Origin of the sequence: Mucilaginibacter sp. KACC 22773, from assembly GCF_028736215.1 — a bacterium.
Lineage (GTDB): Bacteria > Bacteroidota > Bacteroidia > Sphingobacteriales > Sphingobacteriaceae > Mucilaginibacter.
Genome location: NZ_CP117883.1, coordinates 5,131,188 through 5,246,530, shown reverse-complemented (window position 1 = coordinate 5,246,530; position 115,343 = coordinate 5,131,188). Strand labels below are relative to the sequence as shown.

The window sequence follows — 115,343 nt, the reverse complement described above, 5'->3', positions numbered from 1 at the left end:
GAATAAATGTTGTTGAACAGGATGCCGTTTTTAATGAATTTTTCAAAATTGGGCGCTACGCCTTTATCGCCCCCTAATGACTCAATCACATCGGCAGTATAGCTCTCTATCTGGATAATGACAATGTTTGGCCTGTTGGTGGTAAGTATGTTTTCCGTGCTGTCACTATTATAACTATAAGCCTCCTGCACAAGCCGGGTAGCATTGTTTGGCTGCATAAATACAAATGGGTTGTACGGGCGGCCAAGGTTTTCAACTACGTTGTTAAACAGGTTCCATTCGGTATTAAGAGCTGCCTGGTTTAAAAATTCATGATCAGAAAAATAGGCTGAGTTTTGATCGACAGGTACTGGTTGTAAACCGCCCCTCATGAGCAAAAAGTTGGAAAAAAGCAGTAAGGCTATAACCACGGCTTTTAGCCTGGGTTCGAGCACGGGCTTTTTAAAGTTAAAATCAATGATCTTTAATGACAGGAAGATACCCGATGCCAATATTATAATACATATAAAAACGCTCCTGCCCACCGGTGATGATCCTGTTGAGGCAAATGCTTCGGACGGTGCGTCGTACAATGATTTAAATACCCTGAACACCACTTTGGTGCCCCACTCGCGGAAAATGTTGAAATTGAGCCCGGTATTTAACGAGATAAAAAACAGGCAAACCCAAACATATACTTTAAGCCAGATAGGTTTAACATGCGTTTTTGGTATGCACCAGTTAACCAGGAAAACCAACAGGGGGATGGCGCTGATATAGGCTGCTGCCGAAGCATCAAGCCGGAGGCCGTAAAAATAGGTCTGTATAATGTCGCTTAGCCCGGCATCTTTAAGCTTAGGCAGAAAATATAGCTCAAACGCCAAACGGGTTATTGCGAAGAACAATAACCAGAATAAAAAAAATCTGACTAAACTAAAAAGGTTTCTTAACATACAGGGGTACAAAAGTAAGTACTTTACTGCAATGTTAAGAAACCTTTAGCTTTTTGTTAAAGTAATTGCTTACCTGCCGCCGCGCATGGCTTTCAAATCGTCCATCGTGATTTTTTCAAAATCGGCGGGGATACCAAAGGTGCCGGCAGGTAGTTTTTGCTCGGTTACACTTTTAACCGTAACCTCAGTTGACTGGCCTTGTGCAAATGAAGTATACTGCACCGGGAAACCACCGATGCCCGCGTAATATTTGGCTATACCAGTAGAAGGTATTTCAATATCATTGGTAATCCATATGTCGTAAGTTTTGCTGGTTTTTTTATCGGTAGCAACCACTTTTTTACAGTTAAAGCCATTGATAACCTTAGTTTCGGTGCCCGGGGCAAAAGTAAATTGTGGTAAAGCTGCCATTGCCTGGTCAATATCATCCGGACTGGCTACTGCCGCTTTTTTAATGTTGGCAACAGCTACATCAACCAAAACCACCATCGATGTAGCATCGGCGTTTGTTAAAATTTTGATATTGGCCGGTCCGTTTGAAAAAGCAAATGCACTTGAATCGGCCCTGAAATAGTTTTTAGCTTCAACGGGGCGTCCCATCATCTGGGTAGTGAAATCTATAACGCCCTCGCTGTACTTTTTTTGTGCGTTTGCACTCATTGCGGTTGCCGTAAGGGCAAGGCCCAAAGCAATACTTAAAGTTTTTATGCTCATTGTTTTAATTTGATTATTACCAATTTACCTGTTTTTAACTTAAAGACAAATTTATTGGCAGTTAGTTTAATGTTGTTAATTAGATACGGTAATAAGTGAATTGTTACGTTTTAATATTTTATAGTGTATGCTCAACGTTTTTGCAGTTGCCGCAAATCTTTCAATGGTTTGGCTACTGTTACTGCCATCAATGATCAATGTTTGGTAGCCATAGTTGCTATTTACCTCCTGTAAATTGGTGTGCGGGTTACCGGTAATATATAAATAATTGGTCATCAGTTTGCCCGGTAGCTGCTGGTTTTGTAAATGCTTATCAAATATAATTAACCTTTTATTATAAAACTGCATTAACGCGCCGCGTTTTTTAAACCATGTTGAACTGATGTTTTGGCCTAATCCAATAATGCTGATATGCTGCACCTGTGCGCTATCTAAATAAGGTTGTACCGAATATTTGTAATTTTTATCAGTATCGGCAAGGTTGGTAAGTACAATCGCGCTGCTGCCGTTTTTAAATACAATGCCCGTGTTTTTACGCAGGTTTAAAAAAGCGATAGAATGGGTGTTTTCGGCCCGGTACCTTTTCAGGCTGATGCTTGTGGCAAATAGCAGCAGGCTGGCCAGGCTAAGCTTTATAAGCCATATTTTTTTATTATACAAATAGTAAAACGCGCTTATAATGATTACATAAAGCAGTAAATACTCCGGCACGGTAAGCCATATTTTACCAATGCCGGCAAAAGGTGTATGTTCAATAATTGCCAGTGCTTTATTCATGAACAGGATGGTGTACTCCAATAGCCGCGCCTGTAAAGTTGATAGTAGGGGCACCCATGAAAGCGCCAGGTAGGCAACACCGCTATACATAATAACCGATGTAGGTATAATAATGAGCAGGTTACTCAGCAAAAAATAAACCGGGAACTGGTGAAAATACAATGCGCTTAACGGAAATGTAATAACCTGCGCCGCTATTGATACCGAGCAAGCCATCCAAACTTTATTGGCCCATTTATTTTTAAACTCCAGCCATTGATAAACAACCGGCTGTAAAACCACCAGCCCGGCTACAGCCAGGTACGATAACTGGAAACCAACATCTGTTATTAAAAGCGGGTTGTACAACAACAGCGCGAATGCCGATACCGCCAGGATGTTGAGTAAATTGATATATCGCGCATAGGTTTTACCAATAATAACCATACTGATCATCACCGCTGCCCGGCAAACGGCAGGTGAGAAGCCGCTGAGCAGCGAATAGTACCAGATTAGCGCGATAATGATAACCGCTTTTATTACCCGGCCATGCCGGTAGCCGTTTAAAAAGCCAAGCGTAAATTGTAACAGAATATAAATGATGGCCACGTGCGCACCCGAAACCGATAAAACATGGATGGTACCTGTTTTTGAATAAGCCTGCAAAATATCGGTACTCAAATCGGCTTTGTAACCAAGTATAAGGGTTGATGCTACGGCTATGGCACCAGGGTCATGCATTTGCTGCTTAAACCGGTTAATCATTTGCTGCCGTAAACGCAGCGAAAACGCGATGAGCGGGTTGCCGGTACCATGCATTACAACCCGGTACATCTCCGGGTATAAAAATGCCTGGTAGTATATATTTTGATGCGCCAGGTATTTTTTGTAATTGAATTCTCCTGGGTTAAAAGGGGGATCGATAGGGTTATATTTGGCCGGGATAACTAACTCATCGCCGTATTGCAGGGATATGGCTGCACTGTCTTTAATGGTGACCAGCAAGGTGCCGGTAACGGGTTTTAATTGCTTATTGTTAATGCTTTGCCCAACTGTTGCCGTAAATCTTAGCAGGCCGTTTTTGAGCTGCGGTTCGGTGGTAACTTTTATCGAAAGATATTGCGCCGGCCATCTGGAAAAATGTTGCCCATTGTTCAACTCGTTGTTATTGATTGCGGCGATGCAGCCTGCCAAAAACAGGATGAATGCGATTAATACCCCGCCAAGCCACCTGTTTTTATAAATAGCCAGTCGTTGGTAGGCTAAATTCAGGAAGATAAATGCAATACTCAGCCCGCCGAAAATGCTCCAAAGTAGAGGCAGGTATGAGGCTGTCATAAAGCCGATACCTAAGGATATCCCTGATAAAAAGGGCAGGAGCAATACAACAAACGGGATCTCGCCTTTATGATTCGCGATCATTTATGATATAGAAAACAATAAAGATATGTTTTAGGAGGATATCTACAACTGGTCCCTTACTTCCAGCAGGAATTTTTTGATGTTTTCGAGCGAATCAATTACCCGTTGGTTTTCTTTATGGTCGCCCAGGTTGCTTTTCAGGTGTTCTTTGGCGCCGTTGAGGGTATAGCCTTTATCGCGGATGAGGTGGAAGATGATCTTGAAATTCTCGATATCTTCCGGTGTAAAATAGCGGTTGCCTTTTTTGTTTTTTTTTGGCTGAAGTACATCAAACTCCTTTTCATAAAAACGGATAAGCGATTGGTTTACATCAAACATGGCCGATACCTCGCCCATGGTGTAATACATTTTGCTTATTTCACGTTCTTTGTAAGCCATATGCAAAGGTATCTTTTTGATTTTGGATTTGGGAACCGGGATTTCGGATTTTTTGCCTGAGCCCGATTAATCAGATTATCAGATTTCGACAGGAAATCAAATTCATAACAATCCGGTCAATCCAGCAAAATCCCTAAACCGTATTAGCTTTTCATCTTCTTCAGCAATGCTTCCACAACTTTTGGGAAGTGCAGGTGTTCGAGCTGCTGGCCTTTGAATTTGATCATCTCAAGGTTGTCGCCCGGTTCAATTTTGAATTTCGACTGATGGATAACTTCACCTTCATCAAACTGTTCGTTTACAAAATGAATTGTTATACCGCTTTCTTCTTCCCCGGCATCTAAAATAGCTTTGTGTACATGATCTCCGTACATGCCTTTACCACCATATTTGGGCAGCAGGGCAGGGTGCAGGTTGATGATTTTGTTGGGAAATGCCTTTAATAATGACGCCGGAATCAGCCATAAAAAACCGGCCAGTACGATAAGGTCTACCTGCAGGTTTTTGAGCAGGCGGATTACATCATCTGTCTCAAAAAATTCATTACGTGTAAATACGTGCGATGGCACTTCAAAATTGTCGGCTCGCTGTAACACAAAGGCTTGCGGGTTGTTGGTGAGTATCAATACAACTTCGGCCTCGGCATTGCGTTTAAAATACTCCATTATTTTTTGGGCGTTTGATCCCGAACCTGAAGCAAAAATGGCAATTCGTTTCTTCATTAAAGTTTTTCAAAGGTGATGAAACTGCCTCAAACGGTAATTAATATGTTAAGGGCAATTTATAAACCGTTCAATAATATTCAAATATAATTTTTTATGTGATTTAATTGCTACTTGTTATAGCTTTTTGCCTGATAAATCCATAGCGAACCACCGTGCGGGCCTTAGTGGCCGAATAATTGGGTTCAACGTCGCCGGTTTGTAATACCAGCGAGTAATTGCCAAGGGTTTCAATCTGTGTGTAGTCAAATGGTTTTTCGGTACTCATGGTGCCACCTGCTACCGTATCTTTAGCCACCATATCTGATGAGAAGTATAACCTGTTTTCGGTCAACGTCCAGGTGCCGGTTGATGTTTGCTCAATACAATCAAAATTGGTGTAGCTGCAGGTATTATCGCTTTTGAAAGTAAAATACTGGTTTTTATCACAATCGGTATTTAAGGTGTCAGGGTTGCCTACCTGCGTATTCCCTGTGTAATGGTAAACCTGTATCGAGGCTAGTTGCCAAACACCGCTGGCTAAAAGGGCCGGAATATTGCTGTTTTTATCTTTTTTGCAGGAGTTTACCAGTGCCCCAACGACAACTAAGGCAAGTATAAAGAGTAATGGAAATTTTTTTTTCATGAAATAATGTACGCGCAAAAATATGAAATCCTGCAGTTATTAATCCACCGGCAGGGGGTATATTTAAATAACTGTTTTAAACGTTTTTTATTTTAATGGAACGGCCAACATCTTCAAGCTGATGTAGCGGTTTTAACTTTTGAATTTTTACTTTTAACTTTTGAAATTAAAACCATGCGTATCCCATTCCCGCTGCTTAAAGCCGAATTTAAACGTGTTTTACTAAGCCTCGACTTTACAAATGACAAGGCCGACAAGTGTGCTGTTATTTTTGCTGAAAACAGCAGAGACGGCATATATACGCATGGATTAAACCGTTTTCCGGTTTTTGTGCAGCACGTAAAAGATGGGCTGGTTAAACCGGATAACCAACCCAACCGGCAAGCTGGTTTTGGTGCCATGGAACAATGGAATGGCAATTTGGGTCCCGGGATGCTGAACGCCAGGTTTTGTATGGATAGGGCTATCCAACTTGCAAGTGATAACGGAATAGGATGTGTGGCACTAAAAAATACCAACCACTGGATGCGCGGTGGCACCTACGGCTGGCAGGCTGCCAATGCCGGTTACATAGGTTTATGCTTTACCAATACCATTGCCAACCTGCCACCCTGGGGCGGCCTTGAGCCACGTTTGGGCAATAACCCCCTGGTGATAGCTGTGCCACGTAAAGATGGGCATGTGGTGTTGGATATGGCCATATCGCAATACTCGTTGGGGAAGTTGAAGCAATACGAAAATAGTAACGAGCCATTGCCCTTACCGGGCGGATATGATAGCGAAGGTAATTTAAGTACTAATCCGGCAGCCATCCTTGGGGCAAAAAGGCTACTTCCTATTGGGTTTTGGAAAGGATCGGGGCTTGCCCTGGTGCTCGATCTTTTGGCTACTGTATTAAGCGGTGGAAACTCCACAGCAAGAATAACCGAAAGCGGGGCCGATTCCGGCATATCGCAGGTATTTATCTGCATAAAACCTGCAAACGATCAGCAAACAGCCACCTTAATTGAAGAGATCATCGCTTACACCAAAACCAGTACCCCTGAGCAAGAGGGTGGTACAATAAGCTATCCCGGCGAAAATACCCTGAAAACCCGTGAAAGAAATTTATCCGAAGGGGTTTTGGTTGATGAGCGGATTTGGGATGTGGTGAGGGGTCTATAAAGCCGCTCCTCTATTTTTGAATTTTGAATTTTTACTTTTGAATTACCCAACCATCATCCCCTCAAATTTCTCCCAAAAGCCATCGCGCGGAACCGGGGCTATAATTTCGATAGGCTCGTTTTTTACCGGGTGAATAAAGGTAAGCTTACGGGCATGAAGGCAGATGCTCTTACGCAGGCTGCCACGCGGATATCCGTACTTATTATCGCCTACTATAGGTGAGCCCAGCGTTGATAGCTGTACGCGGATTTGGTGCGGCCGGCCGGTTATCGGGTCAACTTCTACCAGGTAGTACCCGTTAAGCTCGGCAACCAGTTTGTAGCTCAGTTCAGATCGTAAACTGCCTTGCACCTCTTTGTCGTGAGCTTTGGTTACGTTTTTTTGCGGATTTTTTACCAGCCAATGTACCAATGTGCCCGATTCAGGATACGGTTTTTTGCGCACCACGGCATAATAGGTTTTATGCATTTCGCGGCCTTTAAACATTTTATTGATCCGCTCAAGCGCTTTACTGGTTTTGGCAAACAGGATAACGCCGCTCACCGGCCTGTCCAGCCGGTGCACCACGCCTAAAAACGCGCCATTGGGCTTGTTGTATTTTTGGGCTATGTACTTTTTAACTTTATCGTCTAATGATTCGTCGCCGGTATCGTCAACCTGTACAATATCCCCGGCACGTTTGTTCACCGCAATAAGGTGATTATCCTCATAAAGGATATCCTTATCAGTAACATCAAAACTGGTATAATTAAACTCGGGGCGGGCCATTCTATTTTTGGTTCATGGTTGATAGTTCATGGCCACCGCAAACGGCTATGAACCATGAACTATCAACCATGGGCTATCTAATATTGTTCCTTATCACTCGGGAAGCTTTTTGATTTTACATCGCTGATGTAGTTTTTGAAAGCGCCGTTCATCTGCTCATATAAATTAGAATACTGGCGTAAAAAACGCGGCTTAAAATCGTTGTTAATCCCCAGCATATCGTGTATTACCAAAACCTGGCCGTCGCACTGGCCGGCACCGATACCTATAATAGGGATTTGTACGCTTTGGCTAACTTCTGTTGCCAGCTTGGCCGGTATTTTTTCAAGCACAATAGCAAAGCAGCCAAGCTCCTGTAATTTAAGCGCATCTTCACGCAGCTTTTGGGCCTCAACTTCCTCCTTGGCGCGTACCGTGTAGGTGCCAAATTTATAAATAGATTGTGGCGTTAAGCCCAAATGGCCCATTACCGGGATTCCTGCTGTAAGGATACGGCTTACAGATTCGGCTATTTCTACGCCTCCTTCCATTTTAACAGCATGGGCGCCAGATTCTTTCATGATCCGGATAGACGAGTTAAGCGCCTCTTTGGAGTTACCCTGGTATGATCCGAAGGGCAAATCAACAACAACCAATGCGCGTTTGGCCGCGCGAACAACTGACGATGCATGGTATATCATCTGATCGAGCGTTATCGGAAGCGTGGTTTCATGCCCGGCCATCACGTTTGAGGCCGAATCGCCTACCAGGATGATGTCCATGCCGGCTTCATCTACAATGGTAGCCATGGAGTAATCGTATGCGGTAAGCATGGCAATTTTTTCGCCACGGTTTTTCATCTCCTGCAAAATATGGGTGGTAATCCTTTTAACTTCTTTGTTTACAGACATGGTTAAATGTATTAAAGAAAGCACAAAGGTAATTTGAAACGCACGAATTTCACGAATTTAATCTAATTAGACTAACGCTAATAAATTAACTCAATTGACAGCGCATTCAATTCGTATTAATTTATTCCATTCGTGAAATTCGTGTCTGTTAATTTCTGAAATTCGTGTTTTAAATCCGAAATATTCTCTTACTTTTGCACCGTGAATCCGGAAGTTCCTTACTTCAATATTTCTATTAGTTTTCACGGGGCTTTGAACCAGGCGATCCGATTTAATAATCCATTCAATTTTTTTGCTAAATGACGCACTTCACCAAATTACCGGCAGTACTTTTATTGGCTGATGGCACCGTATTTTACGGTAAAGCCGCAGGAAAGATAGGTACTACTACCGGCGAAATCTGTTTTAATACAGGAATGACCGGTTACCAGGAAATTTTTACCGACCCATCATACTTCGGGCAAATAATGGTTGCTACCAATGCGCACATTGGTAATTATGGCATTGCCGATAGCGAAGTTGAATCGGGTAATATCCAGATTGCAGGCCTGGTTTGTAAAAACTACAACATTGCTTACAGCCGCAAACAGGCTAACGAATCTATCCAGGACTATTTTCAGCAGCAAAATATAGTAGGCATCAGCGATGTTGATACCCGCCAGATAGTACGCCATATCCGCGATAAGGGAGCCATGAATGCTATCATTTCTTCGGAGATATTAGATATCGAAGAGCTGAAAGCCAGGCTGGCCGAAGTGCCTTCTATGGACGGATTGGAACTATCGTCGCAGGTATCAACCACCGAAACTTACACTTTTGGTAGCGAGGATGCCGCCTATCGTGTAGCGGTACTTGATTTGGGTGTAAAGAAAAACATCCTGCGCAACTTTGACGACCGTGATGTTTATGCCAAAGTTTTCCCCGCAAAAACTACTTATGCCGAAATGGAAAAGGATTTTGCGCCAAACGGATATTTTATATCAAACGGCCCCGGCGATCCATCGGCTATGCCTTACGCCATTGATACGGTAAAAGAAATTTTAGCCGCCGATAAACCGATGTTTGGCATTTGCTTAGGCCACCAGTTACTGGCTTTGGCTAACGATATCCCAACTAAAAAAATGTTTAACGGTCACCGAGGTTTAAACCACCCGGTAAAAAATATCATTATCAATCATTGCGAGGTAACATCGCAAAACCATGGTTTTGGCGTGATCCCCGAAGCCGTACGTGCATCTGATAAAGTAGAAATTACCCATGTAAACCTTAACGATCAATCGATAGAAGGTATCCGTGTAAAAGATAAAAGAGCATTCTCGGTACAGTATCACCCGGAGTCGTCACCTGGCCCGCACGATTCAAGGTATTTGTTTGATGATTTTATCAACCTGATGAAATAAGCTGCGGATATGCAGATGTGCAGATTTTAGATGTGCAGATGATTTTGAAAGCCTTTCGAGTTTTAAGCTTGAAAGGCTTTTTTATTGTTGGTTTATGCCTCGGCCGGTGTGGCAACGGCTACAGCCGGCAGTGTGAACATAAATTCGGTACCTACTCCCGGTTGGCTGGTCACCCATATTTTGCCGTGGCATTTTTCGACCAGATCTTTGCAAAACAGCATGCCCATGCCGGTGCCCGACTCATTTTTGGTACCAACCTTGCTGTTTACCTTGCCTTTAAACAGTTTATCGCGCTGATCGGCAGACATGCCTACCCCGGTATCTTTTACCTTTACAACAATTCTTTTATTATCTTCCATCGTTGCCGAAATCTCTATGGTATCACCTTCACGGCAAAATTTAAGCGCATTGGTAATCAGGTTACGAATAACAATGCGGATAGAGTTTGGATCGGCCCAGGCGGATAAATTGGCGGGGATACTATCCACCAGGGTAATACCTTTTAATTGGGCTTGCTCATGATAGCTCTCAATCTCCAAACTCACCAGCCCTTTTATCGAAAAGTTTTTTACCGATGCTTCAAAGTTTTCCATTTGGCTGTTTATCCAGAATAGCAGGGTATCAAGAAAATCAGAAGTATATTCCAGCTTTTTTAATACGCCGGGTATCATTTCCAGCAATTCCTCGTGGCTGATGCTGTCGTCCTGTAATAAACTGAAAAGCCCACGCAGTGTGCTTAATGGCGCGCGCAGGTCATGGGCTAAAATAGATATCAGCCTGTCTTTTAAAACATTTAAATCGTTTAGCTTTTCGGCCTGGTCGTCAATGTTGGCTTTTTGTTTCAATATCTCGTGGTTACGGTCTTCCAAAAGGGCGTTAATCTTTTGCTGCTTTCGTTTTTGCCGGTAATAAATACCCACAGTAACAATCATGCCCACAATGATGATAGAAAATATGGCGTTAACCAGGCGTTGGCTTTTTATTTTCTGTTGATATATCAGGTCGCGTTCGCGTTGTTGTTGGGCAAGTTGCCGTTTCTTTTCGGCAAAGCCAAGTTCGTAATTATATGACGTTAGCTTTTGAATGCTTTCATTATCGTTAATTTGATTTTTAAGGCTGATGTATTCATTTAGCATCCGGTTGGCATCCTCAAATTTACCAAGGCCGGCCATCGCTTTGTTAAGTTGTAATGCGGAGTTTGAGCGTACCGATATATTCCCCAGTTTAATAGCCTGCGCCTGCCCATCCACGGCGTATTTATAGGCATTTTTATAATCGCCCAACAAATTATAAACAGTGGCATAACCGTTTGAAGCATAGGCCTGGTTATAAACAATCTGGTATTTTGTAGCTATCCGTAACGATGTATCCAGGTATGATTTGGCAAGCGGAATTTGATTTTTATGCGCATAACACATGCCCAGATCTGTATAAACCGAACTTAGCCCGTCTTTATCATCCTGCTGTTTGGCGGTTTTTAACGATTTTAATAAATACACTATAGCCTCGTCGTACTTATGCTGGGCAAGCAGTACTTCGCCAATGTTTTCATTTATGGTGCCAACAGCTTGTTTGTTATTGGTGGCCTCAAATACCTGTATAGCTTTTTTGAAATATTCGAGGGCGTTTGGAAACACCTCCATGTTTTGCAATACCACACCAATATCATTATAAATTTCGGCCGAGGTTGTTATATAGTTGTTTTTTAACGCAATAAAAAGGCCCTTGTAGTAAAAGTCGAGCGCATTTGAAAGCTGGCCTTTGCTAAAGTATGTTATACCTATGTTTTTATAGCAATCTGTTAAGGTAGGCTCGTCCTGGTTGCGCAGGCAAATCAGGCGCGCTTTATCTAAATAGCCTAACGCGAGTTTGTATTCGGCCAGTTGGTTATACATCCGCCCGTACGAAATGTAGGCCTTACTAAGGCCCTTATCGTTATGTAAGCTTTTGAATATGGTTATAGCTTCGTCGAAATTTTGTTTAGCTTGTTTGGAGTTGCCTTTAAAATAATTTACGTGCCCGGTTTCCAGCAAACCATTAGCTATACCTTCCGGATATTTAATTTTGCGCGATAGCTCAATGCTTTTTTTGCCATAATAGTAGGCGCTATCGGGGTTCGATTTAAAATAACCCGATGCTATTTTATTGAGTTTGTTAATGGTAGCGGTATCCGGATTTTTTTGATATGCAGACGCAGGCAATAACAGGTTTTTAATGCTGTCAACTTCGGGATGTGATTTGGCAAATGCCGGAAGGCTTAAGAATATAAAAAAGACCGCCGATATTAACCCCCGTGTACCATTATTATCTACAATATGTTTTTTTAATCTCAAGATCAGTTAATAGTTAATGCTTTATACGAGATAAACAGCGAAATTGATTTGGTTTATTTTAATTATTAAATATAGGGTATTTTAGTAGTGGGCTTAATTAATTCCCTTTAATTAATTTTAATGCTTTAACAGGCGCTATGAAAAAGAATATCGACCTCAAATTAAATGCCGGTGAAAAGGCAATACTTAAAAGCCAAAAAATAAAGATCAATGCTTTGGCCGGTTACGCTCCTGATGAAATAGCGGCTATCCTGAAAGCATCGGCCCAAAGGACTCAGGAAATTGCCGCGCTGATGGAATTTCAAAGCATCCCATCGTTAGGCATCAACTTTGCAACCGAACTTATTGAACAGGGGTATTATTCATTAAAGCAGCTTGAGGGAAAAGATCCGGTTGAACTGTACAATGCATTTGAAAAACATTGCGGTACCTGGGCCGACCCATGTGTTGAGGATTCGTACCGTTTATTGGCCCATTATATTGTACACCGCGACGATAGCAAACGCTGGTGGCATTTCACAGCCGAACGCAAAGCCTACCGCGCCCAGCACGGCTTCCCCGCCGATAGACCAAAAAGCCCATGGTACGATTTACCACAATATCCCAAAATGAAACAGTATGCGGATAGCCTGAATAAGGATAATACTACGGTTAAGTTGTAAGTACTTAGTTGAAAGCCCTAACTCTTGAGGAAAAAAATCAGGTTATTTTAAAAGACTTGGAACTTAAGACTTTCGACTAAAGACTATCTGTCATTTCAAGACAATACATCTTTGTCTTAATTCTTAACTCTTGCCTCTTCTTTATTGTTATTTTTATTTGGATTTATTCTAAATAAGGATTTACTTTGCTTTTGTTCTTAAAAGGGAAATACGCTTCCTGCAAAGTAATTGACGTTTAAGTTGAAAAAACACTTTAAAATATAAAGTCCTGCTCTGCGATAAATGCCGTGATGGCTTTATTACAGGGCAGGCACCAATTAAATCTATCTATTTATGTGCGACGCAAAAGTATTGAGCCAGGTTGGTGCATCGGTTATAAGCCGGTGCCAGGAGTGCCGTTGTATCTTCATCTGGAATAATAACCTTATCCTGAGTTTTACGCCCGAGCAGTTTGTACAATTCCGGGATTTTACCCTTGAGCTTAATTTTGAGAATTATACCTTCCCGTTTCCCGACGGGCAGGAACGTATGGTAATGCGTACCCCGGTAAATGATGTACAGTTTACCTTCAGCAGCGATGAATGGGAAGATTTCCATGCCGCCATGAACGAAGCCGTTTACATGCAGGAAGTATACAGCCTGATGGAAGGAGGGGAGTAGATGTGCAGATTACAGATGTGCAAATTTCAGATTATTTGAAAATTTGAGGATTTGAAAATTTGAAGGTAAAAAAATCAAAAGTGCCAGATGGCGAATTAGTGAGTTCGACATCTCGATTTCAGCACCCAACTCCCGAACCTCGAACCTCGCAACACGCAACGAATTCCCGCAACCCGAACCCGATTACAAATTGCACCAGTAAGTCCACTTAACTACCAGCTGGCGGTTTTTAACGGTATAGGGTGATGGGATGGAGTTATCCCCATAAACAATAAAAAAATCTGATGCCGGTTTGTAGCGCCATTGCAGGCGCACGTTGGTATTAATGTTTTTTACCTGGCCGTTGTATTGTACATAAGTGGTAAAATATAGGGTGTTGCTTAAGGTAATATCTGCCTTTGGGCCAATCAGCCAAAATTGGGTATCGCCATAAGGCTGGGGCAGGCGCAAATCATTAAATGAGGAGTTTACAAACAGGTTAACATAAGGCTGAAAGCGGTAGCCCAGTTGTGCAATCAGGCTGGTACGGTATCCATCGTAATAACCACCGTGCAGGCCCTCTAAAAGGTAAGTAAATAGCGCCTGCGGCTTCGATACAAACTGCATGTCAACCGTATTCCAATGATGTTGCGAGCCAATAGGCAGCGGTGTTTTGCCTGTATTGGTTGGATCAAACGGTACCAATAATTTGATATAGGTATCAATGCCCGATACCGTAAATGTACTTTTGTTACGCAGTGTCATGATATAAGCTAAGGTGCTTTCGTTATCGGTGCGCTTAAAATTCTCGTCAAAATAATAGTTGCTGGTTAGCTGGATGCCATGGATAAGCACATCGCCGCCTTTGGGAAAAAAATTATGTAATAGCAGCGGACTGATTTTATTATAGCCAACCCTGGGTACGTAGCCAACCCCCGCAGTATAGTTTTTGCCAACATACTCATCTTGCAAATAGGCCGTCCAGTATTTGCTCAGGTATTGCACATGGGCTGCTGCTACCAGGTCGTGTCCCTTAAGGCCGGGTGTAAATGATTTTAGGCCTAAAAGTTTACCGGTCCATAAATTGCTTGGCGAGGCCAGGTTGTACTCCACCCCAAAATTGCGGTTATAGGCATTGCCCGGGGTTGATGTCCCTGTAGCATCCTTATTAATAAACATAAAGCCGATGTTTGAACGGCCAAAAACGCGCCGCTGAAGCGTGAGTACACCATAGTTTTGGGCAGGGGTAAGGGCATCGTTTGATGTTCCGGTTTGTATATCCATCAGCCCAACACGCCAATCTTTATCCAGCTTGCCCGTTAGCCTGGTGCCAAACCTGATGGGGGCGTTAAGCCCAATCCTGCGCGAAAAAAACGGCCTTATATCGGCGTAGCCAAAATTGGCAAACAGGTCGCCGTTCTCTAAAAAAAACTGCCTCTTCTCGGGAAAAAACAATTCATACCTGTTCAAATTTACCACCTGCTGGTCTACATCAACCTGCGAAAAATCGGGGTTAACGGTAAGGTCGAGGTTGAGGGACGAGGTAAGGCCTATTTTGGCATCGCCGCCTATTTCTTTTTTCCAGTCGGTTTTGGTTCCGGCTATGTAATCTTTAGATAGGCCGGTAAGCGCGTAGGGGATGAGCGAAATGTTGGTGCCGGCATCGGGCGGTAATTCGTCCCAAACCAATAGGCCTGTATACGCCAGCGACGCCGTGGGGAACTGCCTTGGCACCGGCGCCCAGCTCGATTTTTCGGTAGATATCAGGTCGTTCCGGCTAAAGTTAATGCCCCATTGGCCAACGCCTTTTTTATAGCGGATACTTTTAAAGGGGATGGCTGCTTCAAATACCCACTTATCGGGATAGTTTTTTACTACCGATATCCATTTGTTATCCCAGCTAAGGTCAACCTTGCCACCCTCGTACATGGTACCATCCCATTGAGCGCCGGCGGCGTTGGCGCCAAAACTAAAGCCATCTGTGCGGGCGTCAAAGGGGTCGAGAAAAAATATAAAATTATCGTTTTTTTGAAAGGCGAAATCTCGCTTCAGCGATTCAACCATGTATTCGCCGGGCCCTGCGGTATAGCAAACGGCAATAATGTACAGGTTGTTGTTATCGAAGGTCATCCGCACCTCGGTATGTAATTTGGCCCGGCTGGTATCCATAGGCATCACCATAAAAAAGTTAGCAGCCGAATCGGCGCTATGCCAGGCCTCGTCCATAACTCCATCAATAGTAATGGGCGCTGTGGTTTTACGGATATGATATTGAAACACCGAATTCTTTTTTTGCGCCGATGCAGCAAATGGCACCCAACATAAAACCAACAATAGTGATATAATTTGAAAGGGCGACAGGTGTTTGCTTGGCTTCAACAGATTTTAGTTTTATTTTTCGAAATGCTTAAACACAAACCAGCCTGCATTTTATTGCAGGCTGGTATATTTTTCCGAAAGATAATAATTAAGAAAGAAGAATTAATGTAGAAATAATTTCCTTTTCAATTACCGCAAGAGCTTTCTGTCTTGACTCTTGATTCTTAACCCTTGATTCTTTTTTACAAGTTAACTACCAACGCTTTTCCGCTGTATTTAACCACCTTATCAGCTTTGGCTGTTATCTCCACATCTGAGCCATGTGCCCCCTTAACCAGCACAATATTAAAGGTGCGGTTTTTTAGCATCCCTGGAAAGTGGCCCTTGGTACCTGATATAGTCAGCTTATGCGCTTTATCATCCCAGTTAAAGCTGATGGTGGCAAAAGCTCCTTTTTCGTAGTTGTAATTTTCGTTTTCGTCTTCGTACAGCTTAAACGTACCATTTGCGCCTGGGTATATCCTTAATTCGATATTGCTGGCTGGTTTTTCGGTAGCGTATTCCATGTGCGGGCCCATTGGGATGATAGAACCGGCTTTTACATAAAGCGGCAATATCTCGATAGGTGCGGCAGCGCTGATGGTTTGGCCACCGTCGAGCACTTCACCAGTCCAAAAGTTGTACCATTTGGTTGCAGCGGGCAGGTAAACCTGGCGAGCTTTAGCTTTTTTATCAGCATCGGCCGATGTATACAGTTGCTCGGTAACAGGGTTAACCATAAAGGCAGGGCCAAACATATATTGGTCTGGTATGCCGTAGGCTTTTTCATCGTTCCTGAAATCAAATGTCAGGGCGCGCATCATGGTATAGTTTTCGGTAGTTACCTTGCCGGCCAGCGAGTAGATGTATGGCAGCAGGCGGTAACGCAGTTTATCAAAGTTTAACAGGATGGCTTTGGTATTGGCATCCCAGTTGTCGCTAAATAAAGCACGCTCGCCTTTACCGTGGATACGAAAGATGGGGCAAAACGCGCCAAACTGGAACCAACGGGTAAACAGCTCGCGCTTATCCGGCTGCGACCAGTCGGCAGCTTTCCAATGGAAGTGGTAACCGCCAATATCTGATGTCCAATAGGGGATACCCGATGCGCAGGCGTTGATACCCTGTGGCACCTGGTTTTTATAGTTCCAAAAGGTACACTCAATATCGCTTGACCATAAGGTGGCTGCATTACGCTGTTCGCCGGCAAATGATTGCCTTACCAAAAAGAAAGCGCGTTTGCCCGGAATATCCCTGCGCCAGCCATCGTAAACCCCTTTGGTGTGCTGCAACGAGTAGGTATTAAAATAATCAATCCCTTTACCTATGCTGAAGTTACTTTGGCGGCGGGCATCAAGCAAAGCGCCATTATCCGGCTCGCACTGGTCAATCCACCAGGCATCAAAACCGTAGCGTTTTACCAGGCTATCGCGTGCCTGGTCCCAATACAATTCGCGGGCTTTAGGATTATGGGCATCGTAATAGGTATCAAAAGTGTGGGTAACCACGTTATCCCAGGTAATATCAGTTAAGCCGCCCATTTTTTCCAATGCATCATAGTTGGGGGTGCCTTTACCAAATACGGGCCATATCGAAATCATGGCATGGATGTTTGCCTTGTGCAGTTCATCAACCATTTGTTTTGGGTGAGGGTAACGCTCGGGCTTCATCACGTGCGAGCCAATTGGCAACGGATCCCAGTAGTACCAGTCCTGTACAATTACGTCAACAGGGATGTGATTATCGCGATATTTATCTTTAACAGTCAATATTTCCTTTTCGCTCATGTACCTATCCTGCGATTGGAAAAGCCCGTAAGCCCATTTGCCAAACATTGGCGCACGGCCGGTTGCTATACGATATGAATCGATAATATGATCAAAAGAAGGGCCGTAGAAGAAGAAGTAATCTACCTGTTTACCACTTTCAGATACGTATTTAAATTTGGTGTTATCAGCCTCGGCGCCATAAAAGTTTGATGCCGAATAGTTGTCCCAAAGCAAGCCATAACCCTTGGTTGATAACAATACCGGGATAGCGCCGGTCAGGTACTTGATAAGTAACTCCTGGTTGCGGCCTTTATAGTTAATGGATAAAGAATCTAAGGGGTGGCAGCCTAAGCCGTAAAGCGCTTCGTTTACCGGTGAGGTAAACTGTGTGCTTACATTATAGGTACTGATGCCGGCAATAGTTGCGGGTGTTATTGTTTTGTTTTCGCTGTCTTCGGCAGTAATTACGTTGCCTTTTAAATCGGTATAAGTAATGGCGTTGGTGCCCTTATTTACTATTACCTTCATTTTTGCCGTGGTGATGACTACCTCGGTTTTGGTTGCCGTTACCTGGTAGGCAGTAGGGGTTTTCCAGCTGTTAACCACCACCAGCGAAGGCTTGGTTTCGAAGGCATCAAAAATGGTATATTTTACTTCGATAATGTCGGCACTGCGCACAAGCACCTTCATCAGGCCCTTATCTAAAGAAAAGGTAACGCCATCGGGACCTTTTTTAAAGGATTTAACGGTAGCGTTTGCAGTAAGTGTGGCCATAGCGCCTGCCAGCAAGATAAACAACGCAATCGATTGTTTTATTTTTGCATTTAAGGTGGGTAACATTTTAAACATATTGAACAGCAATAAATTAGTTTATAATAAGTGTAGGAATAACACCTGTTTTGAAAACGTGAATATAGGTACTTTTTTTAATTGAAGAAAAAATATGACGAGAATTGTGGATTGATTACATAAATTTCAAAACAGAATCATCTGTAAAACCATCCGAAGCATCATTTAATAATTTAACTAAATCACAGAGCTTCATAATTTGACCTTTGCTGTGAAGGTTTTTTATTTCAATTGAAATATTTGTATTCGGTTTTACAATTAGTTTGTGTTGGCCTATAAAAACAAAATTAGCCCCCAATATTTCCTTCTCTAATATGGTTCCGGTCCAAACCCCTCGAATTTCGCATATGAACCATTTATGATTTACAAACGGTTGAAGAGAGTGACTGTTAATTCTTAATAGCGGTAATTTTATAGGAATTTTAGTTACAGTTTCGACAGATATAATATGTACAAAAGAATACGGATCATTGTCAAACAATAAGTCTATTTCAAGATTTGGTTCCAAAAAGTAAGACTCTTGCTCCATTGTTATTTGTTCAATAACAGCATAAATGAAATTTGTATTTTCTTCTGGATTTAATCTTATTTGAGCGTTAAATATATGAACTGTACAAGACCATAACTGAAACCGATAGTTTCTTAATTCGTCAAAAGATTCATATCGTATATCTGCGTCAAGTAAATTTAACCCCTTTGATATTTTTGTTAATTTGAAAATCAGTAAATCTGGTACTTTATTGTAAAGCTGCCATAAGCGAAATTTAGAATAATTTCCATAAGTATTTCCTCCGTTTGATCTGGATTGCTGATTGAGTATGTAAACAGTTTTTTTATCAGTTGAATTGGTGGTTTTAAGAAAATATCGATACGCTTCGTTAACTGCTTCCGTGAGGATATTTATCAAGTTTGTATAGGCATCGGAAGATATTAGTGAATGTCTATTTAAATTAAAAACAAAGCCCTCTGGGTTGTTTGTATTCGCAACAAATAGACCAATACGACCAAAGTCGAAGATTAGAGAGTATAGTCGAATTGCTGTTTTAAAACCACAAATAGAAAACACCTCAGAATATCCATACCTATTGAGCATATGCATTACACTGATGTTGTTGCTCAACTTAAAAGTTGCTGCCCCGTTGGACATTGTATAAAGTAGTTTTAATTTAAATGTTAAACTATCGTACTGTTTTTCGAAGATAAATTCTTTGACATTGTGCTCCAATGCAAGTTTTCTTTTGGCACCAGTTAAATCCGCTAAGGATGGCAACGAGATGTTAGTCGGAATGGAATACTCTTCCTCACCGTTGGAAATATTTATAGGTATTTCAGAGCATACAATCGAGTTATTTAAACGCATTAATAGATCATCAACTCCAATCTCTTTTTTTAAAAGGAGCGTTATTGTTGTTCCTGGTGATAACGACGTTTTTTTAAATAGGGTGTAATCTTTGAATTCGTTTATACTTACCTCAAAGGTTAAACCATCAATTTTTTCAGAATTTAGTTGGACATTCATGTATTCAAAAGGAGCTGTTTGAATCGATACGGAATTTGCAATCGTAAATGTTGACCAAAACCCAATTCCAAATCTTGCCAAAGAACTATATGAGGAAGTCTTATATGTAGGATCCATGGACCGGCTGTTTCCTACCGTCAAAAAATTATTCAAAATTGTCGATCTTGACATTCCACATCCGTTGTCAGAAATAATAATGGCATGTTGACTTTTATTGTATTTAATATCGATATGAGGCTTATAATCAGCAGCAGCAATGGAATTAAATTTCCTGTATCTACAAGCTTCAACTGAATTTTGAAGTAACTCTTTAATTACTATCCCAGTGTCATTCGACCAAGTTGAGTTAGATGATATAAGATTAATAATATGATCTTTTTTTATTCTGATACCTAATCGTTCAAAGTCACTGCCCAAAATCACTAAGTTTCGTTCAATTGAGTCACCCCTCACAATCAGTCGTCGCAAAGAAGACTTTAAATCAATATCAATATAATCTCTAACCCAAGACTCTATGAAATCGATAGTCTTATGAGCAAGATTTAATACCTCAGGATCATCAAATGTGCCTGAAATAATAATCTTTCCGTCTTTTCCTATTGCAACACTGTCTCCAATGCAAACATGTTTTAGATTTTCTTTGTAGGAAGTTATTGCTTCTGATTCCTCATGGTTTTTAATTTTGTCTTTTAACGTATCTAATACACCGTCTACTATTCTCGTTTCACTAAACTCTAACGAATCGGCAATGCATAGAATACAAGCTAATTGTTTCAAATCCAACTCTTTTTCGCCGCCCGCTACTCTTTTTCCAAGTTTAACTTCCAATTCATTTATCGATAAATTGTGCGCGGTCATCAGTAAGTCTAACGGTGAGATCAAATTTTTAGGTATATTGAGTTTTTCGTAGTTCTGATCGATATAACTACCACCTCTTTGCGAGTGGTATTTCCTCAAATGCTTTTGTAAAGTAACATTGCTTTTCCAGTGTTCGTCATTTATTTCTAATTGATTTATTAAAATGTCTTTTTCATTTGGAAATACTGTCATTCCTAGATCATGTGCATATGAACTGCAAATGAGAAGGAAGGCTTCAATATTGGTCAAACTCAATTTATTGTCTTTTTTTAAACATTCTTTAGAAAGAATTTGATCCATTCGCCTCAATACTCTATAGCCATGATGGGCATCGTGCCGGGTATAATAGGGAAAAAAATCTTGTATAGATTTTAATAATGGTGTAATTTGTTCAACAAATACGATTGAGTAGTCAGCATATATTTTGTCTATTTCATTCAGATAGTTCCAAAGTTTAGTTTCTTTAAGTTCAACAATCGAATTCCGTACAATCATATTCTGGCTTTATTTGTAAATGTAAATAAATGATATTTTTTGTTGCTCAATGTCTTTATCATACCTAAATTATGTCAGCTTGTGACATAATGTGAACTTATGCTGATAAATAATAGGCAGAATGATCCTTTCCTCAAGCACCTATACTGTTTAGAACTCGAACAGCGCGGGTTATGAATTTGTAAATATGACAATTGAGACCTATTGATTGTTAAATAAATAGCTTTTTGCTATTTAACTTTTACGAACGCAACCCTTACTCGTCCTGACTTAAACCCATCATCATGGCAAACGCAATTACTGCTTCTGCAAACACCACGTAGTCATGCATCGTAGGTTTTGCACGTTAGTTGTTTTTATCGGTTCATAAAGCGTACCGTTTAGCGCAAAGCCGTAGCGCAGCAGGATTTGTTCATCTACTAAAAAACGTTCAGAACCATCTGGAAGCAGGAAACGGTTATTGTTATCAACAGGTTTTACCAGGTTTTCAATCCCGATATCCGATGCCAGCCGGGCAAAAAAGTAGCCGCCGGGTTTAAGCACCCGCCAAAGCGAGTGTACCATGTTGTCGAAATGTTCAATACTCTTTGCAAAATGTAAAACCGCGCTGCAAATCACCAGGTCGAAAGTGTTATCCGGATAAGGCAGATCTTCAACACCCGATACCGCGAAGTTTGACAGGGGATTGCCCGGCGCTAACGTAGCGGATAATTGCTTAACCGCATCAACAGCCGCCTCGCTTTGATCAACCCCATAAACATTAAACCCGTTTTGTAAAAAGTAAACCAGGTTACGGCCGCCGCCGCAGCCGGCATCCAATACGGTTTTGCAGTCATCAAACCGGCCTTTCAATAACTGATCGAACAGGTAAATGTCAATATTGCCAAATGTTTGCTGAAGCTGATTTTGCATGGCGAAAATTAAGAATAATATGAAAATTACTTAACTTTAATTATGGCTACCGATATGTCAATCTTTATGCAGTTTCTGCGCAGCATACTGCTCCCTTTGCCTGGCGTTACCGAGGGAATGCATTTTGAATACCCGGCCTTTTATGTAAATAAAAAGATTTTTACCAACGTAAAACTGGCGCAGGAACTGCTTGCAGTGTATACTACCGAACGTGAAAAATGGATGGCGCGCGATCCGCATACCTTCTTTATTACCCATCATTACATCAATTACAAATGCATGGTGGTACGCCTTGAAACGGTATCGCCTGATGATCTTAAAACCCTGTTGATAACTGCCTATCGTGCACGGGCGACAAAAAAACTGGTAAAAGAATACGATGTGATGATGTCAGCCGGGTAAATACTGCTTTTCGCCCCAACTTGTTACCAAAACACAACACACATTTAGCGTTAAAACAACTACTTTTGCCTACCTATTTGACTATATGATAAAATTGTACCTGAGCTGGTTTCTGACCCTTGCAATAGCTGTAAACGCCACCGCCCAAAGTAAAAAAACAATAAAAAAAGATACCACGCACCTAAAAACTGTAACTGTACACGGCTATCTTAGTGAACAGCCGGTGTTGAGTGTACCGGCTTCGGTAAGTGTATTGGGGGCTGCACAATTAAAATTACAGCCCGATAATTCATTTGTAACGGCATTGAACACCGTTCCGGGTATCCGGGCCGAGGAGCGTTCGCCGGGGAGCTACCGTTTATCCATCCGCGGGAGTTTGTTGCGGTCGCCGTTTGGGGTTAGGGATGTAAAAATTTATTTTGATGAAATTCCCTTAACGGATGCCGGGGGCAACACTTACCTGAATGCTATTGATATAGGCAGCATAGGCAGTATCGAAATACTAAAAGGCCCCGATGGCAGCTTATTTGGCGCCAACTCCGGCGGGGTAGTTTCGCTGAGTTCTATTAACCGCTATAATGATGGTAGTTATTTAACGGCGGGCGTTAATACCGGCAGCTATGGCTTGTTCCACGAAAAGGTTACGCTTCAGCAGCGTTCGGGGGCAAATCTGTTTAATATCAGCCAAAGTTTTCAAACCTATCACGGTTACAGGCAACATAGTGATACGCACCGAAATTACATACAACTGGCCGATAAATGGAACTATAGCGGTAAAAACGAGTTAAAAGTGCTGGGGCTATATTCCAACCTGGCCTACCAAACGCCCGGCGGCTTAAACCTGGCGCAGTTTACAGCCAACCCAACACTGGCGCGGCAGCCAACTGCAACTTTACCCGGAGCTATACAACAGCAAATTGGTATCACCACTAAAATGTATTTAGGCGGATTGACCAACGAATACCATTTAAGCGACAGGATCAGGAACGTGCTGTCTGTTTTTGGCAGCCATGTTGATTTTGCCAACCCATTTATTACCAATTATGAGCAACGTAAGGAAAATACTTATGGATTGCGCACTTATTTTGAATTGGCCGGCAATCACCAGGAAAACCTGGATTGGAAAGCCGATTTAGGAATTGAGTGGCAGCAAACCAATTCGCTGATTAGCAATTATGGCAATAAAAAAGGCGTAAAGGATACCACCCAAACCAGCGATAACATTCATACCAATCAGCATTTTATCTTCGGGCGCTATTCGGCAGACCTATTTAAACGCCTGCACGCGGAAGCCGCGCTGAGCCTGAATTGGTACGACTATGATTTTAAAAATATTTACCCGCTTAACCAAAGCGGTTTTACCAACCGCAATTTTACGCCACAATTAATGCCAAGGCTTGCCTTAAGCTACCAGCTTACCAATAACTTTATCTGGCGGGCATCAGTAAGCCGCGGCTACTCTACACCAACCACTGCCGAGGTGCGGCCTACTGATAATATTGTAAATACCAGCCTGCAGGCACAAACCGGCTGGAATTACGAAACCGGTTTCCGCCTGCGCAACCAGGACGAGACTTTGCTGCTCGATGCTTCTGTATTTTATTACCGCATCAGCAATGCCATTGTACGCCGTTTAAATACCGACGAAACCGAGCACTATATCAATGCCGGCGGCACCAATCAGCCAGGTTTTGAATTGTCGTTTACAGATTGGATTATCCGCCAGAATAGTACACATTTTATCCGTGGCCTGCAGTTTAATGAATCATATACTTACAGCTGGTTTACTTTCCGCGATTACACGGTTACCAGCACCAGCTATTCGGGCAACAGGCTAACGGGGGTGCCCAGGCATGTGTTTGTATCCAGCCTGCAACTCAAATTCCCGGCAGATCTTTCGTTGTTTGCACAGCATAACTACACCTCAAAAATCCCGCTCAACGATGCCAATACAGTATATGCCGCGCATTATAACCTGTTACAAGGCAGGGTTAGCTGGCAACCAACAATTGCCCGTAAAACACGATTGGAGATTTTTGCCGCCGCGGATAACATCCTGAACCAAAAATATAGCCTTGGGAATGATTTAAATGCGGTAGGCAACAGGTATTATAACGCTTCGCCTTTGAGGAATTATAATGTGGGTATGAATGTGAGGTTGTAAGGGATTTTGGATTTTAAAATCAATTCATCTTAAAGTCTTTAAGTGTTGTTATTTTCAAATCCTCAAATTGAATTTTACTTAAATCTATAAACCCCGGTTATTGCCGCCCATTGGTGCGAATGTATCATCGTCTTAACTTCACGGGTGTGGAAAATAGCGGCAACATCAAACGTGAAGCGTGTAAAGCTAAAACCTACGCCAAATTGCTGGCTAAAAACAAAGGGCTTTTTGGTCCCGGTAATTTCCAGGCTATTAGGGTCGTGGCTGCTAAAAAGGCCGCCTTGTACAGTGGCATCGTAAACTATGGCGTTTATTTGCGGTTTGTAGTAAAAAAACAACTCTTGTTTGTGCAGTAAATTGCTTTGAGGAGTTAACGATGCCGTGCTTTGCGTACTTATTGAACTGAATAGCTGGTTAAAGTTGCCCAGGCGAAACAGCGGTCCTAATCCGGCCCCGGTAAAGCCGGTACCTAAATTGGCATAGCTGGCCAGGCTTACATCTGCCCATGACGCACGGGCAAGCAGCTTGTTATATTCGGCAGATAAATTAAGCTCAACATCATTCCTGATCTGGTATTGCCAGCCGTTTAGCGTGTAAAAGCCAAAAGTGTTATGAATAAGTTTTTGAACGGGTTCGCCACCGGCCGCCGGGCCAACCAGCCCTATTTGCGCCCCAAGTTTAAGGGTGCTTTCGTTTTTATATAACAGGTTTAAGGTACCGCCAATATAGGTGTATGCGGCAAAAGGCCTGTCAACATCGCCTGCATCCCTAACGTAGCCCGATTGTGGATTAAACATCTTTTGCCCTAATTCGATGCCCAAAATTTTGTTTTGAAGGTTCCCTGATTCTGCAACTTTTAAGGCCTTACGGTAATAAAAAAAAATACCATTGGTGTAATACCTATCAGACCCCTGGCCCAGGTACGAGTCGTTATCAGTTTGGATGCCAAATTCCTGGCTATGTTGCTGGGCAAATAATGTGGTACAGCCCAACAGGCATACCAGCGTAAAAAAAAGCTTGTTTAGCATTTAGTATGAATATTTCTGCGGCCAATATATAAATTTTGAGTGGTTTAAATCATAGTTCATCGTATTATGAAAAATGTTGTAAACAATTGTAAATAGGTGAGAAATCAAAACTAAAACGTCGAAAGAAAATCTGTAAAAAAGTTGCCAGGGCAGTTTGGTTGTACCAGGCTGGCGGCTTTGGGGCATCGTTATATCCAAATCCCATTGCTTTGAAAAGAGTTTATTTATATAAACTTAATGTATTTTACAAATAAGAAAATAAAACTTATCTGAGTAAAAGTTGTTGCCTATAAAAACATAAATAAATCACTACTATGAAAAAGTTAAGTTTAATGGCGATGATGGCAATTGCTGCCTTATCATTCCAATCATGCGGCGGTGCCAAAGACAGTAAAGATGCTGCCGACAGTACCAATGCCGTTAAAGACACATCAACAATGGCGGTTAACGATACTACCGGCGTAACCGGCGCAAAAGGCATTGCTGTTGATAAAGATGATGCAAAATTTGCTGTTGACGCTGCCAACGGTGGTATGACCGAAGTTGCGGCAGGTAAAGTTGCCGAAACCAAAGCCTTAAATCAAAAAGTTAAAGATTTTGCAGCAATGATGGTGGCCGATCATGGCAAAGCAAACGAGGAATTGATGGCTATTGCCAAAACCAAAAACATTACATTGCCAGCCGCACCAAGCGAAGAAAAGCAAAAGGAGTTGGCAGATCTTTCAAAAAAATCGGCCAGCGATTTTGACAAAGCTTACGTAGATGCCATGGTTGACGGGCACAAAAAAACAATATCGATGTTTGAAGATGCTGCCAAAAACTGTAAAGACGCAGATTTGAAGGCTTTTGCCGAAAAAACTTTACCTACTATAAAAGGTCATCTTACCGAGATAGAGGCAATAAAAAAAGGTATGAAATAATTAATGCTGATTTTATAACAATGGAAGGGAGGTAATTTTACCTCCTTTTCTGTTTTTATACCTATTTTAGGGCATAACAACAGATTAGCCTCCCTATGAAAAAAGTTTACCTGCTCTTTTTTGCCTTATTAGTTTTTGTTCTGAATGTTAAAGCCCAACAAACTGATGAGATTGGTGCCAAAACAAAAGGCTTTACCAAATACACCGGTTATTTTAACTTCTATTGGGACGAGAAAACCGGGAAGATTTTTTTAGAGATAGATAAATTCGACCAGGAATTTCTTTACGTGAACTCGATGCCAGCGGGTGTAGGGTCAAATGATCTGGGTTTGGATAGGGGGCAAATTGGCGGCAGTCGCATTGTGAAATTCATAAAAAGCGGTCCTAAGGTATTATTGATGCAGCCCAATTACAGCTACCGGGCTATCAGCAATAATGCCGAAGAACGAAAATCTGTAGAAGAAGCCTTTGCACAATCGGCTATTTGGGGCACAACGGTTGTAGCCCAGGATGGCAATAGGGTTTTGGTTGATTTTACCCCCTTTTTGCTGCGCGACAGCCATAAAATTGCTGATAGGTTGAATGATGCCAACCAGGGTAATTTTGGCTTTGACGATAGCCGGTCGGCTGTGTATTTACCCAATACAAAAAGCTTTCCGGATAATTCAGAATTTGAGGCTACTATCACCCTGGCCGGAAAAGGCAAAGGTTACGAGATTAGCTCGGTAACTCCTGACGCTAATGCCGTTACAGTAAGGATGCACCAATCCTTTATTAAGCTACCCGACGATGGCTATAAAAAACGGAACTTCGATCCACGGTCTGGTTTTTACGATGTGGACTATATGGATTACGCAACGCCTATTGATGAGCCTATCATGAAAAGGATGCTTACCCGCCACCGGTTGGAAAAAAAGGACCCTACTGCGGCAATTAGTGAACCCGTAAAACCCATTATATATTATGTTGACCGTGGGGCGCCCGAACTTGTGCGTAACGCCCTGATTGAAGGAGCCGGCTGGTGGAACCAGGCCTTTGAGGCTGCCGGTTATAAAAACGCTTTCCAGGTTAAACTACTGCCCGAGGATGCCGACCCAATGGACATCCGTTATAATATTATCCAATGGATTCACCGCTCAACCAGGGGATGGTCATACGGTGCATCAATTGATGATCCGCGTACAGGCGAAATAATTAAAGGCCAGGTTTCCCTTGGCTCCCTGCGCGACAGGCAGGATTTCCTGATTGCCGAAGGATTGGTTCAGCCTTATGAAGATGGCAAACCAACAAGCGATAAAATGATGAAAATGGCCCTTGCCCGTTTAAGGCAATTGGCGGCCCATGAGGTTGGCCATACCCTGGGCTTGCAGCATAATTTTACTGCCAGTGTAAACGGCCGGGCATCGGTAATGGATTATCCGCCACCGGTTATCAGCCTGAATGCTGATGGCACTATCGACCTCAGTAAAGCTTATCGCACCGAAATTGGTGAATATGATAAACGTGCCATCCTTTATGGTTACCAGGATTTTGCTAAAGGTACCAATGAGGATGAGGCTTTAAAAGGCATCATTACCGAAACCATTAAACAAGGCTTTTTATTTATATCTGATGATGATGCCCGCCCGGCCGGCAGCGCTCACCCACAAGCCCATTTATGGGATAGCGGTACCAATGCTGCCGATGAACTGAACCGCCTGATGGTATTACGCAAACATGTGCTGGATAATTTTTCGGAAAAAGCCATCCGCCAGGATGCGCCTATGGCTACACTGGAGGAAGTATTGGTGCCGATGTACCTGATTCACCGTTTCCAGGCTGAGGCTGCTTCGAAAATGTTGGGCGGATTGTATTATACTTTCGCACTTAAAAACGATGGACAAACCATTACCAAATTTGTGCCCCCTGCCGAGCAATGGAAGGCTTTTAATGCGCTGATGGGTACCATCAGCCCAGATGCATTGGCACTGCCCGAAAAGTTGATAGAGAAAATACCACCGCGACCAATTGGTTATCCGCGTACAAGGGAAACCTTTAAATCGCATACCGGCCTCACTTTTGATCCGATGGCCGCTGCAGAATCTGCCGCTGCTGCAACCTTATCGTTCATGTTACAGCCCGAGCGCGCCGCCAGGCTGGTTGAATACCAATCGCGCGATAATGCCCAGCCGGGCCTTTTACCTGTTTTGAATAAACTGGTAGCCCAAACCTGGAAAGCCCCGCAACCGGCAGGCTATAAAGGCGAACTGCAACGCCTGGTAAATAACCTTGCCCTTAGGCAGATACTAACCCTGGCTGCCACAACCAGCGCCCCCGAAAGCGTGCGCGGTATTGCGTTACTACAGATAGATGACCTTAAAAAATGGATGAAAACAGCGGCGCTTACTGCTACGGGTAGCAATAAAGCTAATTTGCTGTTCGGTTTATCACAAATCAATGAGTTTGAGAAAAACCCCGATAAATTTCAACCGACACCAGTGTTGAATATGCCGGATGGATCGCCGATTGGGATGGATTAAGAAAAATGATAAACTTTAAAATAAAACCACCGGAGGAAACATCGGGTGCCATAGGCGAAAATGATCGTTTTACAAGCTGGTTTTTTCTCACAGATGGCGACTTGTGGCTCACCTTTGGAGATCAAACTATTTACGAGTACACCAGCGAGGCGATGGAATACTTCGAAGACAAATCAACACCTTACTCTGATTATCAGGTAAGCAGATTTGTAGAAGATTTTTCGGACATATTTAAAAATATAAGAGAAACCGTTCCTGAAAATTTTTATGAGTTAGCTGAGAACGTAACCCAATTTTACAAAGACCTTAAACATTGGAAAAGTCTTAACGAGGATGGGGACGAAGCTCATTACGATGCCTTTATGGACAATGTCGATATATTATATTCATGGGTCAGGGAAAGAGCACTTTTGGGAATTCATTTACTAGGCGGGCCGACATTATATTTTTTTAGACATGACGATAAAGTTAAAATAGTTTGGGAAACTGATTTCGTTTTAGAAAATGGTGCAAAACTATGGACAGCTAAAAATGGGAGTTGTGAAATGGAATACGATGACTTTCGAAAAAGAATAATTGAATTTGCCCGGAACTACTTTCTGGCAATGGATAATCAAATAAAATTAGCCATAGCAAGAGATTGGGGAGATATCATTCTTGACAAGAAAAGACTGGTTGAGGAGCAAGAGGAAAGGAAATTTGATTTTTATAGTGAATTCTCAAAGTTGTGGCATGAGCCGGAGGAAAAAACAAATTGGGAGGAAATTGAAGAAATATATAAGCTGATGCGTGATGAATTAGATGGAAGTCGTTAACGTGATTTCACTAAACGCAGAACTGAAAAATATAGTCAATTACGATCGCTCATTTGTATCCAGAACTATGACACAGATACAGCTTTATAAAATATGATTATGTGATATGGGAAGAAATTATGCCGTAATGTTTGAAATACAAACAGTTAAAAAACTTGCGAAGTTTTTAAAATTTCGCAAGTATGGGATTCGAAAAAAGCGTTTGTATGACTAAATTTTTATCTCTATCAACCCACTATCAAAGTCGAACAATCTTTTCTTCATACTAACCTCAAAGCCATGCAACTCCAAGCTAATTTGCTGGTACTTCGACGGAAATGTTCCTTCGACTTCGGAAAGACTAACCTGCTTTTTCTTTGGATCAAAACTAATTGTACGGTTGTAGTAACCCCCATGTTCATAATCGTAAGACAACCCGTCATCTTCATAATAAACAAATTCGGTAGTTTCCTTTCCATTCCAGACATGAATCTGTAAAATGCCATCGCCTTTAGCGGCTGTACTTTGCGTTACGCTTTGCATTGGTATAATAGCACCTGCTTTTACAAAAACAGGCAAATCGGTTAAAGGCGATGCTACATTTACAATTTTACCACCTTTGTGTTTTTCGCCGGTACTTAAGCGATACCAATCGCCGTTGGGCAGGTAAACATCGGTTTTTACCTTATCGCTTTCAACAGGAGAAACCAACAGCGCATCGCCAAACATAAACTGGTTTTGGAAGCGTTCGAAATATACTTTTTCGTCAAAAGGATATTCAATGGCCAGCGTGCGGCTAATGGGTAAGCCTGTTTGTGTGGATTGATGAAAGGCCGAATAAATATAGGGCAACAGCTTATATCGTTGTTCAATATCTTTTTTGATGAGCTGCTCGTTGACATCTCCCCATTCCCATGGCTCGCGCATTTTGCTGCCCTGTATAGCGTGGTTTCGAAACATTGGCGTATAAACTCCTAACGAATTCCAGCGTACCATTAGCTCAGGCGTTGGGTTGGCGCTAAAGCCACCGATATCTACGCCGGTAAAAGATATGCCGGTTATACCAAGGCTGTTTACTAAACGCTGCCCCAAAAGCATGTGCTCATCAGTGCCGGTGTTATCGCCCGTCCACACGGCCGAATAGCGCTGTGTGCCGGCGTATGCGGCCCGGGTGAGTACAAATGGTCGTTTGTTATTCAGGATTTTTCTTGTGCCCTCGTATGTAGCCCTGGCCATTTGCATGCCATAAGCATTGCGCACTTCGGGCATATATTTATCTCCAAATTTTACCATCCACGGGATGTTTTGCCCCCAGGCTGCCGGTTCGTTCATATCGTTCCAAAAACCATCTACGCCAACATCTGTCAAAGCGGTAAACGCTGCGCCCCACCACTCCCGCACATCATCCCTGAAAAAATCGGGAAAGTGACAGCGGCCCGGCCAAACATACCCTGTATAATTTTCGCCATCGGGATATTTGGCAAAGTAGTCGTTAGCTACTCCTTCATCGTATTGCTTGTAGCCGTCTTCAATCTTTATTCCCGGATCAACTATCGTAACCAAATGAAAACCCATCGCCTTTAGCTCGTTCATCATGGCCCGCGGATTAGCAAAGGTTTTCTTATTCCAGGTAAAAATTTTGAAACCCTCCATATAATCAATGTCGCAATACATCACGTCGGCCGGGATCTTCTTTTTGCGGAAGGTTTTGGCAATTTTTAATACTTCTTTGGCGCTCATATAGCTCCAGCGGCATTGCTGGTAACCAAGGCTCCACAGCGGCGGCATTTCCATGCGGCCAGTGAGCCAGGTATAATCTTCAATAATTTTGGCTACGCCCTGTGCGCCAAAAAAATAATAGTTCATATCGCCGCCATCGGCACCAAACCAGCTCATTTCATCGTCGGTGGTAGCGCCAAAGTCGAAATAGCTTTTGTGGGTATTGTCCAGAAACAGACCATAGGTTAGCCCGCTATGCAGGCCTATAAAAAACGGAAATGTTTTATATAAAGGGTCGCTTTTGTTGTTGTAGTCAACCGCATCGGTATTCCAGTTAACATACGATGTTCCGCGCCGGTTAAGGTTGCCGGCTTTCTCGCCCAGTCCAATAAATTTTTCATCGGCATATAATTTACGATAGGTAATTACGCGCTCGCCCTGCCAGTTGGTGCCAAAACGACTATCGTCTTCGCTTAGGGGTTTGCCGTCAGCCGTAGAAAAGTTAAACCTCAAGGGTGATTTATTGATGCTGAGTTTTAATGCCGGGGTGTTGATTTCGATTGCATCAGCTGATTCATCAAATTCAAATTTGCCGATAGGTTGTTGTATAACAGCATAAGAACTATCCGGGGCACTATGCCTTCTACTGATATTAACCCGGATGATTGTCGGGCTGTATACACATACCCTTGCTTCTGCTTTTATCGTTTTAATAGTTAGCAGGCCGCCCTGTTGTTTAAAACTTTTTACGTTCCCTAATATTTCTACTTCCATATGGTAACATGCCGGCGCGATTGATAGCAGGGCACAAAAAAGCAACGCCATTAAGTTTCAATGGTTTTTATAAATGTAAATCAGTATCGTGTCAACGATAAATTGACGGATAGTCTTCAGCCCAAAGTCTTAAGTTCTAAGCCCAAAAAAGAAAAAAACAACTTTAGACTTACGACTTAGTACTATCGACTTAGCACAAGCCAATTATACCCGCATAACCGATGAACAGCAAAAACGCATCGATGAACAGCGGCTATTGAACTATAAAACCACGGTGAGTAGCCATTTTGTGGATTTTTAGCAGTTTGAAGATCGTTATAAGCTGTTGGTCTATAACTACTTATGGATGGTCTATTTGGTTTTGGCAACTGCAAAAGATGTTGTTGTTTTGGATATTGAAAATAACAAACACATTTAAAAACAACATTTAAAAAATAAAAAGATCATGAAAAATTCAATCAAATTATCAGCATTATTCTTGTTATTAAGCGCCGGCATTTTCACTTCAGCTGCTGCCAATGCCAAAGGCCATACCGAAAAAGCTAAAGATGTTATCACTGTATCATCGTTAAAACACGATCGTGGCGTAGCAGTAATGATTTCAAAAAACGAAGCCAGCAAATCATATGTAACCATTTTTGACCAGGCCAATAACATTTTGATGGAAGACTTTTTGCCCAGCAAAGTTGAAGTAGAGAAAGGTTACGTACTAACCAGCCTGGACAACGGCGATTATAAATTCGAGATCAAATCAAACGACCAGGTGGTTACAAAAACCGTTCACGTTTACGATGAAGACAACAAAAAAAGATTCTTCTTTATAGACTAATCCAAAACGTATAAAAGCAAAAAGTCTGGCAGATCGCCAGACTTTTTGCTTTTATATAGCAGTAACTTAATCCCAAAGTGTAGCCGGGTAGGTGCCATTGGCAACCAGTTCTGAAATGCTTTTTTGTACAATAGGCTTATCTTCTTTATAAGTAACACCAAACCATTTTGAGCCGGTTGGGATAACTTTAAATGATGCTATATTTTCTTTGATCAGCTTATCGGCCACCAGCGGGATAAAAAACTCTGATTTTGGATTGTTTTCATTAGCCGCAACAAACTCTCTGAACATTTCTTCGCTTTGTTTGAAAACAGCGGGTGTAAAGCCCCAGAAATTCATAGATACACGGGTATCATTGCTTAAGGCGTGTTCGCCTGTAGCATCTTTGTAAGCTACACTGCCGTCTTCTTTAAAGTAAACTTCGGTACGCTCATTAATCTCGACCATGTTACCGGCATCATCAACTTTACAAACACCGCGCGATACGGATCCGTAGTCAGACAATGTCCTGTCAATCTGGTAACCTATTAATGAATAAGTATCATCGGTAACTTCGGTAGTTAAAAATTTGGCCATTTTTTCAAACGAATCGTAACCATAAAAGTCGTCGGCATTAATCACACAAAAAGGCTCATTTACCTGGTTGCGCGCTGCAAGTACTGCGTGGGCAGTGCCCCAGGGTTTTGCGCGTTCAATTTCTTTATCAATGCCAAATGGTTTCAGGTCGAAGCTTTGAAAAACGTAATCAGTTTCAATACGGCCTTTTAGTTTGGGCTCAAAAATAGCCTTAAAATTATCTGCAAATTCTTCGCGGATGATAAAACTTACCTTACCAAAACCTGCTTTTATAGCATCATATATTGAATAATCGATTATGGTTTCTCCGTTGGGGCCAAAGCCGTCAACCTGTTTCATACTGCCGTAACGGCTGGCCATCCCGGCGGCCAAAATAAGTAGTGTGGGTTTCATAAGGATGTATATAGGGAGTACTTAATTGCTAATTTTTTAATAGAATAAGGAAATGGTTTGAAATCGAAATTGTTTTAACCGGATTAATTATTTGATATACCTGAAATCCTGGCCGGCTGTAATATTTAACAATGTTTCGTAAATTAAACGGATCACATTATCTACATCTTGTTTGTGAATCATCTCTACAGTGGTATGCATGTAACGTAACGGCAAAGAAATTAATACCGATGGCACACCATCATTAGAGTAAGCAAATGCATCCGTATCGGTACCTGTCGACCGTGAGGAAGCCTGGCGCTGGAAAGGTATTTCGGCTTTTTGGGCAGTTTCTATCAGCAATTTATTCAGGTTATTTTGTACTGCCGGAGCATATGATACAACGGGGCCGCGACCGCAAGCCAGGTCGCCCTGGGTAATCTTGTTAATCATGGGCGTTTGGGTATCATGGGTTACATCGGTAACTATTGCCACATTTGGTTTTATTTTATGGGCTATCATTTCGGCACCGCGCAAACCAATTTCTTCCTGAACAGCGTTTACAATATACAAGCCAAAGGGTAATTTAATGTTGTTTTCTTTCAACAAACGGGCTACCTCGGCAATCATGAAGCCACCGGCGCGGTTATCCAAAGCGCGGCCAACATAGTAGCGGTCGTTCAGGATCATAAACTCATCTTCATAAGTGATAACGCAACCTACGTGAATGCCCAATTTTTCAACCTCTTCTTTTGAGGTGCATCCGCAATCTAAAAAGATATTTTTAAGTGTCGGGGCTTCTTCCTTATCGCCGCCAGTGCGGGTATGGATTGCGGGCCAGCCAAATACGGCTTTTACAATACCATTGTCGGTATGGATGTTTACCCGCTTTGAAGGCGCTATCTGGTGATCAGACCCACCGTTACGGATAACGTATATTAATCCATCACTGGTGATGTAGTTTACAAACCACGAAATTTCATCGGCATGTGCTTCAATAACAACCTTATAATCGGCTTTGGGGTTAATGATGCCAACCGCGGTACCATAATTATCTACATAATGTGTGTCGATATATGGTTTCAGGTATTCCAGCCATAATTCCTGGCCTTTCCATTCAAAACCGGTAGGCGAGGGGTTGTTTATGTATTTTTCGAAAAAAGCCAGTGAAGTTTCGTTTACAACTGAAATATGCGGAGCGGGATCTGATTTCTTTTTAGCCATGTTGTTTGAGTAACCTATATTAAGCAATAAAGCAAATATAATAAAGCCATTGATAATGCTTCAAAATAACTTGCCATAATGGAAATAAATTAACGTTTTTATTGTTAATTTAATACTTCTACATCGATAATTAACGTTTTTTTTAATTTAAGGGGCAATTAAACCTTTTAATTATTTTTTTGTCATTAACTGTATACCCTACAGTAATCTGTAAGTTTGGGTTATTTACAATATTTTTGGACTTTATTACCTTAATAAACCACATCGTGAAACGCTTTGCGCCCCTTTTTATCCTGATTATCGTTTTTTTGACATCCTGTAGCGTGCCTCAATACGTTACTGTACCGGTTAATTATGGTCCTAAAATGGGCTTTAGCCGCGACAGTACTATCATTGTAGTGGCAAACCGTTACCGGCCGGATTCTGTGAAGATCAGGGATTACAGAAGAATAAGCGTTTTGAAAAAGATGGCAGTTGTATCACTTCAAACTGCCGCCAACCAGTTAAAATATTTAAAAGGTGTACACATCATCAACCTTGTCGATTCGATAAACTACACCGTAAATACCGACTCGGTTAAATTTTTGGCCGCTGCACACAAAGCCAACTATGTATTGGTGTTAAATGACATCGGCGCGGGTATTTATCCCGAAACGGTTTATTACAATGGCATTCCATCTAACTATTATACTACAAAAATAAAGACCAGCCTCGCGCTATTTGAAAGTAACGGAATTTATTCAAAAAAGCTGGCAGGGATGGCCGAAGTGCCCCAGGATGAAACATATTCAGGTGGTTTTGGGTCTTTATTTAATAAGCCATCCTACAGAAGCAGTATTCCTGCGATGACAGCAGCCACACGTGATGCTACCCTGGATGCCTTAAAAGATTATTTGCCTTTTTCAATATCAAACGAACGTCCCTTGTACGCCGACGGCGGCGCACTTGAATCGTCGGTAACGCAAATTAAGGCCGGCAAATTTGATGTGGCTTTTAAAATATTAAACCCATTGATAGATGGTGCTGATACCAAACTTGCCAGTAAAGCGGCGTATAACCTGGCAGTAGTTTATGAGGCCCAGGGCGATATTGATGAGGCGCTTAAAACCGCCAAACTATCTAACGAAAAACACCCCAACGATTACGCAAAAGCGATAATTGTGGATTTGATGAAGGAGTAGTTGGATGTGCTTGTCCATCAGGCAAGTTGTTGATAAGGCTTATCAATTAAAATAAATGCAAATAGAACAAATACGCCCTGAATTAACCTGGCGGCTGCGCCAAACAGTTTTATATCCGCAGCAAAAGCTTTATGAAATGGAAATGGAGGAGGACCAGGATGGCCTTCATTTTGCGGCTTTTAAAGATAATGCGATAATAGGCGTAGTTTCCTTGTTTCAGCGCGGCGAAGATTTTCAGTTCAGAAAGTTTGCCGTTGATGAATCGCAGCAAAATATGGGAATCGGGAGCGCAATGCTCAGACATATAACCGATTTTGCTGTGCGCAATGGCGGCATACGCATATGGTGTAACGCGCGTATATCGGCTATAAACTTTTATTTGAAGGCTGACTTTAAGCAAACCGGGCAAATTTTTTCAAAGAATGGGTTCGATTATGAAATATTGGAGAAGTTAATCTGAAATATATAGCCCGCTATCTTTACCGGCCCAAAAAATCGTCCCAGTTCTGGTTTGACCATGAAAGCGTTTCAATCGGGGTAATAGTAGTTACTATTGGTGTTATGGGTTTTATCACCGGCATAAAAATTGGTGCTACCCTATCTAATGGAGGCAGTGTGATGGGCCCGCCCGATGCGCCACGTACCCAGGCAACAGCATTCCCTGTTTTATCGCGAAAAAAGCCATTATGAAACTGCCCTAAGTAAGCATTGCCATATGCAAATGAAAAAACATCCTGTTTGTCTATAAAAGCTAAGGCTTTGTTACCCTCGTAATTGAATACAATGGCGTCTTTTATCCATCCTATCACAACTCCGACCCGGTTGTAAACAGCAGTTTCGTCGCCCGAAAACTTAATATTTGATATCCCAACGCTTGAAATGGCGCCGCCACGTGTATGCGGTGGTTGTAAGTGATTAACTGCACCATTAAAATTAAGCCAGGCGGCAGTTATAGCAAGGATGATGAGGTAGCGCATGAGTTTAAGTTTTGTTACAATGACTACAACAACAATAAAAAGTTTAATTACTATTAATTTTTTTATCGCAGACGACGGTTATCACAACGGCATATTCCCATGCTTTTTCCTCGGGTTGTTTACCACTTTATTTTCCAGCATTTTAAAGGCATGGATGAGTTTAAGGCGGGTTTCGGCGGGTTCAATTACCTCATCAATAAATCCGCGTTCGGCGGCGCGGTATGGGTTGGCAAAGGTGTCGGAGTATAGTTGCTCCTTTTCTTTCCATTTGGCTTCCTTGTCTTCGGCTGTGCTGATTTCCCGCTTAAAAATAATTTCGGCAGCGCCTTTGGCCCCCATCACAGCAATCTCGGCCGATGGCCATGCATAGTTCATATCGGCACCAATGTGTTTAGAGTTCATCACATCGTAAGCGCCACCATAGGCTTTGCGGGTAATTACAGTAACACGCGGAACGGTAGCCTCGCAAAAGGCGTAAAGCAGTTTGGCGCCGTTGGTGATAATGGCATTCCATTCCTGGTCGGTACCCGGTAAAAAGCCGGGCACATCTTCAAATACCAGCAAAGGTATATTGAAGCTATCGCAAAAGCGCACAAAGCGGGCAGCTTTAGTGGAACTGTTAATGTCCAGTACTCCGGCCAAAAATACGGGCTGGTTGGCCACGATGCCTATGCTGCGGCCGGCAAGGCGGGCAAAGCCAACAACAATATTTTCGGCAAAATCTTTATGGATCTCCAGAAACGAGCCTGTATCTATCACATGATCAATAATCTCGCGGATATCATAAGGAGTTGATGCTATTTCGGGCAAAAGTGTATCTAATTCGGGGCGAAGCTCGTTGCCAATATCATAAGGCAGGGCAGGGGCCCTGTCCTCGCAATTCTGTGGCATATAGCTTAGCAGTTTTTTGATGTTTTGGATAGCCTCAATCTCGTTTGTGCAGGCAAAATGGGTAACGCCCGATTTGGTGGCATGGGTTGTTGCACCGCCCAGTTCTTCGGATGTTACAATTTCATGGGTAACCGTCTTAACCACATTCGGCCCGGTTACAAACATGTATGAGGTATGCTCAACCATTAAAATAAAATCAGTAATGGCCGGGGAGTATACCGCACCTCCGGCACAAGGGCCCATAATTGCCGAAATTTGAGGCACCACACCCGATGCCATGGTGTTTTTATAAAATATATCGGCATAGCCACCTAAGGATACAACCCCTTCCTGGATGCGGGCACCGCCAGAATCATTAAGGCCTACAACCGGTGCGCCGTTTTTTATGGCCAGGTCCATGATCTTCACAATCTTTTCGGCATGTGTTTCTGACAATGAGCCGCCAAAAACGGTAAAATCCTGCGAAAAAACATAAACCAATCGCCCGTTAATAGTGCCATAACCGGTTACAACACCATCGCCGGGATATTTTTCTTTCTCCATCCCAAAATCTGTGGAACGATGAGAAACCAGCATGCCAATCTCCTGGAACGAGCCTTCGTCCATTAAAAAATGGAGCCGCTCACGTGCTGTTAATTTCCCTTTTTTATGCTGACTTTCAATACGTACCGCACCACCGCCTTCAAATGCCTTCTGGCGTTTTTGTCTTAATACTCCGAGCTTTTTATTCACAATTCAGGTTGTTTGTAACATGCTAAAAATAGTAATTAAATTGTAAGATGTACATAAAACTGCTGTGACATGCTTTCTCAGGAAGGATTTTTCATTATATTTGTGATCAATGAAGATCAGGAAATTTAAAATACTGGTAGTTGCAATGTTTATGGGGGTCTTTATGCTAAAGATGGCCCTATCACTTGCGCCTGTATTTTTATATCTTGACAGCAAAGCCGTAAGCGCGGTAATTTTGCAATTAGAGCAGGAATCAAAAGCCGAAAAGGATACGCCCGATAAGGATATCTTTAAAGAGAAAAAGATTTTTGACGAATACTATTTACACAGTATTGATTTCATTACTTTTGTTGCAGAAACTAAAGTGCTCCACAACATGGAGCATGCCCTGTATATACAAACCTACCATCCGGTAGTGCCAACTCCCCCGCCCAACGTTTAAATGATTTAACCGGATATTTCTTATCCGGGCTGTAACGCTTTACAATTCATTTAAATTTTTATTCAAACACATTTCTTATGTCAATTAAGCAAGGTGGATTTGCCATGGGCAATCTTAACCTAAAAAAATACTTTTTGCCCAAAAACTTAAAACGCGATCTTCCGGCCAGTCTGGTTGTATTCCTGGTAGCCTTACCCTTATGTCTTGGTATAGCTTTAGCATCGGGCGCACCATTATTTGCCGGTGTGCTTACCGGTATCATTGGCGGTGTGGTTGTAGGCTCGTTGAGCGGTTCGCAACTCAGCGTGGCCGGCCCTGCGGCGGGTTTAACCGTTATTGTATTAAACGCTATAACCAGCCTTGGTGCATATGAGACATTTTTGTTGGCGCTTGTACTGGCTGGCATTTTCCAGATTTTGCTGGGTATTTTAAAGGCAGGAACTATAGCCAACTACTTTCCGTCGGCGGTGATTGAAGGCATGCTGGCCGCTATCGGCATCATCCTGATCATGAAGCAGTTTCCGCACGCGGTGGGCTACGATGCCGATTTTGAAGGTGATGAAGGCTTTAACCAGGCCGATGAACACAATAGTTTTTCGGGTGTGCTGGGCGCGTTGAGTAAAATTAACTACGGGGCAGTAATTATCAGCATAGTTTCATTGGCTTTGATGATATATTGGCCAAAATTCAAAAAAATGGCTATGGTGCCCGCGCCTTTGCTGGTTGTATTGGCGGGCATTGCCTTAAGCCTGGCATTTAAAAATACAGGTTTGGCACTGCTTGACAAGCAATTTGTACACATACCTATTGTAAACAGCAGTACCGAGTTTTTTGCCCTTTTTAAAACGGCAGATTTTAGCAGCATTGGTAACAAGCAGGTTTGGATAACCGCCTTTACAATTGCCGTGGTTGCCAGCCTTGAAACTTTGCTTAGCTTGGAAGCCGTTGATAAGATAGACCCGATTAAACGCATTTCGCCAACTAACCGCGAGCTTGTAGCCCAGGGTATAGGTAACATTACCAGCGGCCTTTTAGGCGGTTTGCCTATGACAGCTGTTATCGTTCGGTCGTCTGCCAACGTTAATTCGGGCGCGCGTACCAAAACCAGCGCCGTAGTTCACGGCTTACTTTTATTAATATCGCTGTTGTTTATCCCGGTATTAATCAATTTAATCCCTTTATCCTGTTTGGCTGCTATCCTGCTCATGACAGGGTATAAGCTGGCGCGTATTGCCCTGTTTAAACACATGTGGCACCAGGGGCTAAGTCAGTTTATTCCGTTTGTGGTAACCATTGTGGCCGTTGTTTTAACCGACCTGTTGATAGGTGTTGGCATTGGCATGCTTGTAGGTATCTTTTACATACTGCGCACCAATTTACGCAACCCGTATTTTTACCAGATTACTAAAAACGGCGATAAAAAGGTGATCAGGATTAAACTGGCCGAGGAGGTATCTTTTTTAAATAAAGCGGCCATACAAATTACGCTTACCAGCCTGCCAAGCGGAACGGATGTGATTATCGACGGCTCCAACTCGCGTTACATAGATCCGGATGTGCTCGAGATCATCCACAATTACAAACACAATGCCTATACCAAGGGCATAGTGGTGCAACTACTTGAAATAAAGGACAAGTACGATGTACCTCCTTTAAAAGAATTAATGTATAACCCTAATTAGTTTTGAGTATTGCGTTATCAGTTTTGAGTTGCGGCACATCGCCGTTAAACAGATTTAGCAATACCAGTAATTAACAATTAAAAAAAGAAAAACATCATGGCACTTATAGAAAATAAAAAAAACGATAAACCGGTAATTGATACCACCAACATACAACTGGCCCAGGCCGATAGCTACAAAGCCCTTATCCGCGGCAATGCCGAGTGGGTTGATAAAAAGTTAAAAGAAGACAGCAACTTTTTTACTAACCTGGCTAAAGGCCAGCATCCGCAGGTTTTATGGATAGGCTGCTCCGACAGCCGTGTACCTGCCAACGAGGTTACAGGCACCAAAGCGGGCGAGGTATTTGTGCATCGGAATATTGCGAATGTATGCGTACACTCGGATATGAATATGCTAAGCGTGCTGGATTATGCCGTTAACGTGCTTAAAGTAAAGCATGTGATAGTTGCCGGTCATTACGGCTGCGGCGGCGTTGCCGCGGCAATGAGCAATAAGCAGTTTGGCTTAATTGATAATTGGTTGCGCCATATTAAAGATGTGTACCGCCTGCACAGTCATGAGCTTGACCGTATTACCGACGAAACCCAAAAGCAAAACCGGTTGGTGGAGCTGAATGTAAGTGAGCAGGTGTATAACCTGTGCAAAACATCCATTATCCAAAATGCCTGGATGGAGCGCCACGACCTGGAAGTACACGGTTGGGTAATAGATTTAGGTACCGGTTTGGTGAAGGATATTAAAGTGAGCAGCAGCAGTCCGCATAATTTAGGTTATGTGTATGAGCTGGATAGCGTTGAGGCCGTGGCCTCGCATTAATTTTTTGTTTGATTGAAATAGCCTCCCTTTGTTTGATTGGCATCTGGGGTTTATTATGTTTGATTAGCCCCGGCTCATGAAAATGGCCGGGGTTTTTTGCCTCACCTAAATCCTCCGCAAAGGAGAGGACTTTGATTTTTATATTAGATAGAAAGGGGGGTATTAAATCTCCTGTTGATACGATTATTTGAGGATAACTTTTTCAAGCCACTAACCTTATTTTAAAGTCTTCTTCTTTGAAGAGGATGATCGCAGTTTAATATTTTTTGTACTCATGAAAGCTTCGTTGTTTAGGAGAGGCTTTTGATTTTTTTATACTATTTTTAACCGTTGGTTATAAACAACGGCTACCTATGCTAAGGCAATCAAAAGAAGAACGCACACTTAAACAAAATTTATTGCTGGCGTCGTCAACAGCTTTTGTCTCGGGTGTTACCAACGTGGCCGGTATGGTTGCGTTTTTGGCCTTTACATCCAACATTACCGGCCATGTGGCTAACCTGGCCAAACATATTGTGGAGCAAAACTTCAGAGAGATCATCGTATTTGTAATTTGGCTGCTGCTGTTTTTTGCCGGTGCCTTTTTATCTAACTTTATTGTGCGTTCGCTGGAGTATAAGAGCAGGTACCGGGCGCATTCTACACCAATAATTATCGAGATCGTTTTGCTCTTATTTGTGGCTATTTACGGGCATAATTTTTATAAAGAGACTGACCTGGAACGCGAAATAGTTATAGGTGTTATTATCTTTTGTATGGGCTTGCAAAATAGCCTGGTGTCTACCATATCGGGCGGGTTGATAAAATCTACCCATTTAACCGGCTTGTTTACCGACCTGGGGGGCGATGTTTCAGAATGGGTACATCCTAATGTAGAGAAAACAACGGTTATCCGAAATAAGATTATCGTTCGGCTAACGGTGCTTTCTTTTTATTTTATCGGGGCCATTGCCGGCGGATTTTTATTTAATCTGTACGATTTTGCAATTTTTTACTTCATTCCATTAATTTTGCTTACGATATTATATTATGATTTATCGCCCGTTGCGCTGCACAAAATAACCCGTTTGTTTTGGGCCGATAAAGGCAGATCGATATAAAAAACTATCTAACAATAATCTACTAAAATTATGTGTGCCAAAAAATTAATACACGACACAAGCCATATTACTTACGAAAGCCTTTTAGAAGGTAACGAACAATTTATTGCCGATGCTTTGGCTGAAGATCCTGACTATTTTAAAAAATTGGCCAACGGCCAAACACCGCCGGTACTTTGGATAGGCTGTGCAGATAGCCGCGTGCCGGCCAACCAGATCACCAATACATCGCCGGGCGAAATATTTGTACACCGTAACATTGCCAATATGGTGATACACTCGGATATGAATATGTTATCGGTATTGGATTATGCGGTAAATGTGTTGAAAGTAAAACACGTTATTGTAACAGGTCATTACGGTTGCGGAGGCGTTATTGCCGCTATGAGTAATCACGAATTTGGTTTGATAGATAACTGGCTACGCCACATTAAAGATGTTTACCGCCTGCATGCAGAGGAACTTGACGCTATTGAAAATGAGCAGGAACGTACCAATCGCCTGGTAGAATTAAACGTAATTGAAAACGTTTATAACCTTTGCAAAACCTCCATAGTGCAAAATGCCTGGAAAAATGGGCAGCCGCTGGCCGTACACGGCTGGGTATACAGCATAAGCACCGGCAAAATTAAAGATATGAAAGTGAGCACCAGCGATAACGCCAACCTAGGCGATGTGTTTAAGTTTGAATGATATTATAGCCTCTATAAAATAACCTTAAAAGGAAAGAGGCTGTATCATAAATCATGATCAGCCTCTTTTTTGTGTGATTTATTCGGGTACCTGATGGAGGCAATTTTCGTACAGGCGATTCTCAGACGGTCATTTTGATTTATGATACAGCCTCTTTCCTTTTGAAAATAAGTGATATACTTTTTTGTGCTATGTTAATCACATAATGACGGATAGTTCTAAGTCAAGAACAATAAATTGACTTTTGACTCAAGACTAAGGACTTAAACATTAGTCTACTTTACTCACCCTGCCCGATCCCATATATTTTGTTTCGCCGGTTGTGGCGTTGCCCGAGTATAAAACACTGCCCGAGCCTGCTATACGTGCCGACACAGTTTTATTGGCTATGATATTAACACTGCCCGAACCTGCAATCCTGGCTTCTACGGTTTCGGTTTTCAGTTCTTTGCCATTTACCTCGCCAGATCCTGCTATGTTTACATCAGCCATGCCGGTGCTTCCTTTAATATCGATAGAACCAGAACCGCTTAAACGTAAATCGAGTGTTGACGACTTAACCGCGGTTTTAACATTGCCCGAACCGCTCAATGCTACTTTGGCGTTATCGCCGGTTAATACGCCATCTACGGTTGCATTACCCGACCCACTGTTGCCCAAATATTTTAACGTTTTAGCCGTAATATAAATATTGGCGCGTTTAATATTGTTGTGCTTGTTCCAATGATCTTTAAATTCAACCTTTAGCACCCCGTTTTCTACTTCGGTTTTAATATCGTTCACTACATCGGCATCTACATCAAGCTTAATGCTTTCTGTGCCGTCAATTTTTATAAACACATTGAACGGGCCGCCGCAGGCAATACCTGTATAGCCCGATACACTTCGTGTAACCACTTGCGCTGATGCATTAATAGCTATGAAAGTGGTAAACAGCAATGCCATCCCAGAGAAGATAAGTTTTTTCATAATCATCTTTTTTGTTTATAAGACGCATCGGCCGGCTAAAACGTTGCACGTCTTATTTATGCTATTAACCATTCACCACTCACTCCTCACCACTCACCAAACTCACTGTTTTTCCTTCACGTTGCTTCCGTTCCTTATTTCATCACTGGCAACTTTTACCAGTTTATCCCCGGGTTTAAGATCTCCGAATATCTCCATCATATCGCCCGAGGTAAGCCCTTTTTTTACATCAACCCACTGGGCTTTATTGTTTACCACTTTTATTACAAATACTTTTTCTGTCGAGGTTGCAACTGCTGTTTTGGCTACCACAAAAGTGCTGTCGCCGTCGGGCAGCGGAACGTTAACTTCGGCAAACATATGCGGCAATAGCTTTTTGCTTTTATTGTAAACATCCATTTCCAAACGCTCGGCTCTTAGCTTTTCATCAAGCGCGCCGGCCATTCGTTTTACCTGGGCAGTGAATTTTTCATTGGGTAAAGCTTTTATGGTAAAATTTACTTCGCTTTTATTGCTTAATGACCCGGTGTAGTTTTCGGGTACCGATACCACCAAACGCAGCCTGTTTTGATCCTGTAAAGTAAACAACGGATCAGATCCTTTACCACCGGGGCCTACATAAGCGCCCAGGTTTACATTACGGCTGGTTATAACACCATCAAAAGGGGCCCTTATCTCCAGGTAAGCCAGGTTAGCCGATACTTCTTTTAAGGCCGATTTGGCAGCTTCTACGTTAGCCATATCCGCGTTCTTTTTAGCTTCGGCCTGTTCCAGGTCGTTAAGCGAAATAGTTCCTGGGGTTTTGCTGGTGCTTACCAACCTGTCGTAAGTTGCTTTGCTGGCATAGTAAACAGCCTCATATTGCTTAATGCGCGATTGAGCAGCTGCCAGCTGCGAGTTGATTTCGGGCGCATCTAACACCACCAGCAACTGGCCGGCATGTACTTCAGACCCTATATCAACCAAAAGTTTTTTAACGTAGCTGTTAACCTTTGCATAAAGATCCACCTGCTGGTAAGGGATCAGTTCGCCGGGGATGGAAATGCTGCTGCTTAATTTGCCTTTGGCTACCGTCACCAGTTCAACGGTTGGTGTTTCGGCAGCCGCCTGTGTTTGCTCTTCAGCCTGCTGGTCCTGTTTTTCCTTATCATCAGAGTGGCAAGCACTTAATGAGCTTAAAGCAATAGCAAAAGCGGCAAGGATAAGTATCGGTTTATTTTTAAATTTATTCATGATGATGTAAAGGGACATAAAATTTACTTTCTTTATCTTCTGGGTCTAACGAAACGGATTGGGTTGTGGCATCGGCTTGTACCCAGGCAAAAACCAGGGGTAACACCAGTAAAGCTGCAAAGGTTGAGGCTATAAGCCCGCCAATAACGGCACGGCCTAATGGCGATGTTTGATCGCCCCCTTCGCCCAGGCCCGATGCCATGGGCACCATCCCCACAATCATGGCCAAACTGGTCATTAAAATAGGGCGTAAACGTAGGGCAACTGCCTCGCGGGCTGATTTTAATGCATCGCCATTATGCTTGCGTAATTCTTCGGCGTTGGTTATCAGCAATACCGCGTTGGAGATGGATACACCTACCGACATGATCATACCCATGTACGATTGCAGGTTGAGCGTTGACCCCATTATTTTTACTAAAAACAATGATCCAAACAACACCGCCGGTACTGTTGATAATACGACCAATGACATTTTAAACGACTGAAAGTTAGCAGCCAGCATCAGGAATATTACCAGGATGGCCACTATCAAGCCCGATTGCAGGCTATCCAGCGTAGCTGTTAGTGTTTGGCTCATACCGCGCATTTCAATAGTTAAACCGCGGGGCGGTTTCCCTAAAGCGTCAATTGCCTTTTGTACATCGGTTGTTGCGGTACCCAGGTCTTTATTGTATAAGTTGGCCGTTACCGATAGGGTAGGGATAGCGCCAATATTATCGTTTTCGCCATTGGTAACCCCAGTTTTAATATCGGCAACGTCGCCCAGTACCGGGCGGGCCTGGTTGGCCAGTACGGGTATCTCGCGCACATCGTTCAGGCTGCTCATCTGGTACTCTGGTACCTGTACCTGTACCAGGTAGCTTAGGCCCGCCTTTTCATCAATCCAGTTGTTTTTTTCGGTAAACCTTGATGATGATGTAGAGGCTACCAACGATCGGGAAATGTCGTTTAGTCCTACGCCTAATTGAGCAGCCCGTTGCCTGTCGATATTGATATCGATAGTTGGGTAATTAAATGACTGCCCTATTTGTGCATCGCGCAGGTATTTGATATCCTTCAGCTTATCTAAAATTTTGAAGGCATATTCCTGGTTTTGCTTTTTGTTTTTGCCGGATAAGGCTATCTCGATAGGCGTAGGCGAGCCCTGGCTCAAAATTTTATCGGTAAGTTCTATCGGCTCGAAAGAGAGTTTCACCCCCGGTATTTGTTTAGCTACCTGGTAGCGTATTTTTTCTTTCAAATCATCAAGGTTTACTTTGTAATCCTCGGTTAAGCTTATCTGCATAACGGCCTCCTGCGGGCCGGCCATAAACAGATATATAGGGTTGGTTGAAAACGACGACGGGTGCGAGCCAACAAATGTGGAGGTGATGGCAATATGGTTTTTGCCCACAATTTCGCCCAATATATGCTGTGCTTTAACCGCGATAAGCTCGGTGCGTTCAAGCCTGGTACCATCCGGGGCACGCAAACGCACCTGGAATGTTCCGGAGTTTACTTTGGGCAATACATCGCGCCCAATGATGTTGAACAGTAAAAAAGCCAAAGCAAAGGCACCTAATACATACGCGGTTACAATAAGCTTGCGGGCCGGTAGCATACGGTCCATCAGGCGCATAAAACTTTCCCTGAACTTGTCAAACCTGGTAGCCTTTTCGCCGTGATGCTCTAACGCAAGCTTCATCGCTTTTTCTTTTTGCTCCCATGGTTCGCCTTCATCCTCCAACGCGAAGCCGTCGGGATGGCTATGGTCTTCGTGCTTGTTCACCATAATCCAGTTGGCCATGATGGGTACAAACGTTTGGGCCAAAAAGTAAGAAATGATCATGGAGAAACCGATGGCTAACGCCAATGGCAGAAATAAAGCGCCTGGGATACCCGTCATGGTAAAGGCCGGTGCAAAAACCGCCAGGATACAAAAAAGGATCAATAATTTGGGGAAAGCAATCTCCTTACAGGCATCCCAGATGGCTAATGCCTTGGGTTTGCCCATATCAAAGTGCTGGTGAATATTCTCGATAGTCACCGTTGATTCATCCACCAGGATCCCGATAGCCAGCGATAGTCCGCTCAGCGTCATGATGTTGATGGTTTGGTGGAACAATGACAGGAAGAATATTGCCGAGATGATACAGGTTGGGATAGTTAATATTACAATTAACGCCCCGCGTCTGTCGCCCAGGAACAGCAATACCATTAAGCCGGTAAGCACCGCGCCAATAGCACCTTCCTCGGCCAAGCTTTTAACGGCGTTTATTACATATATCGATTGATCGAATACAAAAGATAGTTTTACATCCGGCGGTACCAAAGCCTGGAACCTCGGTAGTGCTTTCTTTAAATTTTGCACTACCTCCCAGGTTGATGCCGTGGCCGATTTGGTAATAGGCAGGTAAACCGATCGCTTGCCGTTGATAAGAGCGTAACCGTTGGTAATATCAGCCCCATCTTCAATGGTGGCCACATCGCGCATAAATACAGTTTGGATGCCGTTTTTATACAGCGGGATATCCCCAAAATCTTTTACATTTTTTATGGTGGTATTTGATGGCGCCAGGTAATTATAATCGCCTATGCGTACGTTACCTGCAGGGGTATTCTGGTTGTTTTCGCGCAGGGCAGCAACAATCTGATCGGGCGTTAAATTGTGGGTCCTTAACGCGGTCGGATCTATTTTAATCAAAATGGTGCGCTGGTTACCTCCAAAGGGCGCAGGTGCAACCAAACCCGGTATTGAGGTAAACGACGAGCGGATATAAACCGAAGCATAATCAAGCAATTCATTATTGGTACGGGTGGCGCTGCTTAATACCAACTGGCCAACCGGCAGGGTAGAGGCATCAAACCTAAGGATGAACGGTGGCTGCGACCCCTGCGGGAACGCCGACTGCGCCCTGTTGGTGTAAGCCGTGACCTCCGCCGCGGCCTGTGCCATGTTGGTACCCTCGTAAAAGGTAACTTTTATTAGTGTTAAGCCTTGTATGTTTTTTGTTTCGATACTTTTTACGCCCGATACAAATAACAGCAGGTTAACATATTGCTTACCAAAGTAAGCCTCCATTTGGTTTGGGGTAAAACCACCGTATGGGTGAGATACATAGATAACCGGTAGGTTCAAATCCGGAAAAATGTCGATCTTGATAGTACGTACCGCATTTATCCCGAAAAAAAACAACCCGGCTACTATAACCAATATGGTAATTGGTTTTTGAAGCGCCCCTTTTATCATTCCCATTATATAATGTGTATCAGTTTTAAAAATTATTAATGAATAAGCCAAAATCGCCGGTGGCGGCTGCTTTGTAAAGCAATGCCTGCCAAACGTTGTTAGATGCTATGTACTTATCAACTTCGGCACGGTTTAGTGTGTAAAGTGCCTGTGTAAAATCAACAATGTTCGATAGCCCGTTTTTGTACAGGGCGTATTTTTGGGTATAGGCATCGCTGGCTGCTTTTACTTCAACGGGTACTTCGTTGTAGTTTTTAAGGGCGTTGCTGATGCGGGTTTCGGCCAATGATTGTTGGGCCTGTAGCTGCTGGGCTACCAGGTCATAATCATTTTTATACTGTGCCGATGTGAATTTTTGCGATTGTACCTGGTAATGCGTCCTGAAAATAGTTGTAAAATTCCAAACCATAGCCACCCCAAACAGATAATTATAGCGGGTAGGATCTGCACCGGCGCCGTAGCTGCTGCTGAAGCTGTTTTGGTTGGTGCCATAATCGGAATTAAAGCCCGAGCCGCGGCCCTGGTAAACGCCAAACAGGCTAAAAGTTGGCAAGGCAAACGTTTTGAGGTATTTGGCCTGCTCATCGCTTACGCCTATCCGGTTTTGGTAATAACGCAAAGTAGGATGATCTGTAACAGCAACCGCGCTTTGCGCGGCCAGGGTTGTTGGCGCTTTGGTAATGAAGGCGCTATCCAGTTCAAACTCCTGCGCCGGGATGCCTAAGTAAACTGATAGCTGGTTGCTTTGATCCTGTACTGTTTGCCGGGTGTTGGTTAAAGCTATGCGGGCGTTTGATACTTCGGCGTTAGCCAACGATGAATCAACACCGGCATTAAGGCCGTTTTTTACACGGGCGGTAACTACTTTTTGCAATTCGATAGCCCGGCTAAGGTTATCTTCCTGCGCTTTTTGCAATTGCTGGGCAGCTAATAAGTTAAGATAGGTACTTGCTACGCGTATCTGGTGCTGAAAAGTTTCCTGGGTCAGGTCGGCCTGTTCACGGTTAACCACCTGGCTTTGCACTTTAACTTTTTCCTTTGCTTTGCCAAAGCTGAAAAAATCCCAGCTTACGTTGCTTAGGTAGAGGGAGCCAAATGCCGAATTCCAGTTCTGCTTAGGTAGTGCAGGGCCCGACGATGCCGCCGAAAGACCATGATAGCCATACAACGGGCCGTTTTGGCCATTGGCGGTTCCGTAGTCTTGCTGTGCCGAGATGCTTACATCCGGTAAATATTCTGTGCGTGTTTCTTTTAAATATGCCCTGGCAGCGTTTAACTGATTAGCTTTCGACTTGATGGTACCGTAATTAGCGAGCGCCATTTGTTCAGCATCTTTAATATTGAGAACCTTTTGCTGAGCCTGAGCCTGGATGACATAAAAAACACCTAAAAACAGAAGTAATTGTTTTGAAGGTATCTGTAACATTGTAGTGTAATTTGTACACGGCAAATGTAGATGTATCATATATATTAGAAAAATGAATTAATTTTGTCATAATCATTAGAAAAACTAATATATGAATATTGCACTGCATCATTTCCGTTTGGTTGATACAATTTCTAAAGAAGGATCGCTTACAAAAGCAGCCGCAACTTTGCATTTAACACAGTCGGCGCTGAGCCATCAATTGAAGGAATTGGAGCGCGAAATGGATATTGAAGTTTTTCACCGGCAGGGTAAAAAACTCCATCTTAGCGAGCAGGGGTATCGCTTCCTGCGGAGCGCCGAAAAGATCCTGGCCGAGCTGAATTCGCTTGAAGAAGACATCCAGAATTACAAGAACGGCAAGACCGGGAAACTTACCATCAGCATGCAATGTTACACGGCTTATCATTGGTTGCCGGGCATCATCAAATATTACAAAAACCGCTGGCCTGATATCAATATCCACATTTTATCGGATGCAACACGCCGCCCGCTGGAGTATTTAATGCGCGGCGAACTGGATATTGGCATAGTGCGTACGCAGATGATAAATACCAAAATTGTATACGAGCCGATCTTTGAAGATCAGCTTGTGGCCGTAATTTGTACCGATCATCCGCTGGCAAAAAAGGACATTATCAGCGTATCGGATTTCCAGGACGAAGAACTCATTTTACCGTTGTATGATCCATCATACCAGGACACGCCGGTGATTGAAGCCCTCATCCAGGCGCAGCAGGTAAAGCCCAAAACGTTGCACCGCATTCACTATACTGATGCCACTATCGAGATGGTGAACGCAGGCCTTGGCATCAGCGTTATGGCCGACTGGATTGTTAAACCATACCTCAATGGTCGCAACATTGTGACAAAACCCTTGCATCATACCATTGCCCAACGCACCTGGTATGCCGCAACTATCAAGCAAACACCTGCCATCCAAAACTTTTTGGAGTGCCTGAAAATGCATTTTTCAATAAACGGATTGATAGGGAAACCGGCCGAAGAAGTATTGGCAGATATGGCCGAAGTGGTTTAATTGCCGCTATGTTTGGAGTATGGTTTTAAGCGTTCTTTTTTCTATGCCTTTGTAAAACTATTTGATGATATTTTCCTTTACCTATTTGTATTGATAGCTACCTGGCAGGAGACAAAAAATAAACAACAAAGCTTAAAACTGCATTTAAACCTATAGCTTTGAAGCTAATCTATACTGACATGTTAAACAAAGCTAAAAGCTGGTCGTTACCTTTTTAAAATGTTTTATAAATCTGTTTTACTACTATCGTTCTTATTAGGTTTTCAATTGTCTGTAAAGGCAAATTTTGTATTCAATAATAATTCAATAGCGGCTTATAAAGCCATATATGAGTTAAAATTTAATGATGCTAAAAAGTATATCCAGGACGAAAAACTAAGAAATCCGCAAAATGGCATTACAGTTTTGCTTGATAATTACGCCGATTATTTACACCTGCTTACTTCAGAAAATAAAAGCGAATATGAAAAATTAAAAGACCTGAAGTCGGACAGGATTGATGCCATAAAAGATAACGACGAAAATTCACCTTATTATTTGTTTGCCCAGGCCGAGATCTATCTTCAATGGGGAATGTTAAAAGCCAAATTTGGCGATTTCACGGCCTCTACCCTTGATTTAAACAAGGCCAAAAATCTGCTGAACGAAAACAACAAGAAATACAAAGATTTTTTACCCAACCAAAAAAGCCTGGCTTTACTGGATGTGATCTTTGGAGCCATTCCATCTAACTTAAGAGGAATAGCGAATTTTTTCGGCATTCGGGGCGATATTGCAAGCGGATATAAACAGCTGGAAAAATTCAGGACCCAGATAGCAGGTTCGCCCTATAGTTATTATAATGATGAGGCTGTTTTTTTGCTCTGCTTTACTGATATAGATGTATTACACAGCCGGAACAACTATGCACACCTGGCACAGCTGTTAGATGGGATGAATGATAAAAGCCTTTTGAAAGCTTATTTGCAAGGCTATGTTGCCTATAAAACCGGGCATAATGACGAGGCAATTAATTACCTTCAAAACGCACCAAAATCAAACCTGTATCCCGCCTTGCCGGCAATAAGTTATTTATTAGGTAATGCAAAATTATGCCGTATGGATACCGATGCCAATATTTATTTATTAAAGTTTTTAAAAGATACCAGGGGGATCAACTATATTAAAGACTCCTACCAAAAACTGGCTTACTATTATCTTTTAAGGAATGATTTAAACAACTATAATAATTATATAAAGCTGACACGTACCAAAGGTTACACCACCGACGAAAAAGACAAACAGGCTTTAAAGGAAGCCAATGATGTTAAACCCGATCTGGAGCTTTTAAAAGCAAGGCTGTATTTTGATGGCGGTTATTATAACAATGCATTGGCGCAATTAAAATCTAAACAGGTAAACGATCTTAAAAACATAAGGGATAAAATTGAGCTTTATTACAGGTTTGGACGTACCTATGACCGTATGAATGTTTTCAACGTTGCTTTAACCAACTACCAAAAGGCAATTAACATTGGCAAAAAAGAAACCTATTATTATGCGGCCAATTCGGCATTGTTCTCTGGTGTTATTTACGAACAGAAAAAGGATTATAAAAAAGCTGCCGACTATTACAACCAGGCCTTGCAGATGAAAAACCATGAATATCAAAACAGCATAGATACCCAGGCAAAAGAAGGCCTGAACAGGATAAAACAATAATAGAATCAAGAATCAAGATACAAGAATCAAGAAAAGTATTGATAATCTGTGCGATCATAAAAGCTACTAGTATACAGGCTTTTTAAATGCAGCCAGGTAAAAAGAGCTTGCTTATCAGCTTTTCAAATTATCGAAATAAAGATAAATACATAGTATGTATAGCATATAACCTGCTAATAGCCAGTTCGCAATATTTGTCTTGATTCTTGACTCTTGATTCCTGGCTCTTATTTAAATCGAAGTACAGTTTATTATTTTAATGGTAAATAGGGCCAAACAGTTTATAGAATTGCAATTTAAAACTTACATTTGAAATACATATTCACTGTTGAGTATAATAATGTATTGGTAAGTTATTGTTCCTAACCACAATTGAGGTTACGTTAATTTAATCATCTATGGGTTAACGTAATACAAGCATTGAAAATACATCTGCCGAAATAACTTTTAATTGATACGTAAAAAATCGTTTAACAAATGGTTGAAAAAAAGATATTGATAACCGGAGCAAGCAGGGGTTTGGGCCTGGCAATATCAAAAATACTTTCAAAAGAATATACTTTAATATTACATGCTACCCGCAAAGAAAGTTTTACCCATATTGAGCCCGGAAGCCATTTACTTTGTGCCGATCTGAGCGATAGGCAGGAGCTTAATGAGTTTTGTACCCGCTTAAAAAAAGAGCATGGGGATACCCTGGTAGCTGTAATTAATAATGCGGGTATAACGTTAGACAAATCTTTAATTTACCAGCCCGAAAATGATATTGACAGGATACTGCAGGTAAACCTTAAAGCCCCTGTGATGATCTGTAAGGCAGCAATGAAAATTTTCACTTTAAAAAAACAAGGTGTAATTATCAATGTAAGTTCGGTTGTTGGCGAAACGGGCAATGCGTTCCAGGCTGTTTATGCGGCCACCAAAGCCGGTTTGGTAGCGTTTTCAAAATCGTTGGCCAAAGAAGTGGCAGCGCTTAATCAAGAGCATGCAATAAGGATACTCAGCATTTCGCCGGGTTTTATTGAAACAGACATGACTGACCGGATCCCGGAAGCCGAAAAGCAAAAATTCCTTACAGCTATACCGGCTAACCGCTTTGGCAGCGTAAATGAAGTGGCAGAAGTAGTGGCTTTCCTGGTTTCAGACAAAGCATCTTATATAAACGGAACTAACATACACATTAATGGTGGGTTATTATGATCAGGGAGTACTGATACACAATTTATGTGATTCGGACCCGAAGGATGTACTGGTTAACCACGGACCAACAAAGTTGCTGGTTGATAATTATCACTGGCATTCGCCAAATGTAGGTATTGTTGCAAGCTACACCCCGAAGGATCGGGATGTGGAAGACCATTTTAATATTTTTAGAGGGGTTGACCAGATAGAAGCATTTGCACAGGCCACTTCCGGTTCGTGCAGCGTATTTTTAGAATGCCAGAAATTGGCCTCTGCTCCGGTAGAGTTATCCGAAAAATTCGTGCCCAGGTTTTTAAGTATTGGCCAGGTAAATTTTATAGGTTATTTAGAAAAGGGCGACACATTTATAAGTATCGGGAACATAAAATTTTATAAATTCAGGCAAATAGTTTGCGACGGAAGAATTTATAAATGCCCCGCAGGCATTAACCTGGATAAGCATTTTGAAGATTTTACCGAAGAACGTTTGCTGGCATATGATATAGGGGCCGGTTTTACGCTTATTGCCGAATTTAATGACATAACAGGAAGATCAATTAAAAAAGAATTAATTTAACAGCAATTAAAATATTAATGGAAAGACAAGAAATTATTGATGGTTTGGTAGAGATACTTAAAACCGTAAGAACAATAAATCCGGATAAATTGGTAGGCGTAACAGAAGAAACTGATTTTATAAAAGATCTGAACACCCCATCAACAGAGATGATAAATATTGTGGCTAAAACCGAGCAGAAGTTTGATGTTGAGTTTGAAGACGATGACATTGATGATTTAGGGTCGCAGGTTAAAGATATTGTTGATCTGATATTGAAATCAAAAGAAAAAGACTAATATGAAAGGCAGGAAAGTAGCGGTTGTAGGAATGGGCGGAGCTTTCCCTGCCTGTGAAAATCTGGACGATTTTAGCCGGAAAATATTTGCAGACCAAAGCCTGATCCGGTCATGGGACCAGGCCCTGGCCTATGGCAAAAATATCCGGTCGTCTGTATCTGGTTATATAACAGAACAGGAGATGAATATTGATGTAATCTATTCATCATTAGCCGCAAACTACCCGGAAACCTATGTTGATAATTTGGACAGGATACCGCCTGCCAATTTAGCCACTGCCGATGTTGGAAGTATCTGGGCGATGCTGGCCACCTTAGATGCCATAAAAATGGCAGGATGGTCGGACGCAGAAACCCAGTCGGAGCAAACCGGTGTGATTATAGGCTCTGGTGGGGCCGGTAACGTGATTTTACGGAACGCCTGGCATAATTTTTATGAACTGGGTAAAAAAACACGCCTAAGCGGAGGACATACTGTTGACCGTACCATGGTTTTTCGCGAAGCCGCCAATGTATCTATACTCATAAAAAATAAAGGCGTTTGTGAAGCTATCGGGTCGGCCTGTGCAACCGGGCTCGGCAATATAGGATACGCGTACCGTTTAATTAAATTTGGTTTACAGGACCGCGTTATTGCAGGCGGGGTTGAAGGTACATCGTTAGAAACCTTTATTGGTTTTGATGGTATGCAGGTGCTGAGCAAAGGCTTTAGTCCGGAAGAAAGCTCCCGCCCTTTTGACATAAACAGGAACGGGTTTGTATGCTCGTTTGGTGCAGGGATAGTAGCACTTGAAGAATATGAACAGGCTATAGCCAGGGGTGCTGAGATATTAGGTGTAATTGATGAGTATTTTAATAACTCTGATGGTGATGGCGATATGTTTTTCCCATCCTTTGCCGGCCAGAAACGTTTATGGAAAGGTTTGCTTTCTGAGTCGGAGGCTAAACCGGATGTTGTAAAAGTGCACGGCACCTCTACACCGGCAGGCGATGCCATTGAACTGTTGAGCGTAGTAGATGTTTTAGGCGAGGATGGCTACCATATTTCGGCGCCAAAATCACAATTCGGGCATATGCTTGGCGCGGCGGGAGCGGTAGAGTTTATTACGGCTTTGCTGATGCTTAAGGAGCAGAAAGTTTTGCCATGCTTAAATTCGGTACAACTTAACCCCGAACTGGAGGGCTACCAGAAAACAAGCCAATGGACGGGCCCCACCAAACCATTGGAAGCTTACCGGAACCTTATTCCGCAAAAAAGCTTTTCAAAAGAAATTAACAGTATTGTTTGCCTTAATTACGGGTTTGGCGGCACAAACAGTGCTTTAAAAGTATCGAAGCATAAAATATGATTAGTAACAACAATAAAGTTGCCGTAATATTTGGTGTAAGGAACGACAGCTCCATAGCTTATGATGTTGCCTTAAAACTAAATCAATCTGGTTGCAAACTTGCCCTTAGCTATGTTGAAGATACTAAGGACGATGTACTTTACCTGATGGAAAGGCTGAATATTGATACCCGCTTTGCCAAACAGGTTGATGTAAGGAATGAAGAACAAATTACAACGTTTTTAAATTTTGTACACCAGGAATTAGGCCCCATTGATTATATACTGCATGCCGTAGCTTTTGGCAATCAAAAAGTGATGTGTTCCTCCTTGCCGGGTAGTAAAGAGCCTGCACCATCATATATCGATATCCCGTTTGAAGACCTGATGGATTCCTTCAATATCAGCGCCTATTCGCTGTTAAGAATAGCGCGGGTGGCCGAAAACCTGCTGCAAAAAAACGCATCTATCCTAACACTTACTTATAATGCCGGAAGCAGGGTGTTCCCCGAATATGCGGGTATGGCCATTAACAAAGCGGCCCTTGAAACCATTGTATTATATCTTGCCAGTTATTTCAGGACCAAGCAGGTGAGGGTGAACGCAATTTCTGCCGGTTTGGTCATGACATCATCAGCAGGGGGCATAAGCGGGATCCGTAAGATCAGGAAATTAGGAAAAATTACGGCGCCGTTAGGCAATATTGATGCGGGGGATGTTGGCGATACAGCATTGTATTACTTTTCAGATCTTTCAAAAAAGGTAACCGGAAATATTCATTTTGTTGATGGCGGCTTTAATATAATGGCAATACCCGTAGATGGAGCATAAAATAGACTCATCGGTGAAGGAATTAACAGCCTTGCAGCGATTTGCAGTGGGCAACGACCTGGTATGCTTAGCCGATTTTAAAACTTCTTTAACCGACTTGTTTAAAAATAAAGTTTATACCGCTGCCGAGATGGACTACTGCGATAGTTTTAGCGATTCAATTCTTCGTTACGCATCTACCTGGGCAGCCAAAGAGGCCGTTTACAAGGCGGTTAAGCAAATTGACCCGGCACCTTTAAGCTGGAAAAAAATAGAAATTATCAGGACAAAAGCTTCTGGCCGCCCGCATGTGGTTTTACAACCTAATCTTAAATGTTACCAGGTAAGCCTTACCATATCACACGATGGTGACTACGCCTGGGCTTTGGCATTAATTGATAAAATAGCTTAAGCCATTGACTTCACATTATTATCAAACCGACTTAGTAGATCTCCATTATTATAAATTTGGAATAGGGAAAGCGCATATGCTGTGTTTTCACGGTTTTGGCATGCACGGCAAACAATTTTTAGCTTTAGCGCCCGAACTTGGCAACAAATATACCTTTTGGGGGTTTGACCTTTTTTTTCATAAAGAAACCAAATTGAAAGACAACAGTTTAGCAGCTGTAAAAACCGGCCTTACCAAAAAACAACTGGCTGATTTAATAGTTTCCTTTTGCAAAGCAAAGCAGATAGACCGGTTTTCGGTAATAGGTTATTCTATGGGGTCGCATTATGCAACAGCGGTTGTTGAAGAACTTCCGTTTTTGATTAACGAATATATTGTTGCTGCACCATCGTCAATTAAACCGGGCCGTATGGTTAGTTTTTTTAGCAGGAATGCGGCCGGTAATAAAATTTTAGAAAAAATAGTTTTAAGTAAAAACGCCATGGTAAACCTGTTGGTTACCTGCAAAAAGATAGGCCTTATAGATGCCGAAGGCTACAATATTCTGTTAAAAGAAATTGAAACAGAGGACTTAAGGTTTAACATGTATGCATGCTTTACTTATTTACGGTTTTTAATAACCGATGAAGCAAAGTTGACCAGGTCGCTTAACGATTATGCTATAAGGAGCATTTTTATTTTTGGTAAGCGCGATAAAAAGTACCCGCTTGCTATCGGAAAAACCTTTTTACCCCGGATAAAAAACGCCGAAATAATAGATATGGATGAAAGCCACGAAATAATTAATAAACGTTTTGCTGCGGTTTTAGGAGGCCTGTTGTTATGATCATTAAATCAAAGCCACTACCTTTTTTTTTATTAAAAATGGCCGGGTACCTGGTCGAGAGGGTTTTAAAATCGCGTTTAAATAAACTGGTTATTAACCCAATTGAAATTAAGCCCGGCCATTCCTATATTTTATTATGCAATCACTTTGGCTTTGGCGATGGTTTTTTAGGTTTTTATTTAGCCTGGAAGGTAATTTTAAAGCAGGGGCAGATGAAGCGCTTATACATCATGTCGGTAAAAAAACAAATGCAAAAGAACCGCTGGCTCAGGTATTGTGGCAGTTTTTCTGTTGAACCGGGTAAAGTATCTATCAGGGAAAGTTTTGCATATGCTGCCGAACAACTGGCCGAACCGGGCAACCTGCTGCTGTTTTTTCCGCAGGGTAACCTGGAAAGCTGCCATATCCGGTCGATTAAGTTCCAGGAGGGTATTGCCGAAATAATCCCGCTGATTAAGGGGAACTGCCAAATCATCTGGACCAGCAATATTATCGAATACTTTGAAAGTTTAAGCCCCTCGGTATATTTCAATATGCTTGATTGTGGTACAAATCACAACTTCGACTTCGATACATTGAAACAACAGGTTAACCAACACCACCTTCAATCAATTAAGCAAAATATACGTTTTACTGACGAAGAAAATTAACAGGATACAACCGCAGTATGCCGGGCGTTTCCACCACCGGTAGAAGTGGTGGCGGTGCTATCTGCTCATACTGCGCCCCCGATGCTGTGCCCACAACCGGCCTTAGGCGCAGGCCGGTATCCGCGCTATCACTAACGCGAACCTGCGGGTAATTGTGGGCCGACAGCTATTGCCGTGTAAACGGCCTTCAGCTCGAATGCCTGATTTGGAAAAGTTGCTCCACATCATCATGGCTAACAAAACTTCCGGCTTCAATTGCAGCGTCGGCCTGTTCAAGCCCGGTATTATATTCATCAATAAATGCGCAGTTGAGCTCATCCGCACTTTTGTGAACATTGGCCTGGTAGTTATAACGCAGGCTATCCAAAAAAGCCAATAGTACCTTTTCTTCCTGCTCGTTTTTCGTGTTTCCCAATACGCTCATAAATCAAATTTAACCCAATATTTTTATAAAAACCAAACTATAAGGCCGGCTATTCGATACGATAGTAAATACAAAGAAACAGTTCCGGTTTGTACAATTTTGTCACCATTAGCAACAATAGCTTTGTATCATCAATCAAATATTGTTGTTATGTTTAAAATCACCCTTATTATTACCCTGGCCTTATCATCGGTATTTTATACCGGCAATGCCCAGCAAAAAAGTAAAAACCAAGATCTGGCCGAAGCTAAAAAAGCGATAGCGGAAAGTAACCGCGTTTATTTCCAGGCTTTTGTTAAAAACGATCCGGCTATATTTATCAACCGGTATGCAAAAGATTGCTGGATAATGCCTCCAAATGCTCCGGCCATGAAGGGAGCCGATGCACCGCTTAAGTTTTTTAAGATAGCTTATGACAAAATAGGGTTACGGAACGGCAAATTTATTACCCTTGACGTATTTGGCGATGGCGGGCACTACGTAACCGAAGTAGGACTTTGGAAATCGTACGATGTGAATAATAAGCTGTTTGACGAAGGTAAATTCCTGGTGTTGTGGAAGAAGACACCAGCAGGCTGGAAAATGTTTCGCGATTCATTCAGCAGCGACCGCCATAAATAATGCAATAAATTAGGAATGATGTTACAGAAGAACCGTAAATTCACATTAGTAAAACTTTCAAAATAACTATTACACTTTAATAGAATTGAGCTAATGGTCGATTCTGAATTTATCTATCTCGAAATTAAGTCTCCCCTGCCGGGGGAGATTATTCGCAGTTTGATTGTTTTTGGTGCTCATGAAAGCTATGCTATTTAGAGGGGGCTCATTATGGAATTTAAACACTTTTTTCCATCGGATATTTTAAAGCCTTATGTAAGGCATTATTATATTTTTGAATCAGATTCGGACGCGGAATTTGAGGATACCGTATTTCCGAGCGGCGATATGGAAGTTATCTTTAACCTGGGTAGTGGTACCTGGGAATCGCTGGTTGATCACGAATTTCTGAAAACGCCGCCTATTGAGCTATGGGGACAAATTACAAAACCCCTGGCCATCCGGTCCAAGGGGCGGCATACTATGCTGGGCATTAAGTTTTTTACACATTCGGCTGCTTATTTTTTCAACGATGAAATGGGCGCGTTTAACGACCGGATAACCGATTTTACAGATGTTATTGGCAGCCCCGCAAAAACACTCCACGCCCGGCTGCTGGAAACAACAGACCAGCTAAAAAGAATAACCCTGATAGAAAACTTCCTGGTAAAACGACTGATGGACAGCGAAAAAAGAGCACCCGGAATTGACAGGGTGGCGCACATTTTATCGAGCATAAAAAAAGAACCCGCCGAAAATAACCTGGGTAATATTGCCTCAAAATATGGTATTACTCCGCGTTACCTGCACAAATTAATTTACCGGCACACCGGTTTGTCGCCATCGTCATTCAATAAAATCATCCGGTTTCAGCATAGCCTCAAGCTCATCACCAAAAACGAGCAGCCTTTTACCGCTGTCGCTTATGATAGCGGGTATTTTGACCAGTCGCATTTTATCCGCGATTTTAAATCTTTTACAGGCTTTACACCCTCGGCCTACCTGCAAAATATAACCCCGGTTAACCAGCTTTTACAGCAATAATTTAAACTGTTCCGGTTTGTACAATTTTGGCATTTGCAGCTGCTATACCTTTGTTTCAACAATAAAACAAAGGTAAAACATGAATAATTTCGAAACATTTTCGCAACTGCACCAAAACCCAACTCCGCTTATTTTAGGAAATATTTGGGATGTAAAGAGTGCACAAATTTTTGAGGCCAATGGTTACCAGGCTATTGGTGTTTCCAGCCAGGCGCTATCAAATGCAATGGGTTACCAGGACGGCGAGAACCTGCCCTTTGAAGTGCTGCTACAACTGGCCAAACGGGTTGTTGAAGTGGTTAACATCCCATTTTCGGTAGATATGGAAGGCGGTTACAGCCGCACTATTGAAGGGATCATTACCAACATTGATAAACTTCACGACGCAGGCGTTGTTGGCATAAACCTGGAGGATACCATTGCAGGCGATACCCGCTACCTGCAGCCCGTTGAGGACTTTCAAAAAACGCTATCAGCAGTCGCAAACCACATCAGCAGGAACAACTTAAAGCTGTTTTTAAACATCCGCACAGATGGTTTCCTGCTGGGCCTGCCATCGGCGCTGCCCGAAACACTTATACGCGTAAAAAGTTATGAAAACGCGGGGGCCAGCGGAGTTTTTGTGCCCTGTATTACCCATAGTGACGATATCAAAGCGGTTGTAAATGCTACCGGCTTGCCTGTTAATGTAATGTGCATGCCTGCACTGCCCGATTTTGAAGCACTGGCTTCGCTGGGTGTAAAACGCGTTAGCATGGGGCCGTTTCTTTTTAATAAGGCCTATGATAATGTTAGTCGGCTTGCAGCCGCGGTTATCAGCGATAAAAACTTCCTGTCAATTCTTTAACAATTTCAATTCACCCATAAATTTAATAAACCATGAACTTACCAAAAAGGGCCGAAGATGCCCACACAACACTGGCCGCTGCTTTTAATACTGGCGATGTAGCCACCGTAATGAGTATGTATGATGTAACCGGCATTATTGTACCCGAACCAAACAAGCCGGTATCGGGCAGGCAACAGTTTGAAGATTCGATAAAAGCTATTTTATCCATCAAAGGAAAAATGGAGATTAAAACCGTGTATTGCCTTCAAACAGGAAATATAGCCCTCGGTCGCTCTGAATGGAGCATTACCGATGGTGACGAAGTGAAAGTGGCTGCCAAAGGCATCGAAGTGATGCAGCAACAAACCGATGGTACCTGGAAAATAATCATCGACCAGGCCTTTGGTGCCGAAGCTAACCTGGTAGCTTAAAAACCAGCCCATACATGCTTTAACCGGCCCTGTCTCCTTACGGAGCAGGGCCGGTTTATTTTATGGCTGCCTGGCAACATGTTAAAGCCTGTTCTTTAGCGCAGATAGGTCGCATTGCAAGGTTTTGTCCCAGTTGCCGGTTGTTGCAGCGGCATCATAGGTGGATTGCATAAATTCAAGCAAAGTAGCTTCGGGATTTGCAGATCGTTGTACCGATTCATAGGTGAGTAGGAATTCGCCCATTTCGGTGCTGTAAAATGCTTCGGGTGGTGCTACCTGCTGTGTGCCAAAATCGTCCGGGGTAGGGTAACAATACGAATAAAATGTAGGATGCGGGAAAACATCCGAACCCGCCCAAAAACCGCATGAACTTACTTCTTGTGAATAAGCCTCCTGCATTACCGCTTTGGGCATATTAGGCATAGCACCCTGGTGCAGGGGCGCCGGCCTGCCCGAAAAACGGGTAACAGCCAAATCAAAACCACCCCAGAAAAAGTGTACCGGGCTGTTCTTGCCCTGGAAACCGGCCCTGAAATCGGTAAATACGTTATGGATACGCACCAGTGCCTGCCAAAAATTGTGCATTACAGCAGCATCATAGCCGCAGGGCGCATGGTTTTGGGCAAAAGGTATGGCTGGGTCAACCTCGTTGGGTACCGCGTATATAGTTACATTTACTCCGGCCTGTTGCAGGGTATTTATCAAATCCGTATAAAATTCGGCTACCGTTTTACCGCCTATGGCAAAATAAAGCTTTTCCCCTTCGCTGGTAGTTACCTGTACCTGGTGACTGATGAAATCAAGGTCGATCTGGAAAACACCACCGGCATATGGCATGCTGCCGGTAGTTAACCCCGTAGGGCTTACATACAAAGTAACCTGCCATGAATGGTTGATCCAGGGCATTTGCTGCAGCCTTATTTTGCCAACTACCTGGGTGTACATGTGTACGGTGGCTATTGTTTCTTTCAGATCGTGATAATCTAAAACGGGCCAGTTAGAGGTTGGGTGATTGTTCATTTGCTTGGGTTTTTTAAGGAACAATGGGGGAGAGTTTATGTTTTTGACGCTGGTTAATCTGTAGCCGCGGGGTATTTATAATACCACCCTCTCAAAGATGTTTTTAATGATTAAAATAGATCATAAAAAACACCACACTCATATACGCCCACAAAATAGAAAAAACAATGTGTACAGCGCTTTCCATGCGTTTCCCCCTCCACAAATCTGCTGAGTAACCAAAAAATTGAATTGCTAACCTTGCCGTCCAGAATATTCCCAACCCGAAAGCTACGCGGTTACCCAGTTTGGTTGCAACCAGGTCATGAGCTGAGGTAAGGCATAGGCAGCTCATTAGGCCAAGAGTAAGGGCGATAAAAAAAGTATGCACATACATCATTTGCCGGTTAACAGGGCTTACATCCCTAAGCTCGGTTACCCAGTTAAAATACCTGGGGAACACACTGTGCAGCAAAGCCAGGAGCATTAAAATTATGCCAACTATTTTAATTTGTGTTTCCATTTTTACTGAGCACAAAGTTGGTAATAAAAGGCGTGAATTTTGTTTCGCGGGCGATGTTAAATCCAGTGTTGGCAAACGTGCTCAACCAGGATTGCCTGGACATAAAGTGGAAGAAACCCAGGTTGTAAGCCATAAAATTAGGCACGTCCCGAAGATGCTCAAGCAATACCACTTTGCTGCCAGGTTTTAAAACCCGGTAAAGCTCCCCAAAAAATTGGTCGCGCCCGGCCTTATCCCTTATTTCATGGGCGGCAAATATTAAAAACACCACATCGGCATAGTTATCCGGCAAGGGTATTGCCGCCGTGCTTACATGTATTGTTCCATCAAAAGCGGGGTAGGCCTTTCTCGCCCGTTTTATAGAAACCTCGGTATGCTTTTGGGGATCATAAAAATCGTAAACTGTTAATGATGCGCCGGGGTATTTAAGCTGTAACAGTTCAGTGGTTTCATCAAATCCCGCATTGATATTTACAAGGATAGCAGGTGAGGTAATGGATAGGGTGTTTAGCCAGTTCAGTTTGTACAGGCCCGAAAGGTCATAGATATACAAAGAAACAGCCAGCGATACCAGCGTTGATAGGATAACCAGGCAGCTAAATATAACTATTAAAACACTGAACGGGGAGTGGAAATAATGAGCTGCTAAAAGCAAACCTGTTACTAATACGGCAGCAACGATATAAAAGTGCCGGTTAAAGCGGATAATGTTCCATACGCCCTGCAATGGTTTTCTTAATGGTTCCATTGCTCAGTCCTTCCTTTTTTCCAATAATACGGAATGTTGTTAATGATAAAAGCATTGGCTAAAATTCCACCAGCTAATTCCATATCATTAAAAAACGAAATATGCTGACTGACAACCTCAACAGGTTTCGGAATCCAATCTTCTCTTACACCTTCAATAATCAACACCTTTTTGGTTTGCTTATCATAAGTAAAAGTAAACGGCAGCGGGCCGGCAAATTTGCGCGCCTCCTTCCAATCTGCAAAGGGAGAGCCGAGCGGCAGGGCGATATCCTCTTCTTTTACCTTTAAATGCAGATTGAGGCCGGATTTGGCGGATTGGATGTAAAGCTGACCGTCATGCTGGCGTTGTACAATATCTGTTGTGGTGTAAGCATAATGGGTAAACAGGTTGCCCAGGTACTCCATCATCTTTTTATCCGTTTCGGATTTTAATATATACAGGCCGCGTAAACGCTTGCCGGCATTGTTTGTATAACGGACAAATACACGGTACCCTATCAGCGTGAAATCATTCCCCATAAACTTAGGGAAGCCCTTTGGTCGCAACCCTGTGGTGTTAACCAGCGCAATGGCTATAAACGCCCACTTATCCTGGTAGGTATCCAGCGTTAAACATTCTGGAATCAAATGCGCTAATTGTTCCTTCGGAAATGCGAATGTTAATACAACAGAATGCTCAAAAAAAGCCTCGACAGCAAAAGGATGGTTTTTTAAAAGCGCGGGCATATGATTTAAATGACCAGGTTTTTACGCAATTTGAATTCGTTGTAGTAAATCAAAGCAATAAACATAAACGCGAAGGCCGAATTTGCCTTACCCCACAATAACAAATCGGGTGCTAAAACAAACTCAATGCAGTTCATGATGGCTATAATAAGCATTTGTGTTACCGCATTCAAGCGCGATTTGATGCCGCTGATGATCCATACGGCCATCAATATTTCTGAAACGCCTATCAGTTTGGTTAACAGCCCGGCATGTGTTTCGCCCAAAATCCTCCCCACAATTTGCTGGTGCCGCGGAACCAGGTTAAGCACCTTGCAAAGCAAGCCATTGGCAAGCCACACCAGGGCAATCATGATGGTTAATATTTTATGAATGGTGGCCCTGGTCATTTATATTTTTTTGATGGCTTAAATATAAATGATAAAAACGGTGGTTGGGTAATGTTGTCATCAAACCGTTCCCTTAAACAATCTTCCATGCAAATTATCGCGGCTGTTGATATCGTCAGGATTGCGCGGGCGGGAGATACCAACAAGGAATGGTTTGCCAAGTTCGCCATAGATGGGTCCGGTTCCCGGGGAGGGATGTTCCATAACGCCTCCATTATGATGAAGAAATAATGAACCTTTAAAAACCTTTTAAACCACATGTTTTGTTTTTTGTCACTATTAAAACAGTAAAAAATTACTTATGAAAAGGATATTCAGAAACATGGTTTTAATTGCGGGCCTGGCAGCTGCAGCCCCGCAGGTTAATGCACAGGTGAGTGTAGGCATCAGTATATCTGCACATATTGCGCCTCCGGCACTACCGGTTTATACACAGCCGGTTTGCCCCGGCGATGGTTATATATGGACACCGGGATATTGGGCATACGCCGATCCTGATGGCTATTACTGGGTGCCCGGCGTTTGGGTTAGGCCACCGCATTTTGGGTTGCTGTGGACACCGGCCTATTGGGGCTTTGAGGGCGGGGTGTACGGTTTTCACGCAGGTTATTGGGGGCCTCATGTTGGTTTCTATGGCGGCATTAACTACGGCTACGGTTATGGCGGTGTAGGTTTTGGCGGCGGTATTTGGGCCGGCAACGTATTCAGGTACAATACCGCTGTGGCAAACGTAAACACCACCATTGTGCATAATACTTACGTAAACAATACGGTTATTAATAATACTACTATAAACCGCACCAGCTTTAACGGCCAGGGCGGGGTTAATGCCAGGCCAAACGAGCAGGAACGTAGCGCTATGAACGAGCGCCATGTACAGCCAACATCAAACCAGTTGGACCATGAACGAACTGCCAGCCATGACCGCAGCCAGTTTGCCTCAACAAACCACGGCGTACCGGGTACCGTGGCCATGAACAGGGTAGGCGGTCGCCATTTTGATCAGCAGGGCCGTATTGCCAATGGCGTATCATCTGGTAAACTAACTGCCGGCGAAACCAAAAACCTGGAAAACCGCGAAGCTAACCTGAACAAAGAGGTGCGCGCCGATAGGGCTAATAACGATGGGCATTTAACCAACCAGGAAAAAAGCCAGGTAAACCGGCAGCAAAACAGGATAAGTAATTCTATCGATGCTGATAAACATAACGATAACAATGCCCACTATGGCGATAACCCCATAGGCGATAGAAGAGCCAATCAGCAGCAAAGGATAGCACAGGGCATTCGTAACGGACAACTGAATGCCGGTGAAGCCGCCAGCGCCGAAAACCGGCAGCAAAATATTAACCGTACTATCCGCGCCGACCGCCAGGCCAGCGGGGGGAGCTTAAACCGCCAACAATTCAGGCAGGTTTACCGCCAGCAAAACCGTGCCGGCAGGCAAATTAGCCGCCAGCGCCACGGCTAAACTATAGCCTAATATTAGGTAACAAAAAAGAGCCTGTATCAGAAATGATAACGGGCTCTTTTTTGTTTAGGGCCTGTTTTCACCATTGTTTTTAATTTACGGATAATGTTCAAAAAATAAACTGATGCTATGAAACAGATAGCCAGTATTTTGCGTAGTAAGATACGGCGCTGATAATAGCGCAAAAAAATATAAATACTAACTATTGATTGATTTTACTAAATATAAAATGAGTGTCGATCCGATATTTTCTTTTAATGAAGATCAATTTAACCAGTTATTCCCATTTTATATTTTAATTAACCAGGACCTTACCATCCAATCATGTGGTAACAGTTTAAAAAAGATTTTTGAACGGCCTCCCGAGCGCTTATTTTTTGATCACTTTAGCTTAAAACGCCCAGCCAATGTACCGGCAACATTTGTATCGCTGTGTGGGGTTTGCAAGCAACTGGTAATAGTTGAAGTGAATAACGCATTTAATGATATATTGAGAGGGCAATTTGAACTGCTGCAAAACTCAAACCAGTTACTTTTTATCGGTTCGCCCTGGTTTGATAACATGACAGAAGTAAAACAGCACAAGCTTACCCTGCATGATTTTGCCTTTCACGATCCGTTAATTGACCTTTTGCATGTACTTAAAACCAAAGATATTGTAAACGACGATTTAAAGCAGTTACTAATCACCCTTCACCGCAAAAAAAGCGAGTTGAAAAAGGCAACAGATGAAATTCGCGATATAGCGCTTTTTGCTTTACAAAACCCCGATCCATTGTTTAGGATTGCAACAGATGGTCGTGTTTTAATGAGTAACCCTGCGGCAGATCATATCGTTTATTTTAATTTCGAGGGAAATAGGTACTGCCGCGAAGAATTCTGGAAGCTTATTGTCAGGATTCAAACATCTTTTGATACCCCGTTTGAGGCGGCTTATGAAAACAAGATATACTCTTTTGTTTGCCGTTACATTGCCGACCACAACTATATTAATGTTTATGGCAGGGATGTTACCGAAAAAGAAGAGGTAAAGCACGATAACCGGCATAAAAGCATGGTTTTGGCGAAAGTTGCGTTCGACCAAACCCACCTGATAAGGGCACCATTGGCCAATATTTTAGGACTGATAAACTTGTTGGAGATGAATAAATCTGAAGATGAGGCCGATCCGGCTGTATTATCACATTTGCTACAGAGTGCAAAAAAACTGGATGCTGTAATTAATGAAATAGTAAATTTGATATAAATGTTATTAATCTTGTTTATTGTGTTCATATATAGTAACTTATAGCAGGTTGCCTGCGTTAAAAATGTCATTCGGCAACCCGTAGTTTCTTTAATACTAAGAAAAACGATAACACAAATGCAGATCCTCTGACGAGACCGGATAATATCGCGGGGTATGGCATTTTTTAGTCTAAACTTAAACTTTTAACCATGTACGGAATAGTTAACAAAGCGATAGAAGACTTAGTAGTGGCAAACTTTGGAGAGGATAAGTGGGAAGCGGTAAAACTGCGCACGAAGCTTGATATAGATTTTTTCATCAGCAGCGAACCCTATGACGATGACCTGACCTATAGCCTGGCCAACGCGGTGGGCGACGAGATGGATATGCCTGTTGCCGATGTGCTGGAGGCCTTTGGCGAGTGGTGGATACTGAAAACCGGGAAAGAAAAATACGGAGATTTGATGGAAGCCGGCGGCGAGCATCTGAAAGCTTTTTTAATTAATTTGCCGATGTTCCACAACCGCATTATGCTGATATATCCTAAGCTCACCCCGCCGGAATTCCAGGTTACAGATATTGAAGAAAATAGCATTTCGGTACATTATTTTTCAAAACGGATTGGCCTTAAATCATTTGTAAAAGGCTTATTACTGGGCCTGGGTAAAATGTACGGCACACCTGCACAGGTTTCGCTTTTAGCCGATAGGGATAACGGCGACGATCATGAAATTTTCCGGGTAAGCTGGTAGGGAAGGAAGCTTAAGCCGAAAGCCTAAAGCGAAAAGCTGATTCACAGCGTACACGAAATTATAATGTGTTACGTAACGAAGAAATATTACACCCAAGCTTAAAAAAACAGGTTCTCCTGTAAAAAGAGAACCTGTTTTTTTAGATCTGCTTTTTGCTTTTCGCCTTAAGCTTTACAACGTGGCCATGTCAATTACAAACCTGTAATGCACGTCTCCGGCAAGGGTACGTTCGTAAGCTTCGTTAATTTTATCAATGCTAATCACTTCCACATCCGATGTAATGTTATGCTCGGCGCAGTAATCCAGCATTTCCTGGGTTTCTTTTATGCCGCCCACTAATGATCCAACCAAACTTCTGCGTCCCATAATGAACGGGAAAGCAGCTACTGGTGTAGGCTGTGGCGGCGCACCCAATAAAACCATCACGCCATCGGTGGTTAACAAGTTCAGGTATTCGTTATAATCATGTGCAGCCGAAACCGTATCAATAATAAAATTGAAGCTGTTGGCCAGTTCGGCCATGGTATCTTTATCAGTTGTTAGTTTAAAGTGGTGCGCACCCAATTCGGCAGCATCTTTTTCTTTACTTTTTGATCGGCTTAGCATTGTCACCTCGGCACCCATTGATGCTGCAAGTTTAACAGCCATGTGGCCCAGGCCTCCTAAACCAACTACGGCAACCTTGTCACCGGCTTTTACTCCCCAATGGCGTAACGGCGAATAGGTGGTGATGCCGGCACACAACAAAGGCGCTACTTTTTCGAGCGGTAATTTGTCGGATACCGATAGCACAAAGTGTTGTGTAACCACAATATGGCTTGAGTAGCCACCCATCGTGATGGTTTTTTTATCCTGGCTAAGCGAGTTGTAGGTTTGGGTATGGCCGTTTTGGCAGTATTGCTCCAGGTCGTTTTTGCAATTGGCGCAATGCATGCATGAATCTACAAAGCAGCCCACGCCCACGGTATCGCCAACTTTAAACCGGGTTACGTTATTGCCCACACGGGTAACCTTGCCCACAATTTCGTGGCCGGGTACGGCGGGGTAAATGGTGCCTCCCCATTCGTTACGGGCAGTATGGATATCTGAATGGCAAACGCCACAATATAAAATTTTAATTTCAACATCGTCGGCTGCGGGTTCGCGCCTGTCAATTGAAAACGGAGCCAGGGGCGTTGCTGCTCCCTGCGCTGCATAGGCTTTTACTGATGTCATGGATTGATGTTTTTGTGTGTTACAAAAATGCAACGTACTTACCAATAAATATGTTTTTGGACTAAAATTTTTTTAACAGCCACTCGCATAGTAACTACCGAAGATTGCAGCTACGCTTAAAAAGTATGCCAGGTTAACTGTTGATACATCCTATGCGGGGGGCTCCTGCCTAAATGGGTTTTGCGGCAGACTGCACCAGGGGCCCGGGAGAATTATAGGTGATTGTTGCCTGCGGGCTATAATTAAGGCTGATAAAAAAGGTACTGCCCAGCCCTGGTTCGCTCTTGAACCAAATGTTGCCCCCCTGTAGTTCTACAAAGTTTTTGCAAAGCACCAGGCCAAGGCCGGCACCTTTTTCTTTACCTGTGCCATAAGTAACCTGTTCGCTTATCGAAAATAATTTAGCCTGTTTTTCGGCCGGGATCCCGATGCCATTGTCGGCTATCGCGATAGTGCATTTGCCATCGCTTGTAGTGGCGCTTATAATAACCTTACCGCCCGGGAAGGTAAATTTAATGGCATTCATTACCACGTTCCTGACAACCAGTTGCAGCATGTCGGTATCGGCAGTAACCCAAATGGCCTCGTCTATATCATACTGTAGCTCAATCTGCTTCTCGGCCGAAATACTTTTTAATAACTGTAAAGTACCATCCAGTGCACGCAATAACTGCAAAGGCATCAACTGCACCTGTACACCTCCCATCTGGCTTTTTGTCCAGGAAAGCACGTTACCCAGCATTTGCGAGGTATCCCGGGTACGGTTTAGCAATTCATTCTCAATGTTCCGCCTTTCTGTCTCGTCCAGTTTATAATAGGTAAGTAATTCCAGGAAACCCTGTACCGAAGCTAAGGGTTCCTTAAGGTCATGTGCCAGGATAGATAGCAATTTGTTCTTGGTTTCGTTGCTTGCAGCCAGTTCTGTAGCTTCATGCTCGGCCCGTCGGCGTTCCTGGTGGTAAGCACTCCGGATAAAAGCAATGATAAAAAAAATAAGCGCGGCTATAATAATGTAGCTGTACGCAAAATCTGTAAAGCGATTAGTTTTGTTAGGGTAGGTATCCCTGATCCAGTCGGGGTGAGCCGCTTCCCAGTAAATGAGCAAAAGCATTACCGATATGTTTAATGGAAGCCATATGGCGTATTGTTTTTGCGGGATGATTGATACTGCTATAATAAACGATAGCAGGAATATAGCCAGGGTAGGGCCATTGAGGCCCGAATTGTCGTAATAATTGGCTATTAGCATCAGGTTGTTAATAACCTGGAACGCCACAATTGCCAGGCCGAGCATTTTATGAAAACGGGATATATAGTAGGCCACAGCTACCACCAGCAATACCACAAACATAAGCCCGGCCAGTTTGGGCAGCCCAATCATATAATTGAAAGGGATGTTGAGCCCAAGCCCAAACATTACAATAATACAAACAGAATGGAAGATACGCCCTTCTAAAGCGAAGTCGGGTTTATCGCCAATTAATTTATTCCACAGAACATTCACCTTATAGTAATCAAACTTTACAGTTAAACGGAATTAACATGCCAAAGGTTGAACATACGAAAGGCTGTTACCTTATCGGCATCCCAATTTACTTGTTTTAGTTGAAAGCTGGTTTGAAATAATAAGGAAAATTGATTTAATGTTTTGGAGGATTGGCTCGTGCTCAGTCTCTTTGCCTCATGCGGGCAATGTTATCAGTTTGTTCCGGCATCATGTAATACTTCTTTATTCATCCGGATGTACTCGGCATTGTTTTCGGCCGATGCAAGCTTAAGTCCCTCATTGGCTGATATGCCTGGGCATCATGAAAATGAAAGGTTATAAAAAAGAACAGGCAAAATAAGGTTGTTTTCATGGTTTTAATATTGGTGGTTTCTTCATGTATTTAGAAGATTTTTAATTCCCTTTCCTTTGGCTACCGTATGTACACATCTTTAAAACAAAAGAAAATGTCGAACGAGGTACGAGGAGAAATCCTATACGTTATGCATTCAACCATGCAAATTTGCAAGCATGACGTATAGGATTTCTCCTCACGCCAACACCCAAGCCCTCCCCGGTTCGCTCGAAATGACATTTTTTTTATTATTGGTACGTTTCCAAAAGATGTGTATACACAGTAGCTCAATGGGAGGGGGGGCGCCGCGTAATTATCGAGCGTGTACTAAACGCTTGATTTAACCCCTACCTCCTCCTTCCCCAAGGAAGGAACCGCACACTCCTCCGCTTTTTTACTTCTTCCGAATACATACGATGGTTTCACAAAGCGGCCGCGCTTTATATTATAAAATTATTCTTTATTTTTAATAAGGCCAAATAACTACAGAACAGTTGCCTGCGCATTTTTTAACAATGCCGCCAACCTGTTGCGTGGCGGCCTGGTTTGTTCACTATCAATTTGATACTACCTGTTGTTTGCGGTACGGGGTCCCGCTTCCGGTGGTTAAAAAAGCATGCAGGCTATCTATAAAATAATCCCAGCCAGCCTCGCATACGTTATAGCATTCAAAACCTGGGTTTAAGCCCTCGTGTAAAAAAATCAGGGCTGCGCCCTGGTTATCGACGCTTATGGTCCATATCAGTTTGGTGCCTACCCATTCTGCCTTGTTTGTTAGGGCAGCCATATCTATATGTGCTTTGTCGCACCGCCATACTACACGGTTATTGGGCACTGCTTCAATGATACTGAAGGTTTTTTTGGTTTTTCCAAAGGCAATATCATATTGGTCGCCGGTGCGGGCGGTGGTGCCGTTTAGGTCATCGCTCCACCAATCGGCAATATGCCGGGTAATGGCGGCGTAAACTTCATCGGCTGATTTGTTTATGGTGATGCTTTTTTGATAATTGTTCATGGTGTATTGAAGATAATGTGGTTTGCCGGCTTATTTTTTTTCGGCCAGGAGTTTCTCTTCGTCTTCTGTTCGTGCGGTACCGGCTGCGTTAGGCAATCCTTTACCTGTAGCAATCAGGCTGGCCAGGCTGTTCTGGATATAATTGGTCCACGCGCCCTGGCAAATCTCGAAACACTCGTATTCGGGCACCAGGCCATGATGGGTGAAAACGATCTTCGTTTTACCATCTTGTTCCGAAATCCCGAAACTAATTTTTGTGTCTGTCCATTCGGTTTTATCCCGTGTAAATTTAAAATAGTTATCCAGCACCAGCCAAACTACCTTTTGGTTAGGAATAACTTCTACCAGTTTTATTTTGCAGGTATGAATGTCTTCAAAATGGTAATTAAACTCATCATTCAGTTTGCTGGTATCGCCTTCAATTTCTTCCGACCACCATCCGCGAACGTTGTTGATGGCATTAAATGCTTCCTCGGGCCTTTGGTCAACCAACAGGGTGGTTGAAAAATCTGCTGTTGTCATTTTTAATAGGTTATTGATTTGATTTGGAATTGAATATAGCAAATTTAACGCCCTGATATTGTAAACGCAGGGTGTAATATGGACATTGTGACGGGTTGATTTGGACGGGAAGGTTAGCTATCTTTATTCAAAATAAATGTCATGAAGCAAGTGATCATCATAGTTCCCAAAGGGTATGCCAACCTGGCCAGCGTAGTGGGTACTTTTCAAATCCTTAACCGCGCCAATGGCTATTGGCAGCAACTGGGGCACCGGCCTATGATGGAAGTGCGCATAGCCGGTTTTGAAACAGAATTGAAACTGGATGGCGGCTTCTTTTCTATTTTCCCGGTAAGTATTGAAGAGATACAAAAAACGGATTTGCTTATCATTCCCTCCGTTTCACACGAGTACGACCGGGTACTTAAAGAGAACGCCGGCCTCATCAGCTGGATTGGCGAACAATATGAACGCGGAGCCGAAATAGCCAGTATTTGCACCGGCGCTTTTTTGTTGGCTGCTACCGGCCTGCTCGATGGCAAAACCTGCTCCACCCATTGGAATGCGGCAACTGCTTTTAAGCGCCTGTTCCCCAACGTCGACCTGCATACCGATAAACTGCTTACGGTTGGGCAGGGCATTTACACCAATGGTGGTGCTTACTCCTTTTTGAACCTGGTGCTTTTCCTGGTCGAAAAATATTTTGACAGGCAAACAGCTATATACTGCTCCAAAGTATTCCAGATTGATATGGACCGGACATCGCAATCGCCCTTTAATATTTTTCAGATACAGAAAAATCATGGAGATGAACTGATTGGCAAAGCCCAATCTTTTATAGAAGAAAATTTAAGCGAAAAAATTTCTTTCGAAGGATTAGCCGCTAAACTGGCCATCAGCCGCCGGAATTTCGACAGGCGCTTTATTAAAGCCACGGGCAATACCCCGGTAGAGTACCTGCAGCGTGTAAAGGTAGAAGTAGCCAAAAGCACCCTGGAAAAAGGCCGCAAAAGTATTTTTGAAGTAATGAATGAAGTTGGCTATGCCGATGATAAAGCCTTCAGGGAGGTGTTTAAAAAAATTACAGGCCTGTCGCCGTTGGATTATAGGGCGAAGTATAACAGGGAAGAGGTGGGGGTGTAAGATATTGTGATTGTTTCGTATAAACGGGGCTTTTAGGGGGTACTTAACTACCAACGCTAATCTACAAGAACAAGCGTATCTAACACATCGTTCCTGTGCTTAATAATGCTGTCAATATTTTTATATCTGCGAACACTATCGGCGCCGTAATGGTTGCCATATTCCCGGTAAATTTTGATGATATGGTTGCCTACGGCTGTATCCGGGTTTTGCTGATAGCTTTTACATAAACAATGCGCTAATTTATTTTGTGAAGCCCGGTACAGATCCGGGCCTGGTTCGCGACTGTTATATTTAAAATGTACGGCGCAGTTTTTGAAGGCGAGGGTTTGCGTACTGTTATCATTAATCGCGGGCAGCATCACGGTAAAGAAAATAACAATTAAAGCAATAATGCCTAACATAACAGCTGCCGTTTTTCGCTCTTCCATAAAAGTATTTGATCTTAATACCGGGAGAGATAATTAGGTAACCCGTTTGGGTAAGCTTAATAAATATTAGAAACAACAAATTGGCCATTATCATTTAATGAATTTACCTACTCAAATTCAATAAAATTAACATTTAGATTAAACAATCACTACTTAAGGTTAATAGTTAGAGAATCTTTGGTTAACACGGCAGGTACACCTTTGCGGCTAACTAATACTTAAGAAATGCTGACTTTATACAAAACTATCCTGCAAAAAATATGCCTGTTGGGCATAGCCTGCTTCCTGTTGGTTACAACAGGCCAGGCACAAACTAACCTGGCCGGTATTTCCGGCAAAGTATCCGGCCCTGGCGGCACGCTTTTATCTAATGCAACCGTTACGGTGAAAAATGAGTCGACTGGGTTCATGATCAAAACTACAACCAATTCAAAAGGAGCTTTCCTTTTAAAAGAGCTTCCACTCGGTTCGCCCTATAGCATTACTGTAGAAGCTATGGGTATGGCGCCGCAAAAACAAACCGACTTTGCACTTAACCAGGGCGACCTGCTACAGGTTGCATTTGTGATGGAAGACAAAGTTCATGAGCTTAACGTGGTCGAAATTAAATCGGCCACCACGCGCAACAAAATTGAAAATATTGGCTCATCTACAGCTGTTACCGCTAAAGACATCGCGAAGCTGCCGGTAAACGGTCGTAATTTTACCACCCTGGCAGATTTATCGCCACTTAGTTCGGGCGGCAGCTTAAATGGCCAGCTGGCATCGGCAACCAATTATACTATTGACGGTATGGCGGCACGCGGCACCATATCTGGCGGGCAGCCAACCGGCGCTTACTCTATATCGCTGGAAGCCGTGCGCGAATTCCAGGTGGTTACCAATGCCTATGATGTTACTTACGGTAATGCCGGTGGGGGTACTATCAGTACGGTAACCAAATCAGGTACCAACGTACTTTCGGGAAGCGCTTTTACCTACGCGCGTGCCAACTGGCTTTCAAGCCCCTATGGCTTAAACGGCTTAAAACGTAACCAGGCGTTCTCTACTTATCAATATGGCTTTTCTTTGGGTGGCCCTATAGTTAAAGATAAGGCGCAGTTTTTTATCGCCTGGGACCACCAGGCAGATTCACGGCCATTATATATAGCCAATATTCAATCTGCCGATGATGAAAAACGTTACAACGTAACCCAGGCTACACTGGATAACTTTTTATCAATAGCGCGCACAAAATACGGTGTTGCCAATTCGCCGCAGGTGGGCCAGTTTGATAAATTTAAAAATACCCATGCGGGTTTCGCCCGGATTGACTGGCAGATCAACGCTAAAAACCTGCTTACCATTCGCGATAACTTTATTTACGACCTGGATAATCAATCGGATGGCGATAACACGGCCATTAATATTTACGAGGTGTATAGCACCCGTAAAAGTTTGAACAATAGTGTAATGGCCTCGTTGCGCAGTATTCTGAGCCCAACCTTAACCAACGAACTGAAAGTACAGCACTATTGGGAATACAATAAAATGTTTGCCAACAGCCAGCTGCCTGCCGACAATATTCCGCGCGCTATAGTACAGAATATCTCTTCGACAGCGGCAAACGGATCAACCTATTCAACGGCCATACAATTGGGCGGGCAACGTTACGGCGGCGATTATTTTAACAATAACGTAGCGCAGCTTACTGATAACGTATACTGGACAAAAGGCAAATTTAACTTTACTTTAGGAGGCGGCTTGTCATTTACCAACCAGAATTCGATTTATGGCAGCGAAACCAACGGGCGTTTTTATTTTACCGGGCTCACCAATTTCAATAACCTTACACCTTACCGTTTTGCCAAGGATATTTATGTCTCGGCAGATCATAATATCAAATTCAACATTCTTGCGCCCAACCTGTATGTACAGGCCCAAACCACGTTATTTCCCGGGTTTGATTTAACCGCCGGTATCCGTGCCGATTATACCGATTACCTTGATAAGGCGAATTTTAATGATGTAGTTTACCGTACATTGGGCCTAAACACATCTAACAAGCTGGCTACCCTGCAAATTCAGCCCCGTTTACAGGCAACCTGGGATTTAGGGCAAAACGGGAAAGATATCATAAGGTTTGGAGGCGGTATTTTAGGCTCGGCGCTTAACCCGTACTCCATGATTAACAATATGCTGTTTGATGGCTCGCATATCCAAAGCGTTGATGTAACCGGTAGCCTGGTACCCACGCCAAATTTTCCGGCTTATCGTAAAGATCCGTCGACAGCGCCCGGCCAGGACCTGCTCAATAATCCTGCGATACCAAAGATGGCAACCATTAACATGAATGGAAAAGATGCCAAAGTACCTACGGTTTACAAGGCCAATGCCTCATATTCTCACTTTTTTGCGCAAAACTTTCGTGTTACCGCCAGCGCTTACCTAAGCCTTGGCCGCAATAACTACACCTACGTGGATAAAAATATGGTAGACGAACCCTATTTCCGCATTGCGGCCGAAGATAACAGGGGCGTATACGTTCCGGCAGGTACAATTAACGCAGCAAACGGATCGGCCGATTGGACACAGGGGCGCAAAACTACCGAAGTTGGCCGGGTGCTGGAATTGGAAAGCCTGGGAAAAGTAAACCAGGTGGCGTTTGTTATTGATGCCGATTACAGGTATTATAAACAGGGTGAAATATCCTTCTCTTACACCTGGAACCAAACCAAAGACAATACCTCGTACAACGGAAACGTGGCAAACACCGCAACCCTGGTGCAATATGTAAAAGACGATCCGCGCAACCTAAGCAGCATGAACTATTCTGATAACCAGTTTCGCAATAAGGTGGTGTTTTATGGCAGCTCGCCAACGTTTCATGGTTTTAGCGCCGGTTTACGGTTCTCGGGCATAAGCGGCACCAGGTATTCATTAACAGTAAACGGCAACGTTAATGGCGACTTTGTGGCCAGTAACGATCTTGCTTACATCTATAATCCTAACTCCGCATCTACGCCGCAATATTTAAAAGATGGTATCAATGCGATATTAAATAACCCCAAGGTTGAAAAAGGGATGAAAGATTATATCGAAAAAAGCTTTGGCAAAATAGCAGAACGTAACGGTGGGGTTAACCCGTTTTACGGTGTAATAGATCTGAGGCTGATTAAACGGGTACAAATCCTGAAAAAACAATACCTGGAGATATCAGTCGATCTGTTTAACGTCAGCAATTTAATCGACAAAAACTGGGGCGTAAACCATAATCTTGGCACTACATCAATTTACACCATTAAAAGCTTCGACGCTGTAAATAAACAGTACGCCTATACCGTAAACACCAATGCAGGTGTATCCGGCTTAAGCGGTAACCCATACCAGTTCCAGGTAGGGTTACGATATGGGTTTTAAGTAAACTATATAAGTTCAGAATGGCATTGCCCTGCGATAGCGAAAAGCTGTTGCAGGGCATTGTTTTTTGGTTGATGTTGCGCCTGGGGAGCGAGAACTTGGTGGAATCTGGAAGGGAATGGCGCTTATCGCATAGCGGCGACGACTCACCCCGACGAGGCTACGCCCGTCTTCCCCTCTCTCCGACTGCGTCGCATAGAGGGGAGGAAAAGGAAAAAAATGAGTTTCACCCTCTTTGCGGCGTAAGCCGGAGAGAGGGTGGTCGGGCGCAGCCTCGACCGGGTGAGTCTTAGCCGACATGCGAAACAGGTTGTGGCCTCTCCATTAGTAGCATAAAAACATTCGTAAACCAAATTTAGACAGGCGCTGATAAGTAAAGAAAAAGAGAAATTGCTTTGCGTTTTATCGTTTTTGTGCGAAAAGGATATTTTTTAATTTAAATTAAAAACATTAACTGTAGGTGGTGTGCCACCCCGTACCAGGGTGTTTCACCCCGTACCAAGGTGTTTCACCCCGTACCAGGGTGTTTCACCCAGTACCAGGGCGTTTCAGGGTGTGTCAGCCCGTATTGGTACACACACTTTGTTGATGATAAAAATATAAAAAGCGGTTTTGTTATGCGGCCTTCTTCTCCAAAAAAACTTTCCTAAGCCATTAGCGAACGGGCTCATCATTTAGTATAAGGCAGGCGTCGGCCAGCGCGGCGTGGACGGGGTAAGTCTTCGCCGCTGTTCAAACCGCTGCCTACCTGAACCCGAAAACTTTTGTATCCCGGAAAACCCGGACAGCTGTGCAACAGCATCACTATAATTTCTCCCGTAATGCAACGTTGTATATATTTGCACGTATACACCCCGGTAAACTTAGATGGAACCAGCCCGTAATAACTTTCACTTCGAGGATCTGCTGAACAGGCATCATTTAAAGAAGACTGCCCCCCGGCTTAGGGTATTGTCTATGATGTCGGCCCGCAGCGCCGCCACCTCACAGCCTGATTTGGAGAGTGTTATGGACGATATTGACCGGGTTACCCTATACCGCATTCTGAATACTTTTGAAGAAAAAGGCATTATTCACAAAGTGTTTGATTTAAACGGCACGGCCAATTACGCCCTCTGCTCGTCAAGTTGCGACGAAGGCCATCATCATGACGAGCACCTGCACTTCAACTGCACCCAATGCAAAAACGTATACTGCCTTGACGATTTGCACCTTCCCGCCATAACCCTGCCACCGGGTTTTGAGCCCCGGGGTTTTACACTATATGCTACCGGCTTGTGCCCAAAATGCAGCAAAAAGGCGGTAAAAAGATGAGATATATCAAGAAAATTTCAAGAATAATTGGGTTTTGTATAGGAATTTGCTTGTTTTATTTAAACTCCCGGGCACAGCAAAGAGATTCCATCCCCGCAGGTTCGGGCTTCAGGTTTAAGACGGTTATTATTGATGCCGGGCATGGCGGTAAAGATCCCGGCGCCCGCGGATCGTACTCAGTTGAAAAAAACGTGACGCTGGCCATTGCAAAAAAACTGAAACTTTATATTGATACCGGCATGAGGGACCTTACCGCCCTGATGACCCGTACCGATGATACGTTTATCCCCCTCAATCAACGATCAAACATAGCTAACCAGGCGCATGGTAACCTGTTTGTTTCTATCCACTGCAACTCATCGCCCGAGGGAAATGCGGCTTCGGCCCATAAACGCAAGGGGGTGTTGTTGCTGGTTTACGGCTTTCACCGGCTGAAAGAACAGGAGGAGGCTGTGCGTGAAAATGCGTCTATTTTCCAGGAAAAGGACTACAAGCAAAACTACGAAAGCTATGATGAATCCGACCCGTCAAACGCCATTATCCTGAACGCCTATATTCAAAAATACCGCAAACAAAGTATCCTTTTTGGCGATCTGCTGAATGCCGAGTTTACTGATTTTGACGGCCGCCCAAGCGAAGGGGTGAAGGAGCAGGGGGTACTGGTGCTGGCCCATAGCGCCATGCCTGCCGTACTTATCGAAACAGGTTTTATTAACAACCCCGAAGAAGAGGATTACCTCAACTCGCCCGACGGGCAGGATGCTATTGTAAAATCTATCGCTACAGCCATTACTAATTATCGCAAAGCTATTGGCAGCCTGTAATTTTCATAATTAGCGCGTAAATACCTATAATCGGCTATATTAGGCTTTGCAAATCTGTATTCATGATAAAGCTGATACACCCATACAAATTCCTGTTAACTATCTTAAGCTTGGTATTAATTGCCGGTTATTCATCGGCACAAATTAAACAACAGGGGGTAATACCGCAGCCGTATCAGTTTGAAAGGAATGGCGGATCGTTTACCTTTTCGGCAGCGACCGGTATAACTATCGGGCCTGGAATCAAAACAGGCAACCTTATATTTTTTAACAGGTATTTTAAATCGCTTGCCGGCTATCAGCTTAAAGTGAAAAGCAAAGGCACTATCATTCTGAAAATCGATTCCTCTAAAGTTGCTGATAATGAAGGTTATGAACTGGTGGTAACATCAAAGCAAATTAACATCTGGGGTCATGACGAGGCTGGCGTATTTTATGGACTGCAGTCACTTATTCAGCTATTACGCTCGTCTGACGGTAAAATAACCGTTGAGAGCTGTACCATTCAAGATCATCCACGCTTTGCCTACCGGGGTATGCTGCTGGATGTAAGCCGCCACTTTTTTGCTGCGGATGACATCAAAAAATGGATCGATATACTGGCCCTCTATAAGATCAATACCTTTCACTGGCACCTTACCGACGACCAGGGCTGGCGCATAGAAATTAAAAAATACCCGCTTTTACAAAGTATATCGGCCTACAGGGATGAAACCATAATAGGCCACAAGCGTGATAGCCCTCACCTTTTTGATGGCAAACGCTATGGCGGTTATTACACCCAGGAAGAGGTTAAAGCCATAGTGAAATATGCTACAGAGCGACATATCAGCGTTATCCCCGAAATTGAAATGCCGGGGCACGCGCTGGCGGCATTGGCAGCTTACCCGCAATTGGGTTGCACCGGTGGTCCCTATAAAACGGCTACATATTGGGGCATATTTGATGACGTATATTGTGCTGGTAACGATGAAACCTTTACCTTTCTGCAAAATGTGCTTGACGAAGTATTGCCACTTTTCCCTTCAAAATATATTCATATAGGTGGCGACGAATGTCCCAAAACCAAATGGAAAACATGCCCCAAATGCCAGAAACGTATTAAGGATGAGCATTTGAAGGATGAACATGAACTGCAAAGCTATTTCATGGGCCGGATGGAAAAATACCTGAACAGCAAGAGCAGGCAGATTATTGGTTGGGACGAGATCCTGGAAGGCGGTTTAACCCCCGGCGCAACCGTAATGAGCTGGACGGGAGAGGAAGGGGGCATAGCCGCTGCCAAACAACACCACAATGCCATCATGACGCCCGAAAAATATGTTTACCTGGACTATTATCAGTCGTTATACCCAGGCGAACCGATAACAGCCGGCGGCTATACCCCGCTAAGCAAAGTGTATAACTACGAACCTTTAACAAACCAACTATCTGGCGATGAAGCCCGGTACATCAAAGGCGTGCAGGCCAATGCCTGGAGCGAATACCTGCCCAGCCCCGCCCGGGCCGAGCGACAACTGTTCCCCAGGATGCTGGCTTTGGCCGAGGTAGCCTGGTCGACTAAAGAAAACAAGGATTACGATGGCTTTTTGAAGCGGTTAAGGTACGAACAGCCGATGCTTAAAAAGCTGAACATTAATGCAGCGATTACATTTGATGAGATAACGGATAACGTAAGTGAAACCGCAGGCCACCAGGTGTCGCTTAGCTTAAGCACCACTTTGCCTGGCGGAAAAATATTTTATACCACCGATGGATCGGCACCGGGCTTAGGTAGCAAAGTTTATAACAAGGCCTTAACTATAACCCGATCGGGTACCATAAAAGCCGCGGTATTTGGTAATGGCAAAATAACCGGGCGGGTGTACGAAAAAAGTTTTGCCATTCACAAAGGCATTGGTAAAACGGTAACTCTTGCCAATCAACCGCAGGGAGCTTATAATCCCGGCAATACCTTCGGATTGGTGAATGGACTTTTTGGCAGCAAATTATACAACGATGGCCAATGGTATGGCTTCAATGGAAATGACCTGGACGCCGTGGTCGACCTGGGTTCGGTTCAAAAAATATCGCAGTTGGGTATCAATATTTTAAAATACCACTGGCAAAAAATGTGGGAACCAACATTACTGACTTTTGAAGTATCTGAAGACGGAAAAAACTACACCGAAGTTTACCGGCAAACCGAGTTTAACGCTAATGGCATTAACACGGTGAGGGCCGATATTAAACCAACGCAGGGCCGCTATGTCAGAGTAAAAGGTACCAACAAAGGCATTATCCCACCCGGCGAATACATTGCCGGAGCTAAGGCCTGGTTATTGGTAGATGAAATAGTTATAAAATGATGTGCAGATTTCAGATGTGCAAATGAAAAAGGAGATGTGGAGATATGCAAATTTCAAATGTGCAGACGAGAGGCAGTATTTTAGATAAGTAGATCTTATTTTCAAATTTTCAAATCCTCAAATTTTCAAACTGATTTAAATCATCTGAAATCTGCACATCTGAAATCTGCACATCCACATAAATTTTCATATTTTTATAACCAAACGCCAACATGTGCGTTATGTTGAGATAACAAAGCTTAACCAATTGTTATTTATGTTTACAGCACTGCAAGTATAACTCAATGAGCAAAGTATTTACAATTACCGAAGGTTTGGAGAATATGGGGGCTTTGCGAACGGGCGGACAAGGCTCTGTTTATAAAGGCAGGCGCTATGGCCCTATCATTACAGCGGTAAAGTTATTACCCACCCCAATCCATACGGAGAGTACCGACGATAAAAATTTCAGAAATTTTCAGAACGAGGTTGAAAAACTAAAGAAGGTAAACGAAGAGCCCAATCCCAATGTGGTTAAAATCCTCAATTCGGGTATTACCGAAAGTGGTTCGTTTCCTTTTATCGAAATGGAATATATTGATGGCCCCGACCTGGAAGACTTACTTAAGCCACCGCATGAGGCCATTTTTACCATCAAGGAGATCATCAAACTGGCCGATCAACTGGCCAATGCGCTCTCGCATTGCCACAAAGTATCGGTTAAGCATGGCGATATTAAAAGTAATAACGTAAAGTTCAATATCCATACGGGTAACTATGTGCTGCTTGATTTTGGCCTCTCGGCTATGTCTGACGATCAGCGCCGTACCAGTATCAGGCATGCCGGGGCTATTGAATTTATGGCGCCCGAGCAAAATGAGGGGCTGATGTATTTTCAGACAGATGTGTACAGCTACGGTATTATCCTGTATGAATTGATTGCCGGCCAGGTGCCTTTCCCGCTTAACGATAACGGCGAAACTGCCCGCAACGCGGTAATGCTGTCGCATATGGAAAAGGAAGTTCCTGATGTAATGGAACTGCGCAAAAAGAATTTGCCTGCCAGCTGGACCGACGAAAAGAAACAGCACGAAATGCAGGTGCCCGCCTGGCTGCTTAAAATTGTAGCCAAATGTCTGGAAAAAGAGCCCGAAAACCGCTATGCAAACGGCATCGAATTGCAGGAGGTATTGGTTTATAGCAGTATATCGGCAGTAAACAGTACGGATGTTGATGATTCCTGGAATGCTTCGGTATTGTTAAAGGAAAATGAGCGCCTTCAGGGGCTGTTACTTTACTACCAGGAGGCCGAAAGCGCAAGGGGCGTACATGTGGTAAATCCAGCCGCCGAAACACCTGTTGTTGTAGGCAAGCATGCAGTACGCATTTCCAAGCCGCTGTTTATCAGTTTAATTGTAGTGTTGGTAGCGCTTACCGGGTTTTCGTCTGTTATGGCCATTAAACACCGTAAGGGTATTTATAATACTTTTTTTAAATCAACACCGCCGCCAAGGGATACTTTAAGCCAGGGCAGTACACAGGCCAAACCAGATAACCAGGTTAAAAAGGATACTCAGGCAGAAACACAGCCGGTTAATAATGATCCTGCTGCCAGCATTCCGCCAGAGGTGGATTCATTGGCAGATTCGATACTGCGTGGCGTAAAACACAAGTCTAAATCCGATCCGCAGTTTTATCGCGATAGCATAAAAAACGCTGATACATCAAAATTGAGTTTTTAGTTAATGATAATTAACATCTAAAAAAAGATTTACCTAATGGAATCCAAATCTACATTTTGGCAAAAAATAGGTCTGCAGGACTGGTTTCTGCCGAATGGGAAGGCGGCTGCGGTGGCTGCTGTAGCAAATAAAACGCTCACTCCCGATGATGTGTACCTGTACATTATCGAAAAATTTAAAGAATCCGTTGCTCAGCTATCATTTGCTGACAGGGTTGTTTTTTATCACGAATACATTATCAGCTTTAACGAAGAAGACTACCAGGAGTTTATCAACAATAGGTCGGGTTTGTTTGGCATTATTGTGCATGAATCGGTAAAAAAGTTTTACGAGTTGCTACGCGAACACCAGGAAGTGGGCAAAAAGGTTGAGCCATCAAGTTCAAAATGGGTGTTCAGGCTGGTATCACATCCCGATTATAAAAAGGGCGACAAGGGCTTTATAGGCAAACTGTTGCCCGGGAGCAATAAAAAAGAAGAGAACCTGCGCGTTACCTTTATACCCCGCCATACCGGCGTTGCCCAAACTTTGGATATTAGTAATGATATTTTAAAAGGCTTTACCTATTACAGCGAAGGCTATTACGAACTACCTTACGCTAACGACCTGCATTATAACGAAAAGGATGTGGTAAAACCCGGCCAAACCGTTTTAGCCCGGCTGGATACTATTATGCCAGATAAGCAGTTTGTAGGGCGTAAAGTGGAGTTTTTGATGAAGAATGAAGACATAGTGGTATCGGGCAACGAAGAAACGCGCGAAGATGCCGCCGTATTTAAAATTCCGAGCGATTGGGTAAATACCCCGCACCTGCGCATCCGCATGAATAAGGCCGATGGTAAGCTTTACCTTTCATCATTTGGCGAATTGACCATGATTAACGAGCAGGAAATTACCCGCAGCGATGTAAACTCGCCGCAATGGGTAGAATTGCCTTTTAACTCAAAAATATTGCTGAATGGTATCATTGGCATCAACATATTTAAACCCGAAGCATAATGTCACAAATATTATCAATAGGCCTGCTGGCAATATGTGTTTTGTTATTGCTGGCCCATTTTATCGACATAAAAAGATCAAGCCATGGCAAATAATTATTTCGGACTAACCGATACCGGCAGGCAGAGGGATAATAATGAGGATACCTTTATTGCCCAAAAAGCCAATGATGGCAATTTTATTTTGGCCTGCGTAATTGATGGGGTAGGCGGTTATGTAGGCGGCGAGGTTGCTGCCGAAATTGCGCGCGAGACCATTATTAAAGATCTATCGTACATAGCGGGCAATGTGAGCACCTTGTTGGTGAATACTTTTGTTGATGCCAACAAACAAATTTATGATAAAAAAATAGCCGATAAAGAGTTGCAGAACATGGCCTGCGTACTTACGCTTGCGGTGGTCGACCTGGAAAATAACCAGTTTTATTATGCCCATGTGGGCGATACCCGTTTGTATTTGCTGCGCGATAATTCGCTTATTAAAATTTCAAAAGATCACTCCTTTGTAGGCTTCCTGGAAGACTCGGGCAGGTTGAGCGAAGAAGCCGCCATGGACCACCCTAAGCGCAACGAAATTAATAAAGCCCTGGGTTTTGACCCTAATATTGCTAAAGACGCTGACTTTGTAGAAACAGGCCATTCGCCATTTTTACCCGGCGATATGTTATTGGTTTGCAGCGATGGCCTTACCGATATGGTAGATAAAAACCTAATAAAAAGTATTCTGACAGGGGAAGGCGAATTGGAAGATAAGGCAGCTAAACTGATACAAGCTGCCAATAATAAAGGTGGCAAAGATAACGTGACCGTGGTGTTGGTACATAACAACAAGGCTCCGCGTGTTCAAAATGTAACCCGGCCGGTAGTTTCGTCAAAAGCAGCGGAAGAAGTTATAGACCCTAAGCATCAGCCTAAACTACCCGATGGACCCGAAACGGTGCCTGTAAAGCAAAAAAGTAACCGCGGCACAGTAGTTTTGCTTGCCATACTGTTCCTGGTAGTTTTGTGCGGATTTGTGTGGCAATACTGGATAAACCAGCAGCTAAAGCACGACGACAGGAAACCGGTTGCCACCGCGCCTGTTGCCAGGCCGAAAAGTGCAGGCGAAATAAAGCTGCAGGATACACTCAACAAGTTAAAGGGCAACTCGTTGGTGCTTTCTGCTACCGATTTTAAAGAGCCAATAGTATTAAGCGATTCTATTTTTATTGGGAGGGATAGCCTGTATATAAAAGCTAAAGGCAAAATTGTTTTTAAACCCGATTCGGGTTATAAAGGGCCGGCTTTTATGTTATCGCCAAAAACCAAATATGTGGTGCTGGATAGTGTTGCCTTTGACGGCTTTAAAACCGGCGTGGTTACGCAGAACGATGCCCTGGTGTTAAAATATGTGCAGTTTAATAATTGTGCCATACCGGTACAAACCACTTATCTGTTTCCCGATAAAAAATATGTATCGGGCAGGTTGTTTGGTGGCATGTTCAAAATAGATTCGTTACCCAAAGCCATCAAACAATAATGGATAAGGGCACACCCAAACCTCCGGGCAGGCGATTGGAGCGATTGTTTTTATTGCTCGCGGGTATTTTGCTGGCCACGCTGTTTGGTAGGTTATACGTTGTTTTGCAGCAAAAATTTACCGATGTTGATAAGCGCCTGCAGGATGGCACCATCGTAAATCTGAATGCCCCAAACAGGGCCGGAAACGTAGCCGCGCTGCTAAAAAAAGGCTACTATTTTGATGACCCGAGGGATGTGGATTATATTCAATCTGTTATTGCCGCCAAAGCAAATTCAGCAGGTGCTTTTGATAATGCAGGCGAACTGAATAAACGCAAATATTATGTTAATGCAGATGAGGCTATAGAACAAGGCGGCGAATTGTTCAGACAGCGGGTATTGGATTCGCGCGAGTTGTTGGGTTATACCGGGGATGATTCCATCCGGTTTAGCCAGGAAAAAAATCACCCGCCCGAAATTCCCGCCCAAAACGATCTTGGCCTGGGCGATTATAGCATTAGTGGCAAGATAACCCACAAGGAACAGCCGGTTGCCGGTGTTTTGGTGAGGTTGAATATGATATTGCCAAGAGACAGTATTTATTCCGACGAGGAAACGGCCGCCAAAAACACCACCACTGAAAATTCGCCAACGGCTAAAAAGGTATTTGTCGCCAATGCCGATAAAAAGCGGCAATTGCAATCGCTTACAGCATTTGCCCGTACAGATGCCGCCGGTCGTTATCAATTTAAAAATCTCCCTACCGATAAGGCTTTTGAGTTATTACCGCTGCAGCCGGGCTTTGAGTTTGGCCGTTCGCAGGGCGTAGTAGACCTGGATGGCGATAAAAAGATAAATTTTGTGCAGGCGCCGCACAGCATTAAGCTGCTGTCAACCCGCGATTTCAATATCCTTAAAAAAGAGGGGGCGTTTATTGTACGTACGATCGACGATTTTAACACTTGGTATTGGATTATTGCGGCCAGCTTTTTTGCCGGGTTTATTGTTATCCATATCCTGTTAAGTTACCGTTATCCCCAGGCCGATCAAATTATATTGCCCCTGGTAATGATACTTACCGGGATCTCGTTTCTCACTTTATTAAGCCTGCAGGACCCTTTACGAGATAGATTTTTAGCAAAGGATACGCTTATTTACCTGGGCATTGGCGTAGGCATTATCTGCATTATACTGTTTATCAACCTGCGCAAACTTACTGCCGACTCGGGTTTGTATCGTTTGCTGGTATTCAAAAATGTGCGTAGCGCTGCAAATGGATGGCCGTGGGTTGTTGTGGCGATGGGTATTTTGTTTAGCACCATTTTATTTGGTACAGGGCCCGAGGGCAGCGGGGTTAAGGTAAACCTGTTGGGCTTTCAGCCAAGTGAGATTGTAAAATACCTGGTGATTATTTTCCTTGCGGGATTTTTCGCCGCGAATGAAAAATTTATCAGCCAGTATGCCAGCTGGAGTAAACGCTTGTCGTTCTTTTCATCGGCGCTCGTGGCCACATTGATAACGCTGTTATTGTTTTTGGTTTTAGGCGATTTGGGGCCTGCCATGGTAATCTGTTTTACTTTTATCATCCTTTTCTCTTTTTCCCGTGGCGATTTTTTATCAATGGCAGGTTTTGTGGTGCTTTTTGTACTTATTACCTGGTTTTTTGATAATGTTTGGCTAAGTGCCGGTGTTACTTTTGGTATATTAGGTTTGGTTGGTTTTTGGAAACCGAAATATCTGAGCGAATCGGCCGTAATGGCGTTGATTGTGATTAGCGCTTTTTTAACCATCGATAAAATTCCCGGCCTGGATAAAATTATTCCCGGCCCGGTTGAACGTTTGGTTGAGCGTAAAGCCATCTGGCAGGATCCGTGGAATAATGAAGTTTATGGCGGCGACCAGGTAGCCAACGGCCTTTGGGCTATGGCCGGTGGTGGTTTAACAGGGGAAGGTGTTGGTCAGGGCTTTGCCAAAACCATTCCCGAGGCGCATACCGACATGATTTTGCCATCAATAGGCGAGGAGTTTGGCTGGGCTGGCATGGCGGCCGTATTTATATTGTTCCTGCTGTTTTTACACCGGTCGATAATTATTGGCCGGCAAACGGGTACGCCCTTGTTGTTTTACTTAAGCGCCGGTATTGGCGTATGTACCTTTGTGCAATTTTTGCTGATAGCTGGCGGCTCTATTGGGGCATTGCCTTTGTCGGGCGTATCGCTGCCGTTTGAAAGTTACGGTGGCTCGTCGTTGGTAATTAATTTATTGGCAACCGGTTTTTTACTGTCGGTATCATTGGTAAAAGGCAGCCAGGTACAAATGGATTACATTACCAAACAACAGGATAAAAACCTGGTGCCCGCTTTGGCGGCAGCATTAGCAGGCGTAGTGTTGTTAACCGTAAATGTATCGCGCTACAGCGCCGATAATAAAAAATGGGTGGTAAAACCCGCGTTGGTAGCTGATAAAAGCGGGCTGCGGATGTTCAGCTATAACCCAAGGATTGCCATTTTGATGAACAGGCTGCAAGCCGGATCATTACTTGACAGGAACGGATTGATCCTGGCTACCAGTAAGCCAGAACTTATTGCGAAGCAACAGAAAAAACTGGCTGTAGCAGGCGTAAAAGATTATAACCTCGATTCGGCAGTGCACAAGCGGCTGGAACGGTTTTATCCCTTTGAAGAACAAATGTTTTTTTGGACGGGTGATGTAAACACCGGTGTATTTAATGGCAGTACCAACGGCTACTTTGCCGAGTATGAACATGCGGCCGAATTACGTGGTTTTAAAATGCCCATCAGCAGTTATAATGTAAAAGCCTCGCGCTACCAGGAGGATAGATTTTTACCTCGTGGCGTAAAGGAAATGACCGTAGCCAAAAAGGATTATAGTGAATTGGCGCCATTGCTGTTAGCCGATATTAATGGCCCCGAAGTGGCCGCGTTTAAAAACCGTAACCGGGATGTTAAGCTGACGATGGATGCCGATTTGCAAACAAAAATTCAGCAGTCTATCGCTACCGATACCTCGCTATACGATAACCGCGTATCCGTTGTAGTGATGGAGGCCAATACCGGCGACGTGCTGGTATCGGCACAGTACCCGCTGCCGCCGGTGCACAACTGGGATCAGCTAACGATGTCGCAAGCAGACCAGAATAAACTATCCAACTGGATGACCACCACCGATCTGGGCTTCACTTATGCATCGCAGCCGGGTTCAACAGCTAAAGTATTAACAGCCATGTCGGCATTTAATAAACTGGGCATTGATGCATCTAAAGTAACCTATCACGTAAGCATGGAAGAGCGTATCCGTACCAAGGGAATCGAGCCGGACGAAACCGGTATCATTACCATGGAACGGGCGATAGCCAAATCAAACAACGTATATTTTATTAAACTGGCTAACCAGCAGCACCTGGAAGAGTATATGGTAAACCTGTATATGAAAACCGGGATGTTTTTGCACGGGGTAGGCGGCTACTATTATAATAAACCTGCCGAAAACGACGCCCAGGAAGAAAAATGGCGTAACCTGTGGCGTAAAACCGAGTTTAATACCAAGCCCCGGTACGATCCTAACAATATTCATAAAACCAGGGCCAAAGGTATTTCGGGTATGGCCTGGGGGCAGGGCGAGCTGATTGCTACCCCCGCATCTGTTGCGCGGTTGGTATCGGGTGTGGCCAATAATGGTGTGTTATTAGGCAATCGGTTTGTATTGAATGTTGGCAAAACAAAAATGCCGGTAAAGGCCGGCATTACCCTGGCCGATAAACCAGATTATGCTGCCCTGCTAAAGCAATATATGATAACGCAAAGCGCGCCAAAGGTGCCTATACTTGGTATAGCAGTGGCCGGTAAAAGCGGTACGCCCGAGCGTATTGTTAAAAATAAAAGCGTAAACGATGGCTGGTATGTATTTTTTGCACCGGAGGCAAACGGAAAAGGCAATATGGTTGTTTGTATCCGTGTAGAATCGACCAAAGGATCGTCAGATGCGGTGCATTTAGCGGGGAAACACGTGATCCCTTTCCTTTTGGAGAAGGGTTATATGAAGAGTATAGTATCGGGAGAAGTCGCCGAGCCTACAGATCAGCAATAAATAATTTTATCAAATTCGTGCAATTCGATAAAATTTGCGCAATTAGTGTAATTAAAACTTGAAAACATGGCATTTAGTTTTTTTAGTAAAAGCGGCGGAGAAAAGGGACAGGTTGATGTAAAGGGCCTGCGCGAAGCCATACTGCGTTTTATAAAAGAGGCCCTGCAAAAGGTTGAAGGCGGCGAAGGCAGGCACATCAAAGAGCTACTGCTTTACCTGGCGCCCGATCCCGACGACAAACATCTTTACGAAGGTGCGGTTTACGTGCACGAAAAGGAAGTATTCAGGAACGAGATTCAGCGGATTGCCGATGACTACGCGATAGAGTTGCCCGATGACTGGACCATTGACGTGATTTTTGCAGATAAGCTTCCCGCCGATGTGCCAAAGATTCCCGAGATTGAGGCCGCTTTCCAGATGCATACCCGCAGGCAGGTGGCACATAATGCATCATCGGCCATTGCTTATATCAGGATACTTAGCGGCGAAGCCGAAAAGGAAGAATACCTGATTAAGGCTACCGACGGCAAGATTAATATTGGACGGGATAAAAAAGTGATAACGGAGAACGGATCATACCGGCTGAACAAGATTATATTCCCGGCCGATAGTAACGACCCCAGCAACAAATTTATCAGCAGGCAGCATGCCCATATCGAATGGAATAAAGACGCGGAATGTTTTATGATTTTTGCCGATGAGGGTGGTGTACCACCGCGTAATAAAACCAAGATCAGCATAGCAGCCGATGATAAACTGATTAAGCTTAACTCGACCCAGATTGGCCACCCCATGAACGAAGGCGACCAGGTAATATTGGGCGAATCGGTGGTGTTTTTATTTAGTGTTAAGGCAGAAGGATAATTATTAATAGCAAGTAATTTATCAATGATGGCCCGAAAGGTATTAGTACTGCTTTTATTATTGTTTTCGGGAGCCATAGCCCAGGCTCAAACTGCAGAACAGGTTTACGATAGTTATCTCGATTTTAATGTGGCAAAACTAAATGATGACGCTGCCCAGTCAATTGCCCTTGCCCAAAAGATTTTACCCGATACAGCCAAGCTGACGCCCAAAGTAAGAGTTGCATTTTATAACTCGCTGGCAAAACTTTACGAAGACGATAACCAAAGTATCAATGCCATTAAATATTACAAAATAGTTGTGGCTGCCCAGCCAGATTATTACGTGGCGCACCGTGCTTTAGGCTACCTGTATATCAAAGATATTTCGGGAAAGCCCGTGGTGATGAACCTGAATTATATTGAAAAAGCACGGTTGGCTTTACCCCACCTTGAAAAAGCCCAGGCTTGCGATCCGGATGAAAACACCCTGAAAATTATTAAGGTACTTTATACCAATTTAAATAACGAAGCCGCGCTTGGCACCCTGCCCGCCCGCCTGGCTAAATTGAGCAAGAACTGTCTTGATTTGTTGAGTGACCAGTAGATTTAGATGTGCAGATTTCAGATTACAGATGTGCAGATGATTAATCAATTTGAAAATCTGAGGATTTGAGAATTTCAAAATGAGATTCCGAATATCTGAAATCTATCCTTTTCATCTGCACATCTGAAATTTGCACATCTGCACATCCGCTCCTTCATCTGCACATCCGCAGCTTATTTCTGCCTAAAGCTATCCCCGATAAAGTTTAATGCATCTATAATGCCGGTGCGCCAGTAGGTCCAGTTGTGGGCGCCGTCGCGGATGCGGAACTCGTGGGGGACTTTCTTGTCCATCAGGGCAACGTGCAACAGGGAGTTGCCTTTGCTTAGGGCATCGTCATCGCCGCAATCAATCCAATAACGCACATCGTTAAGATCATCGGTTGTTTTGCCTTGAATTAATCCTAAAATCGAGTTTGCTTTCCATGTATCATTTAACCTTTCGGCGCCTTTAAGGTTGGGGCCGAAAACTTTAGCGTACGCCTCGGCCCAGCGGGCATCGGTAATGCCCATAAAGTCTTCCTCGTTGCGTACCGCTGCACTTAAAGCTGCCGCTGCCGAGAACATTTCGGGATGTTTAATGCTGTAAATTAAAGTTCCGAATCCGCCCATAGATAAACCGGCTACGGCGCGGTATTTTTTAGTGCCTTTTATGCGATAATCTTTTTCGATGGTGGGCATAAATTCCTTGAAAAAGAAATCTTCATAATTACGTTTACCATCGTACGAGTTAATGTAAAATGTTGTTTTTGCATCGGGCATTACAATAATCATCGGCGGAATTTTACCTTCGGCGATGGCTTTATCGGCATAACGGTTAATCTCGCCAAATTGCAGCCAGCCGGTTTGGTCATCGCCGTAACCATGCAGCAGGTACACTACCGGGTAAGTACGGTTTGATGTTTCATAATCGGCCGGTAAATAAATGGCGTATTTTACGTTGTAATCCAAAATGTCGCTCTTTACATTTTGTTCCTCTATCACCTTGCCGGCCGGAATATGCTGTGCAAATGCCATGGAAGTAGAGAGGAGTAAGCAGATCAGAATAAGTTTTTTCATAGTATCTTAATCAATTTGAAAATTTGAGGATTTGAAAATTTGAAAATAAAATCTATAGATCTGAAATGTTTCCATTTTCATCTGCACATCTGAAATTTGCATATCTGCACATTTAAAATCAATCTGCATCCCACACCCATGGTTCTTCGCCTACAAAAGCAATGGTTAAGTCTGCCCCGTCAATTTTAAATTTCCAGGTTATGTTTTCGCGTTTATCGTTTTTAATATCACTGCAGGTGAAAAAATAATACACCGTGAATATGCATTTGAATGATCCCGTTAAGTCATGGCTGTTGAATTTAGCCTCTACGAGGTCAAATTCCCGCACTTCAGGCGATCCTCCATTATCATAAAAATAGGAGGCCAGGCCCTGCCGCATGTTGGCGTTGTTTTTATCGTCGCCAAAAAAAACGTACAAAAATTCTGCTATCGGTAGCGTGCCATCTGCAAGTTTTTCCAGACGGTCTGTCGAAACCGTCAACTTAAAATCCTTTGCCATTTATCAACAGTGAAACATTATCTCATCTATCTTTTCAATCCATCTGTACATCTGAAATCTGCATATCTGCCGCACATCTATCACTTCTGCCTGAAACCATCGCCTATAAAGCTGAGGGCATTGGTGATGCCGGTGCGCCAGTACGTCCAGTTGTGGGCACCATCGCGCATCCTGAATTCATGAGGCACTTTCTTTTCTGTCAGGGCTATATGCAGCATGCTGTTACCTATGGTTAAAAAGTCATCATCGCCGCAATCAATCCAGTAGCGCACTTTGCTTAAATCGTCTGCCGTTTTATTTTGAACCAGGTTCAACACTGAATTTGCCTGCCAATCTTTAGTCAGCCTGTCTTTACCCTTCAATCCACGGCCAAATAACTGGCCAAAAACGTGTTCGTAATTATCATCTGGCTGGTTAACCATTTGGTCGTCGGGGAATACCGCCGCGCTTAATGCCGCTGCTGCCGAAAAAAGCTGCGGGTATTTAATAGCGTAAATCAGCGTACCGTAGCCACCCATGGAAAGGCCGGCAATTCCGCGGTATTGTCTTTCGGTTTTTATGCGATAGGCCTGCTCAACGTGGGGTATAAATTCTTTTATAAAAAAATCCTCGTATTTTTCCTTCCCATCATAGGAGTTAATATACCAGCTGGTACCGCCATCCGGCATTACAATAATCATTGGCGGAATAGTACCATCTAAAATGGCCTGGTCGGCATAACGGTTTACTTCGCCAAATTGTAACCAGCCGGTGTTGTCGTCGGAGTATCCGTGTAAAAGGTATACCACAGGGTAGGTACGGTTAGCCGTTTCATAATCGGCAGGAAGGTAAATGGTGTATTTAACGTTGCGTTTTAAAATTTTGCTTTTAATGGTTTGCTCTTCAATTACTTTGCCTTGTTGGGCAAATGTGCTGCCGGCGCTTACCAGGAAGCAAAGGAGCAGGCACGTTTTCAAAGTATTTTTCATATATCCTAAATTGGGGTTGGTAGCTGTTAAAAAGTAAGCGGTTTGCCTTGCTGCGGGTAAACCAGGTTTAGTTGTAATTTATTTTCAACTTTTAATTCGTTTTTTATTTTCACAATGCTGTTTGCCGGCGGTTTTAAATGTGTAACAACAATGTTTAACCCTTTGACGGCATCCGGGCCGGTTAATGAGGCCAGTTTGTCCATTTCGACCATTAGCCAATGGGGGGTAAGGTGGCCAAATAACGTTTTATCAGGCTGTTCGCTTGGGAACGAAACCTCAATCATGATGGCTTTTAATTGTTTGTTTTTAACCAGGGGGGTAACAGCTTCCCAAAGCTTTTGCAGGTTGGTGCTTTTTTCAACAGCATCGGGGCCGGTATCGCCTAAATATAATATATAGGCCTCATTGCTGTGCACCAAAAAGGCGGTGCTGGTGAGGTTTGAATGGCTTAGTGGGAATGCCTGCACTTTTAGCGCGGTGTTTTCTATAGCCACCTCGTTTCCAGGCTCAAGTGGTTTATAATGAAACCTTTTTAAAGCGGGACTTTCCCCTTCGTCGGCAAAGTTGGCCCAACTTACCCAGGTAAAGTAATGGGTTTTGAGTGTTTGGAGTGTGCTTTGCAGGCCATAAATGTTTTTAGTGCTATCCTCTGGCGAGTTAATGATTAGGCCGGCAAGGTGGTCGAGATGGGCATGCGAAATAAAATATCCTTTAATGTATTGCCTTAATACTTTCTCCTGCGAAACATGGAAAGCCTTGTTTTCGACGGCTTTTTTTATGCCGTAGTGCAGCGTGCCGGCATCTAAGCATATGTAATCATTACTGCCGCTTGCTGCCAGCATGTAAGCCGATAGGTTGCTTTCATCAATGCCCCCCAGCACGCCCAAAGGCACCAGCCTGAATGAGCGCGCCGGTTTAAGTTGTGCCTTTACCCCAAAAGGCACCAAAGCACATAGAATAGCACTTAAAGCAAGGAATTTACGGATCATTAAAGGTAGATTTTCAATTGCAGTACAGCACAATTGTTATGGTGCTAAATTAATGATATACCCATCAATTAAACAAAAATAAAAGCTGTTTTAAATGATAGCTAAAGTAACAACTCCCACAAAACTCAATGTCACATGATTTAATGCCTGAACTGATATTATTCAACTTTCAGCTTTTCGGCAGCTTTTTTATTAGACTCATAGTCGCCTCCTAATAGGTAACCCCAGGGTTTAAGACTCTCAATACGATCAAATATGATTTTGAAAATAGCAATAACAGGTATGGAAAGGAACATGCCCGAAAGCCCCCAGATCATCTCGCCAAGAATAATGCCGATGAACGAGATCAGGGCGTTAAGCCTCACCTTTGAACCCACAATAGTTGGCAGCAAAAAGTTGGCATCTACTGCGTGTATTACAATTACACTAACAGCCACTGTTACAGTTTTGCCAATATTGCCGGTAGCAAAAGTGATGATGGTGCTTAATAGCAACGCTGTGAAAATACCGATATAGGGAATGATGTTAAATAAACCTACAATGATACCCAGTAACGCCGCGTATTTTATGCCGATTAATAAAAAAACGGTAATGGCAACACTGGCTACAATAAACATTTCAAGCAATAGCCCCAGTATATACTGCCTCATGATAGATTGAACGTTTTCTACAATGTCCATCACTACCGCCGAGTTCTCGTCCCTGAATACCCAGATGATAAACCGAAGGAGAAGCCGCCTGTAAAGCAAAATAAAAAACGTGAAGATCATGATAAACACATAAAATATCATGAGCGACGAGATTGCGCCAAAAGCAGTGCTTACCACGTCGGTTCCAGATTCCATTATTTTTTTGGAGGCATCATCTACATATTTTAGCTGTTTGGCCGCGTTGATATGGAATGCCGATTGCACCCAATCCTGCAAATCGTGAATGGATTGCGATACCTGGCTTTTAAGCATTGGCCAATCATTGGTGAGGTTTGATATTTGGGAGCCTACCAGGTATAGTATACCGCCAACCAGGGCCACCAATAAAAGGATAGATGCCAGTGACGACATGCTGCGCGGCAGGCGCAGTTTTTTTTCGAGAAAGTTAGAAACCGGCAGCAACAGGATGGCAAATATAAACCCGAAGATTAATGGGTCGAGGATATCTTTGCCGATGATGATCAGGTAACCAAGGGCCAGAAAACCCAGCAGGGTAAGCGCAAGTCGTTCATAAAAAGGGGCTATAATTTTTTTTGCCGGCATAGGGTAGATGATTATCTGGTGTTGTTCAGATACCTTAACACAAAACGGTACCCGAGGTTTGAAGATACAAAATTATTACGCAAAAGTCATTTTTCTTCCGCAACAGCTTGTTGTAAATTTATATGTACTGGTAAAAGGTGAAACTTACTTTGAGGATTTGAACCTATTGGCCGGCTTAGTCGTTTTACTCGTCTTCGGCAAACGTAAGCACGTAATTGTTATTATCCTTAATCGAAAACTCGGTAGCGCCGTAAAAAGTTGTTTCTAAGCCTTTCAAAACAGGCACCAGATCTTTTACAGATTCGAAAAAAGCCCGGATGTTTTTAAGTTTGATATAGAGCAGCATCGACGCTCCATCCTGCCGGCTGATATCAGGAAGTTCTTCGCCAAGGCTTGCCATGGTTTGAAACATCATGGTTACGTTCCCCTTGGCCATCATAGCCCAAATGAGGTCATTACCGGTTTCGGGTACGGTTACTACCAGTTCAAAACCCAGCAGATGATAAAATTTGATAGTTTCGTTAATATCCTTAACAAAAATATTGGGCGACAAGCTTTCCATGATTTTTTAATTAAGCGGTAAAAATTGAAATAAATACTCGGATAAAATTATAGATTTATATTGAAAATGCTAAATAATTTAGTAAAATTGTCAAAAATCAATAATTCAGTAAATCACTAATTCAATAATTAAAAAAGTGGGAAAACTTGTAGAAGAATTTGACAGCTATCGCACCAAAATGAACGATAGGATAATGGAAACTGCCAACACCAATATTAAACGTTTTTTTGCGCTGGATACCACCAGCTATGCCGATGGCGCCCTCGATGTAAAAACCAAAGAAATGCTTGGCCTGGTAGCCAGTATGGTGCTGCGCTGCGACGATTGCATTAAATACCACCTGGGTAAATGTTATGACGCAGGGGTTAAGCACGATGAAATGAATGAGATATTTATGATAGCCAACCTGGTAGGGGGATCAATAGTAATTCCGCATTACCGACGTGCTGTAGAGTATTGGGATGAACTAAACGAAGCTTAGCTTTAAGTCGTAAGTCTTTAGTTCGAAGTCTTAAGCCAAAAGTTGGTTTTATGAAAACGTCCATTGCATTTAAAACTATGCACACTTTCTACTTAATTTAAAAATTTGAGCTCATTTAGAGATTTGATTGCTTATAAAAAAGCATTCGCCCTGTCAATGGAAATTTTCTGGCTAACAAAAACGTTTCCCAAAGAAGAAACCTATAGTCTTATTGACCAAATACGAAGGTCATCGAGGTCGGTTTTTGCTTCAATTGCAGAATCCTATAAAAAGCGGAAATACCCCAATCACTTTATAAGCAAGCTTACCGATGCGGAAATGGAAAATGCAGAAACGCAAGCTTGGCTGGATGCTTCTTTAGCATGCAATTATATTACACAAGAGAAATTTTACGAGCTTAACAAGCAAAGCGAAGAAATTTCATTTCTGTTGATCTACATGATAAATAACTCAGATAAATTCAAATAGCCAATAATTACGACCTATTTTACTTAAAGACTAAAAAAATGACTTCAGACTTAGAACTCAAGACTTCAGACTTAATCCGCTGCTCCTGGGCCGGAACCGACCCACTATATAACAAATACCACGACGAAGAGTGGGGCAAAGAAGTACACGATGACCATACCCTTTTTGAATTCCTTATCCTCGAATCTGCCCAGGCTGGTTTAAGCTGGATAACTATTTTACGAAGGAGGGAGGGCTACCGCAAAGCCTTTGCTGATTTTGATGTACAGAAAGTAGCCTCCTTTACTGATGACGATGTAGAACGCCTGATGCAGGATACCGGCATCATTCGTAACCGGCTAAAAATACTGGCAGCTATCAACAACGCTAAACTATTTATTGGTATACAGCAGGAATTTGGTTCGTTTGATAAATACCTGTATAGCTTTATGCCCGGCGGAAAACCGATTATCAACCATCACCATAAAATCCCCGCCAGTACGCCCGAATCGGATGCCATCAGTAAGGATATGAAAAAGCGGGGCTTCAAATTTTTTGGTACCACCATTTGTTATGCCCATATGCAGGCAACGGGTATGGTGAACGATCATATACCGGAGTGTAGTTTCAAGTATACACACGAATAGTTACGAATTTAATCGAATTGCACGAATTTTTTTAGACACGAATTATCGCTGATTTAATCGGATTACACGAATTTTAATTGGCGATAATTATCATGGATTTAATTCTATTTTTGCATAGAGCCATTGCAGGTAATTCGTGAAATTCGATTAAATCCGTGCAATTAGTGTTAATATAATTATGAAAAAACTATTTCTTTTGGATGGCATGGCCCTTATTTACCGGGCGCATTTTGCTTTGAGTAAAAGTCCGCGGTTTACCTCGGGCGGGATGAATACATCAGCGGTAATGGGCTTTACCAATACCCTGCTGGATGTTTTGAAAAAAGAAAAACCAACCCACATGGCCGTGGTTTTTGATACCGAAGCGCCAACCGAACGCCATACAGATTATGAACATTACAAGGCCCACCGCGAGGCTATGCCCGAAGATTTATCAAAGGCATTACCCTATGTAGTGAAACTGATACTGGGTTTCAACATCCCGGTGATCACATCAGATGGCTACGAGGCCGATGATATTATAGGCACCCTGGCCAAAAAGGCTGAGCAAAAGGGCTACCAGGTTTATTGTATGACACCCGATAAGGATTTTGCGCAGCTGGTATCTGATAACATCCGCATTTACAAACCCGCCCGCATGGGGAACGAGATGGAAATTTTGGGCGTGAAGGAAGTGCTGGAGAAATGGGAAATAGAAAAGGTTGAACAGGTTATAGATATTTTAGGCCTTTGGGGCGATGCGGTGGATAATATTCCCGGCATCCCCGGCATTGGCGAGAAAACGGCCAAATCGCTCATTAAACAATACGGCTCGATGGAAAACATCATTGCCCATAGTCACGAGCTTAAAGGCAAGCAGCGCGAAAATGTTGAGCAGTTTGCCGAGCAGGGTTTACTGTCAAAAAAACTGGCTACTATATTATTAAATGTACCTGTTGAACTGGACGAGGAAGGACTGGAAGTTGGCGCGCCAAGTAAAGAGCTGTTAGAGCCCCTTTTTGCCGAACTGGAATTCCGCACGCTGGGCAGGCGTGTGTTTGGCGATGATTTTACCATCACTGAGTTTAAATCTGCCGGTACCCAAACCGACCTGTTTGGCGAGCCTGTTGCTACGGCCCGCACCACAATGACTGTTGATGTGGAAGATATCCGCGAAGACTTTGTAACAGCATCTAAAAATATAGATAACGTACCACACGAATATCACTTGGCCGATACGGCTGAAAAACGCGCTGAGCTGATAGCCATCCTTGAAAAACAGGAAAGCTTTTGCTTTGATACCGAAACCACCGGTACTGATGCTAATTATTGCGAATTGGTTGGCCTGTCGTTTTCGATAAAGCCAGGCGAGGCCTGGTATGTGCCGGTACCCGAAGATCAGGAAGCTGCTAAAACTATAGTTAATGAGTTTAAACCGGTGCTGGAAAATGAAAATATAGGCAAAATAGGGCAAAATATTAAGTTTGATATCCTGATGCTGAAATGGTACAATGTGCAGGTTAAAGGCCAGCTGTTTGATACCATGATGGCACATTATATTATCGACCCAGATACCCGCCATGGGATGGATGTACTGTCCGAAAATTACCTGGGCTATAAGCCGGTTTCCATCACTTCGCTTATTGGCCCCAAAGGTAAAAACCAGGGCAGTATGCGCGATGTGGAGATAGAAAAAATAAAAGAATACGCCGCGGAGGATGCCGATATTACCCTTCAGTTAAAATCGGTCTTCGAACCAAAATTGAAAGAGGTGGAAAGCGAAAAGCTGATTCACGAGATAGAGCATCCATTGATTTACGTTTTGGCCGACATTGAATTTGAAGGCGTGAAAATAGACCATTTTACGCTGGGCGAATTCAGTAAAGAGCTGGAGACCGATATTAGTAAACTGGAAAAAACTGTATACGAAAAAGCAGGGGTAAGGTTCAACATCGCATCGCCAAAACAGTTGGGCGAGGTGTTGTTTGAAAAACTGATGCTTGATCCCAAGGCCAAGAAAACTAAAACCGGCCAATATCAAACCGGCGAGGATGTGTTACTGTCGTTAGCAGCTAAAAGTGATATCGTAAGAGATATATTAGATTTTAGGCAGCTGCAAAAACTGAAATCAACTTATGTTGATGCTTTGCCAACTATGGTGAATCCTAAAACGGGCAGGGTGCATACTTCATACAACCAGGCGGTAGCCGCTACCGGCAGGTTAAGCAGCGTTAACCCCAACCTGCAAAATATCCCTATCCGTACCGAGCGGGGCAGGGAGGTGCGTAAAGCATTTATTCCCAGAAATGCAGGCCACAGCATTGTATCTGCCGATTATTCGCAGATAGAATTGCGTATTATAGCCGAGATCAGCAAAGATCCCAACATGATGCAGGCCTTTGTTGATAACCTGGATATCCACACCGCCACGGCCGCAAACGTTTATGGCGTTGGTCTTGACCAGGTAACCGGCGAGCAGCGCCGCAACGCAAAAGCGGTTAACTTCGGTATTATTTACGGGCAATCGGCCTTTGGTTTATCACAAAGTTTAGGCATCCCGCGTAAAGAAGCTGCGGATATTATTGAGCAGTATTTTGCCCAGTTTCCTGGTATTAAACAATACATGAGCGATACCATGAACTTTGCCCGCGAAAACGGCTATGTATGTACGTTGATGGGCCGCCGCCGCTATCTGCGCGATATCAATTCGGCAAATGCAACAGTACGTGGTTTTGCCGAGCGAAATGCCATCAATGCCCCCATACAAGGTTCGGCTGCAGATATGATCAAGATAGCCATGATCAACATTCACCGCGAATTTAAAGCCCAAAAGCTGGATGCCCGCATGACCATGCAGGTACATGATGAGTTGGTGTTTGATGTGCCTCATGACGAAATTGAAATTGTGAAACCCATCATTATGCACAACATGAAAACCGCCATTAAAACAACAGTGCCCATTATGGTTGAGATTGGTACCGGATTAAATTGGCTGGAGGCGCATTGATAATGGTCAATAGTTGATTGAGTTAGATTGGGTTGATTAAGTTAGAAATTCGATCGGGCATAATTATCAATATGCCACTTAAAATAAAAACGTGCTGCTGTCGTAAACAGACAGTGGCACGTTTTTTTCTAAAATCAATTGAAAAATAGAAGTTAATCTTTTTACAACACAATTAATTATATTTGTGTTATAGCTATAAGATTACCCGGATCATGGACGAAAAACATAAATATCAAAACTTTATAACGGAGATCCCATCTACCGCTGTTGATATTTATCGTATGTTGCCCGAAGGTACCCGCTGTGAAGTTATTTTCAATGAATTAAGTATGTCGCCGTCGCCATCCCGTGAACATCAAAAATTATTAATAAAGTTAACTTCCCTCTTATTCGAATATTTTACCAGTAACCCAATAGCCGAATTATTTACTGCTCCTTTTGATGTTTACTTCGAAAAACAAAAATCCGTAGTACAACCAGATCTGTTTGTTGTTTTAAATGACCAAATGGATATTGTTGAAAAAAATGGTGTTCATGGTGTGCCACGATTAATTATTGAGATTGTTTCGACAAACAGGGCGTACGATACCCAAAAAAAACGTTCGCTTTATGAATCGGCAGGCGTTAAGGAATACTTTATTATCGATCCTGAAAACAATAAAGTTACTTTGCTTACTCTCGGTGTTACTGGTTTATATGAGCAAACATACGAGGAAGCCGGTGTTTTAAAATCGGCGATTCTATCCTGCCGGATATCTTTCTGATGGTGTAATGATGGTGTTTCAACGATGCTTTCTGCGGCTTTTGCAAATTTTACGTATAATCCATCGGTATACGTCCCATAAATCCGGCGTCCTGCCAATAAAAATCCGTTTCGAGTAAATAATTCCACCTTAGTGTACTCAATACTCAACGTTGTTTAAGTTCAATTTAGCTGTTTTTGCTATCATTTTTATAACTATTCCGTCTAAACGTTAATAACATTTTTACAATCTTCTCAGTAAATTTAAAAAACTATATTAATGATTATAGGTTTCTCTTTTGGTAATCTTTCCTTAAATTGAGCCAATAAAACCTGAATGAAAATATTCCATTTGAGTGCCGAATGTTACCCCGTTGCCAAAGTTGGCGGCCTTGCAGATGTTGTTGGCGCATTGCCTAAATATCAAAACCTGGCAGGCTTGCAGGCAGCAGTCGTAATGCCCTACTATGATCGCAAGTTTACCCAGGAAAACGAATTTGATGTTGTTTTTACTGCGGTAACTTTACTAAACACCCGTCGCCTTTACTTTGAAATTTTAAAAGAAAAAACCGATAAGCTGGGTTTCGAATTGTTTTTAGTCCGAATACCCGGGCTGCTTGACAGGGAAAATGTATACAGCTATCCCGACGAACGGGAGCAGTTTATTGCTTTCCAGCTGGCTTTTTTAGATTGGATCAGCTATTCGCAGCAAACACCGGACATTATCCACTGTCATGATCATCACTCCGGTTTGGTTCCCTTCCTGCTTTACCATTCCAAATTATACAAACGGCTGGCCAATGTACCTACGGTATTTACCATACATAACGGCCAGTATCATGGCGCTTTTGGCTGGGAGCATTTTCAATACCTGCCCGAAATTGATCCGGCCTCAACAGGCCTGCTTGATTGGGCTGGCGGTATAAACCCGCTGGCCGCGGCTGTAAAATGTAGCTGGCTGTACACCACGGTATCACCAACTTACCTGCGCGAGCTTACCATTAACTCAAACGGCTTGGAATATCTCTTTTATATCGAAAGAGCCAAAGGCTACGGTATAATAAACGGTATAGATACCGAAGTTTGGAATCCTTTGAAAGATCCCATGATACCGAGCCATTTTAATACTAAAACACTGGCGAAGGGAAAGCAATTAAACAAAGAAACTCTTTGCACCCGTTTTGGGTTGGATGCCTCGAAGCCCCTGTTTACCTTCATTGGCCGGCTGGTGATTGAAAAGGGCGCCGACCTGCTGCCCGAAGCAATTGACCGCACACTGGCGCAATATGGCGATGAGGTTAACTTTTTTATCCTTGGCTCGGGTGACAAAGATATGGAACTGGCCTTGCTTGAACTTAAGGCAAAATACCCGGGCAGATGCAATGTGTTTATCGGTTATGATGAATCACTGGCGCACGTGGTTTATGCCGGTGCCGATTTCCTGATGATGCCATCGCGGGTAGAACCCTGCGGGCTTAACCAGCTTTATTCCTTACGTTATGGCACCATGCCGCTGGTACGCAGCACGGGCGGCTTAATCGATTCGGTAATTGATTTTGGCGACGAAGGCGGCTACGGCATCCGGTTTAACCAGGTTTCGGTAGATGATATTTGCCACGCCATAAGCCGTGCTGCCGCGCTTTACCAGAACCAGCCACAACTACAAATACTCCGCAAGCGCATGATGGCCCTCGATTTTTCGTGGGACAGATCGGCCAAAGAATATATAAACCTTTATGAAAGTTTAAACCCTCTGATATGACATCTAAAGTAATTTCAATTGTGCTTGGCGGTGGCCAGGGCAGTCGCTTATCGCCTCTTACTGCAACACGTTCAAAACCGGCTGTGCCAATTGCCGGCAAGTATCGTTTGGTTGATATTCCCATTTCCAATTGCCTGCACTCGGGTATTACACGTATTTATGTGTTAACGCAGTTTAACTCGGCTTCGTTAAACAAACACATCAAAAATACGTATCACTTCAGCAGCTTCAGCGATGCTTTTGTTGATATTTTGGCAGCAGAACAAACCCCATCAAGCGTATCATGGTTTCAGGGTACGGCCGATGCCGTAAGACAAAGTTTACACCATTTGGCTGTACATGAGTTTGAGTATGTGCTGATCCTATCGGGCGACCAATTGTACCAGATGGATTTTGATGACATGATAACCAAGCACATCGATGCCGGTGCCGAAATTTCCATCGCTACTATCCCCGTTGACGCGGCTGATGTTCCTGGATTTGGTATTTTGAAAGCAGATGACGATAGCATGGTTACGGCGTTTATCGAAAAACCCAAATCGAACTTTGAAAGCTGGGCATCTGATGTAAGCGATGAGATGAAAGCCGAAGGCAGGGTTTACCTGGCATCGATGGGTATTTACATTTTTAACCGTAAACTGTTGTATGAATTATTGGAAGGTAACGACCGTACCGATTTTGGTAAAGAGATTATCCCGCAATCTATAGTTAATCATAAGGTTTTGAGCTACCAGTACGAGGGCTACTGGACAGATATTGGTACTATCCCATCATTTTTTGATGCTAATCTGGGCCTTACCGACGAGATACCTAAGTTTAACCTTTTTGGCGAAAATCATATTTATACCCGTGCGCGTATGCTGCCGCCATCAAAGGTGTCTGGCACTACATTAAATAAATCTATTATCGCCGACGGTTGCATCATCAGCGCTAAAACAATTACCCGCTCTATTATTGGTATCCGTACCCGGATAGGAGTTGATACTGAAATTGAAAATTGCTATGTAATGGGCAGCGATAATTACCAAACGCTTGAGCAAATTGCCGAACTGAAGTTGAGCAGTTCGCCGATTATGGGTATAGGCGACAGGGTAAAGATAAAAAATGCCATCATCGATAAAAATACCTATATAGGCGACGATGTGAGCATCAACTGCGGCGAATTGCTGCCCGATGGCGATTACGGTACGCATACCGTGCAGGATGGTATTGTAGTTGTTAAAAAACGCGCGATTATTCCTAACGGTACAATTATTTAATTAAACGAAATAAAAAACAATCCATAGTTAATTTGTTATTGATGGTATAAAAACTATAAAACATAACAACTATGAAAAAAGCACTTTGTATGATTGCTTTAGCAGCAGTCTCTTTCGGAAGCGTTTTTGCATTTGCCGGTAACGCAACAGTGAAAACTACGCATGGTATTATGCAAACAGATACTACAAAGAAGAAAATGAAGAAGAAAAAAATGAAGAAGGATTCGACAATGAAAAAAGACACGATGAAGATGAGAAAGTAACCTTCAACAGCAACAAAAGAAGCCTCCTGAGTATTTGGGAGGCTTTTTCATTTATTAATTCCGTCATTGCGAGGTACGAAGCAATCCCCGAAATGCTAAGTCCCGCATAGTTCGGGATTGCTTCGTACCTCGCAATGACGTTAGTATCGGATATGCGCAATAACACAGGATATGCGCAATAACACAGCTGTAAGCAAAGTTCGTTCGCTTACAAATCCATTGTTTCGCCAATAACAGGCAGCTTCAAATTCAATCCTGCTTTAATAAATTTTTCCCTTACCTCGTCCTTATCAATTTTAATCACATCAAAAGAATCGTAATGAATACCAATGATGTTTTTGCAGTTAATAAAACCTGCGGCCTTAATGGCGTCATCGGCGCCCATGGTGTAGTTATCGCCTATAGGTAGGTAAGCCCAGTCGAGGTTTTCATCTTCCAGTAGTTTCATATCGTAGGTAAGGGCGGTATCGCCGGCAAAATAGATTTTTTTACCTTCGATAGTTAACAGGAAACCCGCGGGGTTGCCACCAGCGGCGCCGTCAGGCATGGTGCTGGAGTGTACGGCGTTTACCATTTTAACCCGGCCAAAATCAAAGTTAAAGCCGCCGCCAATGTTCATGCCGTGCACATTATTAACACCTTTACCATTAAGCCAGCTGGCAATGTCGGCAATGCAGATAACTTTGGCACCACTGTTTTTTTGTACCTCTATCAAATCGGCAACATGATCGCCGTGGCCATGTGATAACAGGATATAATCTGGTTTTAAACTTTGCAAGTCAACATCTTTGGCCAGTGGGTTGTACGTTATAAACGGATCAAACAAAAGTTTGGTGCCGCTGCCCAATTCAATTTCAACAGTCGATTGACCGTAATATGTAGTTTTCATCGTAGATTAATGTTTACATTATTTTATTCTAAACTATCGTTCCCCGTTCAGGGGGTTAGGGGGCACCTATTTTCCAAACAAGTTCCCCAAACCTGGCATGCCGCCAAACATATCTTTGGTCATGGCAGCCATTTCGGCCTGGCTTACGTTATCGGCTTGTTCCATGGCTTTGTTAAAAGCTACAACTAATAACTCTTCCAGTTCTTCCTTATCGGCGTCAGCCAAAAAATCGGGGTTGATAGCAATTGATTTAACCACTTTGTTGGCATTTGCCGTTACCACAATTTTGCCACCCTCGGCACTGCCTGTTACCGTAATAGCATCCAGGCGTTTTTTCGATTCGCCAGCCTTTTGCTGGGCTTCCATTATTTTATCAAACATAACTTTATAGATGTGCAGATATGCAAATGTGCAGATTACAGATGTGCAAATATGCAGATGGATAATTATTTAATATTGCTGATTCTTAAATTTTACAAATTCAAAACCAAAAGGTTTAATCCGAAGTTGCTTTACTCACCACTCACCACTCACCACTCACCACTCACCACTCACCACTCACCACTCACCACTCACCACTCACCACTCACCACTCATTAATCATCGCTCGTTAATCATCGCTCGTATCGCCATTACCGTTGTATGCGCTTTTACGTACAATAGGCATGCCGGCGGCTTTAAACAGGTCATCAAGTTTTAGCAGGCTGCCATTGGCTAAGTTTGATAACAAAACAATAGTGATATCGTTTTTCATATCGCGCAGGTAAATGTGCCTGAAACCATGCCACCAGCCGGTATGGTAAATAACCTGCTGCCCGGGAGCAGTAAAGGTACGCCAGCCGTAGCCGTAGCTAAAATGGCCATGCAGCATAGGGTTACGCGGCACGTAGGCTGAATCGAGCGTGGCTTGCTTTAGCAATATGCCGGCACGAAGCGCCCTGTCAAACAGGAAAAGATCTTTAACAGTGCTATAGATACCTTTATCGCCTACTGGCCCATCTAAAAAGTTTTGCGCAACCGAATACTTCCACTGACCACGGTCGTGCCCGACCACGTGTACGGGTATTTTATCATAAACTGCCTTAGAGTAAACCGCGGTATGCATCATACTGGCCGGTACAAACACATTATCCTTCATAAATTGCGCGTATGATTGGCCACTCACTTTTTCGATGATTGAACCCAGCACCATAAAGTTGGAGTTGTTGTACAAAAAACGCTTATTGGGTACGTTAAAAGGATGCGGTTTGTAATCGGCAATCATCTTCATAGCATCCATATTGCTAAGGCCCTTCCGTTGGTTTAAGTGCTGGCTGCGGTATATGTCGTCAATAAAATACACATAATTCATCATCCCCGAGCGGTGGGTAAGTAACAAACGAATGGTAACACCATCGTACGGAAAATCCGGGAAGAACTTTTTTACATCATCATCCAGTTTAAGCTTGCCGCGTTCCATTAGCATCAATATGGCTGTTGATGTCATGGTTTTGGTAACCGAGGCCAGCTCAAATTGCGAGCCTATTTTTAGGCTATCGCGGTGCAGGTAGTCGGCCCAGCCAATGGCATTTTCATAAATAATTTTACCTTTTTTGGCTACCAGTACATTGCCGTTAAACGCACGGGTACGGTGCAGCTCCTGCATTACCGCGTCTATTTTTTTATCGGCGTTTTTGGGGTTGTAAACCAGCAAGGTAACGGTGTCCAGTGGTTTGGCGGTGGCGGGGCCGGCGGCGCTTTGCGCTTTATCTTTATTTTTTGACGAACAGGCTGTTAAAATCAGCAGTAAGGACGCGAACGAAAGGGTACTCTTGTACAATAACTTCATAGATCAGAATCTCACACTTAAAACGAATGCGAAAATTAGAAATTATACAGCAGGTTAACATTAAAGTTTTTATTTTTTTTCGTTTACTTCATACTCTTTGTATGTTTAAGTATGAATATTGTTAAAAAAGTCTGGCTGCTGATGCCCGTGTTACTATTTTCGGTTGCTGTTCGGGCCCAGGATACCGATGTTGCCGGTTTGATTAAACAGGGAATCCAGCTTAATAATCAGCATGATTATGCCGGGGCTATCGAAAAATACAAATTGGCCTTAACAACCGAACCGGATAATGCCCAGGCCAATTATCAGATAGCATTCAGCCTGAATGCATCGGGTAAGGGCACCGACGGAATTCCGTATTTGATTAAAGTAACCAAGGCCAACTCCAGTTTTACCGGTCCGGCGTTTGAGTTGTTAGGTGGCATTTATGACAGCAGCCACCAACCCCAACAGGCTATCGACGCTTATAAAGAGGGCCTGAAAATAAAGCCCGACTATCAGCCTTTGTATTTTAACCTTGGTATAGCCTACTTCCGCGCCAAACAATTTGCCGAAGCCGAGCAGGCGGCCGTAGAAGCCATTAAACTCGATCCCAAGCATGCCAATAGCCAGCGCCTGTACGGCCTGGTATCTTTCCATCAAAATAAAAGGGCCGCTGCATTGATGGCCTTTTGCAGCTATTTATTATTGGAACCCGAAGGCCCGCGAAGCGATGAGGCCTATACCAATATGCAAAGCATTTTAAAAGGCGGCACACTTAAAACAGAGGAGGCCAAAGCCGAAGCATCAACCATAGTTTTGAACAGGGCGTTGAATGCCGCTATAGCAAAGGCAAAGCCAGGTTTAACCCCTGCCGAGGTATTGGAAAATCAGCTAAAGTCGATTTTTGAAGCAGTTGGGCAATTGGCCGAAAAACAGGCAGGTAATGATTTTTTTAGGCATTACTATGCCGATTTTTTTTACAACCTTAGTAAAACCGCCAATATGCCGGCGTTTGCAAGGCTGATGGGTTTTAGCGCAGATAAAGAAGCTAACAAACAATGGTTGCAGCAAAATGAGGATAAGCGTAAAGCGCTGGACGCATGGGTTGCGACGGCGGAAAGAAAATTTTAAAAACCCTTCTTTTAATTAAAACTGCTGCCTAAATTTAGGCATGAAAACCTATCACAAATTCCTGCTGTTTATTTTGTTTATAGCTTACGCGCCGGTCGCTTTCGGGCAGACTAAGGACGATGCCAAAGCTTTGGTTAAAGAGGGTATTGCCCTGCACGATGCCGGAAAATATGATGAAGCTATTGCCAAGTATAACGAGGCTTTAAAAATTGACCCTGAATATTCAAGTGCATATTATGAATTGGCCTATACGTTGTTTAGTACGGGTAAAGGTAACGATGCGATTGCTTATCTGGAAAAAACGCTGAAGTTGGATCCCAAATTAGCGGGGGCATATGATATGCTGGGCAGTATTTATGACGATGATAAGCAGCCCGATAAGGCTATTGAATATTATAAAAAGGGGATAGAGGCTAATCCCAAATACCAGCGGCTTTTTTACAACCTGTCAGTAGCCTACTTGCGTCAAAAAAAATACACCGAATCGGAGAATTATGCGGTTGAAGCTATAAAACTTGATCCCAAGCATGCCAGCAGCCAGCGTGCTTATGCTATGGCAACATTCAATGAAAATAAACGCGGTGTATCCTTGCTGGCATGGTGCAGCTTTTTACACCTTGAACCACAAACCAAAAGATCAGCCGAGGCTTACCGGTATGTTCAGTATATTATCAATTATGGCGTAAAGCAAACTGGCGAAAAAAACGTGACCATTAATATATCAACTGACGATTTGAACGGTGCCAACTTGCTGATGCCGATAACGGTGGTTAACGCCACATCGGGTAAAAAAGATCTGTCTAAAACCGACTCCCTGACGCTGCAATTGAAGGGCCTTTTCGGTATTGCCGATACATTTGACGACAAAAAAGGCGATCCTTTTTATAAAAACTTTTTTTCTGATTATTTTAAAAAGCTGGCCGAAACTGATAATATGGAAGCCTTTGCCCACTTGATTAGTCTTGGTGCAAACCAGGAAGAAAACCTGCAATGGTTTAAAGATAACAACGCCAAACTATCGGCATTGGATGCCTGGGTAACGGCTACAAAAAGGGAGTTTTGATAAATGAAGATAAGTCAACGAATGCTTTCGGTAACGCTAATATTACTTGTGATATTGATATTGTTTTTTGCCTACGGATGGGTAAACAACATGGTGAATTACAAATACCAGGTACAGGATTTTCAGCTTAAGGGTAGTGGTGCTTTTGCCGGGTTGAATCAAGAGCAAATAAGCATATTGCACACCGTCGTTTTTTGTAAGATAGCTGCTGTAACAAGTTTTGTACTGTTAATATTCGTTTTGATAGTGAATGAAAAAGAGCCCTCCTTTAATGGCAGGGTTTATTATACAAAATAGCATAAAGGAGTTTTAATTTATAAGAAATGGTAACTGTTGTTCAAAGATGCGATGGACTGATAACAGAACTTTCAAAATTTTCCAATGACATGCTTTATCTGGGGCCGCCTATTGATGATGATCGGTTGGAGTGTTTTGAAAAAGTTATCGGCTTTACGTTGCCAAGTGATTTTGTATACCTGCTTAAAAAGCATAATGGGTTTTCTTTGGATGGTACCGAGGTTTGTGGTTTGGATATCGAACTCAGAGGTGCTTCTTTGGATGAACTCTACAATTTTGAACACGATGAAGGAGGTAATAAGATGCCCGCTGAGTTTATGCCGTTTTCACCCGATGGGTTTGGAAATCATTATTGCCTTGATTTGTCCAATTTGATAGATGGCTTTTGCCCGGTGGTTTTTTGGCAGCATGATTGTTTTTATGAAATTAAAACAGATGTTGAAGTTACCCATCCCGATTTTATAAATTGGGTTGAAGAGGTAATGATAGCATGGACACTGGAAAACAGTAACTATGATGGAACTGAAAAATAAAGAATGTTTTTGTTCTTCAGGAACTCTTTCAAATAGCCCTTGAAGAACAAAAATGATTCATCTCATCAAAAATTAGGATCAAAATTAAAGAATATCGGGTTTGATAAGCCAACCATATTACCGCTCAAGGCCACTGATCCCGGAACCTGCGGGTAGGGTGTAGGGGTGCCTTGTACTTCTACACGGTAATAACTCCGCTCGACAGTTGCCGGCGAATCTGTAAACTCAATCATGGGCGTTTTACCCGTGGTTTTAAAGCTGCCAAAGGGATTGCCGTTTTTTATGATGTTAATGGTGTACTCGCCATCGGCTGGCACCTTGCCGGTTAGCTGCACGCGGAATTTTACCAGCTTGCCTGTGGCTTTGGCATTATCGCCCATCATCATATCCATTTTACCATCCTGGTTTACATCAGCATAAAATTCAATACGTGGCGCGTATGGATTTGAGCTGATGGATACCCGCCCATTCGTCAGCGCATCAATTACCGCTTGCGTGGTACGTGCTGTTGCAAACACCCAGGTGGTTGGAGTACCCACATAGTTGGCCTTGGCCTGGTAGCTGTTTTTGGTTTCTTTATCCGGCGAATCGGGAACGCCATGGTGGGCATCGCTGCCGCCGCGGCCGGTAAGCTTGCGGCCGGATGATAGCATATCGTCCCAGATCATGATGGCGTTGGCGTTTTTTGACCAAATGGCCGAGTTCCATACTTCGATAGAATTAACCATATCGTACGAGTACCCAAAATGATCTTTCCCACTTGGGTGGTTGGCCGATAGGTGGATGCCCAATTGCTTTTTTATGGCACCTACTACTACATCGCGCTGATCGCGCACGTCATATAGTTTTTGGTGATCATAGGGTACGGCCGAAAAGGCATTGCCATGTCCGCGCGTGGTTGTCCACTCGGCGCTGTAAAGCAGCAGTATCGAGTCTGATTTAAACTCCGGGTCGGCCCAGGTGTGGTGCGCTACGTCGCCGTTTACATGGTTGTCATGATCGGTAATAGCCACAAAATCAATTCCTGCCGATTTAGAAAAAGCGATGATTTTGCTAATGGGATTATTAGACGATTCGGTACTGTGACGCGAGTGCACGTGCAGTTCGCCTTTAAGCCAAACGCCCTTGCTCAGGCTGGCGATTGCCGGTAGCTGGCCAACTTCGGTTGCTGCCCATGGATTAATATGGGGCGCCTGGGCTAATGCCGCAGTGCAGGCGAAAGTGCCGATGATCAGCAGCAAAATATTTACCAGCGTCGTTTTTTTGTAGTTGTTAAAAGTCATATCAAATTAATTAACGGGTAGTACGTTTGGTCCGCAACATACCCCATTCATATTAATTGAATGTTAGCGTCCGCAAAATGAATAAGATTGTGACAATGCTATTTGTTGAGGTGTCTTCCCGGCTGGGAGATCGGGGTTATGAAGTTAAGGAATTGACAGGCTGCTCCATCGGAGCAAAACATTTGTAGCGTTTGTAAATCAACATTTTTGCGTGCCGTAGGTACGCTACATAAGTGCCGTACCTACGGCACGGAGCGTTATTTTCTATTTTTTCTACAAATGTTATACCCCTACGGGGTTGAAAACGCCTACTTAAGTGGCACCGGTAGAGAGAGCGGGGGAGCAAAAAAAAATGGTTAAACAGCGACAGCCATTTTGCCGGATCTTTAGTACCTTAACTAACAGAAGTAATGACGCCTGAAAAGGAGCCGGAATCTGTAATCCGGCCATAAAATGGGCGTTTTTATAAGCTGATTAATAAACCTAAAAATCATGGGCCAGGAATTTATGTTGTACATCCGCAATGCAGGTGATGCAAAAGCGGCCTTATCGGCAGATGAGCATCTTGCATTTATAAAAAAATGCGAAACTTATATCGGGCTGCTAAAAGCAGCAGGTAAATTAATAGCAGCCCAGCCTATTGTGCGGGAAGGTTATATTATTTCAAAAACCGAAAACGCGTGGACACAAACAGCCATTGATCCTGCTAACGAAGTGCAAGTTGGCTATTACCATATTACAGCAAAAGATTTGGCCGAGGCGGTTGAAATTGCAAAAAGCAACCC

Annotated in this window: 103 protein-coding genes (2 of these 103 cut by a window edge); 58 read left to right on the top strand and 45 right to left on the bottom strand. The window is 43.1% G+C overall.

Annotated elements, in window-relative coordinates; translation table 11 throughout:
- From PQ469_RS21625 to PQ469_RS21600, 6 genes are all read right to left on the bottom strand, one after another.
- Positions 1–863: the start of an LTA synthase family protein gene (locus tag PQ469_RS21625; RefSeq protein WP_274209535.1), read on the bottom strand. It extends 949 nt beyond the left edge of the window; 863 of the gene's 1,812 nt are visible here — the first part of the coding sequence; its start codon is at positions 861–863; its stop codon lies beyond the left edge, outside the window.
- 138 nt (positions 864–1,001) lie between these two features.
- Entirely contained in the window at positions 1,002–1,646 is a 645-nt protein-coding gene (locus PQ469_RS21620; protein ID WP_090653236.1) for a hypothetical protein, read from the bottom strand.
- 75 nt (positions 1,647–1,721) lie between these two features.
- Positions 1,722–3,824, bottom strand: coding sequence for a ComEC/Rec2 family competence protein (locus PQ469_RS21615; RefSeq protein WP_274209534.1), 2,103 nt, complete (start codon positions 3,822–3,824; stop codon positions 1,722–1,724).
- Between the two features lie 42 nt (positions 3,825–3,866).
- Entirely contained in the window at positions 3,867–4,202 is a 336-nt protein-coding gene (locus PQ469_RS21610) for a MerR family transcriptional regulator (RefSeq protein ID WP_090653238.1), read from the bottom strand.
- A 143-nt stretch (positions 4,203–4,345) separates the two neighbouring features.
- Positions 4,346–4,924 (bottom strand): phosphoribosylglycinamide formyltransferase, encoded by a 579-nt coding sequence (gene purN, locus PQ469_RS21605; protein WP_274209533.1) that lies wholly within the window; start codon positions 4,922–4,924, stop codon positions 4,346–4,348.
- A gap of 103 nt (positions 4,925–5,027) precedes the next feature.
- Complete coding sequence (locus PQ469_RS21600; RefSeq protein WP_090653240.1) at positions 5,028–5,549, bottom strand: lipocalin-like domain-containing protein; 522 nt, start codon at positions 5,547–5,549, stop codon at positions 5,028–5,030.
- A gap of 174 nt (positions 5,550–5,723) precedes the next feature.
- Here PQ469_RS21600 and yiaK point away from each other — a divergent pair, with 174 nt between their 5' ends.
- The gene (yiaK, locus tag PQ469_RS21595; protein WP_274209532.1) at positions 5,724–6,713 is read left to right on the top strand and encodes a 3-dehydro-L-gulonate 2-dehydrogenase; all 990 of its coding nucleotides are present in this window, start codon (positions 5,724–5,726) and stop codon (positions 6,711–6,713) included.
- Positions 6,714–6,755: 42 nt separating this feature from the next.
- Here the strand turns inward: yiaK and PQ469_RS21590 are convergent, their stop codons facing one another.
- Complete coding sequence (locus PQ469_RS21590; RefSeq protein WP_274209531.1) at positions 6,756–7,481, bottom strand: RluA family pseudouridine synthase; 726 nt, start codon at positions 7,479–7,481, stop codon at positions 6,756–6,758.
- A gap of 77 nt (positions 7,482–7,558) precedes the next feature.
- Positions 7,559–8,371: a 3-methyl-2-oxobutanoate hydroxymethyltransferase gene (gene panB / locus PQ469_RS21585; protein WP_274209530.1), complete on the bottom strand. Its 813-nt coding sequence runs from the start codon at positions 8,369–8,371 to the stop codon at positions 7,559–7,561.
- A gap of 299 nt (positions 8,372–8,670) precedes the next feature.
- Here panB and carA point away from each other — a divergent pair, with 299 nt between their 5' ends.
- The gene (gene carA, locus PQ469_RS21580) at positions 8,671–9,771 is read left to right on the top strand and encodes a glutamine-hydrolyzing carbamoyl-phosphate synthase small subunit (protein WP_090653244.1); all 1,101 of its coding nucleotides are present in this window, start codon (positions 8,671–8,673) and stop codon (positions 9,769–9,771) included.
- Between the two features lie 92 nt (positions 9,772–9,863).
- On the opposite strand, the gene PQ469_RS21575 is transcribed toward carA, so the two are convergent.
- The gene (locus PQ469_RS21575) at positions 9,864–12,104 is read right to left on the bottom strand and encodes a tetratricopeptide repeat-containing sensor histidine kinase (protein ID WP_274209529.1); all 2,241 of its coding nucleotides are present in this window, start codon (positions 12,102–12,104) and stop codon (positions 9,864–9,866) included.
- A gap of 137 nt (positions 12,105–12,241) precedes the next feature.
- On the opposite strand from PQ469_RS21575, the gene PQ469_RS21570 reads away from it, so the two are divergent.
- Together PQ469_RS21570 and PQ469_RS21565 are read left to right on the top strand one after the other, a co-directional pair.
- On the top strand, positions 12,242–12,766 hold the full coding sequence (locus tag PQ469_RS21570) for a helix-hairpin-helix domain-containing protein (protein WP_274209528.1): 525 nt from the start codon (positions 12,242–12,244) through the stop codon (positions 12,764–12,766).
- Between the two features lie 333 nt (positions 12,767–13,099).
- The gene (locus PQ469_RS21565; RefSeq protein ID WP_090653247.1) at positions 13,100–13,426 is read left to right on the top strand and encodes a DUF6686 family protein; all 327 of its coding nucleotides are present in this window, start codon (positions 13,100–13,102) and stop codon (positions 13,424–13,426) included.
- A gap of 183 nt (positions 13,427–13,609) precedes the next feature.
- On the opposite strand, the gene PQ469_RS21560 is transcribed toward PQ469_RS21565, so the two are convergent.
- The 4 genes from PQ469_RS21560 to PQ469_RS21545 form a co-directional block, all read right to left on the bottom strand.
- Positions 13,610–15,784, bottom strand: a complete 2,175-nt coding sequence (locus tag PQ469_RS21560) for a DUF5916 domain-containing protein (RefSeq protein ID WP_274209527.1) — start codon at positions 15,782–15,784, stop codon at positions 13,610–13,612.
- Positions 15,785–15,966: 182 nt separating this feature from the next.
- Positions 15,967–18,372 carry a glycoside hydrolase family 31 protein gene (locus PQ469_RS21555; protein ID WP_274209526.1) on the bottom strand — a complete coding sequence of 802 codons (2,406 nt, stop codon included), beginning with the start codon at positions 18,370–18,372 and terminating at the stop codon, positions 15,967–15,969.
- A gap of 124 nt (positions 18,373–18,496) precedes the next feature.
- A complete protein-coding gene (locus tag PQ469_RS21550; protein ID WP_274209525.1) occupies positions 18,497–21,253 on the bottom strand; it encodes an HD domain-containing protein in 2,757 nt (918 codons plus the stop codon).
- Between the two features lie 297 nt (positions 21,254–21,550).
- Positions 21,551–22,165 (bottom strand): class I SAM-dependent methyltransferase, encoded by a 615-nt coding sequence (locus PQ469_RS21545; RefSeq protein WP_274209524.1) that lies wholly within the window; start codon positions 22,163–22,165, stop codon positions 21,551–21,553.
- A gap of 42 nt (positions 22,166–22,207) precedes the next feature.
- On the opposite strand from PQ469_RS21545, the gene PQ469_RS21540 reads away from it, so the two are divergent.
- Positions 22,208–22,567: an MmcQ/YjbR family DNA-binding protein gene (locus PQ469_RS21540; protein WP_274209523.1), complete on the top strand. Its 360-nt coding sequence runs from the start codon at positions 22,208–22,210 to the stop codon at positions 22,565–22,567.
- Positions 22,568–22,652: 85 nt separating this feature from the next.
- Positions 22,653–24,731: a TonB-dependent receptor gene (locus PQ469_RS21535; RefSeq protein ID WP_274209522.1), complete on the top strand. Its 2,079-nt coding sequence runs from the start codon at positions 22,653–22,655 to the stop codon at positions 24,729–24,731.
- A 74-nt stretch (positions 24,732–24,805) separates the two neighbouring features.
- Here the strand turns inward: PQ469_RS21535 and PQ469_RS21530 are convergent, their stop codons facing one another.
- On the bottom strand, positions 24,806–25,759 hold the full coding sequence (locus tag PQ469_RS21530) for a lipid A deacylase LpxR family protein (protein WP_274209521.1): 954 nt from the start codon (positions 25,757–25,759) through the stop codon (positions 24,806–24,808).
- A gap of 314 nt (positions 25,760–26,073) precedes the next feature.
- On the opposite strand from PQ469_RS21530, the gene PQ469_RS21525 reads away from it, so the two are divergent.
- The 3 genes from PQ469_RS21525 to PQ469_RS21515 all read left to right on the top strand — a co-directional run bounded on the left by PQ469_RS21525 (position 26,074) and on the right by PQ469_RS21515 (position 30,013).
- The gene (locus tag PQ469_RS21525) at positions 26,074–26,679 is read left to right on the top strand and encodes a DUF4142 domain-containing protein (RefSeq protein WP_090653254.1); all 606 of its coding nucleotides are present in this window, start codon (positions 26,074–26,076) and stop codon (positions 26,677–26,679) included.
- Between the two features lie 95 nt (positions 26,680–26,774).
- On the top strand, positions 26,775–29,198 hold the full coding sequence (locus PQ469_RS21520) for a zinc-dependent metalloprotease (RefSeq protein WP_274209519.1): 2,424 nt from the start codon (positions 26,775–26,777) through the stop codon (positions 29,196–29,198).
- Between the two features lie 5 nt (positions 29,199–29,203).
- Positions 29,204–30,013, top strand: a complete 810-nt coding sequence (locus tag PQ469_RS21515) for a DUF5984 family protein (protein ID WP_274209518.1) — start codon at positions 29,204–29,206, stop codon at positions 30,011–30,013.
- Between the two features lie 210 nt (positions 30,014–30,223).
- On the opposite strand, the gene PQ469_RS21510 is transcribed toward PQ469_RS21515, so the two are convergent.
- Positions 30,224–32,485 carry a glycoside hydrolase family 31 protein gene (locus PQ469_RS21510; protein ID WP_274209517.1) on the bottom strand — a complete coding sequence of 754 codons (2,262 nt, stop codon included), beginning with the start codon at positions 32,483–32,485 and terminating at the stop codon, positions 30,224–30,226.
- A gap of 445 nt (positions 32,486–32,930) precedes the next feature.
- On the opposite strand from PQ469_RS21510, the gene PQ469_RS21505 reads away from it, so the two are divergent.
- Complete coding sequence (locus tag PQ469_RS21505; RefSeq protein WP_274209516.1) at positions 32,931–33,314, top strand: hypothetical protein; 384 nt, start codon at positions 32,931–32,933, stop codon at positions 33,312–33,314.
- Positions 33,315–33,380: 66 nt separating this feature from the next.
- Here PQ469_RS21505 and PQ469_RS21500 read toward each other — a convergent pair whose 3' ends face one another.
- Together PQ469_RS21500 and PQ469_RS21495 are read right to left on the bottom strand one after the other, a co-directional pair.
- A complete protein-coding gene (locus PQ469_RS21500; protein ID WP_274209515.1) occupies positions 33,381–34,283 on the bottom strand; it encodes a nucleotidyltransferase family protein in 903 nt (300 codons plus the stop codon).
- Between the two features lie 87 nt (positions 34,284–34,370).
- Positions 34,371–35,486, bottom strand: coding sequence for a M42 family metallopeptidase (locus PQ469_RS21495; protein ID WP_274209514.1), 1,116 nt, complete (start codon positions 35,484–35,486; stop codon positions 34,371–34,373).
- A 266-nt stretch (positions 35,487–35,752) separates the two neighbouring features.
- On the opposite strand from PQ469_RS21495, the gene PQ469_RS21490 reads away from it, so the two are divergent.
- Both PQ469_RS21490 and PQ469_RS21485 read left to right on the top strand, forming a co-directional pair.
- On the top strand, positions 35,753–36,667 hold the full coding sequence (locus PQ469_RS21490) for a DUF6340 family protein (RefSeq protein WP_143065563.1): 915 nt from the start codon (positions 35,753–35,755) through the stop codon (positions 36,665–36,667).
- Between the two features lie 55 nt (positions 36,668–36,722).
- Positions 36,723–37,127 carry a GNAT family N-acetyltransferase gene (locus tag PQ469_RS21485; RefSeq protein ID WP_090653261.1) on the top strand — a complete coding sequence of 135 codons (405 nt, stop codon included), beginning with the start codon at positions 36,723–36,725 and terminating at the stop codon, positions 37,125–37,127.
- Between the two features lie 19 nt (positions 37,128–37,146).
- Here PQ469_RS21485 and PQ469_RS21480 read toward each other — a convergent pair whose 3' ends face one another.
- Together PQ469_RS21480 and PQ469_RS21475 are read right to left on the bottom strand one after the other, a co-directional pair.
- Positions 37,147–37,644, bottom strand: coding sequence for a 4-fold beta flower protein (locus tag PQ469_RS21480; RefSeq protein ID WP_274209512.1), 498 nt, complete (start codon positions 37,642–37,644; stop codon positions 37,147–37,149).
- An 81-nt stretch (positions 37,645–37,725) separates the two neighbouring features.
- The gene (locus PQ469_RS21475) at positions 37,726–39,267 is read right to left on the bottom strand and encodes an acyl-CoA carboxylase subunit beta (RefSeq protein ID WP_274209511.1); all 1,542 of its coding nucleotides are present in this window, start codon (positions 39,265–39,267) and stop codon (positions 37,726–37,728) included.
- A gap of 109 nt (positions 39,268–39,376) precedes the next feature.
- On the opposite strand from PQ469_RS21475, the gene PQ469_RS21470 reads away from it, so the two are divergent.
- From PQ469_RS21470 to can, 5 genes are all read left to right on the top strand, one after another.
- On the top strand, positions 39,377–39,709 hold the full coding sequence (locus tag PQ469_RS21470; RefSeq protein ID WP_274209510.1) for a hypothetical protein: 333 nt from the start codon (positions 39,377–39,379) through the stop codon (positions 39,707–39,709).
- Between the two features lie 77 nt (positions 39,710–39,786).
- On the top strand, positions 39,787–41,391 hold the full coding sequence (locus PQ469_RS21465; protein ID WP_255369955.1) for a SulP family inorganic anion transporter: 1,605 nt from the start codon (positions 39,787–39,789) through the stop codon (positions 41,389–41,391).
- A 96-nt stretch (positions 41,392–41,487) separates the two neighbouring features.
- Positions 41,488–42,210, top strand: coding sequence for a carbonic anhydrase (locus PQ469_RS21460; protein ID WP_274209509.1), 723 nt, complete (start codon positions 41,488–41,490; stop codon positions 42,208–42,210).
- Between the two features lie 353 nt (positions 42,211–42,563).
- A complete protein-coding gene (locus tag PQ469_RS21455; protein WP_274209508.1) occupies positions 42,564–43,310 on the top strand; it encodes a YoaK family protein in 747 nt (248 codons plus the stop codon).
- Positions 43,311–43,340: 30 nt separating this feature from the next.
- Positions 43,341–44,003: a carbonate dehydratase gene (gene can, locus PQ469_RS21450; protein WP_274209507.1), complete on the top strand. Its 663-nt coding sequence runs from the start codon at positions 43,341–43,343 to the stop codon at positions 44,001–44,003.
- Positions 44,004–44,273: 270 nt separating this feature from the next.
- Here can and PQ469_RS21445 read toward each other — a convergent pair whose 3' ends face one another.
- The 4 genes from PQ469_RS21445 to PQ469_RS21430 form a co-directional block, all read right to left on the bottom strand.
- Positions 44,274–44,972, bottom strand: a complete 699-nt coding sequence (locus PQ469_RS21445; protein WP_274209506.1) for a head GIN domain-containing protein — start codon at positions 44,970–44,972, stop codon at positions 44,274–44,276.
- A 102-nt stretch (positions 44,973–45,074) separates the two neighbouring features.
- The gene (locus PQ469_RS21440) at positions 45,075–46,205 is read right to left on the bottom strand and encodes an efflux RND transporter periplasmic adaptor subunit (protein ID WP_274209505.1); all 1,131 of its coding nucleotides are present in this window, start codon (positions 46,203–46,205) and stop codon (positions 45,075–45,077) included.
- Positions 46,198–49,443: an efflux RND transporter permease subunit gene (locus PQ469_RS21435; protein ID WP_274209504.1), complete on the bottom strand. Its 3,246-nt coding sequence runs from the start codon at positions 49,441–49,443 to the stop codon at positions 46,198–46,200. Before PQ469_RS21435 ends, PQ469_RS21440 begins: the two co-directional genes overlap by 8 nt.
- Positions 49,444–49,462: 19 nt before the next feature.
- Positions 49,463–50,863 carry a TolC family protein gene (locus PQ469_RS21430; RefSeq protein WP_274209503.1) on the bottom strand — a complete coding sequence of 467 codons (1,401 nt, stop codon included), beginning with the start codon at positions 50,861–50,863 and terminating at the stop codon, positions 49,463–49,465.
- Between the two features lie 91 nt (positions 50,864–50,954).
- Here PQ469_RS21430 and PQ469_RS21425 point away from each other — a divergent pair, with 91 nt between their 5' ends.
- The 10 genes from PQ469_RS21425 to PQ469_RS21380 all read left to right on the top strand — a co-directional run bounded on the left by PQ469_RS21425 (position 50,955) and on the right by PQ469_RS21380 (position 59,664).
- Positions 50,955–51,902: a LysR family transcriptional regulator gene (locus PQ469_RS21425; RefSeq protein WP_274209502.1), complete on the top strand. Its 948-nt coding sequence runs from the start codon at positions 50,955–50,957 to the stop codon at positions 51,900–51,902.
- A 219-nt stretch (positions 51,903–52,121) separates the two neighbouring features.
- Positions 52,122–53,603: a tetratricopeptide repeat protein gene (locus PQ469_RS21420; protein WP_274209501.1), complete on the top strand. Its 1,482-nt coding sequence runs from the start codon at positions 52,122–52,124 to the stop codon at positions 53,601–53,603.
- 477 nt (positions 53,604–54,080) lie between these two features.
- Entirely contained in the window at positions 54,081–54,803 is a 723-nt protein-coding gene (locus PQ469_RS21415) for an SDR family oxidoreductase (protein WP_274209499.1), read from the top strand.
- Positions 54,787–55,362, top strand: a complete 576-nt coding sequence (locus PQ469_RS21410) for a hypothetical protein (RefSeq protein ID WP_274209498.1) — start codon at positions 54,787–54,789, stop codon at positions 55,360–55,362. The genes PQ469_RS21415 and PQ469_RS21410 overlap by 17 nt, the downstream gene beginning before the upstream one ends.
- A 17-nt stretch (positions 55,363–55,379) precedes the next feature.
- A complete protein-coding gene (locus PQ469_RS21405) occupies positions 55,380–55,640 on the top strand; it encodes an acyl carrier protein (protein ID WP_090653159.1) in 261 nt (86 codons plus the stop codon).
- A gap of 1 nt (position 55,641) precedes the next feature.
- Positions 55,642–56,988 carry a beta-ketoacyl-[acyl-carrier-protein] synthase family protein gene (locus tag PQ469_RS21400; protein ID WP_274209497.1) on the top strand — a complete coding sequence of 449 codons (1,347 nt, stop codon included), beginning with the start codon at positions 55,642–55,644 and terminating at the stop codon, positions 56,986–56,988.
- Positions 56,985–57,797, top strand: coding sequence for an enoyl-ACP reductase FabI (locus tag PQ469_RS21395; RefSeq protein ID WP_274209496.1), 813 nt, complete (start codon positions 56,985–56,987; stop codon positions 57,795–57,797). The genes PQ469_RS21400 and PQ469_RS21395 overlap by 4 nt, the downstream gene beginning before the upstream one ends.
- Positions 57,787–58,188 carry a holo-ACP synthase gene (locus PQ469_RS21390; RefSeq protein ID WP_274209495.1) on the top strand — a complete coding sequence of 134 codons (402 nt, stop codon included), beginning with the start codon at positions 57,787–57,789 and terminating at the stop codon, positions 58,186–58,188. Before PQ469_RS21395 ends, PQ469_RS21390 begins: the two co-directional genes overlap by 11 nt.
- Before the next feature lie 76 nt (positions 58,189–58,264).
- Positions 58,265–59,014, top strand: a complete 750-nt coding sequence (locus PQ469_RS21385) for an alpha/beta fold hydrolase (protein WP_274209494.1) — start codon at positions 58,265–58,267, stop codon at positions 59,012–59,014.
- Positions 59,011–59,664 carry a lysophospholipid acyltransferase family protein gene (locus PQ469_RS21380; protein ID WP_090653163.1) on the top strand — a complete coding sequence of 218 codons (654 nt, stop codon included), beginning with the start codon at positions 59,011–59,013 and terminating at the stop codon, positions 59,662–59,664. The genes PQ469_RS21385 and PQ469_RS21380 overlap by 4 nt, the downstream gene beginning before the upstream one ends.
- 187 nt (positions 59,665–59,851) lie before the next feature.
- Here the strand turns inward: PQ469_RS21380 and PQ469_RS21375 are convergent, their stop codons facing one another.
- On the bottom strand, positions 59,852–60,088 hold the full coding sequence (locus PQ469_RS21375; protein WP_274209493.1) for a hypothetical protein: 237 nt from the start codon (positions 60,086–60,088) through the stop codon (positions 59,852–59,854).
- A 150-nt stretch (positions 60,089–60,238) separates the two neighbouring features.
- On the opposite strand from PQ469_RS21375, the gene PQ469_RS21370 reads away from it, so the two are divergent.
- From PQ469_RS21370 to PQ469_RS21355, 4 genes are all read left to right on the top strand, one after another.
- Positions 60,239–60,709 (top strand): YybH family protein, encoded by a 471-nt coding sequence (locus PQ469_RS21370; protein WP_274209492.1) that lies wholly within the window; start codon positions 60,239–60,241, stop codon positions 60,707–60,709.
- Positions 60,710–60,919: 210 nt separating this feature from the next.
- Positions 60,920–61,732, top strand: a complete 813-nt coding sequence (locus PQ469_RS21365) for a helix-turn-helix domain-containing protein (protein WP_274209491.1) — start codon at positions 60,920–60,922, stop codon at positions 61,730–61,732.
- A gap of 79 nt (positions 61,733–61,811) precedes the next feature.
- A complete protein-coding gene (locus PQ469_RS21360; RefSeq protein ID WP_274209490.1) occupies positions 61,812–62,579 on the top strand; it encodes an isocitrate lyase/PEP mutase family protein in 768 nt (255 codons plus the stop codon).
- Positions 62,580–62,611: 32 nt separating this feature from the next.
- The gene (locus PQ469_RS21355; protein ID WP_274209489.1) at positions 62,612–62,992 is read left to right on the top strand and encodes a YybH family protein; all 381 of its coding nucleotides are present in this window, start codon (positions 62,612–62,614) and stop codon (positions 62,990–62,992) included.
- Between the two features lie 81 nt (positions 62,993–63,073).
- Here PQ469_RS21355 and PQ469_RS21350 read toward each other — a convergent pair whose 3' ends face one another.
- From PQ469_RS21350 to PQ469_RS21325, 6 genes are all read right to left on the bottom strand, one after another.
- Positions 63,074–64,012 carry a DUF5996 family protein gene (locus PQ469_RS21350; protein WP_274209488.1) on the bottom strand — a complete coding sequence of 313 codons (939 nt, stop codon included), beginning with the start codon at positions 64,010–64,012 and terminating at the stop codon, positions 63,074–63,076.
- A 103-nt stretch (positions 64,013–64,115) separates the two neighbouring features.
- Positions 64,116–64,514 (bottom strand): hypothetical protein, encoded by a 399-nt coding sequence (locus PQ469_RS21345; protein ID WP_274209487.1) that lies wholly within the window; start codon positions 64,512–64,514, stop codon positions 64,116–64,118.
- Complete coding sequence (locus PQ469_RS21340; RefSeq protein WP_274209486.1) at positions 64,498–65,262, bottom strand: class I SAM-dependent methyltransferase; 765 nt, start codon at positions 65,260–65,262, stop codon at positions 64,498–64,500. Before PQ469_RS21340 ends, PQ469_RS21345 begins: the two co-directional genes overlap by 17 nt.
- Entirely contained in the window at positions 65,250–65,990 is a 741-nt protein-coding gene (locus tag PQ469_RS21335) for a DUF2071 domain-containing protein (protein ID WP_274209485.1), read from the bottom strand. Before PQ469_RS21335 ends, PQ469_RS21340 begins: the two co-directional genes overlap by 13 nt.
- 5 nt (positions 65,991–65,995) lie before the next feature.
- Entirely contained in the window at positions 65,996–66,379 is a 384-nt protein-coding gene (locus PQ469_RS21330) for a DoxX-like family protein (RefSeq protein ID WP_274209484.1), read from the bottom strand.
- Between the two features lie 60 nt (positions 66,380–66,439).
- Complete coding sequence (locus PQ469_RS21325) at positions 66,440–66,583, bottom strand: hypothetical protein (protein ID WP_274209483.1); 144 nt, start codon at positions 66,581–66,583, stop codon at positions 66,440–66,442.
- A gap of 97 nt (positions 66,584–66,680) precedes the next feature.
- Here PQ469_RS21325 and PQ469_RS21320 point away from each other — a divergent pair, with 97 nt between their 5' ends.
- The 3 genes from PQ469_RS21320 (at position 66,681) to PQ469_RS21310 (ending at position 69,830) form a co-directional block, all read left to right on the top strand.
- Entirely contained in the window at positions 66,681–67,850 is a 1,170-nt protein-coding gene (locus PQ469_RS21320; RefSeq protein ID WP_274209482.1) for a YXWGXW repeat-containing protein, read from the top strand.
- A 205-nt stretch (positions 67,851–68,055) separates the two neighbouring features.
- The gene (locus tag PQ469_RS21315) at positions 68,056–69,096 is read left to right on the top strand and encodes a hypothetical protein (protein WP_274209481.1); all 1,041 of its coding nucleotides are present in this window, start codon (positions 68,056–68,058) and stop codon (positions 69,094–69,096) included.
- Positions 69,097–69,287: 191 nt separating this feature from the next.
- The gene (locus PQ469_RS21310) at positions 69,288–69,830 is read left to right on the top strand and encodes a heme NO-binding domain-containing protein (RefSeq protein ID WP_090653175.1); all 543 of its coding nucleotides are present in this window, start codon (positions 69,288–69,290) and stop codon (positions 69,828–69,830) included.
- A 171-nt stretch (positions 69,831–70,001) separates the two neighbouring features.
- On the opposite strand, the gene PQ469_RS21305 is transcribed toward PQ469_RS21310, so the two are convergent.
- The 4 genes from PQ469_RS21305 to PQ469_RS21290 all read right to left on the bottom strand — a co-directional run bounded on the left by PQ469_RS21305 (position 70,002) and on the right by PQ469_RS21290 (position 74,423).
- A complete protein-coding gene (locus PQ469_RS21305; protein WP_274209480.1) occupies positions 70,002–71,045 on the bottom strand; it encodes an NAD(P)-dependent alcohol dehydrogenase in 1,044 nt (347 codons plus the stop codon).
- A 169-nt stretch (positions 71,046–71,214) separates the two neighbouring features.
- Positions 71,215–72,549: a sensor histidine kinase gene (locus PQ469_RS21300; protein WP_274209479.1), complete on the bottom strand. Its 1,335-nt coding sequence runs from the start codon at positions 72,547–72,549 to the stop codon at positions 71,215–71,217.
- A gap of 893 nt (positions 72,550–73,442) precedes the next feature.
- Complete coding sequence (locus tag PQ469_RS21295; protein ID WP_274209478.1) at positions 73,443–73,901, bottom strand: SRPBCC family protein; 459 nt, start codon at positions 73,899–73,901, stop codon at positions 73,443–73,445.
- A gap of 30 nt (positions 73,902–73,931) precedes the next feature.
- Positions 73,932–74,423, bottom strand: a complete 492-nt coding sequence (locus PQ469_RS21290) for an SRPBCC domain-containing protein (protein ID WP_274209477.1) — start codon at positions 74,421–74,423, stop codon at positions 73,932–73,934.
- A gap of 141 nt (positions 74,424–74,564) precedes the next feature.
- Here PQ469_RS21290 and PQ469_RS21285 point away from each other — a divergent pair, with 141 nt between their 5' ends.
- Entirely contained in the window at positions 74,565–75,545 is a 981-nt protein-coding gene (locus PQ469_RS21285) for a GlxA family transcriptional regulator (RefSeq protein WP_274209476.1), read from the top strand.
- Between the two features lie 56 nt (positions 75,546–75,601).
- Here PQ469_RS21285 and PQ469_RS21280 read toward each other — a convergent pair whose 3' ends face one another.
- A complete protein-coding gene (locus tag PQ469_RS21280; protein ID WP_274209475.1) occupies positions 75,602–75,976 on the bottom strand; it encodes a hypothetical protein in 375 nt (124 codons plus the stop codon).
- A gap of 225 nt (positions 75,977–76,201) precedes the next feature.
- Here PQ469_RS21280 and PQ469_RS21275 point away from each other — a divergent pair, with 225 nt between their 5' ends.
- The 10 genes from PQ469_RS21275 (at position 76,202) to PQ469_RS21230 (ending at position 93,636) form a co-directional block, all read left to right on the top strand.
- Positions 76,202–79,375 (top strand): TonB-dependent receptor, encoded by a 3,174-nt coding sequence (locus PQ469_RS21275; RefSeq protein ID WP_274209474.1) that lies wholly within the window; start codon positions 76,202–76,204, stop codon positions 79,373–79,375.
- 867 nt (positions 79,376–80,242) lie between these two features.
- On the top strand, positions 80,243–80,689 hold the full coding sequence (locus PQ469_RS21270) for a Fur family transcriptional regulator (RefSeq protein ID WP_274209473.1): 447 nt from the start codon (positions 80,243–80,245) through the stop codon (positions 80,687–80,689).
- Positions 80,686–81,513 carry an N-acetylmuramoyl-L-alanine amidase family protein gene (locus PQ469_RS21265; RefSeq protein ID WP_274209472.1) on the top strand — a complete coding sequence of 276 codons (828 nt, stop codon included), beginning with the start codon at positions 80,686–80,688 and terminating at the stop codon, positions 81,511–81,513. Before PQ469_RS21270 ends, PQ469_RS21265 begins: the two co-directional genes overlap by 4 nt.
- A gap of 62 nt (positions 81,514–81,575) precedes the next feature.
- Complete coding sequence (locus PQ469_RS21260) at positions 81,576–83,861, top strand: glycoside hydrolase family 20 protein (RefSeq protein WP_274209471.1); 2,286 nt, start codon at positions 81,576–81,578, stop codon at positions 83,859–83,861.
- A gap of 284 nt (positions 83,862–84,145) precedes the next feature.
- Positions 84,146–85,582: a serine/threonine protein kinase gene (locus tag PQ469_RS21255; RefSeq protein WP_274209470.1), complete on the top strand. Its 1,437-nt coding sequence runs from the start codon at positions 84,146–84,148 to the stop codon at positions 85,580–85,582.
- 36 nt (positions 85,583–85,618) lie between these two features.
- A complete protein-coding gene (locus PQ469_RS21250; RefSeq protein WP_090653187.1) occupies positions 85,619–86,581 on the top strand; it encodes a hypothetical protein in 963 nt (320 codons plus the stop codon).
- An 84-nt stretch (positions 86,582–86,665) separates the two neighbouring features.
- The gene (locus PQ469_RS21245; protein WP_090653188.1) at positions 86,666–88,099 is read left to right on the top strand and encodes a protein phosphatase 2C domain-containing protein; all 1,434 of its coding nucleotides are present in this window, start codon (positions 86,666–86,668) and stop codon (positions 88,097–88,099) included.
- Entirely contained in the window at positions 88,099–92,187 is a 4,089-nt protein-coding gene (locus PQ469_RS21240; protein WP_274209469.1) for an FtsW/RodA/SpoVE family cell cycle protein, read from the top strand. Before PQ469_RS21245 ends, PQ469_RS21240 begins: the two co-directional genes overlap by 1 nt.
- A 66-nt stretch (positions 92,188–92,253) precedes the next feature.
- Positions 92,254–93,051, top strand: a complete 798-nt coding sequence (locus PQ469_RS21235) for an FHA domain-containing protein (RefSeq protein WP_274209468.1) — start codon at positions 92,254–92,256, stop codon at positions 93,049–93,051.
- A 24-nt stretch (positions 93,052–93,075) separates the two neighbouring features.
- The gene (locus tag PQ469_RS21230) at positions 93,076–93,636 is read left to right on the top strand and encodes a hypothetical protein (RefSeq protein ID WP_274209467.1); all 561 of its coding nucleotides are present in this window, start codon (positions 93,076–93,078) and stop codon (positions 93,634–93,636) included.
- Between the two features lie 173 nt (positions 93,637–93,809).
- On the opposite strand, the gene PQ469_RS21225 is transcribed toward PQ469_RS21230, so the two are convergent.
- From PQ469_RS21225 to PQ469_RS21200, 6 genes are all read right to left on the bottom strand, one after another.
- On the bottom strand, positions 93,810–94,694 hold the full coding sequence (locus PQ469_RS21225) for an alpha/beta hydrolase (RefSeq protein WP_274209466.1): 885 nt from the start codon (positions 94,692–94,694) through the stop codon (positions 93,810–93,812).
- Between the two features lie 118 nt (positions 94,695–94,812).
- Positions 94,813–95,193, bottom strand: coding sequence for a hypothetical protein (locus tag PQ469_RS21220; RefSeq protein ID WP_274209465.1), 381 nt, complete (start codon positions 95,191–95,193; stop codon positions 94,813–94,815).
- A gap of 80 nt (positions 95,194–95,273) precedes the next feature.
- On the bottom strand, positions 95,274–96,161 hold the full coding sequence (locus PQ469_RS21215; protein ID WP_274209464.1) for an alpha/beta hydrolase: 888 nt from the start codon (positions 96,159–96,161) through the stop codon (positions 95,274–95,276).
- 26 nt (positions 96,162–96,187) lie between these two features.
- Positions 96,188–97,150, bottom strand: coding sequence for an MBL fold metallo-hydrolase (locus tag PQ469_RS21210; protein ID WP_274209463.1), 963 nt, complete (start codon positions 97,148–97,150; stop codon positions 96,188–96,190).
- Positions 97,151–97,308: 158 nt separating this feature from the next.
- Positions 97,309–98,403 carry an AI-2E family transporter gene (locus PQ469_RS21205; RefSeq protein WP_274209462.1) on the bottom strand — a complete coding sequence of 365 codons (1,095 nt, stop codon included), beginning with the start codon at positions 98,401–98,403 and terminating at the stop codon, positions 97,309–97,311.
- Between the two features lie 184 nt (positions 98,404–98,587).
- Positions 98,588–98,965 carry a VOC family protein gene (locus PQ469_RS21200; RefSeq protein ID WP_147052818.1) on the bottom strand — a complete coding sequence of 126 codons (378 nt, stop codon included), beginning with the start codon at positions 98,963–98,965 and terminating at the stop codon, positions 98,588–98,590.
- 136 nt (positions 98,966–99,101) lie between these two features.
- Between PQ469_RS21200 and PQ469_RS21195 the strand changes: the two genes are divergently transcribed.
- From PQ469_RS21195 to PQ469_RS21160, 8 genes are all read left to right on the top strand, one after another.
- Positions 99,102–99,446: a carboxymuconolactone decarboxylase family protein gene (locus PQ469_RS21195; RefSeq protein ID WP_090653201.1), complete on the top strand. Its 345-nt coding sequence runs from the start codon at positions 99,102–99,104 to the stop codon at positions 99,444–99,446.
- A gap of 105 nt (positions 99,447–99,551) precedes the next feature.
- Complete coding sequence (locus PQ469_RS21190; RefSeq protein ID WP_090653202.1) at positions 99,552–99,914, top strand: four helix bundle protein; 363 nt, start codon at positions 99,552–99,554, stop codon at positions 99,912–99,914.
- Between the two features lie 38 nt (positions 99,915–99,952).
- The gene (locus PQ469_RS21185; RefSeq protein WP_274209461.1) at positions 99,953–100,540 is read left to right on the top strand and encodes a DNA-3-methyladenine glycosylase I; all 588 of its coding nucleotides are present in this window, start codon (positions 99,953–99,955) and stop codon (positions 100,538–100,540) included.
- 178 nt (positions 100,541–100,718) lie between these two features.
- Positions 100,719–103,526, top strand: a complete 2,808-nt coding sequence (polA, locus tag PQ469_RS21180) for a DNA polymerase I (RefSeq protein ID WP_274209460.1) — start codon at positions 100,719–100,721, stop codon at positions 103,524–103,526.
- A 212-nt stretch (positions 103,527–103,738) separates the two neighbouring features.
- Positions 103,739–104,290 carry a Uma2 family endonuclease gene (locus PQ469_RS21175; protein ID WP_274209459.1) on the top strand — a complete coding sequence of 184 codons (552 nt, stop codon included), beginning with the start codon at positions 103,739–103,741 and terminating at the stop codon, positions 104,288–104,290.
- A gap of 315 nt (positions 104,291–104,605) precedes the next feature.
- The gene (locus tag PQ469_RS21170; RefSeq protein WP_274209458.1) at positions 104,606–106,030 is read left to right on the top strand and encodes a glycogen synthase; all 1,425 of its coding nucleotides are present in this window, start codon (positions 104,606–104,608) and stop codon (positions 106,028–106,030) included.
- Entirely contained in the window at positions 106,027–107,289 is a 1,263-nt protein-coding gene (locus PQ469_RS21165) for a glucose-1-phosphate adenylyltransferase (RefSeq protein WP_090653207.1), read from the top strand. Before PQ469_RS21170 ends, PQ469_RS21165 begins: the two co-directional genes overlap by 4 nt.
- 71 nt (positions 107,290–107,360) lie before the next feature.
- A complete protein-coding gene (locus PQ469_RS21160) occupies positions 107,361–107,552 on the top strand; it encodes a hypothetical protein (RefSeq protein ID WP_090653208.1) in 192 nt (63 codons plus the stop codon).
- A 208-nt stretch (positions 107,553–107,760) separates the two neighbouring features.
- Here PQ469_RS21160 and PQ469_RS21155 read toward each other — a convergent pair whose 3' ends face one another.
- The 3 genes from PQ469_RS21155 to PQ469_RS21145 form a co-directional block, all read right to left on the bottom strand.
- On the bottom strand, positions 107,761–108,441 hold the full coding sequence (locus PQ469_RS21155) for a metal-dependent hydrolase (RefSeq protein ID WP_274209457.1): 681 nt from the start codon (positions 108,439–108,441) through the stop codon (positions 107,761–107,763).
- Between the two features lie 66 nt (positions 108,442–108,507).
- On the bottom strand, positions 108,508–108,822 hold the full coding sequence (locus PQ469_RS21150; RefSeq protein WP_090653210.1) for a YbaB/EbfC family nucleoid-associated protein: 315 nt from the start codon (positions 108,820–108,822) through the stop codon (positions 108,508–108,510).
- 229 nt (positions 108,823–109,051) lie between these two features.
- Complete coding sequence (locus PQ469_RS21145; protein WP_274209456.1) at positions 109,052–110,269, bottom strand: serine hydrolase domain-containing protein; 1,218 nt, start codon at positions 110,267–110,269, stop codon at positions 109,052–109,054.
- A 111-nt stretch (positions 110,270–110,380) separates the two neighbouring features.
- Between PQ469_RS21145 and PQ469_RS21140 the strand changes: the two genes are divergently transcribed.
- Genes PQ469_RS21140 through PQ469_RS21125 form a run of 4 tightly spaced genes read left to right on the top strand, consistent with a single transcriptional unit; the run spans position 110,381 to position 113,275 of the window.
- Positions 110,381–111,382 (top strand): tetratricopeptide repeat protein, encoded by a 1,002-nt coding sequence (locus PQ469_RS21140; RefSeq protein WP_274209455.1) that lies wholly within the window; start codon positions 110,381–110,383, stop codon positions 111,380–111,382.
- A gap of 40 nt (positions 111,383–111,422) precedes the next feature.
- Positions 111,423–112,445, top strand: coding sequence for a tetratricopeptide repeat protein (locus PQ469_RS21135; protein ID WP_274209454.1), 1,023 nt, complete (start codon positions 111,423–111,425; stop codon positions 112,443–112,445).
- Positions 112,446–112,448: 3 nt separating this feature from the next.
- Positions 112,449–112,742 (top strand): hypothetical protein, encoded by a 294-nt coding sequence (locus tag PQ469_RS21130; protein WP_274209453.1) that lies wholly within the window; start codon positions 112,449–112,451, stop codon positions 112,740–112,742.
- Between the two features lie 26 nt (positions 112,743–112,768).
- Entirely contained in the window at positions 112,769–113,275 is a 507-nt protein-coding gene (locus PQ469_RS21125; protein WP_274209452.1) for an SMI1/KNR4 family protein, read from the top strand.
- A 65-nt stretch (positions 113,276–113,340) separates the two neighbouring features.
- Here the strand turns inward: PQ469_RS21125 and PQ469_RS21120 are convergent, their stop codons facing one another.
- Positions 113,341–114,558 (bottom strand): CehA/McbA family metallohydrolase, encoded by a 1,218-nt coding sequence (locus PQ469_RS21120; RefSeq protein ID WP_274209451.1) that lies wholly within the window; start codon positions 114,556–114,558, stop codon positions 113,341–113,343.
- 492 nt (positions 114,559–115,050) lie between these two features.
- Between PQ469_RS21120 and PQ469_RS21115 the strand changes: the two genes are divergently transcribed.
- Positions 115,051–115,343, top strand: partial view of a YciI family protein gene (locus PQ469_RS21115; RefSeq protein WP_274209450.1) — the 5' portion only. 88 nt of this gene lie beyond the right edge of the window; the window shows 293 of its 381 coding nt (coding positions 1–293); the start codon lies at positions 115,051–115,053; the stop codon falls past the right edge of the window.

Bases quoted from the DNA above. Each gene is read 5' to 3' on its own strand.
- PQ469_RS21620 (WP_090653236.1), bottom strand. From the start codon at position 1,646: ATGAGCATAAAAACTTTAAGTATTGCTTTGGGCCTTGCCCTTACGGCA.
- PQ469_RS21615 (WP_274209534.1), bottom strand. From the start codon at position 3,824: ATGATCGCGAATCATAAAGGCGAGATCCCGTTTGTTGTATTGCTCCTG.
- PQ469_RS21610 (WP_090653238.1), bottom strand. From the start codon at position 4,202: ATGGCTTACAAAGAACGTGAAATAAGCAAAATGTATTACACCATGGGC.
- purN (WP_274209533.1), bottom strand. From the start codon at position 4,924: ATGAAGAAACGAATTGCCATTTTTGCTTCAGGTTCGGGATCAAACGCC.
- PQ469_RS21600 (WP_090653240.1), bottom strand. From the start codon at position 5,549: ATGAAAAAAAAATTTCCATTACTCTTTATACTTGCCTTAGTTGTCGTT.
- yiaK (WP_274209532.1), top strand. From the start codon at position 5,724: ATGCGTATCCCATTCCCGCTGCTTAAAGCCGAATTTAAACGTGTTTTA.
- PQ469_RS21590 (WP_274209531.1), bottom strand. From the start codon at position 7,481: ATGGCCCGCCCCGAGTTTAATTATACCAGTTTTGATGTTACTGATAAG.
- panB (WP_274209530.1), bottom strand. From the start codon at position 8,371: ATGTCTGTAAACAAAGAAGTTAAAAGGATTACCACCCATATTTTGCAG.
- carA (WP_090653244.1), top strand. From the start codon at position 8,671: ATGACGCACTTCACCAAATTACCGGCAGTACTTTTATTGGCTGATGGC.
- PQ469_RS21570 (WP_274209528.1), top strand. From the start codon at position 12,242: ATGAAAAAGAATATCGACCTCAAATTAAATGCCGGTGAAAAGGCAATA.
- PQ469_RS21565 (WP_090653247.1), top strand. From the start codon at position 13,100: ATGTGCGACGCAAAAGTATTGAGCCAGGTTGGTGCATCGGTTATAAGC.
- PQ469_RS21555 (WP_274209526.1), bottom strand. From the start codon at position 18,372: ATGTTACCCACCTTAAATGCAAAAATAAAACAATCGATTGCGTTGTTT.
- PQ469_RS21550 (WP_274209525.1), bottom strand. From the start codon at position 21,253: ATGATTGTACGGAATTCGATTGTTGAACTTAAAGAAACTAAACTTTGG.
- PQ469_RS21545 (WP_274209524.1), bottom strand. From the start codon at position 22,165: ATGCAAAATCAGCTTCAGCAAACATTTGGCAATATTGACATTTACCTG.
- PQ469_RS21540 (WP_274209523.1), top strand. From the start codon at position 22,208: ATGGCTACCGATATGTCAATCTTTATGCAGTTTCTGCGCAGCATACTG.
- PQ469_RS21535 (WP_274209522.1), top strand. From the start codon at position 22,653: ATGATAAAATTGTACCTGAGCTGGTTTCTGACCCTTGCAATAGCTGTA.
- PQ469_RS21530 (WP_274209521.1), bottom strand. From the start codon at position 25,759: ATGCTAAACAAGCTTTTTTTTACGCTGGTATGCCTGTTGGGCTGTACC.
- PQ469_RS21525 (WP_090653254.1), top strand. From the start codon at position 26,074: ATGAAAAAGTTAAGTTTAATGGCGATGATGGCAATTGCTGCCTTATCA.
- PQ469_RS21520 (WP_274209519.1), top strand. From the start codon at position 26,775: ATGAAAAAAGTTTACCTGCTCTTTTTTGCCTTATTAGTTTTTGTTCTG.
- PQ469_RS21515 (WP_274209518.1), top strand. From the start codon at position 29,204: ATGATAAACTTTAAAATAAAACCACCGGAGGAAACATCGGGTGCCATA.
- PQ469_RS21510 (WP_274209517.1), bottom strand. From the start codon at position 32,485: ATGGAAGTAGAAATATTAGGGAACGTAAAAAGTTTTAAACAACAGGGC.
- PQ469_RS21505 (WP_274209516.1), top strand. From the start codon at position 32,931: ATGAAAAATTCAATCAAATTATCAGCATTATTCTTGTTATTAAGCGCC.
- PQ469_RS21500 (WP_274209515.1), bottom strand. From the start codon at position 34,283: ATGAAACCCACACTACTTATTTTGGCCGCCGGGATGGCCAGCCGTTAC.
- PQ469_RS21495 (WP_274209514.1), bottom strand. From the start codon at position 35,486: ATGGCTAAAAAGAAATCAGATCCCGCTCCGCATATTTCAGTTGTAAAC.
- PQ469_RS21485 (WP_090653261.1), top strand. From the start codon at position 36,723: ATGCAAATAGAACAAATACGCCCTGAATTAACCTGGCGGCTGCGCCAA.
- PQ469_RS21480 (WP_274209512.1), bottom strand. From the start codon at position 37,644: ATGCGCTACCTCATCATCCTTGCTATAACTGCCGCCTGGCTTAATTTT.
- PQ469_RS21470 (WP_274209510.1), top strand. From the start codon at position 39,377: ATGAAGATCAGGAAATTTAAAATACTGGTAGTTGCAATGTTTATGGGG.
- PQ469_RS21465 (WP_255369955.1), top strand. From the start codon at position 39,787: ATGTCAATTAAGCAAGGTGGATTTGCCATGGGCAATCTTAACCTAAAA.
- PQ469_RS21460 (WP_274209509.1), top strand. From the start codon at position 41,488: ATGGCACTTATAGAAAATAAAAAAAACGATAAACCGGTAATTGATACC.
- PQ469_RS21455 (WP_274209508.1), top strand. From the start codon at position 42,564: ATGCTAAGGCAATCAAAAGAAGAACGCACACTTAAACAAAATTTATTG.
- can (WP_274209507.1), top strand. From the start codon at position 43,341: ATGTGTGCCAAAAAATTAATACACGACACAAGCCATATTACTTACGAA.
- PQ469_RS21445 (WP_274209506.1), bottom strand. From the start codon at position 44,972: ATGAAAAAACTTATCTTCTCTGGGATGGCATTGCTGTTTACCACTTTC.
- PQ469_RS21440 (WP_274209505.1), bottom strand. From the start codon at position 46,205: ATGAATAAATTTAAAAATAAACCGATACTTATCCTTGCCGCTTTTGCT.
- PQ469_RS21435 (WP_274209504.1), bottom strand. From the start codon at position 49,443: ATGGGAATGATAAAAGGGGCGCTTCAAAAACCAATTACCATATTGGTT.
- PQ469_RS21430 (WP_274209503.1), bottom strand. From the start codon at position 50,863: ATGTTACAGATACCTTCAAAACAATTACTTCTGTTTTTAGGTGTTTTT.
- PQ469_RS21425 (WP_274209502.1), top strand. From the start codon at position 50,955: ATGAATATTGCACTGCATCATTTCCGTTTGGTTGATACAATTTCTAAA.
- PQ469_RS21420 (WP_274209501.1), top strand. From the start codon at position 52,122: ATGTTTTATAAATCTGTTTTACTACTATCGTTCTTATTAGGTTTTCAA.
- PQ469_RS21415 (WP_274209499.1), top strand. From the start codon at position 54,081: ATGGTTGAAAAAAAGATATTGATAACCGGAGCAAGCAGGGGTTTGGGC.
- PQ469_RS21410 (WP_274209498.1), top strand. From the start codon at position 54,787: ATGGTGGGTTATTATGATCAGGGAGTACTGATACACAATTTATGTGAT.
- PQ469_RS21405 (WP_090653159.1), top strand. From the start codon at position 55,380: ATGGAAAGACAAGAAATTATTGATGGTTTGGTAGAGATACTTAAAACC.
- PQ469_RS21400 (WP_274209497.1), top strand. From the start codon at position 55,642: ATGAAAGGCAGGAAAGTAGCGGTTGTAGGAATGGGCGGAGCTTTCCCT.
- PQ469_RS21395 (WP_274209496.1), top strand. From the start codon at position 56,985: ATGATTAGTAACAACAATAAAGTTGCCGTAATATTTGGTGTAAGGAAC.
- PQ469_RS21390 (WP_274209495.1), top strand. From the start codon at position 57,787: ATGGAGCATAAAATAGACTCATCGGTGAAGGAATTAACAGCCTTGCAG.
- PQ469_RS21385 (WP_274209494.1), top strand. From the start codon at position 58,265: ATGCTGTGTTTTCACGGTTTTGGCATGCACGGCAAACAATTTTTAGCT.
- PQ469_RS21380 (WP_090653163.1), top strand. From the start codon at position 59,011: ATGATCATTAAATCAAAGCCACTACCTTTTTTTTTATTAAAAATGGCC.
- PQ469_RS21375 (WP_274209493.1), bottom strand. From the start codon at position 60,088: ATGAGCGTATTGGGAAACACGAAAAACGAGCAGGAAGAAAAGGTACTA.
- PQ469_RS21370 (WP_274209492.1), top strand. From the start codon at position 60,239: ATGTTTAAAATCACCCTTATTATTACCCTGGCCTTATCATCGGTATTT.
- PQ469_RS21365 (WP_274209491.1), top strand. From the start codon at position 60,920: ATGGAATTTAAACACTTTTTTCCATCGGATATTTTAAAGCCTTATGTA.
- PQ469_RS21360 (WP_274209490.1), top strand. From the start codon at position 61,812: ATGAATAATTTCGAAACATTTTCGCAACTGCACCAAAACCCAACTCCG.
- PQ469_RS21355 (WP_274209489.1), top strand. From the start codon at position 62,612: ATGAACTTACCAAAAAGGGCCGAAGATGCCCACACAACACTGGCCGCT.
- PQ469_RS21350 (WP_274209488.1), bottom strand. From the start codon at position 64,012: ATGAACAATCACCCAACCTCTAACTGGCCCGTTTTAGATTATCACGAT.
- PQ469_RS21345 (WP_274209487.1), bottom strand. From the start codon at position 64,514: ATGGAAACACAAATTAAAATAGTTGGCATAATTTTAATGCTCCTGGCT.
- PQ469_RS21340 (WP_274209486.1), bottom strand. From the start codon at position 65,262: ATGGAACCATTAAGAAAACCATTGCAGGGCGTATGGAACATTATCCGC.
- PQ469_RS21335 (WP_274209485.1), bottom strand. From the start codon at position 65,990: ATGCCCGCGCTTTTAAAAAACCATCCTTTTGCTGTCGAGGCTTTTTTT.
- PQ469_RS21330 (WP_274209484.1), bottom strand. From the start codon at position 66,379: ATGACCAGGGCCACCATTCATAAAATATTAACCATCATGATTGCCCTG.
- PQ469_RS21325 (WP_274209483.1), bottom strand. From the start codon at position 66,583: ATGGAACATCCCTCCCCGGGAACCGGACCCATCTATGGCGAACTTGGC.
- PQ469_RS21320 (WP_274209482.1), top strand. From the start codon at position 66,681: ATGAAAAGGATATTCAGAAACATGGTTTTAATTGCGGGCCTGGCAGCT.
- PQ469_RS21310 (WP_090653175.1), top strand. From the start codon at position 69,288: ATGTACGGAATAGTTAACAAAGCGATAGAAGACTTAGTAGTGGCAAAC.
- PQ469_RS21305 (WP_274209480.1), bottom strand. From the start codon at position 71,045: ATGACATCAGTAAAAGCCTATGCAGCGCAGGGAGCAGCAACGCCCCTG.
- PQ469_RS21295 (WP_274209478.1), bottom strand. From the start codon at position 73,901: ATGAACAATTATCAAAAAAGCATCACCATAAACAAATCAGCCGATGAA.
- PQ469_RS21290 (WP_274209477.1), bottom strand. From the start codon at position 74,423: ATGACAACAGCAGATTTTTCAACCACCCTGTTGGTTGACCAAAGGCCC.
- PQ469_RS21285 (WP_274209476.1), top strand. From the start codon at position 74,565: ATGAAGCAAGTGATCATCATAGTTCCCAAAGGGTATGCCAACCTGGCC.
- PQ469_RS21280 (WP_274209475.1), bottom strand. From the start codon at position 75,976: ATGGAAGAGCGAAAAACGGCAGCTGTTATGTTAGGCATTATTGCTTTA.
- PQ469_RS21275 (WP_274209474.1), top strand. From the start codon at position 76,202: ATGCTGACTTTATACAAAACTATCCTGCAAAAAATATGCCTGTTGGGC.
- PQ469_RS21270 (WP_274209473.1), top strand. From the start codon at position 80,243: ATGGAACCAGCCCGTAATAACTTTCACTTCGAGGATCTGCTGAACAGG.
- PQ469_RS21265 (WP_274209472.1), top strand. From the start codon at position 80,686: ATGAGATATATCAAGAAAATTTCAAGAATAATTGGGTTTTGTATAGGA.
- PQ469_RS21260 (WP_274209471.1), top strand. From the start codon at position 81,576: ATGATAAAGCTGATACACCCATACAAATTCCTGTTAACTATCTTAAGC.
- PQ469_RS21255 (WP_274209470.1), top strand. From the start codon at position 84,146: ATGAGCAAAGTATTTACAATTACCGAAGGTTTGGAGAATATGGGGGCT.
- PQ469_RS21250 (WP_090653187.1), top strand. From the start codon at position 85,619: ATGGAATCCAAATCTACATTTTGGCAAAAAATAGGTCTGCAGGACTGG.
- PQ469_RS21245 (WP_090653188.1), top strand. From the start codon at position 86,666: ATGGCAAATAATTATTTCGGACTAACCGATACCGGCAGGCAGAGGGAT.
- PQ469_RS21240 (WP_274209469.1), top strand. From the start codon at position 88,099: ATGGATAAGGGCACACCCAAACCTCCGGGCAGGCGATTGGAGCGATTG.
- PQ469_RS21235 (WP_274209468.1), top strand. From the start codon at position 92,254: ATGGCATTTAGTTTTTTTAGTAAAAGCGGCGGAGAAAAGGGACAGGTT.
- PQ469_RS21230 (WP_274209467.1), top strand. From the start codon at position 93,076: ATGATGGCCCGAAAGGTATTAGTACTGCTTTTATTATTGTTTTCGGGA.
- PQ469_RS21225 (WP_274209466.1), bottom strand. From the start codon at position 94,694: ATGAAAAAACTTATTCTGATCTGCTTACTCCTCTCTACTTCCATGGCA.
- PQ469_RS21220 (WP_274209465.1), bottom strand. From the start codon at position 95,193: ATGGCAAAGGATTTTAAGTTGACGGTTTCGACAGACCGTCTGGAAAAA.
- PQ469_RS21215 (WP_274209464.1), bottom strand. From the start codon at position 96,161: ATGAAAAATACTTTGAAAACGTGCCTGCTCCTTTGCTTCCTGGTAAGC.
- PQ469_RS21210 (WP_274209463.1), bottom strand. From the start codon at position 97,150: ATGATCCGTAAATTCCTTGCTTTAAGTGCTATTCTATGTGCTTTGGTG.
- PQ469_RS21205 (WP_274209462.1), bottom strand. From the start codon at position 98,403: ATGCCGGCAAAAAAAATTATAGCCCCTTTTTATGAACGACTTGCGCTT.
- PQ469_RS21200 (WP_147052818.1), bottom strand. From the start codon at position 98,965: ATGGAAAGCTTGTCGCCCAATATTTTTGTTAAGGATATTAACGAAACT.
- PQ469_RS21185 (WP_274209461.1), top strand. From the start codon at position 99,953: ATGACTTCAGACTTAGAACTCAAGACTTCAGACTTAATCCGCTGCTCC.
- polA (WP_274209460.1), top strand. From the start codon at position 100,719: ATGAAAAAACTATTTCTTTTGGATGGCATGGCCCTTATTTACCGGGCG.
- PQ469_RS21175 (WP_274209459.1), top strand. From the start codon at position 103,739: ATGGACGAAAAACATAAATATCAAAACTTTATAACGGAGATCCCATCT.
- PQ469_RS21170 (WP_274209458.1), top strand. From the start codon at position 104,606: ATGAAAATATTCCATTTGAGTGCCGAATGTTACCCCGTTGCCAAAGTT.
- PQ469_RS21165 (WP_090653207.1), top strand. From the start codon at position 106,027: ATGACATCTAAAGTAATTTCAATTGTGCTTGGCGGTGGCCAGGGCAGT.
- PQ469_RS21160 (WP_090653208.1), top strand. From the start codon at position 107,361: ATGAAAAAAGCACTTTGTATGATTGCTTTAGCAGCAGTCTCTTTCGGA.
- PQ469_RS21155 (WP_274209457.1), bottom strand. From the start codon at position 108,441: ATGAAAACTACATATTACGGTCAATCGACTGTTGAAATTGAATTGGGC.
- PQ469_RS21150 (WP_090653210.1), bottom strand. From the start codon at position 108,822: ATGTTTGATAAAATAATGGAAGCCCAGCAAAAGGCTGGCGAATCGAAA.
- PQ469_RS21145 (WP_274209456.1), bottom strand. From the start codon at position 110,269: ATGAAGTTATTGTACAAGAGTACCCTTTCGTTCGCGTCCTTACTGCTG.
- PQ469_RS21140 (WP_274209455.1), top strand. From the start codon at position 110,381: ATGAATATTGTTAAAAAAGTCTGGCTGCTGATGCCCGTGTTACTATTT.
- PQ469_RS21135 (WP_274209454.1), top strand. From the start codon at position 111,423: ATGAAAACCTATCACAAATTCCTGCTGTTTATTTTGTTTATAGCTTAC.
- PQ469_RS21130 (WP_274209453.1), top strand. From the start codon at position 112,449: ATGAAGATAAGTCAACGAATGCTTTCGGTAACGCTAATATTACTTGTG.
- PQ469_RS21125 (WP_274209452.1), top strand. From the start codon at position 112,769: ATGGTAACTGTTGTTCAAAGATGCGATGGACTGATAACAGAACTTTCA.
- PQ469_RS21120 (WP_274209451.1), bottom strand. From the start codon at position 114,558: ATGACTTTTAACAACTACAAAAAAACGACGCTGGTAAATATTTTGCTG.